The sequence below is a fragment of the Leptolyngbya boryana PCC 6306 genome (assembly GCF_000353285.1).
In the GTDB taxonomy this organism is placed as follows: domain Bacteria; phylum Cyanobacteriota; class Cyanobacteriia; order Leptolyngbyales; family Leptolyngbyaceae; genus Leptolyngbya; species Leptolyngbya boryana.
In genome coordinates, this window is sequence record NZ_KB731324.1 from 1,725,913 (window position 1) to 1,841,255 (window position 115,343).

Genomic DNA, 115,343 nt, shown 5'->3' on the forward strand with positions numbered 1-115,343 from the left:
ATGCTTCTTCATCTAGAAAGGACGCGATCGCCATCTCAACAACGGCTTCGATTGGGCAATCTAATTCAGTTGTTTTCTTGATTAGGGCAGCTTTCACATAATCAGGCATATCTTCTAAGATCTGCTGAACCGATTCTGCTGAAAGATGCTGTTTACTTAAGGTCGGATTCATAGCTCTCTTGGAATCATCACGTTATAGGGTGGATTCGTAGCTTGCAGAATGAGCGTCTCTAGCTCATATGATAACCCTGGTCTTTGCCATTGCTGAATGACCTGATAAGCGATCCGCACCTGATCTGGATCATAACGATCGAGCCATCCCCATAGATAGGCTTTGTGTCCTCCTTTCAATCGATCTCTAAGATTCTTTGCTTTGCCGATATACAGCAATCCCTCTGTTTGATGTCTGAAAGCATACAATCCTAGGCGAGAAGGGATATCGTCAAATTCACGACTCAAAGGGATGCAGTTTTCAAAAGGCGTAAAGGCAAGTGTATCGAGAATTAGCTGTGCTTCCTGCTGAATCTCATTGCGATCGCGGGTCATTCTAAAAGTCGTGTGCTGTTGATCTGTAACAGCGCTGATTTTATCTGAGAAGTGATGAATTTTTCGGAAGATGTGCGATCACGTGGTTTTTCCTGAGTTGAACCAAAAGACTTAGGATTGACTAAATTGGGAAGAGAGAGTCGTTTGCCCTTGCTTTCTCGATCGCTTAATGCAGTTCCGACCCATGAAGCTTTTTATCTCCTATGCCCACAAAGATGAGAGCCTGCGCGAAAAGTTCGACAATCACCTCAGTCTCTTGAAACGTCAAGGTGTCATTGAGGCTTGGCACGATCGCGAAATCAAACCGGGAACTGAATGGGCAAAAGAAATTGACAGCAATTTGGATAAGGCAGACCTAATCTTACTGCTGGTTAGTTCCGATTTTCTTGCTTCTGATTACTGCTACGAAAGAGAGATGAAGAGAGCGATCGAGCTTCATGATAAAAAAGTGGCTCGCGTGATTCCGATTGTTTTGCGCTCTTGTGATTGGGAATCTGCACCTTTTGGCAAACTCCAAGGACTTCCAATTGTGACAGGTGGAGGCATTAAGCCTGTTAACAAATGGGAAGACGAAGTATGGACGCAAATTGTCAAGAGTATCCGAAAAGTCGCGGCGGAGATGAAGCAATGGGTTGAAGAAATTCGAGCGCGCTGTTGCCAAAAGATTCTCTCTCAATACAGCACGATTCAACTATTGAACCAAACTGAGATTACGGTCGATCAGCTTTATGTGGATGTGTGGTTGTTGAATCGCTCTCCTCGAACGTTTCTGGTTTCAGAAGACAAGATGTTGGAGAAGTTTGATTTGCGGAACGATCGATTAGGATTGGGCGATCGCATTAAGCGCAATGAGGGAATGGCAGTTGCACATGAAAACACTCGATTGCTGATTTTAGGGAAACCGGGGGCAGGGAAAACAACTTTTCTCAAGCATTTGGCGGTGGATTGCAGTAAGGGTAAATTTCAGCCAGACTTAATTCCAGTTTTAATTGAACTACGGCAGATTCAATCTGAGGAATGGAATTTATTAGATGCGATTTCGGAGCAATTAGCGCTAGACCCTCAGCAAACGCAAAAGCTATTAGTGCAAGGGAAACTCCTGGTTTTGATGGATGGACTTGATGAAGTCCCGACCAGTAGCTTTCGACGTAATGTGCAAGATCAGGTGTGTGATCTTGCTCAAGAACCAAAACATGAGGGCAATCGGTTCACGCTAACTTGCCGGACGCAAATTATTGAAACGATCCCGCAAGGCTTTGCTTCCGTAGAGGTCGCAGACTTTAACTCGGAACAGGCCAAGACATTTGTGGAGAATTGGGTTTGTGCGAGTGGGCTGACCGAGAGCGAGATCGCACAGCAGTGGCAAGAATTTTCAGATGCCATAGAAGCGAATCCAGCCTTGAAAGAACTGACCGTAACGCCTGTGCTGTTGAGTTTGATGTGTTGGGTGTTTCAGGATTCAGGAGAATTGCCTACCCAGACGGCTTTGCTCTATGAAAAGGGTATTCGGTTGCTGTTGGAGAAATGGAACGATCGTAAGGAGATTTCTAGATGGGAAGTTGGCAATGAAGTGTATAGGAAACTAGAGCTTGAGCAGAAAGAGCGACTTCTCACCGAAATTGCAGCATGGAAATTTGAGAATCCAGAGAACTTCGTTTTATTTGAGCAGAAAGATTTGGCAATTCAAATTGCTCAAATCCTCAAACTTTCCAATGTACAAGAAGGAGAAGCTGTATTGAGAGCAATCGAGGCACAGCATGGATTACTCGTCGAAAGAGCTGATGAATTATGGTCATTCTCTCATCTCACCTTCCAGGAACACTTCACAGTTCGATGGCTGACTCAACTTTCTTCTGAGCAGCTTGCTCAGAGGATTGCACATTCTAGATGGCAAGAAGTGCTGAAGCAACTTGTCAAGTCTCAACCAGCAGATAGATTGCTCAAATTGATGAAACAGGCAATCGATAATACTCTTGTGCAGGATGACAAAATACAGGAATTTCTGAACTGGGTTCGCGAAAAGACTGAATTGATTGATACATCACATAAACCTGTTGCGATTCGAGCGTTTTACTTTGATCTCGTCTGCGATCCCAATCTCTACCGCACTCTCTACCGCCCCCGTAGCCACACCCTTGCCCGTCTTCTTGATCTTGACCTTGACCTCGATTTTGACCTCAATCTTGACCTTGATCTTGCTCGTGTTCTCGACCTTAACCTTGACTGTGATCTATACCGTGTTCTGGCTCGTGTTCCCAATTCCGAATTAGCGCTTAAGCTTCAACAGCTTAAATCGCAACTACCAGAAGGGTTTTCTACTCAGAACTGTCAAGCGTCAATGTCTTGGTGGCACAGCAATGGGCAGGCTTGGGCTGAAGCATTGCGTCAGGTCACGATCAAGCATCGCAATATCGGGCACAATTGGCAGTTTACTGAAGCGCAGAAACAGGCTCTACGCCGATACTATGATGCAAACAAATTTCTAGTCGAACTACTGAAACATGAGGGCGCTGGCAGTGTGTCAGTGCGTCAAGGAATTGAAGATAATCTGCTGTTACCCATTGCCACGCTTCAAGAACGTTTTCCGGAGATGTATGGAAGGGATGAGATTAGGGAGTAGGGAATAAGAAAGAACTATTTTTGGTTGAGGTTAGGAATCATTGTGTGATCGAATCACGATCTTACTTCATCCCTTGCAACACAGTTCAAATATTCGCGTAGCACCCAGAAAAGCGTAGAAGTTTATCGCACGTTACATATCCACGCATGAGCGCGACCAAAATGATTCTTATCACCCTAGATCCAGATGATTTTCGACATCGCGTGTATAGTGATTAGAAGCTTTTCCATTGCCTTTGAGAGTAATCTATGAGACTTTCTGCCCTATTGCGTCTTCGGTCTTGGCAAATCCTATTTTTTCTCGGATTGAGTTTGACGATCGCCAGCGCTCAACTCAGCGATCGAGCCACGGCTGCCACTCCCGAAACCGCGCCCGCAGAACTCAAACAAGTTTTATCAAAAATTGATGCCGCTGCAAATAGCAGAAATGCACAAGCCGTACTTCAGTTTTATAGCCCAAACTTTACGCATTCCGACGGGCTAAATCGTCAGAGCTTAGAGCAATCTTTGACACAACTTTGGAAGCAGTATTCCAACTTAACGTACAAGACCGAATTGCAGTCTTGGCAACCGAGTAGTAACGGGTTTCAAGCAGAAACGGTCACTCGGATTACTGGAACGCAAGCGCAAAACGGACAGCAAGTGAAACTGGATGCAACCTTGCGATCGCGGCAGCAATTTCAGAATCAAAAAATCGTTAAACAAGAGATTCTGTCTGAAAAAAATCTAATTACAACCGGAGATAAGCCACCTTCTGTCAATGTTAGTCTGCCTGATCAGGTGCGGGTAGGACAGGAGTTTAGCTTTGATGCGATCGTCCAAGAACCCCTCGAAAACGACCTACTGCTAGGTACAGTCGTGCAAGAAGCGGTGAATTCGGCAGGGTATCTGAAGCCTGCAACGGCTGATCTGGATGTGCTGAATTCGGGTGGACTGTTTAAGATTGGCAAAGCCCCGAATCAAGCTGGCGCGCAGTGGATTTCAGCCGTTTTGGTACGGCATGGTGGAATGACAATGGTGACACAACGATTGAATGTCGTTGCCGGATCAACTCGACCCGCAAGATAAGATATCCCCAATTCTTAGAATTTTCCCCGCTTCAGTTGGCGCAATTCTTGTATTGATTGCCATGCGGTAGTAATGAGTAAATCGAGTCTCATCTGCCCAAGCGGGAAATTCTGCTCGGCGCTGAAGCATAAACGTCTTCTGAAACTGAGGATAAGCTTCGCCTGAACGTGCATCCCGAGTGGGAACAATGCAGCGTTGACAGGGATTGATGCCTTGTAGCTCGACCTCCCCGATTTGAAATCGGACAGGCGTTTCATCGGTTGAATACAATCGCTCTTCCCAAAAAGCAGCGACATCCCCGAGTTCTAAATTGGTGCGGAGTCGCGATCGCATTTCCTCAACGGTGATGTCTGAAAACCATGATGCGGCGCGTTCTAATGTTGCTGTGCTGATCAGAGTCGGCCCAGGGGAAGCTGAATCATCGGGAAATCCGGTCGTGAGATCTTGTTTCAACGTCACCGAAAAGCCAAAATAATCGCTCAACCAGCCTTCAATCCCCCTGCGACCGTGATCGAGATGGAAACTGACAGGTTGCTCGTTCTGAATCGCAAGCGTGACAATCCGGGCTTTGAGATCAAACGTCGATCGAATCTGATGAATTGCCGCAGTTCGTTTGCCATTCACGATTTTATTGGCACGATCAACGATACAAAATTCTCGATCGTGCTCTAATGCGCCACCGGGCAAAATCTTGGCGTGATCTACAGCGATGCCATCGAGAGATTTGATCGGATAAATCAGGAGATGGGTCAGCTTCGGCATAGGATTCGTAAAATACTGCATCCAGTTTGCCAAGATTTAAGCTGGCTTGACTGGAATCGTAATGATAAATTCTGTTCCGTGAATCGGATTAGAAATACACTCCAAACTGCCGTGATGCCGCTCTGTGACAATCTGGTGACTAATCGAAAGCCCCAAGCCTGTCCCTTTTCCGACAGGTTTGGTTGTAAAGAAAGGATCGAATAGTTTAGACTGAATCGATTCTGGAATTCCAGAACCATTGTCATGGATGCAAATTCTCACCGTACTCTCGATCATCTCTGTAGTAATTTCGATGCGAGGTGAAAAGCTAGAATCTTGCTCACACAACTCTTCTAAAGCATCGATCGCATTACTCAAAAGATTCATGAACACCTGATTGAGTTGCCCTGCAAAACATTCGATCAAAGGCAAATCGGCGTAGTTTGTGACAATAGTGATGGCTTTTCGATCTGGAGTTGCTTTGAGTCGATGTTTCAAAATCATCAATGTACTGTCGATCCCAGCCTGAAGATCGACGGCTTTACAGTCTGGCTCATCCATGCGAGAAAAAATCTTCAACGAAGCGACAATTTCTCTAATCCGATCGGCTCCAATCGTCATTGATGTGAGCAACTTCGGCAAGTCTTCCATCAGAAACTCTAAATCAATCTCCTCTTCTTTCTCTTGAATCAATTCAGCATCGGTAGCCTTGCGATAGAGTTTGACCAATTCAATCAGATCGGCTGCGTACGCACTGGCATGCGAAATATTGCCATAAATGAAACTAACGGGGTTGTTAATTTCATGCGCAACGCCAGCAACTAACTGTCCCAAGCTCGACATTTTTTCGCTTTGGATCAGTTGGCTTTGGGTGTGCTGGAGTTCTTGTAGAGTCTGTTCTAGAGCCTCGGCGCGATCGCGAATCTGAGTATAGAGATTCGCTTGACTAATAGCAGATTGGATTGTCTGCATCAAATTGATCAAGCCTAAAATTGCATCGTCATCGCTTTGAATCCGGTGATGATATTTGGCTCGCTCCCGGGCATTGCCTAGTAAAATTAAGAACTCAGACTCTGCGATCATAAAGCCGATAAACTCATCCATGCCAATGCGATCGCCCAGATCTCGAAGCGCTGGATTCGGACTGTCGATCAGACCGATCAGCTGATTCGAGACAAATGCTTGAAAAGCAGGGTGGTGCAAATCTAGCGCCAGCGAATCGACGATGTTATCGTCTTCGTAATAGCCTTCGTGTTGCACCAACTGAAATTGCTCATGCTGACGCTGCAAAATTAAACAGCGCTGAAAATTGCGATCGTAAACAATAAACTGGAGAATTTCCTGCAAAATTCCGCTAATTGAAAAAGACTGGCTCACCCGTTTCCCAATTTCATTGAGTTGACGGTAGAGGCTGATTTGCCCATCGAGTCGATCTTGAGATTCGATCATCCGGCGCTCTGCACGCACGAGACGTTTGACCTGTTCGGAGAGCCGTTGATTTTCAGCGCGCAGATGGGCAATTTCAGCATCGAGAGACGTGGCAGGAACCATAGCAGTTTGGGATATAGAGCAAGTTTCAAAGCCGTTCTTGAGCAGACCATCTAGTGATCGATCGTCTAGTAAATGGCAGCTAAGACTAATGTGTAATTGTGAAATCCGTTTCTGCCTTTGATCGGAGCGATCTCACCATGCGTATATAGCCCAATCCAAGGGAGAGAAGTGCCGACCTGTTGCTGGAGTTTCTGCTCAAGCCGTTGTTTTTCTAATTCCCCCAGCACAGATTTTCCACGTCCATAACAGTCGAATTGGAAAATCAACTTCGCGGATTGGGCTTGCAGTTGAGTGTTTAAGTGTTCGGCGATCGTATCAATGCCTTGAGCAATCTTCTCCGGATCGCGGCGAGTAATCCAAATACTACTTCCTTCTACAACGTCAGTTTGCAGCGTTACAGATCCGGCAACATCGTCTTTGCTCGGCAAGTAGCGAATCACAAACTCATCGTGATCTTGAGCATAATTCGGAGCTTTTAACCCGAAACAGAAGGCAACGATTGTGCGATCCCAGGCTTGAATTTCTTCTTCTGTGAGATACTCACGCAGCACCTCAAACACAGGCTGATGATCAATTTCAAAAATCTTATTGCCTTGGGCGCGGGTAATTTTTCGCTCTTGACCGATCGGAACACAGCCATGATTGAGTGCCCAAATCACTTGGCAATCTCCAGAGAGCAACGTGGCAACTACACCATCTGAAATGACTTGATCATCACAATACTGATAGGTTGCTTTCATTTCGATATCGCTGCCCGCTGCGCCTCCTAAAATCGGCGGAACAGTGTAACCCTGCTGAGCAAATTCTGATTCAATCCCGGTCATCAAGCGATCGAAGTTCACCGTAATGCCATCGGTGAAGAGAAACATGGCTTGAGCTTGTTCGCTAAAATCCATCAGCAATTTACTGGCGATCGTTTGACCTGTTTCGGTTGGCTGCTCTTTGAGTCCGACGGCGTAGCGATTCGTAAAGCGGAGTTCATCGGACTGGATCACCATCACGGCAACTGAAAAATTCGATTCATCGGCTTCATTCTGGACAATCACGCCTTGCCCAGAGCATCCTGCCAGCGGGCAATTGCCTGTCTCTTGCCGCACGACTTGTACTAATTTCTGTTGGTGATATCCAAGCGAGGCGAAGAGAAAAACGAAATCTGGCTGTGTGATATTCGCAGCAGTCATCGCTTTTTGAACAGCCTCTTTTGCTGCTTGAGTCACATTGCGAAGATGACTCATTCCAACTCCAGCTTGAGTTCCCATTGCAGAGTGTTGAAAAACTTCAGTTTCTAACATGCCCGATCGTCTCTTTCTACAAACAAAAAACGAAACTCAGCTTCATATTTCACCGCTAACCCAAAATGGCTGCTATACGCTATAAGTAAATACTTGGAACTCCGGTTCTATAGAATTGCCCTTTATCCTTGTGCGTATCGGAATCGACCATGCAGCCACCTATTCCCCCAGCTACTGTTTTACAAAGTCGCTATCGGATTCTCAGCGTGTTGGGACAGGGAGGGTTTGGTCGCACCTATCTTGCCGAAGATCAAGGACGATTTAACGAAGCTTGTGCGATTAAAGAATTAACGCCGCCTCAAGATAATCCTTACGCGCTAGAGAAATCCAAAGAATTATTTCAGCGCGAAGCCCAAACGCTTTACCAAATTCAGCATCCTCAGATTCCGCAGTTTCGTGCGACGTTTGAGCAGGATCAGCGATTTTTTATTGTGCAAGATTATGTCGAAGGGCAAACCTATCGATCGCTGTTAGATGAACGCAAATCGCGCGGGTATGTTTTTTCAGAAGCAGAAGTCACGCAGCTTGTGAAGCAGGTTTTACCTGTGTTGGCATATATTCACGGCAAAGGGATTATTCACCGAGATATTGCGCCGGACAATATCATTCTGCGTGATCACGATAAGCTGCCCGTCTTGATCGATTTTGGCGTGGTCAAAGATCTTGCGACTCGCATTCAGGCACAAGATACGGTCAAACAGCATACGACGGTTGGCAAGCTCGGCTATGCTCCGACCGAACAAATGCAGACGGGTCGAGCCTACCCGAATAGCGATTTATATGCGTTGGCAGTCACCGCTGTTGTTTTACTCACGGGACGCGAACCGCAGGATCTCTTCGACGAAAATACGATGACTTGGCGTTGGCAGCGATTCGTCAATTTAGAGCCAACGTTTGGACAGGTGCTGAATCGAATGCTGAGTTATCGAGTCAGCGATCGCTATCAATCTGCAACCGAAGTCTTGCAAGTTCTACAAAGTCCGGCAACGATGGCTCCGCTGCCAGCGACCCCTCCGCCCACTCAGGCGCAGCCACCGACGAATGTCTCTAGAGCAGAAACCTTGGCAGTGGGTCGGCGCGATAGTACGACGGTTGCGCCGACGAGTTTGCAAAATCGCAATGATCCTTCGATTCCATCGAGAAGTTCGCTTTGGGATGATCCGTGGGCGGTGCTTGCGATCGGAACTGGGCTAGTGCTGCTGACAGGACTGGGAGCTTGGACTATCACCCGTGCTTTGATGACTCCTGCCCCGATCGCGTCTCCGACTCCAATCCCAACGACTCCGTCTCCAAGTCCAACTAAAACTGCGACTCCAAAACCTTCTCCGACTACAACTCCGAGTCCTGATCCGGTCACGTATAGTCAGCGACTTGATTTTGTTCAAGGTGCAGCGACTCGCAGTGGAACATTAAAATCGAATGAGACTCTCAATTTTATTGTTCCCGCTAATCAAGGGCAGCAGTTGAATGCAAGTTTGGGCGGTGGAGAAGGTGTGCTATTAAGCGTTTTAGCCCCGAATCGCGATCCAGTCGATAGTGCATCAAATCGTGTCTCGAATTGGGCAGGAGAACTCCCGTTTACGGGGGATTACATCATTCAATTGAGAACCGTAAAAGGGATTCCTAAGAGCGATTTCAAGCTCAACGTCAATCTGCAAACGCCAGCCCCTAGCCCTTCACCGTCTCCCTCTCCAACGGCAAGTCCAAGCATTGTGGAAGCCGTGATTGAAATTCCACAAGGTCAGACTGGAACGAAGGTGAGTGAAAGAGTCGATGCCCTCACGACTCGTCGCTATCTCATCAATGTTCGTGCTAAGCAATCTTTAGCCTTGACCCTTACTCCGGGGACACGATTTACGGTACGGTATCCAGATGGTAGCCCGGTTGAAGATGCAACGAATTTACAGCGATGGAGTGCGATTGTACCGAAAGGCGGAAGCTATCAAGTTGATGTGACGAGTGATGCTCCAGCGGAGTTCACGCTGACTGTTGATGTCCAAGGATAACGAATTGTGAATGCACTCTTGATCACCGGAACCGATACGGATGCCGGGAAAACGGTACTGACGACTGCTTTAATTGCATATTGGCAAAAGTATTGTCGATCGCGATCGCTCGGCGTCATGAAACCTTTGCAGACGGGAATCGGCGATCGCGAAACGTATGGTCAGTTATTTCAGTTAGATCAGCCACCAGAATTGCTGAATCCGCTGCATTTTACAGCGCCGCTTGCCCCTCCGATCGCGGCGGATCTAGAAGGCAGGCAGGTTCAGCTTGAGCCAGTTTGGCAGGCGTTTGAGACGTTGCGAAGTCAGCGAGATTTTGTCCTGGTTGAAGCGTTGGGTGGATTAGGTTCGCCCGTGACGCACAGTACAACCGTGGCAGATTGGGCGTGGGATTGGCATTTACCTGCGGTGCTGGTTGTTCCGGTGAAGTTGGGAGCGATCGGGCAAGCGGTGGCGAATGTGGCTTTGGCGCGTCAAATGAAGGTGCATCTGCGCGGAATTGTGCTGAACTGTATTCGATCGACTTCGATCGAAGAAATCGAGAATTGGGCATCGGTGAGCTTGATTCAGCGATTAACAGGACTGCCTGTGCTGGGGTTGATTCCGCATTTAGCTGATCCAACCGATGTTGAGAAGCTAGCTCAGATTGCAGCAGATTTGGATTTGGAGCGATTGATACCGGAAGCGCTTTAGTAAAACTGCTAGTCAACTGTATTAATTTTGCGGAGTGGGAAGATAGGGAGCAATCTGAGCCTGCGTTCTCCCCATCTCCTCACCTACTATCGCTGTCTCCAAGGAATCAATACATCTTTAGCAATATGAGTCGAGACGGCATGAGCACCATAGCGATTGAGGTGACTGGGGTCAGAAAAGAAATCTGGCGTATTTTTCCAGTTTTCTAGTAGGTCGCGATAGGTAAAGCCGAGTTCCCCAGACAGTCGCATCAGATATTCTTGGAACTCTTTTTCACGATCGCGGCGATACGGATCAAGATAGTTCTCTGTTAGAGGCAGATTGAGCACGACTAAGGGAATGTTTTGGCTCTTAGTGTACTGAGCGAGTGATCGTAACGCCTGATCCTGTTCTCCGAGCAAGTTGAAGTTCGCATAATCAGCATCACTATCGCCTGAGACTCGTGAATACTTTTGATAGTAAGTCACTGGATTGAAGCGATTGGAAATCGGCAGGAAGCCATTGATATCAATTAAGCCTTGTCCATCTTGAGCGATCGTCAATTCAGGGTCAATCTCATCCGAAGTCGGAGCTTGCTCAAATCCAAAACTTAAGCCACGCTTGAGCAGTCCTTGTAACTTATTGCGCTGACTCCAAACCGTTGAAAATTGCCCGACTTGGCGAAGCAAATGATCATTGAACGATTGATAGCTATCGCTCACTGTCATATTAGTTCGATTCAGAGTCTCTAAAGGTTTCGTGAACGCTTCAGTGGGTGTAGCAGCTGTGTTTGTACTCACTTCAGGCAGCTTGCGGAATCCCGGAGAAGACACGATCGCTTTATAAGTCGCATCCGGACGACCACTGTTGAACGCTCGCAGTCCATCGGCAAGTAAGATCAGCTTCGGTTGTTTTTCGTTGGCAAGGATGCGCCGCACAATCAGGTCAACCACTTGAACCGTGGCTCCATTGATACCGAAATTGAACACTCGCATACCCGCGTAGCCTTGAGTCGCCAAGGTCTGTTCTAAAACCGCTGGATCGATGCCCCGCATCGCACGCGAACTCCCCACGATCAAGACATCCGGCGCACCGTTTTGATTGACATACTGACGGTAGAGCACGAGTTTTTCATCGAGCTGACCCGCATTGAATGTGGGATAAGGAGAACGAGCAGTGTCGATCGCTGCTTTTGGCTTCAAGGGAGAGGCAAGAAGCGCGGTTGATCCTTGACCCGGAGCGATCAACGTCTGTCCAGATTGCGTAAATCCAGCCGCTCCCAGTTCTCCAAATCCAGTCGTTTTTTGCAGCGAGAGTTGGGGGAGAGGCATCTGTTCAGAGGTGAGCGGTGCAGGAGAGGCTGTTGGAGCGGGTTTTGAGGCAAACAGAGGTTTCGCATATTGTCCCAGGAGCCAATCTGCTTGCACCGTAAGCAGAATGCCTAAAACACTCCAAACAATCGCCGCTTTTGCTTCATTTGGAACCGCAGATTGAGTCGCGCGGGCAGTATTGGGAGCGGTGTCAGACGCGATCGTAAAAATCCGAGTTCGAGCCAATGCGCCCTGGATTGCTTCTACAATGCGATCGCCCCAAGTCGCGTCGGCTTCGTCAAACTCGGGAACCGTTAACGCGCCTGGCTCTTTTGTCAGTAAATCGCCGACATAGGCATCAGAGGCAGCAAATTCGGGAGTCGCTTCTGGAATAAAGCGAGCCTGCTCACGGCTGACGAAGTCGATGCCATAGCTCCAGATTGGGCGTTTTTGACCGGATCTGCGCCCGTAAACTCGCACGCCTTGCACATCAGAGAGACGGAGATTGTGAATGTATTTGGCAACTTTCACTCCAACTTGGCTTTGAGACGGACAGACTGGCGCATCGGTCATGATGTGCAATAAGTCCTCTTTTTGGCGAATTTGCAGGCGAATTCCACCCGTTGCGAGTTGGGTATCGAGATTGGGATTGAGTTGGCGAGTCAGCAGAAATGCGATCGCGCTTAAATCGCCTTGCTGCGCGAGTTGTCGAGTGGATTCAGCGAGGGCTGGATGTTCTGCGGCGGGAAGATTAATCCATTGCACCCAAACCGGAGAATCAGGAATCGAAAGCTGAGGAATGGGATTCGCTGTACCCTGCAAGCCATAAACCGCAACGGCTTGAATGCCTTGGGGTGCGATCGTTTCGAGCAAAGGCGCGATCGCGGCTAACACTCGCCCTCGCTCCGGTGCCTGTTCTCGCTGAGCCGTGACATGCAGCGTGATGTCCATCAGGGTTGCTGTAATCTCAACGCCCTGATCGCGAACTGCGGCATTCATCAATCGCGTCAGCGCCTCGATATCGCCCCAGCGCGCCCAATCTTTGAGCATTTCTTGAGGAGGAGTCAAATCGACTCGCAACACCCATTCTGGGTCACTCTCGCCCTTAACACGGCTAAAGACGATCGCATCTCGAAATCCGTCGAGTTCCAAGTCCCGCAGTTTTTGTGCGATCGATTCGGTCATCAAAGACGTATCGGGACTGTATGCGGATTCGCAGACGACCCACAGCCGATTCAGCAAGGCTTGTGGTGTGAGCGAAGCGGTACTGCTTAATACAGAAGCCAGATTTGCAATTTGAGGCAGTCCTGTGTCGTCGGGGAGTGCCGCAGATTTGACGCTGGCTCGAACAGCGACTCCCAATGCACTTAAAGCTTCACTGAGATACCGCGCAATTGCATCGGGTCTCCCACGTTTTGCCAAGCCCAGATTCGCAAGTTCGATGGCAACGGTCGCTTCAGCTTTACTCTGAGGATCGTCGAGTTTTTCTAAATAGCGATCGATCTGCGCGACATGAATCACTTCTGCCCACTGAGGACGCGGTTCTCCGATGCAGCGACCATAGAGCACGACTTGATAAATCGTGGGCTGAGTTGGAGGCAGCAGCGTTTCCAGTGAAGTTTGGGAAAGCGCGCGCACGAGTTGTGCAAAAATCAGCGATCGCTTTGGGCAATCGCGACTTTCTGCGAGAATATACAAATTGTTTCCCCGCAGGCGAGCTTGCAAATGCAGATGAGGAATCCCAATGACGCGATGCAGCCACGGGAGCAAGGGCAATTTAGAGCCAACCGATGACGATGATGAAGAGAGTGTACGGTGTGATCGATTCCCCATCCGACTTTTAATTCCTTATCTCAACTTGCTGCATTTAAGCTTAACTTTTGATTTCGACACGCTTTTTTTGGTTATTGTGAGCACAAATGGCACCCAGTGCATAGCAACATCCGTAACTTTCACAATTTCCGTTTTGCAAATCTTGACCTCATCGTTGAAGTTAGCCGATCTTGTCACCACTGTCGATTTTTCTCTCCCTGTATTCTTAGACACTCTGAGAGAATTGACAATGCTGAAGCCGAATACACAATGTTGGGAACAAGATTGTTACGCTAAATACTGGTTTACTGGACTATTGGAACCTACAATCTATGAAACCTCAGTCTGATCGCGTTTTAGGCTTGCTTGATCCGGATGTTGTATTGGGTTTGGCAACAATTCCGGTGTTAGTGGTATTGGTGGGAGGGAGTGCGATCGCGCAAACCCTACAAGACCTTGGCACGATTAGCGAAGAATTATTTCGCGGCGATCGCTTGCCGCATCTAGATTTGGACGATCGTTCTTAGCCTTGTCTCCCCAAATCTGCCTCATCTCCCCTAAAATTGTTGAACCTCTCTGGATTGATACTGTATGAGTTCGAGCCGACCCTCTTCTTCTGACGAATCATTTGCCAGCCTTGCCACTTCTGCGGACGCAATCGGTGAGGATGTGAGTGCGTTGATGTCCGATTTATTTTTGCGCCATCGGCTAAGAATTGTTGAGGATCTCTGGGAGGCGGTGCTGCAACAAGAATGCGGGCAGGAACTCGTCGATCTGTTGAATCAGTTGAGGCGGATGTGTTCGCCAGAAGGGCAGGCAACGACCTTTACTGAATCAGACGTGCTGCAAGTGGTGGAGAATCTGGATCTCAATGAGGCGATCCGGGCAGCGCGGGCGTTTGCGCTTTATTTTCAGTTGATCAATATCGTCGAGCAGCATTACGAGCAGCGCGATCAGCAGTTGCAGTATCGGATGGCACGGGAAGGACAGGTTGAAGAAGTGCCAAAACCGTCGTCACCCAGTAGTTATGCCACAGAAGAAGAAGCGGGACGACCAGAAGCGGATTTCCTAGAGCGGAGTCTGCATGAAGCGGCGTCTCGTCGAGAAATTGGCACGTTTCACTGGTTGTTTCCTCGTTTGAAGCAGCTGAATGTGCCGCCTCAACAGATTCAACGGTTGATTCAGCAGTTGGATGTATCGCTGGTGTTTACGGCGCATCCGACCGAGATTGTCCGGCATACGATTCGGGATAAACAGCGACGGATCGCGAAGATTTTGCGGCAGTTGGATAGTGTTGAAGATAGTTTGAAAGCGATCGGGCTTTCCTCATCTTGGGAAACAGAGTCGCTCCGAGATCAGTTAACCGAGGAGATTCGCCTCTGGTGGCGCACTGATGAACTGCACCAATTTAAGCCGACTGTGCTCGATGAAGTGGATCATGCACTGCATTACTTCAGAGAGGTAATTTTTGAGGCGATTCCGCATTTGTATACGCGATTAGAGCAAGCGGTGCATCAGTCGTTCCCGCGCATGGAAATGCCGAGTCGCAATTTCTGTCAGTTTGGATCTTGGGTGGGCGCCGATCGTGATGGCAATCCTTCGGTCACGCCGCAAGTCACCTGGCAAACAGCATGTTATCAGCGCCGCATCGTTTTAGAGCGCTATGTGCAATCGGTTCAGTGTTTGACCGATTTACTGAGTTTGTCGCTGCACTGGAGTGATGTCTTGCCCGATTTGCTGGAGTCTTTAGAGCAAGATCAGCAACGCATGCCGGATGTGTACGATCGCTTATCGATTCGATTCCGCCAAGAGCCGTATCGATTAAAGCTTGCCTACATTCAGAAGCGCCTAGAAAATACGCTCGATCGCAATCACATTCTCTACAGCGGAGATGGCTTGCAGCAAGAAATGCCTGAATTTGACGAAGCAACGCTTTATCGATCGGGCGAAGATTTCTTAGCAGAGTTGCGACTGATTCAAAGCAATCTAGCTGCGACTGGATTAAGCTGTCGGGACTTAGAGCATTTGATTTGCCAAGTCGAAATCTTTGGCTTCTGTTTGGCGCATCTTGATATTCGCCAAGAAAGCCCTCGCCATTCGGAAACGATGAACGAGATTGTCGAATATTTGCAAGTGCTGCCGAAAGCTTATAACGACATGAGCGAAGCAGAGCGCTGTGAATGGTTGACCAGAGAACTCCAGACTCGAAGACCTTTGATTCCGACGGAGATGCCATTTTCGGAGCGCACCCGCGAAACGATTTCGACGTTCCGGATGGTTCGCAAGCTTCAGCAAGAATTTGGTCTGGAAATTTGCCGGACTTACATCATCAGCATGAGCCATGATGTCAGTGATTTGCTAGAAGTGCTGCTGTTTGCCAAAGAAGCCGGACTGTATGATCCCGTCACAGGGCTAGGAACGATTCAAGTCGTACCGTTGTTTGAAACGGTTGAGGATTTACAGAAAGCGCCTGGAATTATGAAACAGGTGTTTGCTCAGCCGTTCTACAAGGCGTTGATTGCGGGGGGCTTTGACGCGATCGATAAAGGAACGGCTTTGCAGGAAGTGATGCTTGGCTACTCTGATAGTAATAAAGACTCTGGATTTCTCAGTAGTAACTGGGAGATTCATAAAGCTCAGCAAGCGTTGCAAAGAATTGCCGATGAACATGGTGTGGCATTGCGGATCTTCCACGGTCGTGGCGGGTCGGTCGGTCGCGGCGGTGGACCTGCATATGAGGCAATTTTGGCGCAGCCTGGACATAGCGTGAATGGTCGCATCAAGATTACCGAACAAGGTGAAGTACTCGCATCGAAGTATTCTTTGCCCGAGCTTGCGTTGTATAACCTTGAGACGGTGACGACTGCGGTGATTCAAGGCAGTTTGTTGCAGAACAAGTTCGATGAGATTGCACCGTGGCAGCAAATTATGGAAGAATTGGCAGCGCGATCGCGCACGCACTATCGTCAACTGATCTATGAGCAAGCCGATTTTATTGATTTCTTCCATCAGGTGACTCCGATCGAGGAGATTAGCCAGTTGCAGATTAGTTCTCGTCCGGCTCGTCGCGGCGGAAAGAAAGATTTAGCAAGTCTGCGGGCAATTCCTTGGGTCTTTAGCTGGACTCAGAGCCGATTTTTACTGCCGTCCTGGTATGGAGTCGGAACGGCGTTGAATGCGTTTCTAGATGAAGCACCCGAGAAGCATATGCAGCTATTGCGGCATTTTTACTACAAATGGCCGTTCTTCAAAATGGCCATTTCTCGGGTGGAGATGACCTTATCGAAGGTCGATTTGCAGATTGCAGGACACTATGTTCAAGAACTGACTCAAGCTGAGGATCGCGAGCGATTTGCGCCTGTGTTTGAGCAGATTCGACAAGAGTATTTCTTGACGCGTGAGCTTGTTCTGAAAATTACGGGACACAATCGCTTACTAGATGGTGATCCGGAACTTCAGCGATCAGTACAGTTGCGCAATGGAACGATCGTACCGTTGGGATTCTTGCAAGTGTCATTGTTGAAGCGACTGCGGCAGCATAAGACTCTGGCGGCTTCTGGAGTTGTGCGATCGCGCTACAGCAAGGGTGAATTGCTTAGAGGCGCATTGTTGACGATTAACGGTATTGCTGCAGGAATGCGGAATACGGGTTGATGACTGGGCGAAAGAAGACGACATATTCTGAGAATCAAGAGATTCTGTTACCATCAAAGCATTGAGATTGGAAGTGTTTATGACACCGGCAATTGTTGCTGAAATGGCTCCTCTGCAAGCAAATGAAGACGGCGTAATTCTCGTCGGAAAGACTCGTGTAACCTTAGATACTGTAGTCGCTGTCTTTAACCAGGGTGTAACAGCCGAGGAAATCGCTCATCGGTATCCGTCGTTAAATTTGGCTGATATCTATGCCACAATTGCCTACTATCTTAAACACCAGTCGGAAGTGGATGCTTATCTCCAACAACGGCGGCAGCGATCGCAGGAGATTCGGAAAATGAATCAAGCAGTATTTGACCCACAAGGATTGCGCGATCGCCTGCTTGCCCGCAAACCTGCACAGGAAGCATGCTGAAGTTTCTAGCTGACGAGAATTTCGATAATACGATCGTTCGAGGATTGTTTCGGCGTAATCCAACACTTGATATTACTCGTGTGCAGGATGTTGGGTTGTCAGGTAAAGATGATCCAACCGTTTTGGAGTGGGCAGCACAAGAAGGGCGTATTTTACTCACTCACGATGTCGCTACGATTACTCGCTATGCCTACGATCGGGTTAAGGAAGGTCAGCCGATGCCAGGGGTAATTGAAATCAGCACAGATGCACCGATCGGACAGGTCATTGAAGATGTTCTTGTTCTAGTAGAGTGTGGTCAGGATGGAGAGTTAGAAGGGCAAGTTCAGTATCTTCCGTGGTGAGAAAACAATCAGAGATGTCTTGCAGCGATCTCATGTATCGCTCTTTTCAGGTCTAAAACATATCGACAACTGCTGGAAGCGTTACTCTCTAGCAGCTTTTTTATTGACAAGATAGGGATTTAAACGCAAGATCTGATGACTTGCATTTTGTACTACTAAACTATGGCAAAGGCATCCGTCTGGAGTCTGATTTCTGCTATTGTTCTATTCTTTTTTTCGCTACAAATTCCGGTTCGGGCTGAATCGCTACAATCTTTTGAGAGTGAGATTGAATCTAGTGCAAAGGTTGAAATTGCTAGGATTCGCTCTGGCGTATTGCCGGGTGTCGTGATTGGAGGACACTACGACGGATTGCTGAAGATGCGACAACAGCGATATGTTGCAACCGAGCGCTTAGAGGAGCAATTAGAAACCTCGGTTCGAGACTTATTAGAGGATGAACTGAGTCAAGCCGGATTTGATGTCATGCGATCGCATCCTCAATCTCTGTTTGCAGATTTAGTTGCATCTTCAGAACCCGGACGATTCTTAATCGGTGGAACGATTACGAAGGTCAATCTCAATTCTTATAGTTCGTTTTTTAAGGAATACACGCACGACGATCGCAGGGTGCGTTGGGAGTTGTTCGATCGAGATTTAAATAAAGTGGTGTACCGTCAAGAAATTGCTGGAAGTGCTGAAGCAGAGGGAATTGATAATCCAGCAGCAACTTATGAAGCGATTCGAGCCAGTTTTAGAAGCTTACTGGCTGAGCCTCGCGTTGTTGCAATCCTCAATCGCCCGATCGAAGAAACTCCGAGTCAGGCGTATAAAATTGCAGCGATCGCGGCTCCGAGTCGTTCATCCTTGACCCTAGAGCAACTCGTCGGGCAGACCATTCCTTCGATCGTGCAAATTCGCACCCCAAACGGACGAGGCAGCGGATTTCTGCTCGACTCGTCTGGACTGATTATGACCAATCAACACGTTGTTGGGTCTGCATTTTCCGTCAAAGTCAAACTTTACGATGGCAATATCGTGAACGGGCGAGTGTTAAGGCGTGATTCTGTGGCAGATGCAGCGTTGGTGAAATTGGAAGGGGATATCAGCGAAGTGACTGGCTTACCGATTTGTCATACTGATCGCGTGCGAGTCGGACAATCCGTTGTCGCGATCGGCAATCCGTTATCTTTTTCCAATTCCGTCACTCAAGGGATTGTAAGTGGGTTTCGGCGCAATGCTTCTCGGAGTTTGATTCAAACGGATACGGCGGTCAATCCGGGGAATAGTGGCGGACCTTTACTCAATCGAGACGGCAAAGTGATTGGGATTGTGACTGAGAAGATTGCGAGTGAAGGGATTGAAGGGTTAGGATTTGCGTTACCGATCGGGGAAGTTTTACAACGATTGAATGTCTCGATCGATTCTCCTGCCAATTCAGAACTGGATACTTGCGGTAATCCACTACTGAGTTACAAATGAAAATCGAAGAGTCTTATAGCGGGTTGACAAAACGCTTGAACATCATCTTGGCTGCGTTTCTGTCCCGCACCGGATTCAAAACCCGGTGCTAACAATGCGAACTCCCTCAAGGGACTCCCGAACCCAACCAATTGCTCAGGGATACAGTCTCTTCAGAGACTTTGTCTAATAAGCACGGGGTTTCAACCTCGTGCGGGGCAATGCGATCTCGATGTCATCAGCATTTTTGATTCTGGAATTACTCTAAAATCACATCTATATAAAAATGCAGAGGAACACGGTTGAATCCCTCTGCAACATTGATGTGTAAGCATTGAGCATGTCTTTAATCGTGCAAGATATCAAGCGCGATCGACAGTACCCACACAGCTACTATTCCATTCCAAACACTTGATCAAAAACCTTCTCGACCTTGTAACCTGAATCGATCGATTCCATCGGATCTTTCCGCAGACGGTGACGCAGACACAGAGGCGCAATTCGACGAATCTCATCCACGGTGACTTCAGTTCGTCCTTCTAATGCTGCCAAAGCCTTTGCTGCACGGTTGGTCACGATGTCTCCGCGCAATCCATCGACATCGAGTTCCGAACACATCTGAGAGATTTTGACGCGCAAATCGTAGTCGATCGCAATCTGTTTCAAGCGCTCCTGAGCATCGACAATTTGCTTCTGCAGATCCTTCTGCTGTGGCTCATATTTTTCTAAGAACGGCATCGGATCTTGGTCAAACTCTGTCCGTTGCTCCACAATTTGAACTCGCAATGCAGGTTCCTTCACGGTGCGAATCTCAGCATGCATCCCAAATCGATCAAGCAATTGCGGACGCAGTTCCCCTTCTTCTGGGTTGCCTGAGCCTACTAGAACAAATCGCGCTGGATGTCGAATCGAAATCCCTTCCCGCTCGACCGTATTCCATCCCGATGCTGCCGAATCGAGCAGCACATCGACGAGGTGATCATCGAGCAAATTGACTTCATCGACATAGAGAATGCCGCGATTTGCCTTTGCCAACAATCCCGGTTCAAAAGCTTTAACCCCTTCGGAGAGGGCTTTCTCGATATCGATCGTGCCGCAGACGCGATCTTCTGTCGCTCCCAAAGGCAGATCGACCATCATAACTTTCTTCTTCACCACAGGCACATCCGCACCCTGGTCGATCATCTGCCGCACCGTATCGCCCATTAATTCGATATCGTTTGGATGACTGTTGAAGGGATCATCTGCCACGACATCAATTTCTGGCAACAAGTCAGCCAGTGCCCGAATCGTCGTTGATTTACCAGTTCCACGATCGCCCATAATCATCACCCCGCCAATTTTCGGGTCAATGATGTTGAGCAGGAGAGCAAGCTTCATTTCTTCTTGCCCGACGATCGCAGTGAAAGGAAACACCGCACGCCGACGGGCGGGAACTGCGGTGGATCGTCCGTTTTGTGAAGTTGTTTCTGTCGTAAAGGTCACGGGAAGTCCTGAAAAAGTTAAGGCTATTTTTAAGTCGCGTTACTTATTGTGACACGGATTGTGACCTGAAATAGGCAGGGGAGCCTGCGATCGTAAATCAAGGTTTTATTCTGAATCGAGTTTGAATTGGTGAAGTAAAATTTGGATCAACGGGGAAAATCGTTGGAGGCACGTCGGGTTATGTCTAGTTTGAAACAAGTGGATGTGTCAAAGCTCACCGAGTCAGATATCGAGATGCTGGCGGCTCGGCTGGAAAAAGATGACTATACAGATGCATTTGAAGGGCTGAACGATTGGCATTTGCTCAGAGCGATCGCGTTTCAGCGCCCTGAATTAGTAGAGCCTTACCTTTATCTCTTAGATTTAGAAGCGTTTGACGAATCGTGAGATCCGATTCAATCATTTTCCTGTCACCTGCAACATTCCGAGTGCTCTTCAAACCAAGCGACCTGGAGTGTTGCAGGCTCTGAGTCTCGCAGTTTAGCGGGTTAAAAACATTTGCAGTAATCCACCCACGACATTGATCAAGCTCTGACCAAAGTTGTTGCCTCGACGTTGTTGATCAGGTGGATTCTTTAAGCCTTGTGCGAGTGCGACTGCTGATTTTGCATTCGCCGCATCCCCTTGCCGATCAAACAAAGCCGCAGCTTGTTCCGAGTCTTGAATGGCTCCTTTTTGATCACCCAACTCTAAGCGTGCCATTGCGCGCCCAATCAAAGCAGGCGCAGAATCCGGTTTCCGCACTAAGGCTTGATTGAAATTTGCGATCGCGGTTTCATACTGTCGCCGTTTCCCAGCTTCCATTGCCATTTGATAGAACATTTCTGCATTCCCGGCTGAAGTCGGTAAGCCAACGGCTCCGTGAATGGCTGCCGTTTCGATTTGAGTGCCTGTTAAATCTGCTCCCACTAAATACGATCGCGTTAAATCTGCCCCTTGAATATTCGCATTCGTCAACTTTGCGCCTGCGAGATTTGCGCCACTCAGGGAAGCGCCTGCGAGATTGGCGTTGGTTAAGTCTGCGCCCGCGAGATTCGCTTGACTGAGATTTGCGCCCGCGAGATTTGCGCCCGCGAGATTTGCCCCAGACAATTGAGCCAACACTAACCCGGCGCTACTGAGTTCGCAATTTGCACATTGCCGAGTCGAAAGTAATTGCCGAACGTGATCAATATTTTCAGCCTGAACGGGTAATGCAATCCCCAATGAGAAAACTGCTGCGATCGTCGTCAAATGAGTCCGGGTCATATGCAGGGAACGGGTAGGGTGATCAGGAAAACACTTCATATTACTTTCTGGTGACAGTTGTGGCACGATCGATATTCAGTACGATCGACAAGCGCGAGTATTCCCGATTTGGTTCTCGATATGCCTAAGAAACAAAAATTTCCGTATCTCGTCGGATCGAAATGGACTGCTCAGCAAGAAACCTGGGGCTGGCGGCACTTTCAAGTTGTAAACCGCAAAAATCAGGGAGCCTGGGTATTTGCAGAAATGGTCGCCGCCTGCGATCCAGCCGTTCGGTTTTGGATGAATGCCAAACTGCTCAAAGACCGATCGCAATGGCAAGCAGGCTGGAAATCGCTGCATGAAGTCGAAGAAGGATAGGGATGTGGGGAGTAGGGAGTGAAATTTCACCCCGCTCCTCAGGGCTAATTTGTTGAAGACAAGATAAATGCCTGCGGATACTGCGGTTGTCAGGCAGGCATTGTCAGCGTTCAATTAAGCTCATCATCCAGGAAAAGTAAACAACAGCATTTTCATTTTCCTCTTCTCTAACCATATGAAACAGCCCTGCCAGAATGGGGATCTCGAAGCAACACCCGTTTATCGGCAATGCTCGGCAATTTTCATTCATTGTAAAACTGGATGCAAGCAGTAGAATTTATGCCTGGTCCAGCCTTGAAATCCAGTTCTGTGTCATTTTCAAGCCCAAAGGGGAAGTCAGATTGTAGTGCAAGGGCGTGATCGTAATGTAATTCTCCCGATTTGCCTGCACATCGGTCGGAACATCATTCGGAATATCCGGATCGTCTACGTCTTCAAGCAATTCGCCTGAAAGCCAGTAGTAAATTTTTCCTCTGGGATCAACCCGCTTCTCAAACACATCCGTATAGCGTCTCACGCCTTGTCGCGTGATGATTGCCCCTTTAATTTCATCTCGCTCGATCGCAGGCACATTCACATTCAATAACGTCAACTCTGGCAATGGATCTTTCTCCAACTGTCGCACCAAGGTACAAGCAAAATCCGCCGCAGTCTGAAATTCTCGCGATTGAAAACTGGTTAAACTCAGTGCAATTCCCGGAATGCCTTCAATTACACCTTCCATCGCCGCAGAAACCGTTCCCGAATACAGCACATCTGTGCCCAGATTCGAGCCGTGATTAATTCCTGACAACACCAAATCCGGTGGTGTTTCCAACAGCGCCCAAATCGCCAATTTTACGCAGTCTGAAGGGGTTCCTGAACAAGCCCATGCCTTAATGTTGGGATGAAAAAGATGGCTCATTTCTTGAACTCGCAGCGGATCGTGCAACGTTAAGCCGTGCCCCGTTGCCGATCGCTCTCGATCAGGACACACCACCGTCACCTCATGTCCTGCTTCTGCCAACGCATTCGCTAGAGTTTGAATCCCTAGCGCGTAAACACCATCATCGTTACTAACCAGGAGTTTCATGTAATCCACTACAATAAACAAGTTCGCAGTTCATTGTGACGCGAATTAAGGATTTATGAACTACTGAACTATGGCGGCACAAACCCAGGAACTCGAAGCCCAATTAGATACCATTCGCCAGGAAGCGACTCAAGCGATCGCGCAAGCTGATTCTCTCGATCAGCTTGAACAGTTGCGCGTCAAATACATGGGAAAAAAAGGTCCCATTCCCCAAGTGCTCGGCGGGATGGGCAAACTCGACCCCGCCGAGCGCCCGAAAATCGGGGCACGAGCCAATGAGGTCAAAGAAGCGATTCAGGTCGAACTCGATCGCCAAAAAACCGCGCTGCAAGCGGCTGCGATCGCGGCTCAATTAGCTTCAGAAACGATCGATGTGACGATGCCCGGAGTGGGAAGACCGCAAGGGCGGATGCATCCGTTAAATAGCACGATCGATCAGGTTCTCGATATTTTCGTTGGACTCGGCTACACAGTCGCCGAAGGTCCCGAAATGGAGACGGACTATTACAATTTCGAGGCGTTGAACTTCTTGCCCGATCATCCGGCGCGAGATATGCAAGATACGCTGTATCTCCCGGATGGCAATCTGCTGAGAACTCACACTTCGCCTGTACAGATTCGCTACATGGAAGCGAATGATCCACCAATTCGAGTAGCGGTTCCAGGCAAGACATATCGCCGCGATACAGTCGATGCGACACATTCGGCTGTGTTTCACCAGATCGAGATTTTGGCAGTCGATGAAGGACTGACGTTTACCGATCTCAAAGGAACCATCAAAGTGTTCTTGCAAGAGCTATTTGGAGATGTCGAAATTCGATTCCGTCCAAGTTTCTTCCCCTTCACAGAGCCATCTGCGGAAGTCGATGTGCAATGGAAAGGTCGCTGGTTGGAAATTCTCGGTTGTGGAATGGTGGATCCCAATGTTCTTAAAGCCGTGGGATACGATCCGGAGATCTACACCGGATTTGCTGCCGGATTTGGGGTGGAACGGTTGGCAATGGTGTTGCACCAAATCGATGATATTCGTCGGTTGTACAATAGCGATTTGCGGTTTTTGAAGCAGTTTTAAATTGCACAACATTCTCGCTAAAAACGCCCTTGATCGTTAAAAATCGAGGGCGTTTGAGGTATTTGAGAAGGTAGAAACGAGCGCCCTGTAAGAAGCCCTTTGCGATCGTCATGAGTTTCTGTTCACTTGAAAGTCTCTACGCTTCGTTGTCATTCCGCTAGTTTTCTTCGTTAGGAAACTCTTCTTCAAGGATTTGATCAATATCTCGCATTCCGGACAGAACACGGAGAACTTCGATTCGCTCAAGTCGAATTCTATACACGATCACATAAGCTGTTCGACCAAGTTTTGGAGTTATTAATTCGCGAGTGCCTTCAACTCGTCCAGGTTTTCCAAGGTTTGGGAATGTAGATAATCTGTTGATAGCTTGAGCTAACTGATTTCCGATTTGTTGGGCTGTATCTGGAGTATCAACTGCAATATAAGACCGAATTTCAGCTAAATCTAGGACAGCGACTGAAAGATACGTTACGCGCATGGAGTCGGCTTCTCGTTGTCTGTTCCCCAAGAGTTGAGCCATGCCTCGACAGCTTCACCTTCGACCCAAACTGCTCGATCGCTCTCTGCAAGGTCAACTGCTGCTTCAATTTGCTGAATTTGTTGAGATTGGGTTTCGACATAGGTTGTGATCGCTTGCGTCACTAGCCAAGACTGACTTCGATTTGTGCTTGTCGCAAGTGCTTCGAGCTTTTGTTTGATCTCGATCGGTAATTGAACTGTGACAGTTTCACTCTGCGACATAAGATGTTCTCAGCAGTAAGGTCGTATCCATATTTTATATGGCTTATCAATAGAACATCTCGGACGAATGTTTTTGCTTCGCTCCCAATGTTAAATTCTCCACTCTGAGAGACTTTGACTAGGAAATGCCCTCCAATTCAAAGAACTTCTCCCATTCAAAATCTCTCAAGTTTGGGGGATTTGGGGGACACGATCCGCCGAAAACGCAGCCTGCCCTTATTCGATCGCAATACCTGTCGCAACCTTCGTCACTTCGGGCGCAACGACTCCAGGTTTCCTCGCAATCAGGTACTTACTCATAAAATGCACCTGTTCTGAAACTTCGCCAAACCCTGCCTCTTTCAATCGCGCCACCAAATCATCGGTCATGTAATGGCGGTAATAAGGCTCATGGAACGTCTCAGGAAACCCTTCCATTGCAGGAGCGAGTTCCGGCGAATCGCTCATCTGAATCGAATCACAGATGATAAATGTTCCACCAGGTTTCACCACTCGAAATGCTTCATTGATCACATTCTGACGCGCTTGGGGCGGCAATTCGTGGAATAAAAACACACTCGTCACCGCATGGAAATAGTTATCTAAGTAAGGTAATTCTTCCGCATTTCCTTGCACTAACTGGGGCAAAGTTCCCTCGAACTGAGACAGCAACTGATTTGCTTTTCTCAAATAGGCAGCCGACAAATCCACTCCATACAAAGAAGCCTTCGGCAGCATTCCTCGAATGTTTCTCAAAGTCCGCCCTGTGCCACAAGCAACGTCTAGCACTTTAATCTGCGAAGGTAGAACATCACTGAATGCCTTCAATCCTTCCTTCAATGGAGCTAAAATCCGGCGACGCATCGGATCAGCCGTGCCATTAAACAGAATTTCAACCTGCAAATCGTAGAGATTGGCAGAAGTATCGGTTAAATACCCATTCGTCTGATGATGGAAATTTTGCACATAGTAGCTTGGTAAGCCTTCTGTCTCAACTCCTGCATCAAACTCTTGATATCGCTTCGCATTCACGCGCTGCCACATTTCCGGCATATCAAACCACATCACCGGATAGTAGCGGAAAAAATCTTCCCAAGGATTATCAAAGACAAGACTCGCTGGATAAACGCCTTTTTCGACATCCTGCCAATCCGCTTCGAGAACTTCAGCCATTCGTTTTTGAATGGTTTGAATCAATTCTAGAGAGAGCGGCTTTGCCTTTCTTTTTTGTTCAATCGAGGGCGGTGCGACAAGATTCAAGACTTGGGTACTAACAGCTTTATGCATCAACCCAAAGTAACTTTTGCCTTGCTGAAACGTCTGATACGCCAACTTTGTTAATGTATCGGGCATGATTTGTGTGAGACGACACTCTAAGACTATTGTCTAATTGTAACGAACTCTTAAGAGCGAAATAGTCTGTAATCAGTTAGATTTCGAGAAAAAAGCGATCGAGCCAATTAGCTCGATCGCTCCTTTTCAATTCAGCTTTCAACTCAGCAAATTAGCAATCGTAGTAGAGCATAAACTCATACGGATGCGGGCGAATGCTCATCGGAATTACTTCGCGATCGAGCTTGTAGCTAATCCAGCTTTCAATGAAGTCTTCAGTGAACACGCCACCTGTGGTCAGGTACTCATGATCCGATTCCAAGTTCTTCAGCGCTTCTGCCAAAGATCCAGGAGTCGAAGGTACTTTCGCCAACTCTTCAGGGCTGAGTTCGTAGATGTCTACATCCAAAGGAGAACCCGGATCGATTTGGTTCTTAATTCCATCAATCCCTGCACAGAGCATCGCGGCAAATGCCAAGTAGGGGTTCGAGGTTGCATCAGGACAACGGAACTCTAAGCGTTTTGCTTTCGGGTTCGTGCCAGACAACGGAATCCGCACCGAAGCAGAACGGTTCCCTTGCGAGTATGCCAAGTTCACCGGAGCTTCAAAGCCTGGAACCAAGCGCTTGTAGGAGTTCGTGGTCGGATTCGTAAACGCCAACAGAGAAGGCGCATGCTTCAGAATTCCGCCGATGTACCACAGCGCATTTTGGCTCAATCCAGCGTACAGATCGCCCGCAAAGGTGGGTTCGCCATTGTTCCAAATCGATTGGTGACAGTGCATCCCCGAACCGTTATCCCCAAAGACCGGCTTAGGCATGAACGTAATCGACTTGCCATACTTGCGACCGACGTTTTTGATCACATATTTGTACGTCATCAACCAGTCAGCCGCTTGAATCAGGGTTCCGAACCGGAAGCCTAATTCGCACTGACCGCCAGTTGCCACTTCATGGTGATGTTTCTCGATCGGCACGCCGCACTTTTGCATCGTCAGCAGCATTTCCGATCGCATATCTTGCGACGTATCGGTCGGTGCAACCGGGAAATACCCTTCCTTGTTGCGAGGCTTGTACGCCAAGTTTCCACCCGGTTCTTGACGACCAGAATTCCAAATCCCTTCTACGCTATCAACGTGATAGTAACCTTCGTGCTGGTTTTGGTCATAACGGACATCATCAAAAATGAAGAACTCCGCTTCAGGTCCGAAGAACGCCGTATCGCCTAACCCCGTAGATTTCAAATAATCCACAGCTTTTTGAGCGATCGAGCGAGGATCACGGCTGTAGGGCTGACCCGTACGCGGCTCTTGAATCGAGCAAATCATGCTCAGCGTTGGATGCTCCATAAATGGATCGATCCAGGCAGTATCCGGATCGGGAACCATCGCCATATCGGATTCATTGATCGATTTCCAACCCCGAATACTCGATCCGTCAAACGGAACGCCATCGGTAAAGCTGCTTTCGTCAATTTGGCTCTTATGCAGGGTGAGATGTTGCCAAATCCCTGGCGTATCGATGAATTTGAGATCAATCAATTCGATATTCTCGTCATTGATCTTCGCCAAGATCTCTTGTGGGGTCGCCATGAAATACTCCTAGTAAATCGCGTAGCTTGCTCAACGCTGAGCGCGGAATTGAATCAGATCGCCTCAAGCAAATCTGTCCTGCATCATGGTAAAAACAGGCTTCCCGTAATTTTGTATCCTAGGCTACGGAAAGCTCCGTGTCCGAAAGAATTAACGCTTAAATTAAAGATCGTAAATATTACATTCGCGGATTCCGTAACCCGATCGAGTGTATGGATTAAAAATTGTAACGATTATCTCATCTAGCGGGATTCCCCACGGTACGGTTCAAATTAGGCTCAAACCTGCGTGGTAAACTGAGCTTGAATCTTTTACGATACGAGAGCCTATACAACTTGCTGTGGGGCGGTTCGTTACTCTTGTCTACAGAAATATAGACACATTGAACCAAAATTTGGGAGAAGACTTTCATGCGGGACGCAGTGACCAGCCTGATTAGAAATTACGATATTACAGGGCGTTACTTAGATCGCAATGCGATCGACAGCCTAAAATCCTACTTTGCTACCGGAATGGCGCGCATTCAGGCAGCTGCGCTCATTACCTCCAATGCAGCCGGGATTGTTCGTCAAGCCGGGCTGCAGTTGTTTGACGAAAATCCTGAGTTGATTCGCCCCGGTGGCAATGCTTATACGACTCGTCGGTATGCAGCCTGCCTGCGCGATATGGATTACTACTTGCGCTATGCTTCCTATGCCTTGGTTGCGGCTGACACGGATGTGCTGGATGAGCGCGTTCTAGAAGGTTTGCGCGAAACCTATAACTCGTTAGGTGTGCCTTCAGGACCGACCGTCCGGGGAATTCAAATCATGAAGGATATCGTCAAAGCAGAAGCAGCAGCGGCAGGAATTGCTGATACGAGCTTCCTGGATCAACCCTTTGATTACATGTCGCGTGAACTCGGTGAAAACGATCTGTAATTGAATTCACTTCCCATGAAACGAGTTTCGGCTCGGCTCAGCCCTCGAATTTCGGGCGTTGAGTCGAGCCGAAACTCGTTTCAGACAAGAAAAATGTCAGGGTGAAGGCTTCAAGTCCGAAGCATCGCTTCCGCCTCTAAGACCCACAGCGTCCAGCCTTTGCTGTTTTGAGTAATACGAGCAGCATGTCCTTTATCAGAGAGACGTTCTGCCAGCGCGATCGCTTGGTTTTGTTCGCGTACCGTTCTGAGATAGCTGTAATATTCACGATCGCTATAGATTGCAGCCATCGGTTTCGCCACATCTGGAACGCGAATTTGACACACCTGATAATCGCGCTCAGATGTCAGAATCTTCCATAATCCTGAGTCTGATCGAGGAATGTCGTAGGAAGTTGAGGGTTCGACAGATTTGGGCTTGTCTAGCTGCGCTTTTTCCTCTTGGGCATCTGCTTCATAGATCCAAAGCACATCGCCTTTCATCGTTCGAGTAATCGCAACTTCATCTCCTCGATAAACGAGTTTGGCGGCAATTTGCAGAGCTTTTTGAGAATCTTGCACGAGTCGAAAAAAGCTGTAATAGCGATCAGCAACGACGATCGCGGCAAGTCGCTCATCGGAATCCGGCACGCAGATATGACAGGCTCGATATTGACTCCGGGAGTCTAGAATTTTGCAGCGAGCAGGATCAGGGGTCGGAGCAAGGTCAGCAGAGATGGGGCGAACAGAGGACATAGGATTGACGTGTGGGTTTGCAGGGTGGGTTTGAATTGTAACGATTGTTTTCGCAGAGCTAAGCACATTTTGCGAATCAAGCGAGTGGGTTCTCCACCGTGAATTTCCCTAAAACCCAAAATTTTCAGCGATCGCGGTCGTTTGCGAGGGTAAAACTGTGCATATGATGGTGGCATCGTTTCATATCGCTTTCCTATGCCAGTTCCTTGTCACATCATTGTTGAGGGAAATCCAGCGATTGTTTACGCCAGTCGCAAAGGTGCGCCAGAGAAAATGCTGCCTATTTTAGAGTCTTTTTTAGAAACATTTTGGCAAGAGCGAGATGCGCTGGGTGAGGCACAGGACACGCCAGAATGTCTGGTTGCACAGATTGTAGTGCGGTTTGGATTTGAGATTTGTGAGGATGATTTCTCGAACCTGAAGGTGGGCTTGAAATATGATCCCACTGCAGAATATTTATATTTCATCTCAGCGAATCGAGAGGTGAGTGTGTGGGTTGCTGACGATCGCTATCGGGCAAATCCGCACTTAGGCATTCAAGCTTGCCAACAGATGCAAACCGTTTCGATAGGGTGATCCGAAAGATGCTAGGAGTTAGATGTCTCTAACGCGCGATTGCTGAAGTTTTCTATGTCAACTATTTGGGAACTCGATTACTATTCACGTCCAATTTTGGATGAGCAAAATAAAAAAGTTTGGGAAGTGCTGATCTGTGAAAGCCCGACCACAGTTGATGCTCAGCCAGAAAAGCTGTTTCGCTATTCGCAGTATTGCTCGAGCAGCACTGTAAATTCAGGCTGGTTAAAAGACGCGATCGCAGCAGCCATGGCTGAAGCTCCCAATCCACCGGATAAAATTCGGTTTTTCCGGCAGGCGATGAACAACATGATTACGACGGCTTGTGATGGCTTAGATCTGCCTTCTCAATTGAGTCGGCGCACGTTTGCCTTGGCAAGCTGGCTGCAAGATCGATCTCAAAATGTTTATCCGAAAGAAGACGGATATCAGCCTTCGATCAATCCTTCGGTGACGTTTCCGATTACCCCTGCCCAAGTGTTGCCCGATGCGCTGCAAGGGCAGAAATGGACGTTCGCAACTCTACCCTTTGAAGCCTTTGCGGAAATGGGGGAATGGTCGATCGAATTCGGAGAAGCCTTTCCCATGAGTTTGGCGCAGCTTGAACCGGATGCTCCTGTCTCGGGCATCATTATCTACTCAGCCCGAGCCACCGCGATGGCAGCTTGGATGTCGGGATTAGAGATTGCGGCTGTGAAATTTGATGCCGAGACCCAGAATCGACTGCTGTTAGAAACCGGGGTCAACGATCGCTGGATTTTAACCACTTTAGATAAGCGCGCTGTTCCCGAGGCGCAGCAGTTTGAAGCGGCAAAGGCACGATCGCATCAAGTCCATTTTTTAGCGATTCAAGAAAGCCCGGATGTCGAAGCGTTTGCCGGATTTTGGCTATTGCAAGAAATCGCATTGTGATCCTACGGTTCCTAATCACGGTAGGATGAGAAAACTGTTACGTTTGTTCATTATTTAACGCAACCTGCTTATGAAGCGCTTTTTGTCTCGCCTGCTGGCGCTAGTGATGGTCATGTCGATTGCTCTTGTGGGCTGCTCTCCCGCTGGCGGGCTGACGGGCAACTATCGCGATGATACGCTTACTGTGATTAATACTCTCAAAACGGCGATCACGCTGCCTGCGGATTCACCGAATCGAGCGGCAGCCCAAGCTGATGCCCGTAAGTTGATGAATGATTTTGCCTCTCGCTATCGTCGAGATTCTGCTTTGACGAAGCTGAGTTCGTTTACAACCATGAGAACAGCCGTGAATTCGTTGGCTGGACACTATAGTTCCTATCCCAATCGCCCGGTTCCTCAAAAAATGGTCGATCGCTTGACCACAGAATTTAATCAGGTGGAAACCTTCCTCAAACGAGGCAATTAACCCGATTGGACATTAAAAAACGCCAGATTTAAGAGAGTCTGGCGTTTTTTAATGCAGCATTTTCTGATCAGGCAATCGTCTGAGATCGAAAAATTAGGCTTTGAATCTGTTCAACACGATCGAGATACTCCTTGTCGCTAAGAACGGGAGTCACCTGATCGACGTTGATTTCATCGATTTCGATCCACGATCGACACCCCCCATAAGCTTCTCGATACGGAATCAGTTGAGGGTCTGCCAATCGAGAGACTTTAAGCAGCAGTAAATACAACGGCGATCGCGGTTTCCATTTCAGACGCTCCTCGACAAAGCGTTCATTCCAAATATGGAACGGCAATAAGGCATGAACAATCTCTGGATCGCTGATTTGTAAAACATGCGTAATCTCTGCGATCGAGCTAATGTTCACCTGTTTCGGATGCCAGCCTGATTCAACCCGCTCGACATTTGGGGTTTTCAGCAGGTTTGGATCTTGATGCTCAAACGTGGGATAAAGCAGAACTCGTTGGAACGGAACTTCAAATCGTCCCGCTGTCTCCCGAATTCCGCCTTTGCGTAACAGCAGAATTGTTTCACCTCGTTCGAGGGCTTCCACTGCGATCGCCCACTCTTTTAATGCCTGTTTCATCAATCTATTTGGAGAGGTTCAGGTTTGAGAAAAACTCCAGACACACCATCACAAATGGAAATAAAATACCTGCGAGTCCGATCCAACCACCAAACTGACCGATCAATTCTGACAATTTGCGCTGAGGACGATAGCCTGCGGTTGCGACAAATCGAGAACTCATACTCAGCAATGCGGCTCCGCCTAGCCCAAAGGGGATACTCAGCAAAAACCATGCCCTCAGTCTAGCGCCCGGATTAATCAATCCCAAGGACGGGAATAAAACAAAACTGACAACCTCCACCATGAGCCAAAGCCCCAATGCCGTCAGTAAGTCTTTTTTCTGTAGCTCATCGAAGGAGAAGTTATTCATCGTCAAAACTTAAGGGTTTCTCAAGCCTTAGATCGATGGGATCACGATCGCATTGCCTAAGATAAACATAGACAAAACCAGGAGCGCTCACATAATGAACACCCACGATTTATTCATGCTGATTCTGATGCTGATCCCAGGGATCTTGCTGTCTGTGGCAATTATGGCAACGTTTGCAGCGGGTGGCTAACTTATTTCAGTCCAATTTCTGCTAATCGCTGCTGGAGATACTCGCCTGCAGTGATTTTTGGGAATTTCACCTCGTTGCCCGTTTTGGTGATGCAAGACGGGAGTGGGGTCAAATCGGTTTGAGCAACCGGATGCACAAAGAAGGGCATCGAAAATCGCCGATCGCGATCGCCATGATTGACGACTCGATGCGTTGTACTCTTCAGCAATCCATTGGTTAATTGCTGAAGCATGTCACCACTATCTACGATGATTTGTCCTGGGATATTGGGAATCGCAAGCCAAGTTCCATCTCGCTGTAAAAGTTCTAAACCACTATCGGTCGCTTCACATAAGAGCGTAATCAAATTAATGTCTTCATGCGGTGCAGCGCGTAAGCTGGCTGGATCAGCGTCTTCAGGAATCGGTGGATAGTGAATGATTCTCAAAATTGAATCTGCTGCGATCGTCATATTGCTGAGAAATGATCGCGGCTCTCCTAAGTACAAAGCACAAGCTTCGAGCAAAGTGACTGCACATTGATCAAGCTGTTGATACAGTTGATTCATTACGGGGCAAAACTCAGGAATCTCGATCGGATCAAGATTGGCTAAATGGTGCTCTCGTCCGACATGCCAAAATTCTTTCAAATCCGGTGCAGGATGGTCTTTTGCGTGTTCTTTTCCAAATCGAGTAAAGCCTCGCTGTCCATTCAAGGCGGCATCTTCGTAGCGCAATTTCACATCGTCTGAGCGTTGAAAAAATGCCTCAGCTTGTTGATACGCCTGCTGAATCAGATCGCGATCGACGCCATGATTTACCACGGCAAAAAAGCCGAGTGTTTCTAGAGCCTGTCCGAGTGTTGTGATAAAGGTTTGTTGCTGGCTTTGATCGCCATGCAGAAACAGTTGCAGATCGACAACTGGAATGGTTTGTTGCATCATGGCTGTAGTCTTGGAGGATTGCGATCGTGACCTTGATTATTGCACTCTACGGATTGTTCATCGCCATCGGTGGGATCATCGGCTACCTCAAAGCGAGAAGCCAGATTTCTTTGATTGCAGGTTTGGGAAACGCGATCGTACTGTGGATTGCAGCTTATGTGACGCTGAACAATCTTTATGGCGGATTAATTCTTGCAGTTTGTATTGCAGTAGAATTGCTCGTCTTTTTCAGCCTACGCTGGTCAAAAACTCGCAAATTCATGCCTGCGGGATTGATGGCAATTCTCAGTTTGATTGCCACGGTCGGATTTCTTTGGGTATTGTTAGCTCGTTAAGGCAGTGCCCCAGGGTTATTGCCCTTTTTCAAGCCGACAAAAACGTCATAGCGAGATGTGCGATCGCTCGTTACTGCTGCCGTTACCCCGATCGAAGAAATTGCCTCCAAAACGGTGCGATTTGCCGCAGGGATCTGAAGCAGTGGGAAATTTTGCAACTTGAGCACGCGATCCATATCGACGAAGAAGTTGCCATTATGCGGAGCTAGTTCGGACTGCGTACTCTTGCGAAACAGCTCATTCTCTGCCAAAGCTTTCGTCGGCTTTGGCAGAATTGCACTTGCGATCGGCGCACCCAAAGATAAAAATGCAACATTGCCATCGAGCCAACCGCGCGTGATGTTCACACTTGCAGCAGGCAGTGACCAATTCACGATCGATTGTCCTTCTACTTTTGCTTCTTCCACCTTAAAAGCGTACTTAGTCGCCATCACCTCATCGAGCTTTTTCAACGTCGCTTCTGCGGCACGTCGATCGCTGGTTTGCACCATAAAGACTAAACTTGCAGGCAGTGCTGCAGGTGCGCCTTGAGGTGCAGGGAGTAAGGCGAGTGAATATTCACCTTGCATCCAGTTGAGCAGATCTTTCTCTAAATCTAGCCCCACTGTTGTTCTAATTCCCTGCCGCAAGGCTTCAGGATTGACAAACTGAATCGGATTCGATGCACTGCCTTGGGTGTAATCTTGCCAAAATTGCTTCAAATTTCCACCGGATGCCATCATCAATGTGTCAGTCGGCAGGCGAGTTGGAATCGTTTTTGCAGTGTTCTCTGTATTCAGTTTGCGTTGACTATCGGGTCTAAGCCAGGAAATTCCTTTAAACTGAATGCCCTCATTGGTTAGCTTTGCTGTTGCTGCTAAGCCTTGATTTTGTTGCAGTTGAGCGAGCGTCTGGGGCGGAATTGGACGACTCGAATTTGCAGCAGAGGTATTTGCCGCCGCAGGAATGTTGACATAGAGGCGGGCGATCGCATTTTCTTCTTGAATCTGCGTCAATGCTTCGCCATATCCCGGCGTTTGTGCCAGCGATTTGCCCTCTTTCACCGTATCGATCGCGCGTTCGATCGCGTTCGGATTGTTTGCAACCAGCACTTGCGTTGTGTCTAACACTGCAATCGAAGTACTTTGATTGGCAGATTCTTGATTTTCCCGAACTTTCACGCCTTTGTAATCGCGCTCTGTCCACTTTGCACCCTGAGTTGCAGGCGATTTTTCAAGGGTGTCTTTAGCTTTCAACGCATCCGCGATCGGCACAACCATCACGGTCGGCTGAGCATTCGGCGGAGCAGCAGGCTGACCCGGATTCGGAACCGTTACCCCGGCTTGCGGTGGCAAAAATGCCATCGTGACTTCTTTCCCGATCCAAGGCTGAATATCGCGGGCATACTCCAAGCCGCGATTTTTCAAGAAGCGATCGCGAAATTGCACCAAACTTTGATCAAAAGCAGCTTGCGATCGTGGTGTCCCAAACTCTCTTAATTGCTGCCATTTTCCGGTGTCCGTCGAAACCGAAACGACCATCAATGCATCTTGCGGAATCGCATTTGCCCCAATCGGCATCACGTTGAGCTGCTGTCGAGTCAGTGCCCAAAATGCGATCGCACCACCGCCAACTAAGGCAGCCGCAGCGCCAATCGTGAGCGGCAAAGGAGGTCTTTGCTTTGTAGAATTCGGTTTCGTCTGGGCGTTCATGGGAGGCGACAAGTCGGGATGTAGTATTGCCGTTGCCACTTTAGCAAAGGATATGGGGTTCGGGGTGATGAAAATGGAAATTGAGGAGATAGGACGGTTTGTCCTTCCCTAATCTCTGGATGTATCTGACCCTTTCCTAATTCGATCGCTAATTTGTCGGCTCCGTTTTGGTTGCTTTATCTGCGGCTGGACGAGGCTGAGCTTTTCTTGGTTGCAGCGCATCTTTACCCAGTTGAATCGTGATATCTGATTGCAGATCTCCTGTATTCTCAATGCGCACTTCTCCAAACCCTAGCGCGCGCCGAATCGCTTCTGCACTGCTGACATCACCCCACTCTGCAACAATGCGAGTGACGCTGAGCGGCTCACTCCACTCTTTCCCTTCATATACATTGCGATAGCCTGCACTTTCGAGAGCGGTCTTAGCAGTTTGAATACTTTTGGCTTGCTTGGTGCTGTCTTGAATCGCGACTTTTACTGCGGCAGGTACAGTGCTCTCTAGGGTCGAGGTTCCGAAATTGAAATGCTGCGCCATGATCTCTTTGATGCGATCGGGATGAGGCAACCAGTAACTCGCTTTATATTCACCGGGCGAACTGAATTCTCCCGGAACCATGAGCATTTTCGTATTCGATCGATTGACCTGGGACGCAAAGCCCGTGAGAGCCACTAGTTCTTCCACCGTCAGATTTGTATCAATGTGCGATTGCACCACATTTAAGAGACTCGGAAACCGCGAAACAGTCGAAGGATTCAAAGACTGTTCCATCAAAGCTCGCATGACCATTTGCTGGCGCTGAATCCGCCCGATATCGCCGTTTTCGTCGTACCGGAAGCGCAGGAGTTGCAAAACTTTCTCGCCATTGAGTTGCTGTCTGCCTGCTTTGAGATTAATGTAAAGACGTTGGCTATCGTCTTGGTATTTCATGTCTCTTGGGACATGCATGGTGACACCACCGAGGGCATCAACGAGTGCTTGCACCCCTTGGACGTTAATCGTGATATATCGATCGATACCCACGCCACCGAGCAATTCACTCACTGATTTTGCACTGAGCGCGGGGCCGCCGTAAGCATTCGCTTCATTGATCTTCGTCATCCCATGGTCAGCGATATATGTGCGGGTATCGCGCGGAATCGAGAGAACGACGACTTTCTTCGTTTCAGGATCAAAGCGCAGCAGGAGCATGGTGTCCGTCAATCCCTCAAAGGAATTCACCAATGCGTGATAGGGGAGCTTCTTGAGATTTTCTGGAGCGTTATTGACATCACTGGTGAGAACCTTGGTGCCCAAAACCAGAATATTGACGGGACGGGTCAAGGCGGGCAGTTGCAAACTCATGCGGGTCGAGAAGCGATCGCCCTTACCAAAAATCGAGGCTTCTGCCGGAGAAAGTTGCCGCTGCATTAAGGGTGTGCTGGCGAGAGAAACGGCAACCAATGCGCCTGCCGTAGCTGAAATCATCGCAATGCCGCTCAAAGAAAGAAACATAAACAACAGCCGCATTCCTTGCGATCGCTTAGCCGGTTTCTTTTTGCGCTTAGTTGGGGCTGAAGCAACTTTGGGCATCGGCTTTTGCACAGGTTTTGTCGGCTGAACTTTCTTATTCACAGAACGTTGATTCGCGCTTTTCACAGGACTCCTCACCACACCAAAATTTTTGACAAAAAACAATCGCTCACAGGAATTCGGACTTTGTATTGTATGCAATAAAGCCCGAATGGGCGCTTTTATTGAAAGATCTCTTGCTTTGAGCCAATCGCTGAAAGCAGAATGTTATCAATATTTCCCATATTTTGTCTGTTAAAACTGGACAACGCCAGATTTTTTAGCTTGCCCTCTAAAATTTGTGCGATCGAGGGCTGCATTGATTTTAGAAGTAAAGAATTAAATGGCTCGTTTTTTTTGAAAATGGCTCCTCCAAAAGTAGAAAATTACGGCTCTATTCTACTTAAAGTAGATCAGAAGATTCAGTCCGGGAATCGTCCGTGAGAGAGTCCACAATAACAACGCAATGTACAGGGTGCCAAGCGACCACTGATACCAGACGAGAATCGACACGACGCTGGGTAGATGCTCGTCTCGAACGCGAATATCATTAAAGCCGAAGCGAAGAAAATTGTTGAAGCTAAAGTCGAAATAATTGAGCCAATTCCACCGACGATCCCACAAGAGCGGTAAATAGCGTTCTCGAAATAAGGGATATCTCGGAATGGTTGGCAAGCGTCCGATTAAAATTCTCAACTGTCGTAATGTGCCTTCTTCTGCAAAGTAGCTGGTTTCCATTAAGGAGTGATAGCGACCTTGGCGATAGAGCAGCCCTAATAAAATCAACGGCACAGGGATCACGACAATCGACCACCACAAAAGCGTAATCACCGGGCGGTCAGCCGATTGAAAAATTGCGGTCAACCCGAGTAAAAACAGCACGATCGAGAAACTGAGAACGGAAATGATCTCAGGGACGGTCGGCAAAATTGCTTTTGGATGCCGTCTTCGAGCGCGATCCACAGTCCAAAATAATACACTGAAGTACGCAACTGTAATTAAACCGACCCCGAAAATCAGCCAAAAACTGGTACCATTTCGAGTCAAAAGCAGCAGCGAATTTAAACTGAGCCAACGCACTCCTGTCGAAATTTTGCGCCAAAAATTTCGCACGGGCGGTAATGGATCAGCAGCAATCACGCGATCGCGAACATTAATGTAAGTGGCAATGCCAACCGGATCGAGTGTGAGTAATTCGGGCAAATTCCGAAACGGTTGTTCTAAGCGGCGTTGAATAATTGCACCAGCTTGGACTTCGCTAAATCCGACGTTTTTTAACTGGAGTAGAGAGGCGGTATTGAGATCGGTTCCAAACAGTTGACGTTGAAGCTGGCGCGATCGCAAACTCTGAGTCATGTAATCGATTTGATTCGCATCCGAGATCTGTTCTAATTTGCGGAAATTTCGCACCAATTCGCGTAATAAATTCTCATTGCCTTGCAAGGTTGGAACGGTAATAACGCGCCCAATTTGCCCAGGGTCGCCCAAAATTTTTGCTTTATCTGAATCGAATCGCAGCCCTGGAACGTTCAAATATGTGCCATTCATGAAACTGCAATAGCTAAAATCAGCACGATCGAGAATGGTTGCGCCGCGTAAATTGGCGAATCCATTAAATTGAGATTCTCGAAACAAGACCGCTTGATCAAACGTGGCATCGGTGAGAAAGAGCGATCGACTAAATTTGTTTTTACTAAAGAGCGCTTGGTCACGCCATCGGGTCTGAGCGAAGTCCGCATTGCCTTGCCACTGCACTTTTGTAAAATTCGCAGGCTGATAGAACGTGGCTTGATTGAAATTTGCCGTATTTTGGAATTCTGCACCTTGAAAGTTCACATTGCCCCGAAATTGAACTTGATTGAATTCTGATTTTGCAAAAAAGATCGCATTGCGGAACTGCACTTCTCGCCCAAAATTTGCACTCGCAAAGTTCATGGGGAGACTAAAACGAGTCTGAGAAAAGTCGGCTCCAGCGGGAAATTGTGTGCCTTGGGCTTCGACGCGATTGAGGAAAAAAGTATTCGAGAAGTCGGCAAAGCCGTTGACTCGTGTTTGCACCAGTTTCAAGGGCGCACGAAAGACTGTCAGTTGAAGTGGTGCTGCGGTTTCGACCGATTTTGGAGTAATTAAAAGCGACTGTGAAAGGGTGCTTAATCGATATAAGCGTCGGCGATCGCGTTTCAATTGCGCTTGTTCAGTCAGCGTAAATAATTTAGATAAGGCTTCTCCGTCATACAGGGGCGCACGCAATCCCAGTTTGCTAGTGGTAAAGTCTCCATCAATAACTGAATTGCTTAAATCCAATCCGACGGGCACGCCTGGCGTTTGAAGCTGTGCTTGCACCAGTCGATAAAACTGATCTCGGAAGGCTGAATTTTCGGGGCGTAGATCGATCGTCATGCGTTTGAGATCGACCATGCGCGTTCCTTCACTCGGAATTGGCGTACGCAATCGTTCTTGCAATAATTCCAATGTCAAAGGCGTTCGCTCGAATTGCGCTGCCTGAGTCGGGAGTGCTGGAACGAACAGAATCAAAATCGCAAACAGCAGGGCAAAGAACGATTGCACAACAAATTTTAGAGACTGCGATCGCTACTTATACCAGATCTCGGTCATGTTGCTGTCAAGGACATTGCCGTGAGAGGTTGGGCATTTGCGAGATTGACGAGCTTAACGATCGCGTAAAGTTTCCCCACCCCGATTTCTCAAATGCCATAATCTGAGGAGATTACTGAGATCAGGTCGCCTCACCTGAGAGAAGCCCCCGTATTTCCCCGGTTTGTTTGACTCTTCTCGATTGGTTTATGCATTCTGAAAAATTTCGGCGACAGTTGCGGCAAGAGGCGCAGCACTGGAGAGCGAATGGTGACATCTCCGAGTCGCAATTTCAAAAACTCAGCGATCGCTATCAGTTCGATCAAGTCGATCACGCAAGTCGCTTCACTCTAGTCTTATTAGGATTAGGGTTGAGTTTTATTGGAATTGGTGTCGTCACGTTCATTGTTGCAAACTGGAACGGGATTTCGCACCTTGGCAGAAGCGTGCTGTTACTCGGACTCTTCTTTGGGCTGAATGGCGGTGGACTGGCACTCTGGAAACGCTCGAAGTATCAGCGATTTGGGGAAATATTGCTGCTCTTTGGCGCAGTTGCGTTGGGGGCAAATCTGGCGCAGTACGTGACTGGATTTGCTCTATTTTTGGGTTGGGGAATTGGATGTTTAGCGATCGCTTACGGTTTAAGACTCAAGGGATTAGGAATTTTGGCGATCGCTTTAATCGGAATTGGCTACTGGACAAGTTGGAGTCAAATCTATTTCAGTCCTACGGGCATCGAAATGATCGGATTGCAAATGCCGATCGTGTCTGCAATTCTGTTTTTGCCGTTGGCGTATTGGTGTCGATCCAGGGCGATTTTTTTACTCAGTGAGATCGCGATTCATTCTGCATTGTTGAGCAGCTTAGCGGCAATTGTTACAAAAGCAAGTGTTTTACCGGCTCTGCTGACTATTCTTCCAGCGGCATTGCTATGGTCGTATGACGATTCGCTTTGGAGTTCTGGCAAATCATTTCAACCGATCGCGCGTCAACTTGCCGTGTTATTCCTCGGCGGATTGTTCTTCTGGTTTTCGTTTCATTGGGTCTGGAATGGCAGTCTGACGTGGTACACCAGAATTCCAGAATGGCGATCGCTGCCGAGTGTTGTCTTGTTTGCAGGAATTGCGATCGGACAGTGGCTCTATATGCTGAGAAAAGTTAGACTGATAAATCTCAATACAATCGGAATCGGGTTAAGCCTTGGATTGAGTACGATCGTCAATTTTTGGCATTTGCGCATTCAGCCCTTGCCGATTTTTGCGCCCATTCTCTTCAATGTGCTGCTGATTGGACTTGCACTTGGATCTGTGCGAACCAGTTTAAGCAATGGAAAACGTCGCGCGTTTTGGTTTGGAATTCTCTTATTGGGTTTGCAGATTGTGAGTCGATTGCTGGAGTATGACACGACAGTTTTGATGAAATCTTTCGTCTGCGTTGTCTGTGGGGTGAGTGCGATCGTAGCTGGACTCTGGTTTGAATCTCGATTGAGATCGAAGATGAATTCGATGGCGATCGCGCGCTCCGATTACAGATCTGAAAAGCCGCCCAAATCTCCTACAAGCGGGAGAATTTGAGCGGCAATAAATTGGAAAAATTTTATTCTTGCGATCGCTTGCGTTGGCTCCAAGTTGCACCTACTGCGGCTCCCGCTCCCGCTACCATTCCAGCAATCATTCCTTCACTCGTTTTCTTCAACGGATCTTGAGTCAGACATTGATCAGTAACAACTTTTTCCTGCATACACTGATTGCTATCTGCCCAACTTGCAGACCCGCCCAACACAACACCAGCAGCGCTACAGACTAACACGACAATCCAGACCGGGGGGTGTTTTTTTCTAGTCATACCAATTATTTGGAGGAGGATACTATCGGGACAGTACACATTACTTTACCCGCCAACCGGATTTCTCCTAACGCTTTATATAAAGATTCGGTGTATTTTTTTAGACAAATTTAATCTACCAAAAGGTAGAAATACGCAAAGTTAGAACCCATCGGGAATTGCCCGTTTTCTCGCAAATCTGACTAAAATTGAAGAATGCTTAACAATTGAACACGATCGATAAATAGGAGCTTCAGGAATGGACGCAGAAACAATTAAAGAACGGATAAAACTGATCGAAGGTAAGCGAGAATCATTGCTGAAACTGATGGAGCAACCGAATTTAGGCACGTTGCGGATTGATGTCAATCAAGCACTCGAAGAAATGGATATTTTGATTGACGAATTTAAGCAGACGTTTCCCGACGCTTAATTGAGTCGTTCACACCAATCAATCTGATAGGGAGCTAGGGAGCAATCTGCATCTGGTTTCTCCCCACTCCCTACTTCGCAACATCAAAGCGATTGACGATCGATTCACAATCTTCAGCAACTTCACTCCTCATTCGGTCGCTCCGCTTCATGCAACGATCGCAGTTGCCAATAGACCAACAGCAACGCCACAATCAGCAGAATTGTTGCCGCTGCCGCTGCATAGCCAAAATCAAATTGAGCAAACGCCTGATCGTAAATAAAGTAAACGAGCAAGTTGGTGGAATTCATGGGACCACCGCCTGTGATCACATAAACCTGCTCAAAGCTTCGCAGCGTGAAAATTGCTGTGGTGACTGTGACAAATACGATCGTGGGACGCAATCCTGGCAAAGTCACATAGCGAAACTGCTGCCAAGCATTAGCTCCATCGAGTTCCGCCGCTTCATATCGACTGATCGGAATCGTCTGCAATCCCGCCAAAAACACGACCATATTGAATCCAATCTGCTTCCAAATGCTCAGCAGAATCAGCACAGGCATTGCCCAAAACGTATCTTGCAACCAAGGAACCGCAGGAATATTTAACGCTGCTAATCCATCATTCACGATTCCATCGGTTTGAAAGAGCCAGCGAAATCCTAAACCGACTGCAACAAGTGAAGTAATCGAAGGAATGAAATAAGCGGCTCTGAGCAATCCTCGCAGCGCAATGGATTGATTTAGCAACACAGCTAATCCCAACGGTAGAACTAGACTTGGAATAACTGTTGCGATCGTAAAGTAAACCGTATTCCCCAAAACTTGCCAAAAATCGGGACTGAGCAGCAATCGCCAATAATTTCGCAATCCGATCCAGCGCATTCCTGCGCGTGTAAAGCTATCGGTCGTAAAGCTCAGAAAAAATAAATATGCAATGGGATACAGCACGAAAATTCCGAGCAAAATCAATGCAGGAGCAAGGAAAACCCAGGCTGCAACTGTATCTCGATCGAGCAGGCGTGAAAATCTGGAATCACTAGGAATTTTGGCGTTAAGGGGTGAACGCATAACGATCGAGCCAATGAATAGGACTACTTTAAGACAGAAGTTAGACAATGCAAAACATTGGCTGGATTCGTGCTGAGTGCGATGCTTTCAATCTTGAGTCTTATAGCTTATTTAACTCCGAGCACTAATCATATCAAGAGTTCTGGCTAAGTCTTCTAGGCTAATTTCAAATCCATTTGCCACCTGTTTGCCAACCACAAAACTATATTTAAGTCCTAGGCAATCTGCACATTCCTTATAGACGTTGTTAAATCGATAAGGAGGTTGCAGCGTTAAAATTGCCCCGGATTCCCTCAGCGTGAATAATCCATGTGCCAATTGGCTCCCTTCAACTCCAACCACGATTTTCGCACCCAGAGTTTGGCGAACAATCTCAGTTGCAGAGGTTTTTTCAGGATCGACAATGATAAAACCTTGATTTCTGAGAAATTCTGCGATCTGATTCTCATTGACTAGGAGTCGCTGGACTCTAGGATTTCCGCGCAGCAACATGACTCCTTCAACCGTTTGATGGGAAGACAAGCTGCTGAACTTAGAGCGGATGTATTCATACCGTTCACGTTTATATTGATTTTGTCCAAAATCTTCAAAAATGGTCAATTCCTTAATTCTGGCTTTACTCACTGGAGTACTGTGAATGTTAAGAAGATGGCTATATTCCTGTTGATGATTCGTTAACTTTTGAGCGGTTCTGACCGCTTGTGCAAACTGTTGCGCTGCCAAGGTCAAGGTTAAATCATCTCTGACCCAATGACCAAAATATAGATTGCCGACAAAAGTACAGGCTAGGGCAGCTTCAGGAATATTTTCTAGTTCCCCTGATCTAAAAAAGGATTCCTTAGCGGTTGTGAGGGGATACTTCATTGCCCCTTTGTACATATACCCATCGTAAATTGTCACATCCTGCAATTGGTATACGATAGTCGCCGCATATTCCTTCACACCCTCTTGAACTCTTTGCAGTTCAGCAGTGTAAGTTGTGTCTTCTTGAACACTCGTCACCTTATGTAATTCCCCGTCTAAATAGATGGCTGAAGGAGAGAAGAACTTCTTTGAAGGAGAAAGAGTCCATTGCTTGACACACAGATCTTCGCAAGTCTTACGACCCGTTAGAAGACGCAATCCTCGTTGATTTAGAAGAGCTAGATTGAGCATTGTAATACTCCTTCCATGCACTGATGTACGGATGTAAATAATCACATCAAAATATCTCCGTATAGTATGCTCATATATTTGGATTCGGAACGAAAAAACTCGGTGGAAGACAAAACCGCCGTTTTAACGAAAAAATCACAGTCTCGAAAACTTCTAGATTGATTTCGCAATCCAATTCCTTTAAAACACTGCTTCTGTAGCTTTGGGTTGCGATGGATTTTCCGGTCGGAGTTGGTTACAGAAAGTACAATCTGGATGGCAAAGCCCGTTCAGAGGAAAATCTGCAACGATATCGCGACCTCCGCAGATGGGGGCAGGCAACGGTTTAGGGAAAAAGAATGATGAAAACAATAGGCTGGATGAGTGGATTGATCGGTGTCGTTTTGATCTCGCAAAGTGTAATGGCTCTGCCGACCACAGAAGCTGTGCAACCTTCGTCGATCGCTGGACGCTGGCAAGGCACATTTAACGACAAATATCCGATGAGCTTTTTATTTTCCCCAGAAGGGAAGCTCGTTATGGTATTTGGAATGAATGGCGCTGAGCCGACTGTGCTTGCAGGCACGACCGTAAACTATAAAGTCGATGCAACGACAAAGCCGATGCATCTGGATATCACGATTCCGGATGCGAAAGAACCCGTTTTGACGATCGCGGATTTGCCTGATCCGCAAACGCTGCAGATTCAAATGAGCGATACGAATCCAGGAAAACCACGTCCGACAAAGTTCACCGATCAGACCAAAATGCAGAAAGTCAGCGATCGAGCGATCGAGCCGTTAGATGCTGCAAAATTTACTCAAGCTGCACAATCGTCTGAAGCAGAAGGACGCATCGTGATGCAGGCGTTAGCTCAATCCGCATTGTTCTCGACTGTCGAATCTGGCAAATTTCCAACGACATTAGAAGAATTGGGATTGCCGACGAACAATACTGCAAACTACCGCTATCAGCTTCAAACTCAGCCGAAGCAAATCACGATCATTGCGCGTCCTAAAAAAGCCAATCTCAAAAGCTATATCAGTGTGGTCGTCACAGGCACTGAGCGTAAAATTGATTTTGCAACGACTACGGTTTGTCAGTCTATTCGTCCATCCTTATTTGCTCCACCCCTTCCACGTCTGGGGTCTCCTTTTGCGCCAAATGATAGTCGAGCGGTCTGCGGCATTGGTTCAGAAGCGGTGAAGTTTTAAGAAATTGTTTCTAGATACGATCGCAACAACCACGGTAAACTGAGACGCTACTTTCCGAGATGGCTCTCATGGCTACGCTGATTTCTCCTGACCATTCTGAATTCCCACCGCACCCACGGCTGAAATTAGGCGTGATGGCTTCAGGCAGTGGGAGTAATTTTGAAGCGATCGCACAATCGATCCAAGATGGGCACTTGAATGCAGACATTCAAGTCGTGATTTATAACAATCCCGATGCCAAAGTTGCTGAACGTGCCAACCGATTCAGCGTTTCATCCGTTTTGCTGAATCATCGAGAATTCGACAGTCGAGAAGACCTCGATCAAGCGATCGTCAACACGTTGAAAGATCATCAAGTCGAATGGGTGATTATGGCAGGCTGGATGCGGATTGTTACGCCTGTATTGATCAATGCTTTTCCGAATCGGATTTTGAACATTCATCCGAGTTTGTTGCCGAGCTTTAAAGGAAATCGAGCGGTTCATCAAGCCCTAGAGGCAGAAGTTAAGATCACAGGCTGCACGGTTCATTTGGTGGTTCCAGAAGTCGATAGCGGCAAAATTATCATACAAGCCGCTGTTCCTGTACTCGAAGACGATACCGTCGAAGCATTGCAGGCTCGCATTCATGCACAGGAACATCAAATCTATCCTGCTGCAATTGCGATCGCTGCGATACAGGCCTCCCACTGATGCCCATTCTCATCAGTCTTAAGGATGATGTGAATGCCGTTTTGAGACGGCATGATATGAACAGATTGAGAAGCTCATCGTCTAACACAAGGGCAGTCCAAACCGGGTAGGGACTGCTTTTTTATTGCCAATTTTTCAGAACGCTTTCCAAAGCCACCTAATTCAGGCACAATCTAGCGTTATTGCGTTATCAGTGCCGCGAATGGATGCGTTTTTTGCTCAATTGGCTCAATTAATTGTCAACGGAATCTCGGTTGGAAGTATTATCGCCCTGTCTGCGGTCGGTCTGACGCTGACGTATGGAATTCTGCGTTTATCGAATTTCGCACATGGCGATTTCATGACAATGGGAGCCTACTTCACGCTGTTATTGAATGCGTTCGGCATCAATATTTGGATTGCGATGATTCTGTCGTCGATCGCGACTGTTGGAGTCACCCTGATTTGCGAAAAGCTACTCTGGGAACCGATGCGACAGAAACGCGCCACAGCGACTACCTTGATTATTATTTCGATCGGGCTGGCGTTATTTATTCGCAACGGCATTATTTTGTTTTGGGGCGGTGGGAATCAACGGTACAATCTTGCCGTGAATCCAGCCTTATCGTTTCTGGGAATTACGCTCTCGTTTAACCGGATATTAGTGATCTTATTAGCGATCGTCGCTATTGCCGGATTGCACTATCTGTTGCAAAACACCAAAATCGGCAAGGCAATGCGGGCAGTCGCGGATGATTTGGATTTAGCACGAGTGACGGGAATCAATGTTGATCAAGTCGTGATCTGGACTTGGGTGATTGCAGGCAGTATGACGGCTTTGGGCGGCAGTATGTTAGGACTGGTTGAAGCGGTGCGCCCGAATATGGGCTGGTTCTTGATTTTGCCGTTGTTTGCGTCGGTGATTTTGGGAGGTATTGGCAATCCTTACGGTGCGATCGCGGGCGGTTTGGTGATTGGGATTGCTCAAGAAGTTGGTGCGGGAATTTCGGATTTGTTAACGCCTTGGGCTGGAAATCCGATCGTCGATGTGATCGTCAATACGCGCATTTTTACGGCTCAATACAAACTCGGATTTGCCTTGTTTATTATGGTGCTGGTGTTGTTGTTCCGTCCGCAGGGATTGTTCAAAGGTACAACCTAGCAATTTATTCTCTAGATTTGAGAAAATCTCAGCCGCACGGTTTTCAATGATTTGAATCGAGAAATTTGGGGACACTAGGCACAGTCTTCTCAATCTTTGAATATGCAATACCCTTTAGAACTAACGTTCAAATTCTGGTCGCTGACTCCTCAAATGACGATCGCTGACGCTCAAGGAAACCCCTATTTCTATGTGCGTCAGCAACTCTTCCGCCTCAAGGAAGTGATCAACGTCTTCGCTGATACCCAGCGATCGCAAGAACTCTTCACGATTAAAGCCGATCGAATTATCGATTTTTCAGCCCGCTATAACTTCTCAGATCCCAGCGGCATGGTCGTTGGAGCCGTCAAGCGTCGGGGATTGCGATCGATTTGGAAGGCGCATTTTGATGTGTTTGATGGTGATCAAATTGTGTTCACGATCGAAGAAGAAAATCCTTGGATTAAGGTGATCGACTCATTGTTGTCTGAGTTACCTTTCGGCAACTTTTTCACGGGTTACTTGTTCAACCCGACCTATCTTGTGAACCGTCCGGGTGCAGGAACGGTGATGAAATTATCTAAGCGCCCGACGTTCTGGTCGCGTAAATTTATCATTCATCAAGTCGATCAAATCAGCGATCGCGAACAGGCTCAAATTTTGTTGAGTTTGATGATGATGATTCTGTTAGAACGCAATCGCGGCTAACGCATGGCATAGTCTCGAAATCGATCGAGGTCTGCCTGAATGGTCGATTCCACAAAACGACCGACAAAGGGTGTATTCATCACCCGCGCGAGCAATTCAGGCACTGCGTAGGAAATGGTCATTTTTACAATTGTACTGGTCGCGCGATCGTAAAATCGAATGGCTCCGCGATTGGGCAAACCATCGATCGATTCCCATTGAATAATTTGATTGGGAATTTGTTTGGTAATTTTCGACTTCCAGCTAAATTGCAATCCTGCGGTTGAGAGCGTCCAGCGTGAGAGTTCGGGCTGATTCTCTAAAACTTGCACCGAGGTAATCCAATTCATCCAATTGGGAAGCTGCTCTACATCTGCCCAAAGCTGCCAAACTCGGTCAATCGGCTGTTCGACTTCGACTTGAACCGTATGCTCTAACCATTCAGACATGTTAAAAAATCCAGCAATTGTGCCTATATAAGACAAAATATTAAGGCTGAATTGCAAGGATTGGGGTTATGGTTCAGAGTTTAATTGCGATCGCGACTTTCATGGCAGTGATTAGCGGCGTGATTTTTGGGGTGGCTCGATTTGAGAAATCGACCAAGCAAGAGGATGAGATCGAATTGATCACTCAACCAACTGTGAGTGAACCCAGTCCTCCAGAACCGCCTAAACCTGTGGTTTCAGAATCAGTGGAGCCTGAATCTGTCGTCTCTGAAGCTCCTGAAGAATCGATTCCTGAACCGAGTGTTCCAGAAGTGACGGAATCTCAGCCTGAATCAACTGTGGCTGAGGTGGCTGAGGAATCCGTGAATGAGCCAATTTCTGAGCCTGAATCGACTGTGGCTGAGGAATCCGTGAGTGAGCTAATTTCTGAACCCGTAGCGCCAGCGATCGACGTTGATAATGCGATCGAGCCGAGAGATGAAGTTGAAGACATCATTCTTCCTCCGGTGATTCAAGATCCGGTTCGGCAGGAGTTGCTTGAACCGAGAGCCGAAGTTGCTGAGGTGATGATTCCGCCGACGATTCAAGACCCGAAACGCCCGAATGATGGCAAGCTCGAAGATTTGACGCAAGAGATCCTGGCTTGGGGGCAATCGAAAGACCTGAAGCATCTGGCAAAACTCATGCAGTATGCGACTCATTCGGATGCGATCGTGCGGAGTCACGTTGCAACCTCGTTAGGTCGGATTGTCAGCGCTCATCCGATGCGGGGGGATGTTGAGCGATCGATTCCGGTGCTTGGTAAACTGACCAATGATTCTGATGTGAAAGTTCGGGTGTATGCGGTTCAATCGTTAGGAACGATTCGATCTCAGGAAGTTCTGCCGTATCTGGAACAAGCGTTGCGGAGTCCGTCAGGTAGTGTGACAAAAGCCGCCAACCGTGCCCTGCAAAACCTAAAATTGCAGTATGGCAAGCCTCCCTCGGTACAAGTTGCGCAGCAAATGTTAGAAAAAGTAAAAAAGCCAAGTAGAGTGTGATCCACTCGTGCTCCCAGGAGCCGAATTGATTGAAATCATTCAAAAACTAAGCCCCCCAGTCTTTAGAAAAACTAGGGGGCTTAATCGTTGCAAGAATTTTGAACTAAGCGCTAATCGTTGCAGCTTCTTGCTTGTACATCATCTCCCGCACTTTCACCATTCCAGCGACGAGTTGATCCATCTCCTCGCGAGTATGCAGCGCATTCACGGTAATCCGAATTCTTGGCTTCGCAATAAACCAGATCGGAGACACCCAAATTCCCAAATCGAGCAACTCCCGCGCATACATCTTCGGATTCATCTCAGGCGGAAGCAAGACTGGAACCACATTTGTTTCCCCGATCGCTTCAAATCCCTGAGCCGCCAAGCGCGATCGCAAATACCGCGTGCTTTCTTGCAACCGCGAAACCAACTCAGGCTCCTTCTGGACTTCCCGGAAACTCTGCAACGCAGCAGCCGTCAAAGGTGGAGCCAGAGAACAAGTCCCGATCGAAGTCGGCGAACAGTTCATCAACGGCTTCAACTCCGCCACATGCGTACTGATTGCCGCTCCTACTGAAGCGCCGAATTTTGCAAACGTCGAGAGAATTAACGGATTAATCCCGCGATCGATCGCATCCTGTGGCTTCAAGCCAAAATGCTCATAAATTCCGCGTCCTGTCTTACCGAGCGCTCCTGTTGCGTGCGCTTCGTCCATCAGCAGCGTACTGTCAGGATAATTCGACAAAATCTCGATCATCTCTGGCAATGGAGCAATATCGCCATCCATTGAAAATACTGCATCCGACACGACCATAATGCGATCGCCCGGTTGAGCATAGCGCTTTAACTTGCGCGCCAAATCTTCCATATCGCAATGGCGAAACGCCTTCACTCGAACTCTAGGACTATAGCCGAAAAGTTTCCCAGAGCGAGTTCCCGCATGAGCCAGAGCGGATACGATACAGCCGTGATTCAGCACATCCGTCATGATCAGGGTTTCACGAGTATGTTCAAACCCTGGAACCGGAATCGCTAAATGGCAAAACGCATCCATCAACGCTTGCATTCCCATCCAAGCATTGAGAAAAAGCTGCGTATGAGGCAAATGCTTAAATTTCGAGACCTCATCTTCAAGCTGGCGGTGCAAATCGATGCGACCACTCAACACCGAAGTTGAACTGTTTGACGTGCCGTATTGAAAAATCGAATCGATCGCAGCCTGCTTCACCGCTTCATTTTGAGTCAAGCCCAGCACATCGTTCGTGCAAAACGTTAGAACTGTGCGTCGTTTCCCGGTTTCAGCCTCCTCAATTTCCACCATGTTTCCCTGGCGTTGATGACAGAGATACTCATCCGGGTCGAGTTCACTTTCATACCAACGCCGCACATATTCCTTAACAACTTGCACAGTTTACTCCTCTCACCTGCATGACGTTCGCAATTTGCTTCTGACTCAACAGTATATTTGCCTATGATGAATTTCGCTCATAAATCAGGCGCAATTCTGATTGGCATGTCTCAAATTATTAAGACGTGATAACAGCTTATCAGGACTCATAGAAATCCAAAAAAAACAGCGATCGCAATTCAGTGTGCGATCGCCGTTTCTGAGGAAGTCAATCCCCCTAGATTTCTGCGACTGCCCGTTCTACGAGACGGCGCGCAAGAGTTTGCGTTCCCGTGTGGGTGTAGTATTTCACGGCAACATCGAGAAATGCGCCCACATAGTCGAGTTTGTCAGCGGAAACGTCTACAACCCCTCGAACGCGATCGAGTAGGGTTTGCTGGCTCAAATTGCGGGAAGAGACAAAATCGCCCATCCAACCTTTCACCGAATCAAAACTCTGTCCAATAAATCCTAGTTTTCCAGCCGCATCATTGCCAGGGATCAAAGATTGGACGCTGCTGAAGGATTGATTCTTCTCCAATTCTTGAGGGGTGGTATTGCTAATCGTAGACAGCCCCTTCTGGATAAAATCGCCCCCTAAAGGAATCAATCCGTCAAAACTGACCAATGCCGCCATCCGCATCAGCGATTCGCCGCTGTAGTCTCCTAAAGACGCGAGAAAATCTCCAATGCTGTCGCCTGGAATTCCATTAATTTGGCAGAAGGCAACGAGTTCGACGACGAGTTTGACGCATAAATCGATGCTTTGGGCTTTTTCGGGTTTCGGAGTGAGATTGCTCAAAAAGCCCAAGAAAGAGATATCTTGACCGACTTTATTTGCCAGCGCTGCCGCTCCTAGCGCACCTGCGGCATTATCGACTGTTTGGTAAAGCCACATTGCCCGCTGATAGCCTTGGGATTCGTCGTTGTAGAGATACACAGCGCGTTCCCCGATCGCTTGAATCATGCTCTCGTCGGTTTCGCCTGTGACAACGCGAATGGTATTGGTGAACCCAGTGAGATTCTGCCATTGTCCAGGAACGAGAAAGTCCAGTGCATGTAAAGCCTTGACCGTCGTGCCCCCGGTGGGAAGTTCGTCTACCAGTTCAAAAATCGGTTTACTCATAAACAACCTATGATGAAAATTTCAGAAGCAAGGCTCGTCTTAGCTTTTTAGCTGAGAGAGTCCTTTGAGATCGAATTTCGAGATCCACTGTTCGCGATCGGCTTTCGTAAAGGCAGGATCACGCGATAGCACTTTAACTTGATACTTGCCTACCAAGACTCCCGTTTGGGTATTTCCCATCGTCATGGCGGGGAAGCCGTTAATCTTCTCAGTTGTGTTTTGATACTTTGCAGCAGCAGCGGGCAGGCTGGAGGTATCCGAGATCGACAACATTGCCAAATCTTTTCCGTCTTTCTTCAATTTGGCTTCAGCAAACCCTTTTTTCTCTTGGGTATAAACCCGTTCATACCCCGCACCCGGTTTCGGGAAATACTTGTTAAATTGGCTGCCTTGGGTTGCATCTTTCTTGACTGCAACGACACCGGGTTGGTTACTTTCCTTCTGGGCTTCTGCAAAACGAGAAGGTTCTTTTGCTGTGCAGCCGCTAATGAATAAGGCGATCGCTAACATCATGGCGACGATCCCACGCCGCCAATTTGTGAAAGTCAATGCTTGGTGTCTCATATGGAGTGTTGGAAATTGGACTATACGATCGATTTACGCTGTTGCCTATTTTGTTGCAACCGACCCAAGTTAGAGATGGCTACGATCGCTACAAAATTCAGAGGCTCCTTGTTAATGTAGAAGGATTTAAATCGAATTTCACGCGATCGCAGTACTTTGCAATGAAAGGAGAAAATTGTTATTGATCGGTGCTCCGATAGCGATCGTACTGCTTCACAATCAATCTCTGAATGGCAATAATCGCGGGATTCACTTCAACATAGCGGCGCTGAGGATCTTTGAGATAGTTTTCCTGCTCGGATTCGATCATTTCAATATCTTGATGCAGGAATGGCAAGAACAATAGATGTAAGATTAGCGGCTGCAATGCTCGACGGAGTGGATTGAGCAACCAGGTTGGTATCGGAAGTCGCAAAAAGAACAATGCAAATGATCGACTCTCGGTTCGGGAGATGGGCAGTCGCATCAAGTAGAGTGAGGAGACGTTTTCGAGTTTATTAATGTAATTTGGATACTGATAATCGATCGAAATTGTCTTGGTTGTAATGCCGCCATCTTTGCTAAATCCAAGTAGCTTTGTGAGAAACCCGCGATAAGAAACCCGGTACTCCGCAAGGATCGATTCTTCAGTTTCGCCAAGCTTGATCAGGACAGGATCAAACCAGCCTTGTAAATTTTGATGGAGGTAGCCATGAAAGACATCCATCGTGTTTTCGTTGCAAATCGAGAAGTGGGCTTTGAACGCAGCCCCAAGCGGAATCATCAGACAATTCGGATCGTCGTATTCAGGGATTTGAGGAGGGGACTGGGTTGCAGCTAAAGCGCGATCGCCGGGGAAAATCCAAATCAAGCCATATTTTTCCTGAACAGGGAAGGGTTTCATCTGAGCACAGGGCAGCTTTTGCCCTTGATTCCAGTAGGGAATCCCAACACATTCGCCTTGTCCGTTGAATTCCCAGCCGTGGTAGCCACAGACGATCGCATCGCCTTGCACTTTGCCTTTATCCATCGCAACGCCTTTGTGGGGACAGACATTTTCGACGGCTTGCACTTGGTTTTGAGAATCACGATACAGCGCGATCGATTGATTCCAAATGCGGATGGGTAAAATCTTTCCGGCTTTCAAATCATGCGCCCAGGCGACGGCGTACCAATAATTTGGGTTAATTCCAACTTCGCGAACTCGATTTTGGATAGTCTGACCCTGTAATGATGTGGAAAGTGTATTTGCCAGTTCGAGCATCACTTAATTCTTCCTCTGGAATCCGTGTGACTCATCCTAGCAACAAAAAAAGGGGCAGACCTTCCCCCTTAACTTCAAGTTGAGAATTACTGTCCTCAAGTACCGCGCGCCAGAATACGGATGAGAATATTCGCAGCGATCGCGACTGACCAAATGATCATGATGTTTTTGAGGTTGTGGCGATCGACGTTCTGCCAGCCCCAAATGAATGTATAAATCCCGCAAATAATCCCGAAGATTCCCCAACCCACACCCTTATCAGGAAAGAGTTTGATCAGAACAAGAATCAAACACACCAAACTTGTAATCGACGCAACAATGGCAATTAGCCCGATTAAAGCTTCCATTCACACGCTCCTCAAGCAAACTATTTAGTAATAAAACCATATAAGTGCTAACTTGACCGTGTTGTTTAAACTACTTCATCATCGCTGAGAGAAATTACGAGGTAGTTTCAGAGCGTATGTTGCTGTATGTCTAATTTGTTACATAACGAGCTGATAAAGTGCGTCTCTAGAAAACAACAATCGAGCTAACCAATAGCCTAAGAAACTCCCTGCTAATAGAATCGTCAAACGATGCCGATAGTCTAATTGCTCCAAGAGTTGAACGAGTGTTGAGCGTTTTGAGTGAGGTAACACGATCGCACTGATTATCAATCCGCCACTGAGCAACACGATCGGTGCAAACGCATGAATTTCTAGCGCATGATGAACGTGTCCCTGCATCAGCGCGATCGTCGCGCGAGACAATCCACATCCCGGACAAGGCACCCCTAACCCATGTCGAATCGGACATTGCCAACTCGGTAGTCCCAATGTGATCAAACCTAAGTGCAGTACTCCGAATCCCATTAAACCGAGACAGATTTTTCGCGATCGCACCAATGCAGCAAACATAACTCAAATGGCTGTGGGTACTACAATATAGCCCGATTCTCGATCGCCCAAAACTAAATTCTTTTCAGTTCCCCAATACCACCAATACGCAGCAACATAAGCACAGATCAAACTATCCAGTTGGTCTTCTAATGCTTTGAGATCAGTGCCTTTAGTTGGAATTTCAGGCAGCGTTGTAATGTTTAATCGCGGTTCTATGTGAGGTAATTTCTCTAAGATCAATTGCCTCAATTTTGCTAATCCCAGTTTGCGATCGGCGATCGCTCCTTTTTTGTATTTCAGAATCTGATTTAACCCAAACAAATGAACCATAGCTGGATGCGGAAACACTTCGATTTGATAGCGTCCTGGCACTTGAGCTTTAATCGTTGGCGCATGTTCAAATCCGCACGCTTCTAAACTTAGACCGACTTCTAAAGTGCGATCGACAAATGCTAAACCTAAATTCGCCGGATAAGCTCCCGCATGATATTTGCCAAAATACTTGTGCGTTAAGCGATCGGGAACGCGGCTCCCGGTTTGATTTGGAATCAGGGTGGGAGCATCAACTGCAACAATTCCATCAGTCGGACAATAGCGATCGAGCCAATCGAAAATATCAGCGATCGTAGTTTCCCGACGCAGATCACACACAACCAATTCCTGATTGACAAATTCCAAGCAGCACAAGCCGCTCGGATTTGCACTCCAGGCTAAATCAATCCCCAAACATCTCACAAAAAACTACCGATGTTCTTCCGTTCTCAATCTTTCGATTTCCGCCCGAATCGCGGCTAACTGTGCGGTTAGCTCTTGTAATTCAAGTTGAACTTCGGGTGATGCGGGTTTAACCTCGGTTGCGGTTGTTGGCACCGTTGTCGAGGCAGAACTCATTTCACTGCGTTTTTGAGCAATGAAATTATCAACATAGTTCCGAGCTTCGATCTCGGTCACTTCCCCTTTTTCTGCCCATTCCTGCGTCAGTTCTTCTAGATCAGTCTTGAGTTTCGTTAAATTTGCTTCCCGCCTTTGAGGATCTTGCAGGATTTCGACGAGTGAAGCGGTTGCGCCAAGCGTCACTCGAAAACTTTTTTGTAATAGCCGAACAACAGTATCAGTCGTCATAGATATCTTGTAATTCAGTGATTTGATCTTACTGTAATCGTTCTAGAGTCGGGTTAAATATTCACGATCGCACAGTCTTAATTAAGAGGATCGGCGTAGTTCATTGGGGGGACGAAAACGTGCGAATTCTTGCTTAGGGTATGAAGCGAAGTGTTCAAAATTACTAACAATGAAACCATCTCTTAAGTTTCTAACGGCTGGCATCCTCAGTTTTAGTTTCGGTATTGCCTTACCTTCATTAGCGCAAAGCGATTTCACTCCTAGCCCTGCGAATACACCAGCGAACGCTCCCCAATCTCCTCCTCCCGCCAATCGCGATACAGGTGTTCCGCCAGTTCAAACTGCCCCGAACAGCGAAACGACTCCCTCCAACGATCGCGAAAGTGCTCCTAACACTTCCCCAAATCAGAATCTTCCGGGCGATCAAAATCAAAGTGTTCCCGGTGTCGTCACTCCTGCAAATCGACCCACGGGTGAATCCTCGCCGACAGGTAACACTGGAACGAATTCCTCTGCTTTCTCAGGTTCAGAAAATCAGTCGATCGATCAAATTGTCCGTACCAATCGCTCATTTGAATTGTTCAATGCGCTTTTACGGGTGGCAGAATCCCAAGGAACGTTCGCTGGACAATTTGCAGGAAGTTCTGACTACACGGTATTTGCTCCGACGGATGAAGCATTAGCAGCAATTCCGGCTGAAACTTTTAAGGCGTTAGTCCAACCTGAGAATCAAGATGTGTTGGCGCAAGTGCTGGCAAATCATGTTGTGCTAGGGAAAGTTTCATCGAGTGATTTAGCGCAGCAATCAGTGCGATCGCTTGCAGGCAATCCGCTGACGGCTCAAGGTGGTGCAGGCGCTTTGACCGTTGGGAATGCTCGTGTGCTTGGAGCAGATATCTCGGCTGAAAACGGGACGATTCATGCCGTTGATCAACTGATTCTGACTCCTGACTTGCAATCGAGATTGGCGAATTTAGCGCCACGAGCTTCGGCTAATCCAGGGGTTCGATAAATTACATTCATTTGTAATTGCTAAAATCTCTTCCCTGAAGCTCCTAGATATCGGAGCTTCAGGGAGAACAAGTCGATCGCATTCGTAGTGAGCAAACAGAATTCACTCTCACGATCGAGTTCTCTGTGGCTCCCCTCTGACACAATACTAATCGAATAGATTTAGAGCGAGAAATTATGCTTCCTTCGTGGTTAGTCATTGGTGGGGTCACATTTTTGATTGCGTTAGGGAGCAGCTTTCTCCGCCCCAAAGATGTCAAATGGTTCAATCGCTTACAGCGTCCAAGATGGCTGACCTTTGAAAAAGCAATTCCGCTGATCTGGACAATTGTATTTATCTGTGGCGCATGGTCAGCCTACATTGTTTGGGAAATGACCCAAAGCTGGCAGACCATGGCACTTTATATTCTGGTTGAAGCTGTAATCGTTGCCTATTCTCCTGTCTTGTTGTGGACTCATAGTTTGCGAAACGGCACGATCATAGGTGGACTTGGATTTCTGCTCGGCTTACTCCTTGCGGTTCTGGTTTTCCCAGTTTCAACTACTGCCGGGCTTTTACTGCTGCCATACTTAATCTGGAGTCCGATCGGAACGTACACTACTTGGGAAATGGGAAAACTCAACCCCGAATCGTTTTAAATCATTCGTAACGTTAAGATGAGAGTGATATTGTTGCCTCAGTGCCCATGAACCGCCAAGATCCCTACGTTGACTCAGCCCTTGGTCTCGTTTCGACCCAAAGCTTCCCCGCGATCGTGGGTACGGCTGACATGATGTTAAAGTCTTCCGGGGTGACGCTTGTCGGTTACGAAATGATTGGTGGTGGCTACTGTACTGCTGTGGTTCGAGGCGGCATTTCCGATGTACGACTTGCCGTTGAAGTCGGAGCCGATTTGGTGGAGCAATTTGGCATGAAGGTTTCGACGATCGTCATTCCTCGCCCGATGCCAAATTTAGATGCAGTTTTACCGATCGGCAGCAAACTCGCGGCGATGATCGGCAATCAAGGCACAAGCCAATTTCGCAACATGGCAGTCGGATTGCTTGAAACTCGCGGGTTTCCGGCGATGGTAGCCGCAGCTGATGCGATGCTGAAATCGGCGGATGTGACGTTGACTGCATATCACACGATCGGAGATGGTCTGTGTACTGCGATCGTTCGGGGAACGGTTGCGAATGTCGCGATGGCGGTTGATGTTGGAATGCAAGAAGCTGAGCGAGTCGGCGAATTACATTCAGTCATGGTGATTCCGCGTGCTTTAGATGATTTAGATCAGACTTTACCGATCGCGTCTTGTTGGGTCGAAGAACTCAAACCGCTACAAATTCCGATTACGGTCAAAGAAGTCGAGAAACCGTTGGTCGCGTTGCCTGAACTCGCGAAACCTGAGCCGTTAGAGTTGCCTGCTCAAGTTGAAAAAGCATTACCGGAAGCACAAGCGGCGGAGTTTGAACTAGCGACCGAGGAAAAAGAAGCCCTTGAACTCACGCAACCCGAAGCCCCACTTGAGAAGTTAGAACTGCCTGAACCTGAATCTCCTCCTGAAAACCAAGAGGAAAGCTAGTGTGAGAATGCGGATGCAATAACGCTCGATTAAATATTGCTACATAAATGATTTAGCCAGGTTTCTTCCTAGAAAAAGCCAGTCGAACCAGAAGATCGAATGCAGAGCAACGATCGAGCAAAACACCAATTGATAAGAAGTTTTACGAGTTTTATGTCGAAAAACTTGCTGCGCGACTAGTGCCCCAATCCAGCCGCCAAACAATTCGGACAGATGCAACTGAGCCTCTGGAATTCTCCACGCTTTTGAGACAGCGCGATTTTTATCTTCGCGGTACAGCAGAAATGTCAGAATTCCAAGCGCTATGTAAGCTAACGCTGGAAACGCATTGCGAGTTCTGAACATAAAATCGAACGCTCCCCACATCGGCAGAATCGAGAGCAAAGCGGGTGCAGGTGAAAATGAACTTTGGTATTTAGGTGCTTTTTTTGACACGACCGGAGATTGGATTGGAGGTTTCGGTCTATCTGTCTCGAACCAAGCGTTAGAGGCGCGTAATCTTCCTTGTTCGTCTCGTTCAAGATGAAAGTAAATTACATCTCCAACTTGAGGACGGTAAGAACTTTCTCGAATTGCTGTGATGTGTAGAAAGATCCGTCGCTTACCCACACTGGATTCAATAAAGCCAAATCCTCGATCGTCTTTCCAAGTCCTCAAAATCCCTCTCTGCATAAATAAATTCAGTCTTTTTAGAGTTCAGTTGCTTAGTCTGCCCAATCTGACTCGGTCAAGAAAACTTGAGCTTACAGCATCAAAACTTCAGCTTTAGGGAACTCTGGAAGAAGTCTACGGATCGGTTCGACCGTCTTGCTCTTTCAGATTGCGTAGGTTCATTGAGTGCTCAATTCAATGTGCCTGTTATAAGTCCCTTTAACTGAATCCTGCACCGACTATGACTTCCCTTTCTTCGCATCTGCCCGACCAGCCCCGCTCACTGCAAAAAGACCCTCAAACTATTACAATCTCGGTCGATTCCCCAAAACTCGACTCTAGTCTTGCAGTCACTTCGGGAGGCGGACTTGCGCCGAAAGGTAAATTCTCGTCTTTTCTTGCTCCTCTCACCCAGGACAAATTCAAAGAAGTTGTTCACGAAGTCGAACACAAATTAAAAATCGTCAATCAAACCCTCTCCATGCTTGATGCGCAAGGGTTCGACGCGATTTTAGAAGAAATGCTCAATTCGATCACAGCGAAAACGGGAGAACTGCTCAACGCCGATCGCACCACGATCTATCTTCTCGACGAAGAGAAAAACGAGCTGCATACCACCGTGAATGAAGGCTCAGGACGCTCCTACGAAATCCGGTTTCCTGCCGATCAAGGGATTGCCGGAGAAGTTGCAACGTTCAAACGTCCCGTCAATATCCCTTACGACTTTTTCGACGATCCCCGCTCCACGCAAGCCAAAATTCAATACAACAAAACTGGCTATCGCACCTACACAATGCTGACAATGCCCTTGCTCGGCGAGCAGGGAAACCTCGTTGCAGTCGTGCAATTGATTAATAAACTCCGTCCAAAATGCGATCGCACACTTCCCCTCGACGAAATCATTGCTCTAGAAGGCTTCACCACCTATGACGAAGAAGTTTTCCGAGAATTCGCTCCATCGATTCGGCTAATTCTGGAATCTTCGCGATCGTTCTATCTCGCCACCCAAAAACAACGCGCAGCAAATGCCCTGATCAAAGCGACTCAATCTCTCAGCCAAAGTAGCTTAGACCTTGATGACACTTTGAAACGAGTCATGGACGAAGCGAAAGCGCTCATGAATGCCGATCGCAGTACGTTGTGGTTAATCGATCGCGATCGCAATGAAATTTGGACACGCATTCCCACTGCTGACGGAGCCATGAAAGAATTGCGCTTACCGATCGGCGTTGGATTTGCTGGACAAGTTGCGGCATCCGGTGAAGTCATCAACATTCCGTTTGATTTATACAATCGAGAAGGCGCTGAGACGGCTAAGAAAACGGATCAAGCGAACGGATATCGAACCTGTAGCCTGCTCTGTATGCCCGTTCGCAACGCAGACGGAGAATTAATTGGAGTCACGCAGCTCGTCAACAAAACGAAAAAAGGCGAATTCCCGCCTTACAGCCCCGAAGATTTTCCTCAAGCTCCAGAGCGTTGGAGAGCGAGCTTCAACCGCAGCGACCAGGAATTCATGGAAACCTTCAACATTCAGGCAGGGGTCGCCCTACAGAATGCCAAACTGTTTGAAACAGTGAAGCAGCAAGAGCAAATGCAGCGAGACATTTTGAGATCGCTGACCAATGGTGTGATCTCAACCGACAAAGAAGGAAATATCATTGCGGCAAATGACAGCGCCAAGAAACTCCTGGGATTACAACAAGAAGACGCGATCGAAGGACAAGCAATTACGAAGTTAATCAAACTCGAAAAAGGTAGTTTCTATCATTGGTTTAATCAATCGATCAGTGCTCGCAGTCGAGAGCAGTACTATCCCGATCAGACCTTGCAGCCGATTCGAGGCGAAGAGCAGCATAGTATTAACTTGTCGATTAATACGATCGCAGATGCAACTGATGCTCAGCGAGTGTCAGGTGCGCTGATTGTGATGGATGACATTAGCGATGAAAAGCGGCTGAAAAGTACGATGTATCGCTACATGACTCAAGAACTTGCAGAACAGCTTTTAGAAAATCCTGATGCTGCAAAAATGGGCGGCGATCGCAAAGATGTCTCGGTTCTGTTTTCAGACATTCGCAGCTATACAACCTTGACCGAAACGCTCAAAGCAGAAGAAGTGGTCGAAATGCTCAATCAGTATTTCGAGTCAATGGTTGAAGCCGTGTTCATGCACAAAGGCATTCTCGATAAATATATTGGCGATGCAATCATGGCGGTGTTTGGCTCGCCTTTGCCTTTGGATGACCACGAATGGATGGCAGTTCAAACCGCATTAGAAATGCGCCAGCGATTAGCCGCATTCAATAAATTGCGGCATGGTCGCAATGAACAAACGATCGATATCGGCATCGGTATCAACTCTGACACCGTGATTAGTGGCAACATCGGATGCAGTAAACGGATGGAATTTACCGCGATCGGCGACGGTGTGAATCTCGGATCGCGGCTCGAAGGTGCAAGTAAAATCTATGGAACCGATATTGTAATTAGTGAGAGCACCTATCGTCCTTGTGCCGATCGCGTTTGGGCAAGAGAACTCGACTTTATTAAAGTCAAAGGCAAAAACAAACCTGTTGCAGTCTACGAACTCGTTGGGCTGAAGTCTGACCAGATTTCAGAAGAGAAAAAGCGAGTGATTGAGCATTATCACTTGGCACGCAAGCATTACTTGGAGCGCAAATTCGCTTTTGCCGTTGCTGAGTTTGCTTCTGTTCTGGAAATCGACAAACAGGATAAAGCAGCATTACTGCACATGAAGCGGTGTGAACATTGGCTGACAACTCCCCCTCCGGAACAGTGGGATGGGTCTTGGTCACTGACTGAGAAGTAGACCTGCATCTCAAAATAAAAGTTTCGTATAGCAGTTACACTCTCCTAAGAGCGATGCTATTCTGAACCCAGGCATCAGCGCGTCGTCTACTCAGGTCATGCGATTTTCTGGTCGTAAGAGCTATAGTGGCGGTATCAGAGGCATGTACTTCATGTACCTGAGGATCGAATAATCCTCTAGTGTTTCACAATCGTTTTTTTGCAGCTCATCAACCCCCAGTTTACTTATGTCTTCTTCTAACTCAAACGGTCACCCTGCTTCCATCGCGATCACTTCTGACGATGAGCAGATATCAGGTGTGACGACTAGCCCAGCGAGTCGAGAAGCGCTGATTCCGAACAATCTCAGCAGCAACAAGCGAGCAATTATCGAGCGGTTAATCGAACTTCATCAGCACAACGCAAATCGACGTTAAGCTTTTTATTCCAGAGGACTGAGGAGTAATCCGGAATTGCGATCGTGTCCTACATGTGCGATCGTAAAATTTATACTACAATGTAATTCCTAACGTCTGCTGATATCAGGATTGTTTCTATCTTCGCTGAGACCGACAATCCTTTCAAATTGTCATTCGGTTCTTACGAAATTCGTAAAGGCTGTTTTGTATTCCTAACTGGGCAACGTCCAGATGTCCCCACATGGTCTCAGTTAGGCAAGGCATATATGATGACCAAAGATCACTCGCTTCAACTTCTTCTGAATTTAATCGAGCAAGTTAAGACCGCTGATACCGACGACTTTTTTGATTTAGCACAGATCGCTGGATTGAACCCGCTGCAGGACTTTTCGGAAGCAGACTTAAGCGGAATTGATCTGCGATCGAAAAACATGACAAATGCAGATTTAATCGAAGCGACGCTCATTGGTGCAAACCTGATCAGCGCAGACTTTACGGACGCTCGACTGATCAGCAGTAAACTGAGTCAAGCTAACCTGACTGACGCAACGCTCACGGGTGCATCTCTGATCAACGCCGATTTATCTGGCGCGATTTTAGTGAATGCGACGTTAGATAATGCAAATCTAACAGGTGCAATCTTGACGCAAGCAAAATTAAGTTTTGCAGATGTGCGTCGATCGACGTTGACGAGCGCTGATTTAACTGCAACAAAACTCAGCGAAACGAATTTAAGCTATGCAACTTTGCGCCGGGCACATCTGACGAATTCAGATTTGAGCGGTGCTAGCCTATACGGAGCAGATCTGAGTGGTGCAGATTTGCGAGGTGCAGTGCTTGCAGATACCAATCTGATCGGTGCAAATGTAGAGCGGACTCGATTTAACGAGCCTCGCTGGTTTTCTAGAGAAATGAAGCGAGATTTGACTCAAAGAGGTGCAATCTTTGAGGTATAGCCAGGCTAGGCGTTTACCGCGACAAATCTGATAAGGGATAGGGAGTAGGGAGAACCCAGACTGAGATTGCTCCCTATCTCCCTATTTCTCCCATTCCTTCACACCCCACACCCCACATTCCACGCCCTTGACTAGCCGAAATTTTCTCTCAGTCATCAAGTTCTATCGATCGACAGAGACAGAATCGCGCCATATTTTCCAAGATGAAGCGCGATTCATTGGCGAAAATCTTTATGACAGTTGCAAATTCGGCATCCGTTTCTAGTCCTTTGAGTTCGGAGGAACTGCATAAAATCAATGCTTATTGGTCTGCTGCCAACTATCTGTCAGTTGGACAAATTTATCTCAGAGATAATCCTTTACTCAAACAACCTTTAAAGATTGAACATATTAAGCCCCGACTGCTTGGACACTGGGGAACAACGCCGGGTTTGAATTTTATCTATGCTCATTTCAATCGCTTGATTTGTCGCTACGATCTCAATTGCATTTACATTGCGGGTCCAGGACATGGGGGGCCTGGGATGGTTGCCAATACATATCTTGAAGGAAGCTACAGCGAATTCTATCCTCACATTACTCAAGATGCAGAAGGCATGGATAAGCTGTTTACGCAGTTTTCCTATCCTGGTGGAATTCCCAGTCATGCTGCGCCCGAAACGCCTGGGTCAATTCATGAAGGCGGAGAATTAGGATATTCGATCGCTCATGCTTACGGTGCAGCCTTCGACAATCCTGATTTATTAGTCTGCTGCGTGGTCGGCGATGGAGAGGCTGAAACAGGCGCATTGGCGACCAGTTGGCATTCTAATAAATTCTTGAACCCAGCCCGTGATGGTGCAGTGTTGCCGATTCTGCATCTCAACGGCTACAAGATTTCAAATCCGACTGTTTTAGCGCGGCTTAGCGATCGAGAATTAGAACATCTCTTTATCGGCTATGGCTACAAGCCTTATTTTGTCGAAGGTGACGATCCGGAGACGATGCATCAATTGATGGCAGCGACCTTGGATGAAATTGTGCAGGAAATCCAAGGGATTCAACGCGAAGCTAGAACGCATGGATTCAAAGAGCGTTCTCAGTTTCCAATGCTGATTTTGAGAACGCCGAAAGGATGGACAGGGCCTAAAATCGTCGATGGGGTGCAGATTGAGAATACGTACCGCGCGCACCAAGTTCCGCTTGCTGAAACGGCAAGTAAGCCCGATCATCTTCGCATGTTGGAAGACTGGATGCGAAGTTATAAACCTGAAGAATTGTTTGATGAAACGGGTCGACTGATTCCAGAATTGGCAGAACTGGCTCCCAAGGGCGATCGCCGAATGGGTGCAAATCCCCATGCGAATGGTGGATTACTGCTCAGAGATTTGAACCTGCCCAAATTTGAAAAATATGCTGTTCCAGTCGATGCACCTGGACAGGTCGAAACGGAATCCACACGAGTTTTAGGCAAGTTTCTCAGAGATGTAATGGTGCAAAACCAAGCCAACCAGAATTTCCGCGTGTTTTCGCCCGATGAGAATAATTCCAATCGATTGAATGCGGTTTTAGAAGCCACCGATCGCGTCTTCACAGGCGAGATTCTGCCCAACGATGATCACATTGCGATCGATGGTCGAGTGATGGAAATCTTAAGCGAACATCTTTGCCAAGGCTGGCTCGAAGGCTATTTGCTCACGGGTAGACATGGCTTTTTCTCATGCTATGAGGCATTTATTCACATCGTTGATTCGATGTTTAATCAACATGCGAAATGGCTAGAAGCTTGCCGTCATATTGTTTGGAGAAGACCGATCGCATCGCTAAATTATTTACTCACGTCTCATGTCTGGCGACAAGACCACAATGGATTCACTCATCAAGATCCAGGCTTTATTGATGTGGTCATGAACAAAAAGCCAACGGTGACGCGAGTTTATCTTCCACCTGATGCGAATACCTTGTTATCGGTTGCGGCTCATTGTCTGAAAAGCCGCCATTACGTCAATGTGATTGTGGCTGGGAAACAGCCTCAGTTGCAATGGTTGGATATGGAAAGCGCGATCGCACATTGCACCGCAGGACTCGGAATTTGGGATTGGGCGAGTAACGATCGCGGATCTGAGCCAGATGTAGTTCTGGTAAGTGCAGGCGATGTGCCAACCTTGGAAGCATTAGCAGCAGTCGATTTTCTGCGCGCTCATTTTCCAGAGTTAAAGATTCGATTTGTGAATGTCGTCGATTTGATGACCCTGCAACCGCAATCTGAGCATCCGCATGGCTTATCCGATCGCGATTTTGATTCAATTTTCACGACGAATAAGCCTGTGATCTTTGCATTTCACGGCTATCCCTGGTTAGTTCACCGACTCACCTATCGTCGAACGAACCACCACAATATTCATGTACGGGGATACAAAGAAGAAGGCACGACGACAACTCCCTTTGATATGGTTGTCCTGAACGATTTGGATCGATTTCATTTAGCGCAAGATGTCATCGATCGAGTTCCAAAACTCACGAATGTCGGCGGATATGTGAAGCAAATTGCACGCGATAAATTGACGAAACACAAGCGCTATATCGTCGAACACGGTCGTGATATGCCAGAAGTTGAGGATTGGAAGTGGCAGTACTATAGCGGCTCGAATGCCGAGAAGCAGGTAATTCCTCAAACAGATGGAAATTCACCGATTCAGCAGGCGGAGGATTTAGCGCGATCGGCGTATTAGTCAAGAATTGAAGAGTGGAATGAGGATGGAATCTCTCTCCTACTCATCGACAATTTTGAAAAGTGGGAGAATGGGGAGTAAACCAGACTCAAATTGCTCCCTATTCCCCCACTCCCCCATCAAAGCGACTGTGATCAAGACAACTCTGCTCTTTCACTGCTCATCCCGGAGATGTCGCTTCTCCCCAATCCGAAAATCCCCCTTGCATACTCACAACAAAAAATTCAACCTGAAGATGACTCAATGCAATGCAATCGCCATCGGACAGGGTGCGGCGTTCGAGTACAGGTAATCTTTGCCCCTTTAAAAACGTCCCATTACTGCTGCCGACATCCATGATGTAAAACCCTTCTGGCTGATGTCCAATCACGGCATGACAGCGCGAAATCGAGGGCTGTGACAGCGAAATTGCACAATTTCGGCTTCTGCCGATCAACCAAGTCGAAGCGATCGCTGTTAACTGTACTTGGTCTGAATCTACTAAATTTGTCGTCAGAAATGCCGAACGTCCAGTCGTGACCGCCTGAATGTAATAAGCTGTGGCACAGCGCTTTGGAGCTTCTAAAATCGGCTCAACCAATGTGGAAATTTTATCGATGTCGTGCCCACAATCCAGTAAAAGCGATCGCGAAAGAGCGGGATAGGTTTTCAAGAATTGGAGCGCACGATCGCCACTATTGCTTGATGGCGGCAGGTTTAACATAACAAGTGTCCGGGCAAAACCGTTTAACGACAGGATTGAGGAAGTGTGACGACAACAGCGGCGCTTGAAACCTTGATTCAGCTAAATCAAGCAAGGTTTAAATGCAACTAAAACTTGCTCAAAAAATTGCTAGGTGAAAGCAAGAGGTCTGAAAACAACCTATCACCCTGGTGGGTGAGATGCACGGAACTACGTAGACTAAACACTACCTAAGGAGGAGGCGCAATATTTTTGAGCCTCTCTTCTTGCTAGCTTTATACGGTTACGGCTACTGACCTAGATCTTTAAACTTTCATGAATTCTCAGCATCATTGAGCATTCAAAGTTGTCATCGTTGCTTCGGTATTTACGGATATAACGATAAAACGGAGGAACACTACTCTCATCTACGTTGGGCGAGAGATCTGATCAGGATTTTTTGACAAACAAGTAGAGTTGATCCTGTTGATATTGAAGCTGGAAGGCTGAATTCGCCTGCGCTTCAGAGAAAATTTGTTGAGCCAACTCCGGACGACTTGCCCAACCGGGTTGCTCTAGATTCAGCAGAATATACCGAAACTTATTTAAATCTTTCGGCGGTTCCGTAAATTTCGTGTAGTCGATCATGACTCGATGCGTTAGGTGAGGCACGAAATAGCTAGTTGTTAAGACGGGTTCTTGAGTCGTAATTTGCCCGATCGCGGTATAGGCTCCTGACAGCATTGGAACACGCTCTAGATACCGTGACCCAAAGTAGCCAAATTTTGCCAGAGCCAAAAATGCAATCAGCGACCAAACTAGAATCAACCGCGATCGACGATTCGGATTTGCCGCGACAGTCGAAATCGCCATCACCATAAGAAACGGCAAAATCGGCAAAGAATATTGATGCACCAAATCTCGCTGGTTCGACATCTCAGACAAGAGATTCATCGCAAACACTGGAACGGTTGCAATCAATGGCGCAAAGTGTCGGATGGAAAATCCCCATCCCATCGGAATAAATACAAGGAGCAAATAAAATAAACGGTCGATCGACAAGAGGCGACCGAGCCACAGCCAAGGTTTCAGAATTAAGTTCTGAACAATCTCAGTCAGCGAATTGCCTAAATAGCTGTAGCGCATCACATAATCGGCTCCGCTAGGACGAAAGTGAGGAATAATTCCCTGCGTCGCAATGATGAACCAGCTGACTCCAAAAATTAACGCGATCGCGCCCAATCGCTTGCGCTGCTCAAAGCCGATGAGCCAAATTCCCATTGCCGCGATCGACAGGGCTAAAGACGCTCGACATCCCAAAATCAGCACAACGCAAAGCGTAAACCAACCCATTCGATTAGCGCGCGCTGCCCAGATTGCCGTGAAAAACAAGGGCAGTGAAATGACTTCAGGACGAAAATCAAACAAATTGAGATTAAAAACCAGGGGATAGAGCAAAAAAGAGATCGCGATCGCATTCGATTTTGCGCGATCTAATCCTGCCTGTTTTGCTAAATACCAAACGGGAATTGCTGAAGTCGCAAAGGCTGCACTCTGAATCACAAACAACCAATAAACACTTGGAAAAATCTTGTAAATTCCAGCGATCGCATACAAAATCCAAGCCGCATGATCACCCAGCACATGATACGGACGGAACGAAATGATCGGCGTTATTCCTTGGCTAATTAAATAAATCGCCTGATCGAAATATCCTAAATCCAGCGCATTCGATTGCAGGAGTAAATGTCGAATAACGCTACAAATCAAGAAAATCGCAAAACTGGCAACCACGAGCGATCGCAAAAGATGGTTCGATTTCCAGAATTTGGCGAGAATCGCGTGCATAGACAAGAGAATAGGAACGCAGACAGCCTAACGTGTTCTACTACACTTCTCAAGATGTCACCCTAGTAAGGCAAAATAGAGCAATCGAATCGTTAGATTTAGAAAGTAGATTGAGGTTAGAGCGATCGCTTCGGCATCCGCGAATCTAAGCGCAATCTGCTGATAAAATTTGGAAGGTTTTTAAGAACTTAGAGCCAATGGGATCAACGCGGGTAAAAATTGCAATCGATGCAATGGGTGGAGATAATGCCCCGGATGAAATCGTCGCGGGTGCGGTGAGAGCACATGCAGAACTCGATGTCGATGTCGTCTTGGTCGGCGATCCACACCAAGTGGAAGCTGCCTTAAAGCATCATACGCATTCTTCTGATATTGAAATTGTGCCCTCCGAAGGAACAGTCGAAATGGAAGAAGAACCGCTCGTCGGGCTACGTCGCAAGCCAAAAGCCTCGATCAATGTGGCAATGGATTTGGTGAAGAAGAAGCAAGCGGATGCGGTCGTCTCAGCAGGGCATTCTGGTGCGGCGATGGCGGCTGCACTTCTGAAATTGGGACGGTTGAAAGGAATCGATCGTCCAGCGATCGGGGCAGTTCTGCCGACGCTGATCGCGGGTAAGCCTGTTCTGATTCTCGATGTGGGTGCAAACGTTGATTGTCGCCCTAAATTCTTAGAGCAATTTGCTCTGATGGGGACAATCTATTCTCAATATGTTTTAGGCAACTCTGAACCGAAAGTTGGCTTGCTGAACATTGGCGAAGAACCGAATAAAGGCAACGAATTGGCAATTCAAACGCATGAATTGCTAAGTGCTAATCCAGCGATTCCGTTCATCGGCAACGCCGAAGGACGCGATGTTCTGTCCGGTCATTTTGATGTGATTGTCTGCGATGGCTTTGCTGGAAACGTCTTGCTGAAATTTGCGGAAGCGGTGGGAGAAGTCGCACTGCAAATCTTGCGCGAAGAGTTACCGCGCGGATTGCATGGTAAAGCCGGAGTCACCTTCCTTCGTCCAAATCTGAAGCGAATTAAGCAACGCATGGATCACGCAGAACATGGCGGCGGTCTATTGCTGGGTGTAGACGGTGTTTGCATTATCAGCCACGGCAGTTCGCAAGCTCCAACCATCTTCAATGCTGCGCGACTTGCGAAAGATGCGATCGACAACACAGTTCTCGATCGCATTCGCTCAAGTTACGATCCGACGGTTGCTGTTCGTGCGGACAGTTAACTCACCTCAACCCATTTGGAGTGAACAATTTTGGTGGAATATTCAGGGGTCGGAGTCGCCATCACCGGATGTGGATCAGCCGCGCCCAATCCGACGGTTACGAATGATCAGTTAAGTCAAGTGGTCGAAACGTCTGATGAGTGGATCGCTTCACGCACAGGGATTCGCCAACGACACTTAAGCGAGCCTTCGGGAACGTTGGTCGATCTGGCATCGCAAGCGGCAAAATCTGCGATCGACATGGCTGGACTTGAACCCGATCAAATTGATTTGATTCTGCTGGCAACTTCGACCCCAGATGATTTATTTGGCAGTGCGTGTCAGGTACAAGCCGCGATCGGAGCGTCCCAAGCGGTCGCGTTTGATTTGACAGCCGCTTGTTCGGGCTTCGTATTTGGACTCGTGACCGCTGCACAATACATTCGCACCGGAGCTTATCGTAATGTCTTGTTGATTGGGGCGGATGTCTTGTCGCGCTGGGTAGATTGGAGCGATCGTCGCACCTGTGTTTTGTTTGGAGACGGAGCCGGAGCGGTTGTGATCCAAGCAAATCAAAGCGATCGGTTACTCGGATTTGAACTTCGCAGTGATGGCACTCAGAATCGCTGCTTGAATTTAGCTTATTCAGGCGAATCGAAGCAGTTATCGGAAGATTGTGAAATCGGTCAGGGCAACTTTCAGCCGATTACCATGAACGGTCAGGAAGTCTACCGATTTGCCGTGAAACGCGTGCCGGAAGTGATCGAAAAAGCTTTATTTCGGGCAAACGTGAAGACTGATTCTGTCGATTGGCTCTTATTGCACCAGGCAAATCAGCGGATTTTGGATGCGGTTGCGAATCGATTAAAGATTCCTTCCGAGAAAGTGATTAGTAATCTGGCAAAATACGGCAATACTTCAGCGGCATCGATTCCTCTTGCATTAGATGAAGCGGTGCGAGATGGATTGGTCAAGCCCGGAGATACGATCGCAGCTTCAGGATTTGGTGCTGGCTTGACCTGGGGTGCAGCAATTTTTCAATGGGGGCGTTAGCAATCCTCCTGCCCTGACCTTCAAGGGAATCAGGGCGAAACTGACTTGAAATTTAATTCACAACAATTCACGACAATGGCAAAGACGGCATGGGTGTTCCCTGGGCAAGGATCTCAGGCAATTGGAATGGGCAGTGACTTACTCGAACTTCCCGCAGCGAAGGCAACATTCGATCGAGCAGAACAGATTTTAGGATGGTCCGTGGTCGAGATCTGCCAGAGTCCCGAAAATAAAGTTTCTCAAACGCTGTACACTCAGCCTTGTCTCTACGTTGTTGAAACGATTTTGGCAGATTTGCTCAAAGAAAAAGGGCAAATGCCCGACTTTGTTGCGGGGCATAGTTTAGGCGAATACTCTGCTCTGTACACTGCAGGTGTGTTTGATTTTGAGTCCGGGTTGCGTCTGATGCAACGGCGTGCTGAGTTGATGGATAGTGCCTCCGATGGAATGATGGCAGCTTTGTTAGGATTCGATCGCGCCCAACTCGAAGCGGTTTTAGCTGACACGCCAGGTGCCGTGTTAGCCAATGACAATAATTCTGGTCAGGTGGTCATTTCTGGAACACCGGAAGCTGTTGAAACGGTGATGGCGCAAGTGAAGTCGAAAAAGGCTGTAAAGCTGAACGTCAGCGGTGCATTTCACTCGCCGCTGATGGCAGACGCGGCGGAGCAATTTAAGACCGTTTTAGATGCGGTCGAATTTAAAGCGGCTGAAATGCCTGTCTTATCGAATGTTGATCCGATTCCCAGCCGCAATGCAGGAGAGTTAAAAAGTCGGCTGAGTCGGCAAATGACAGGCTCGGTGCGATGGCGAGAAATTTCGCTGAGACTTCCAGAAGAACACGTCGATCGCGTGATTGAAGTTGGTCCTGGAAAAGTTTTAACTGGAATTATCAAACGCACTTGCCCCGATCTCGTGTTAGAAAATGTGGGCAGCCTTGCTGATCTGTTATGAGCCAAACTTCCGAACGTCCGAGTGCCGAAATTTCCCGCGATCGAGAACCTTTGATTAGTCTGGTTCTCTATCACCTGTTCAAATGGTCCGTGGTGTCTCCGGTTCTGCACACTTACTTTTGTGGACGGATTTACGGAGCGGAGAATGTGCCAAAACAAGGACGGCTGCTCGTCGTGAGCAACCATGCCAGCGATTTTGATCCGCCCTTATTGTCTTGTGCGATCGGGCGACCTGTCGCCTACATGGCAAAAGAAGAACTGTTTAACGTGCCCGTCCTCAAACAGGCGATTACTGCCTATGGAGCTTATCCTGTGAAGCGCGGAACCGGCGATCGCGCGGCGATGAAGGCTGCAATGGCTTCGATCGAGTCAGGATGGGCAACGGGCGTTTTTCTCGATGGCACTCGCACGCCAGATGGGCGAATTGCTGATCCAAAATTAGGAGCCGCTTGGATTGCCGCAAAAACAAACTCCCCGCTAATTCCGGTCAGTCTGTGGGGGACACATGAGATTTTCAAGCACGGAAAATTCCCTCAACCTGTGCCGATTACGATTCGGATTGGAAAAGTGATCGAAGCGCCAACTACGACCAATCGGGCAGAACTCGAAGCCATTACGCAGCGTTGTGCGGATGCAATTCATGAATTACACGATTTGGGGCGTTAACCGAGGGGGCGGCTCCGCTCATTCCGCGTGGATGGCGTCAAGATGTGCATCACGTTCGCTGCTCGATCGGTGCGAGTGGAGTCGAGTTGAACCTTATCTTGAAGCTCAAAATTGAGATTATCTAGATGATTGTGCTGACATTTCTAGCAGATTGGCTTGAAGTTTCAAACAATTCCGCCCATTGACCTGAAGCTGATATTCCACCCGATCCATCAGTCGATTTAGAATCAGCCAGCCATAGCCATGCTCCTGCATCATTTCAGGAGATGGAGCCAAATAGCTTGAAATGTCAAACCCCTGTCCGTGATCCCAGATTTCGATCGCTAAATCTCGATCTCTCAATTCCAATCGCACCACGACCGGAAGATCCGGTTGATTGCGGTGGGCATGCCGCACCACATTTGAGTAAGCCTCAACCAAAGCCAACCGTAGCCGACTCGATTGTCGTGTCCAATCAATTTGGTCGCCAATTTCAATTTTGAGACTCTCTAATAGCCAGGATTCAACTACCGTGAGAAATCGCAAATCGCTCGGAACGTGAAGTTCAGTCTTCATGGGTTAGAGAACCTCCAGAGACAGAATCGTTTGATCATCTTCTTGAATCGCATTGTGCGCCTGAATTTGGGCAAGCAGCTGTTTGAGATCCAAACTTTCTCCCGCTTGCTGTAGTAACTTCCATAACCCGGTTTGTCGTAACATCGCCCTTGCGGGATCGCTCGCTAAATTGACTTCTCCTTCTGGTCGCACGGTTGCCTCAGTAATTCCATCGCTGGTTAATAATAAGATTTCTCCATCTTGAAGCAATCGTTTTCCGGCAATCGCGTTCCATTTCGGTAATATCCCTAGGGGAATGCCTCGGACTTTCAAATAAGTTGGCTCAATGGCTTGCGCGATCGTATGCTTTGACCAAACTAAGGGGTAGATATGACCTGCATTCGCATAAACTAATTGTCCGCTCGATCGGGTATATCGCGCCAAAACCATTGTAATAAAACAGTTTGTGCCCATTAAGTCTTGCGAGAGAATGCTGTTTAAATTTCGCATCACTTCATCTGGTTCTGGAGAAACTTCTTGTGACAATTCCCGCCGCAACACGGAAATCGCACTTGCCATAAACAGAGCTGCCGGAACTCCCTTGCCTGAGACATCGCCCACGGCTAGCCATAAATCGCCTTGGGGATGCTGATAGACTTCAAAAAAGTCTCCTCCAACTTCACGAGCGGGATGACAACAAGCTTGTACTTTAAGATTGTCTAATCGCGGAAGCGTCTGCCGCAGGAGATTGGTCTGAATCTGGCGTGCGACTTCTAACTCGGCTCGAATTTGTTCCGCTTGCTCCTGAGTTCGACGATAGAGTCTTGCTTGAGAAATCGCCAAGGCTGCTTGCTCTGTGACGACTTCGATCAGTTCTAAGTCTTCTGTTGACCAGAATGGCTGATCGGATTCTCGATGCAGAGACAGAATCGCGAGGAGGTCTTTTTGGTAGCGCAACGGCAGCACAAAATGCGGTGGGTTTTGGCTCTTCATTCTGGCTGTGCTATCGTGCAGTACGATTTGTACCAGGTCTGAAGTGCGATCGTCTTCACAACTCTTGAAGGGCACATTCACTGCACAATACATGGCTGAATTGGATTTCAACCGTTCACCTTCGACTGGATGTAACATGCAGCAACTTGCCTCAAAGGTCAGCCCGATCGTTTCCACGATCGTGTGCAGCATGTTTTGATAATCCAGCGATTCGCGAATCGCGGTTGTAATGGCATTCAACGACGATTCGCGTCTGAGTGCCCGTCGTAAATCCGCTGTGCGCTGTTTTAGCACTTGATAGGTCTCAGCCGCCTGCTCGACAACGACTTGAAGCTGTTGAGACTTCCAAGGCTTGGTGATGTATTTGAATACTTTGCCAGAGTTAATGGCATCGACGAGATCTTCGACATCGGTATAGCCCGTTAGCACAATCCGAATCGTGTCCGGAAAGCGATCGACGGTTCGACTGAGAAACTCAGTTCCCAGCATTTCTGGCATTCGCTGATCTGAAATAATAATTGCGACTTCGCCTTGTTCATCAAGGACTTTGAGCGCTTCGATCGCGCTTTCCGCCCGAATCACGTCGAAGTCTCGCCGGAAGGTACGGTAAAGCAGATCGAGATTATCCGGCTCATCATCCACGATCAACAGCTTGAGTTTTTCTCGCCTCATGCGTTTCCTCGAATGCCGTATAAAGTCTTTATGAAACGTACCCGGGGAATTCGGGGAACTAACAGGGGGGAGATAGGGGAATTTGCGGAAAGTGGGGAGTAGGGAGTGGGGGAGTGGGGTTATTTGAGGGCGTTCCAGGCTTGAATGATGGTTTGGAGCGATCGCGGTAAGTTTTCTTGCTCAATGTCCGCATACTGAACGGTTCCTACGGGACTGGCTAAAGTTACGATGAAGAAATCGGCGGCACCTTGAGGAGGAGAGTAAGTCTTGCGATTGAAATTCTGAAATTGTTCACGCTTCAACAGTTCGCGAAATTCTTCAACTTTTTGGGGTGTGATCTTCCAAGCTCGCAGTGATGCTGATGAAGAAGCGCTTTGAGTTCGTCGTGGATCTCCCCCCATATCAATGGCTTGCTGCATTGTGCCATCGCTCAACAAAATGGTGTCATACGTTTGACCTGCAAATCCGCCGCTCATGCGCGATCGAAACACAACATTCTTGGGTAGAAGTTCGGACGGTTGAGATTCAGCGAGTCTGAGCAATCGACCTTGCAAATCTGTGTGATAAACCCACGTTTGATTCTGATGAGCAACCACAACTTTCCAGCCTTCAATGAGTTGTTGGGTGCAAAATTCATCTGTTTTTGGCAATTCGAGACAGCCATCTCCCCAAGTTTTGCGTTCTGCTTGCATGACCCTCAACTCAGTTGTGGGAATTCCAACTCGGCGTGCTAGATCTTTTCGCACTCGCCAACTCAATGTTTTTGGATAAGCAGTGGTCAGCAGGACTGTCGGATGACGTATTGGGGCGGCAGAGGCTTGCAAAAGCGGAATGCCACTACCAAGAGATAAGGCACTCATCAAGACGATCGCAGAAATGATCTGAACAGGGGAACGCATAAACACTCGCAGAGGGCTTCATGGAGAGAGGACGCGCGGATGCGATCACAAGTTACTTACTGATTTTGCTCTGAGGTAGAGGGAAGTTGCTGGATGAAAGGCTGGGCAAAACACCATCCCAACGTTAAGCCACTCAGAATTAAAATCAGAGGCAGCAGTGGCAATACGCGATCGCGCCACGTAGAGTGATACACAGGCTGAGAAGAGAACTTCGGATAATTTGAGGTCAAGAATGGGCGTAAGTGTCTGTGATTTCCAGCACTCAGTAGTTGGAGGGAATGCGACTGCATCGATCGCACATGCTGAATTACAACAGGCGGCTGGCGTTTCGTGCGGCTCCAAGTCAGGAAAGTACTCACTGGAACGCCAGTGAGATTATCCAGACGCAGGGCGTGAAGTTGTTGAAGCAAAGCTCGATCGTTCGATACCACTACGACTAATTGCCTGGGACTCGATTGCGCTAATGACTCGGCTGAGTTGCGCACATCGATGGCGAGTCTGGCGCGTCTCGTGAATGGGCGCTGTGTGTCGGCGGGAATGGGCGATCGTGCCAGGTACCAATCGCCTTCTAACATCAATCGGCAATATTCCCGCGCAATTTTTGATTCGGCTGTGTCGCTCCGATGACCTGCCCAAGCTTCTAACTCTTGATGAACTGCCTCTGGTACAAAACAGCGACCCATCGGGCTAAATTCCAGCCACTCATAGGGTTTACAGGCGAAGAGTGTATTGAGGTCGATGAGCAAGAAAATTTCAGGGGCATCCAACATAATCTGGGGCAGGTGAAACAACTAGCCGCCAATGCCTAGGCGACCGGCGAGACTTGGGGTCAGTGGGAGAAGAATCATCAGCATGAGAAACAGCACAACTAAGGCAATCCCGGCACGGGCATCATCGGGTTCAGTCAGTTCGTTGAGACTGGGACGTTCTGGTGTGCGTTGTAAAACAACAATCACGATCGCCCAATATAACGCTAGCGGATTGACAAACGAAGCTAATCCCAAAATAATGATCGTCGCGACTGTAGCGCGAGCCGCAATCTTGCGTCCATAGATGGCTTGTACAATCCGACCGCCGTCGAGCTGTCCTGCGGGCATGACATTAATGGCCGTCACGACTAAGCCAATCCAGCCCAGTACCACCAAGGGGCTGACTTCAACAATCGATCGCTGAATCTCCGCTCCCATAATTACACGCGCCAAGGTTCCAACCAAGATCGATCCTTCAAAGAATTGTGTCGGAACTTTAAACCCACTGCCTTCATGCGACATCAGCAATCCAGCAATTAACATCCCGAATGCAACGGCTCCACCAGCGAGCGGCCCTGCAACTGAAATATCAAATAACGTCGATCGATTAGGCAACAACGACGCGAATTTGGTAATCGCTCCGAACGAGCCAATCTGCCAGGTGGGAATAAAAAACGGCAAATTTAATTTGATTTGGTAACGTTTTGCGACAATCCAATGCCCAAATTCATGCGCTAACAAAACCGCTAGAATCCCTATGCTAAACGGCAGTACTTCTGCGTATCGCTCTGGAGAACCGTAAAAATCAAATCCGAGTAAAATGCCCCCTGTTTCTAAACTTGCAGCGATCGTGGCAAGAAACAGCACGATCGACAATAAAGTTTGTGTTAACGTCAACGGCTTCGGGTCGTTTTTGCTCGGTAACACGACGACGACAGGCTTTTCTTCCTGATTTTCGATGAGGAATAACCGATAGCGATCACCGACTTGGGCTTTCAAATTCTCGGTTAGTTTTGCATGGGTAGAGTCTGGATCGCCGCGCAAATTCCCTTTGAAAATTGCGCCATCTTGATATGAAATCGTTTCAGTTAAAAAGTAAGTATCAATGCCAAAAATACTTTTAATGGCTTGGAGATCTTCATTCGGAATCGATAGGCTCTCAGGTGGAATCATGACTGGCGCTTCAGTCGCGTCATCCGATTTAGGAAAAGCAGACTCGATCGCGACTTTCGCTGCTGCTCTTTGTGCCAAGAATTCCTGCCCTTCGGCTCTCAGCTTTCGCCCAATCCAGATATAAATTCCCGTCGAAATCACAAACAGCAGGAGCATTCCCGCCAAATTGAGATAAATTCCTGCCGAAAATAAGCCGAAAAAAATAATCCACGGAGACATCAGTACTACAGACTGAAACCAAGCCAGAATGCCAAGTTTGCCGTAAGGACGAGCACGATTAAATCCTACGGCTAAAATTCCTAAAGCCACTAATACGGCAAGTGCAGTAATCATCTCAACCCCCAAACTCGATCGCACAATTGCATGGAACACTACAAGATCGACGATATACGACTTCTCGTACCCTAGCGAGTTCTCATTCGCTAAGCCCATCACTTTGATCTACTCTACAATGCAATCTCAGACAGTCTGCACTCATAAATAACGATAGAATCTGTGCCAGAGATGAGAAATACGCGATCGTGAATTTAAAGTACGCCCTAGTCCATGAGTGGCTGACCCCTAAAGCAACAGGCGGATCAGAACTCGTCGTTCAAGAAATTCTCAAACATATTGATGCCGATCTCTATGCCTTGATCGATTTTGAATCGGTCAATCCCAACAGCTATCTCTATCGGCGGAAAATCGGAACTACCTTTTTGCAGCATTTTCCCTTCGCCAAAAACGGGGTGCAAAAATATTTGCCGTTTTTACCGATCGCGATCGAACAACTCGATCTCCACGAATACGACGTTATTCTCTCGTCGTATCATGCTGTTGCCAAGGGCGTAATCACCTCTCCCCATCAACTGCACATTTGCTACTGTCACGCTCCCATGCGGTATGTCTGGGATATGACGTTTGAATATCTCCGCAATAGTCGGGTTGGGCATGGAATTGCGGGAATTTTCACGCGATATCTTTTGCATCAATTACGACAATGGGATGTCATCTCATCGAATCGAGTGGACTATTTCATTGCCAATTCTCACCATACCGCGCGCAGAATTTGGCGATGTTATCGACGATCTGCTGAAGTGATCTATCCGCCAGTTGAAGTCGATCGCTTCTCTTATGAACCGCAAAAACAAGATTATTACCTGACTGTTTCAAGGCTGGTTGGCTATAAAAAAATACCCCTAATTGTTCAGGCATTTAATCAACTCGATCTTCCCTTAGTTGTGATCGGTAGCGGCGCAGAATTGTCAACAATTCAGAAGATTGCAAAACCGAATATCAAAATTTTAGGATGGCAGCCCGATGACGTTGTAGAGCAATATATGAAACAAGCAAAAGCGTTTGTCTATGCTGCCTACGAAGATTTTGGAATTGCCCCGGTCGAAGCGCAAGCCTGTGGTACGCCTGTTATTGCCTATGGTGCGGGTGGAACGGCTGAAACTGTGAGAGACTTACGAGAATACCAATCTCAAGGTACAGGAATTCTGTTTCCAAATCAGACAGAAGCCGCGATCGTCGAAGCCGTTCAAGCGTTTGAACAGCATCAGGCAATCTTTCAGCCCGAAGCTTCGAGATCATTTGCCATGAACTTTCACCCGGATATTTTCAAACAACGATATCTTGATTTCATCGATCGAGCTTATCGAGAATTTCAATCTCGTTGAAAATACTCGCCGAATTGGGGAGCAAATTTAACGCGAAACGAGTCTATGGCTTTATGATCAGGACTGTGTGTGTGTGGTGTGGAAAAAGTAAGGAGTAAGATGACTGCCGATAGCCAATTTGTTCCCGGCAAGCGGATTCGGTCAATCTTCAAGCGTGGTAAGCCGATTGGTAAACCGTCAATTTTCAATACTCGGAATGCGCTTGAAACCGATTTTGCCAAACGTCTGTTTGATATCGTATTTTCGCTGTCCGTTCTGATTCTTTTCTCTCCGGTCTATTTCATCTTGGCATTGTTGATTGCTCTGAGTTCTTCAGGGCCGATCTTTTATGTCCAAGAGCGAGTTGGAAAAGATTTCAAGCGCTTCGGCTGCATCAAATTTAGAACAATGGTGAGAAACGCGGATGAAGTGCTGATGGATCTAATCAGCACCTCCCCACAAATGCGCGAAGAATTTGAAACGACGTTCAAACTGAAATCTGATCCACGCATTACCTGGATCGGCAAGTTCTTACGAATTACTAGCCTGGACGAGTTTCCCCAGTTTTGGAATGTCTTGGTCGGAGACATGAGTGTTGTCGGTCCACGCCCGCTTGTCGTCGAAGAACTCCCCAAATACGGCGCTCATATCGATAAAGTCTTAACGATTCGCCCAGGAATTACCGGCTTGTGGCAAGTGTCGGGTCGTAATGATATTCCCTACCCGCAGCGGGTTCGCATTGATGTCTATTATGCGAGCTGTCACAATTTTCTGCTCGACCTCTGGATCATTGTCAAAACGATCGGAGTCGTTGTCTTTCCGAAAAATAACGGAGCGTATTAAGCCGTTTGGCGTTCAAACTTGCGAAATTGAGTCGAGTAATCCGGATTACGTGAATCATCTCCGTAATGGTTAGCAGTTTGGCGAGTTCGCATCCTTTCCATTTTCGAGTTGGAAGCGATTGAGTTCTGATGCCATATCGATGACTCCATCAACGAATTGTGACTGGGATAAATTGTGACTGAAGCGGCTGAAGCTTCTAAAATTTAGCGAATCTTATTCTAAGTCCATGGTTCTTTCACAGACAAGTTGAACCTTTTGCTGTAAGGTTGGGTGTTATTTTGGTGTTATTTGCGCTGCACTTAGGGTTAACTAGGTACAGCTTGTTTCGTGCGCCGAAAATGGCGATCGAGCGCAACAACCCAGGTTTAATTGATGTCCAGCAGTTTCTGTAATTGCAGGTGAGGAAAGTAAAGAATGACGCAACGTAAACGCGCACTGGTAACGGGTATCACGGGTCAAGATGGTTCCTATCTAAGTGAACTTTTACTCGAACAAGGGTATGAAGTCCACGGAATTATCCGAAGAACTTCGACGTTTAATACCGATCGTATCGATCACATTTACGAAGATCCTCATGTTGAAGGCGCACGCCTCTTCCTGCACTACGGGGATTTGACCGATGGTACGACGTTCCGGCGCATTCTTGAAGAAGTGAAGCCTTCGGAAGTGTATAACTTAGGGGCGCAGTCTCATGTTCGCGTCAGTTTTGATGCTCCAGAATATACGGCTGATGCGGTTGGCATGGGCGCGTTAAGAATTCTCGAAGCGGTTCGGGACTATCAACAACGGATTGGGGAACAAGTCCGCTACTACCAAGCGGGTTCTTCAGAAATGTACGGAAAGGTTCAGCAAGTTCCGCAAACCGAAGAAACACCGTTCTATCCTCGCAGTCCTTATGCGTGTGCAAAAGTATTCGCGCACTGGCAGACCGTGAACTATCGTGAGTCGTATGACATGTTTGCTTGTAATGGCATTCTGTTCAATCACGAGTCTCCACGCCGGGGTGAAACATTTGTGACCCGCAAAATTACTCGTGCCGTAGCACAAATCGTTGCAGGTCGTCAGAAGAAGCTGTTCATGGGTAACCTCGACGCAAAACGCGACTGGGGCTATGCGAAAGATTATGTGCGGGCAATGTGGTTAATGTTGCAGCAAGAGCAGCCAGACGATTACGTTGTAGCAACGGGTGAAACGCATTCAGTGCATGAGTTTCTAGATATTGCTTTCGGTCGCGTCAACTTAGATTGGAAGGACTATGTTGAATTTGACGAACGCTACTTGCGTCCGGCGGAAGTCGATCTCTTGATTGGCGATCCAGCGAAGGCGAAGAAACAGTTGGGTTGGGAACCTTCTGTAACGTTTGAAGAGTTGGTGCATCTGATGGTGGATGCTGATCTGCAAGCTTTGGGAATCAGTACCCCTGGTAATGGGCACGCGAAGGTAGCAGATTATGCAACTGTTCGCCAGAACCTCGCTGGAGTCTCTTTCTAAGCAAGGAAATTAAGTCATGACCTCAACAACGTTTGATCTTCACAATAAGCGCATTCTGGTTACAGGTGGAGCAGGATTCTTGGGTCGCCAAGTGGTTCGTCAGTTGTGCGAATCGGGGGCTGACCCACAAAAAATTACCGTGCCGCGATCGCATGATCTCGATCTTCGCAAGATGGAAAATTGCCAACGAGCGGTTGATCAACAAGATGTCGTGGTGCATTTGGCGGCACATGTTGGGGGCATCGGGCTAAATCGCGAAAAACCTGCTGAGTTGTTTTACGACAACTTGATGATGGGAACGCAATTGATTCATGCTGCTTACGAAGCAGGGGTACAGAAGTTTGTCTGTGCAGGAACGATTTGTGCGTATCCCAAATTCACACCTGTTCCGTTCAAAGAAGATGATATCTGGAACGGTTATCCAGAAGAGACGAATGCGCCGTATGGTGTCGCGAAGAAAGCGCTTTTAGTGCAACTTCAGTCGTATCGTCAACAGTATGGATTTGATGGCATTTATCTACTGCCTGTAAATCTGTATGGGCCGGAGGACAATTTTGATCCGAGCAGTTCACATGTCATTCCTGCTTTGATTCGGAAGGTCTATGAAGCTCAACAAGCGGGTGCGGCGACGTTACCCGTTTGGGGAGATGGTAGTCCGACGCGTGAGTTTCTCTATGTAGATGATGCGGCGCGGGGGATTACAACTGCGCTTCAGCATTACAGTGAGTGCGAGCCTGTGAATTTAGGCACGGGTTATGAGATCTCGATTCGGGATTTGATTACGTTACTCTGCGATTTGATGGAATTTAAGGGCGAGATCGTTTGGGAAACGGATAAGCCGAATGGTCAGCCTCGTCGCTGTTTGGATACGCAGCGGGCGAAGGAGAAGTTTGGATTCTCAGCTCAGGTGAGCTTTGAGGAAGGACTGAAAAAGACGATCGATTGGTATCGCCAAAATCCTCAGTAAGTTTCTATTCACCTTGTTCATGGGGGCGCTCTTTGGAGTCCCCCTTTTTTAGTGCTGAAATGTAGTGCGGAAAGCAGACGGTTGGAGCACAGAGACTTGGAAAGTCGATCGATGAAATTTCCAAAGTTTTCAAATCAATTTTCCGAATCGCATGATGATTCGTATCTGCAATAAATAAGTGCGTTGCAGTTGCGCTAATTCCAGATGGTTCAGAAAACGATTCTGTGAAAACGGTTTGACAAAATCCATCGGAATTGATGCGCTTGATTTTGTGATTGTAAGTATCTGCAATCCAAAGTTCTGCTGCGAATTCGACATCTAAACAATGTTGTAATCGAGCCTTTTCCCCGATGCTATCAACATCACCGAAGTTATACAAATCTCCACCACCGCAAACTGTTTTCACTTGAGAAGTTTCTAAATCAATTGATCGAATCGAACTTGTTTCACTGTCGGCAATCCATAATTCTTTTCCATTTGTCGTAATCCCACTCGGTTGAGCAAAAGCCGCTTCTTGAATGGCTCCATCAAAACTGGCTTCGGCTCCAGTTCCGGCAAAAGTTTGAATTACATCGTCTTGCATTTCCCAAATCTGATGTGCGCCTGCCATCGCGATAAATAAGCGATCGCCGTTCCACACTAAATCCCAAGGTGAATTCAGATCCACTTCTAAAGCTTTGCCACCATGCGGATAGATTGTTTTGCTTTGATTGCCAGTTCCAGCGATCGTCGAGACAATTCTCTTCTCTAAATCAATACAGCGAATTGCATGATTTCCAGTGTCAGCAACATAGAGAATATTTTGGTGAATCGTCATTCCCTGTGGATTTGAGAATTGCGCCTCATCAAATGAACCGTCTTTTAAGCCTGAAAAACCTGTGCCAATAATGTCTAAGACTTCACCTTCAAAGGTTGTAACGACAATTCGATGATGTCCTGAATCGGCAATGAATAAGCGATCGCTCGCCAAAACTTTTCCCGGAAAAGCTAATGGCAAAATTGGCATTTCCTCTAACTCAAACTGAATGTCTTTTGGCTCGATTCCGTTTACTAATTCGCCAATCAGTTGATCGAGTAATTCTCTTCTGCCTTCTCCAGCGATCGTTCTTACAATTCGCCCATTTGCGTCAATCAAAACGAAGGTTGGATAAGCGCGAACAGCATAAGACTCCCAAACTTGAAAATCGCGATCGACTAAGACCGGATGCGTAATTTCATAGCGCAAAATGGCTTGGCGAATATTCTTGATCGAGCTTTCATTCTCGAATTTTGCGGAGTGAATGCTGAGGATAGTTAAGAGATCGTGATACTTATCTTCCAAATATTTCAAATCCGGCAGGCTGTGAATGCAATTAATACAGCCATACGTCCAGAAATCTAGCAAAAGAATGCGTCCCCTAAACTCTTTGAGAGACAGAGGACGCTGAACATTTAACCAAGTGAGATTTTTCGGAAACTCCGGTGCGCGAACCATGAGCGTGTTTTATTCTGCGTTTCCTTCTGACGATAGCGCAGGTGCAGCAACACGAGGCTTCAGAGGCATACCGAGACGACGCTCAAGCTCAGTCTGAGGCTCAAAGTCTGAAGGGGCAGCAGGTTCTGCCTCGGTTACGGGCGGTTCTACTTTCTCCACGACTGGCGGTTCAACAGGTTTGGGAACTGCCTGACGCAATTTTTCCAAAGGATTCAGCTTGGGTTCGGGTTTAACTTCTTCAGCAGGCTTTGTTTCTAGAACGACTGGAGGTTCGACTGCTGGAGCAGAAACGGCATCAGGAACTGGAGTTGGGCTTGGAGCAACAATGATGGGTTTCGGCTCAGGGCGTTTGAAGCGATCGAATGGATTGACCTTCGGTGCCGCTTTCACTTCTGGAGTAAGTTCAACAGGTTTCGGTTCCTCAACTGGCGTTTCTTTCACTTCTGGAGCAGTCTCAACGGGTTTCGGTTCCTCAACGGGTGCTACTTCGACTGGAGCAGGTTTGGGTTCTGGACGCTTGAAGCGATCGAAGAAACTCGATTTTGGTTTCTCTTGAACTACTGGAGCTGGAGAGACTTCAATTGCTTCAGGTTCTGCTTCAACGGTTGATGGTTCCTCAACAGGCTTCGGTTCTTCAACGGGCGTTACTTCGACTGGAGCAGGTTTGGGTTCTGGACGCTTGAAGCGATTGAAGAAACTCGATTTTGGTTTCTCTTGAACTGCTGGAGCCGGAGCGACCTCAATTGCTTCGGGTTCTGCTTCAACCGTTGGCGTTTCTTCAACGATTGGAGCCGTTTCTTCAACGGGCGCTACTTCGACCGGATTAGGTTTGATTTCTGGGCGCTTAAAGCGATCGAAGAAGTTTGATTTCGGTTTTTCTTGGACTGCCGGAGCAGGCGAAACTTCAATTACTTCAGGTTCTGCTTCAACTGTTGGTGGTTCTTCAACAGGTTTCGGTTCTTCAACGGGCGCTACTTCGACTGGAGCGGGTTTGGGTTCTGGACGCTTAAAGCGATCGAAGAAGTTCGATTTTGGTTTCTCTTGAACTGCTGGAGCAGGCGCAACTTCGACAGGTTCCGGGATTGTTTCGACGGGTGACGGCTCGATTGTTGGTACTTCCGTTGGAGCTGGAACGACTGGAACGATCGGCGGTTGAGTGCGATTAAAGAATCCACCTGGCGCAGGGCTAGTCTTCACAGGCGGAACTTCAATTGGCGTTAAAACTTCCGGCTCTTCTGCCTTCACTTCTGGTTCTGTGATGACTTCCGGTGCAGGACTCGGTTCAGGCGGAACGGCTGGAGCTTCGGGGCGTTTAAAGCGATTAAAGAATCCACCTTTAGGTTTCTCTGGCACTTTAGGAGTCTCAGGGGCGACCATGACTGGTTCCTCGGGTTGAGACACTTCTGGCTCGATCACTTCCGGTTCGGAAACTTCGGGTTCTACAACGGCAGGAGCTTCAACGGCTGGTTCCGGTTTCGTAGGTTCAGACCGTTTGAATCGATTAAAGAATCCACCTGCGGGTTTTTCAGCTTCTTTCGGTTTTGGAGCTTCCTCAACAGGCTTGGGTTCTTCAATTGCCTTCGGTTCTTCAACAGGCTTGGAGAATTCTGGTTCAGGAACAGGGACAACAACAGGCGGAATTACGGGTGCAGGTTCTGGAGTTGGAGCAACTTCAGGCGCTTTGGCTGCGGGTTTAAAGGTTGGATCAACGATCGATGCCGCCTCTGCAAACGGAATTTCACCGCGAACCAATCTTGACAGCGGATCTTTCCCGTTCGGCTCATAGGTGAAGACGCGAGCCGTATTGTTATACACATTGGCAACGGGATTGCCTTTGTCGTCAACGTACTCCAGTTGTACCCAGTTTTTGCCAGGTTTAAAGCCTTGGAGATAGATCGGTTGCCAGCGATCGACGGTAAAACTATCGCCATTGACCGTTACTTTGACTTTCCAATCCGACACATCATCTTTATCGTCTTCCTGAGCGACCAGATGCAACGGAGCATTCGTTAAATAGAAATCTAATAAGATCGGCTCTGCGCCATAGGTCGCTTGCGGTCGGTTATAAGTTAAAAGCGGTAATTTTGGATCAGGATTATTGGTTGGCGTTTTCGTAAACACATGGAAAGTCGTCTGAGCAAATGCTCCGTCATTCTTAAAGCTTTCGTGCCAAGGACGACCCGCAAAGACTCGCAAAGTATGGGTTCCGGCCGCTAAATCCTTGAAAATGAGCGGCTGACTCGTATCGTAAACCGCTTGGTACGGCTGATCGTCAAGAAAGACGTGCAAATGCGACCCTAGCCCAAATTTCTCGTCTTTGCGCAGCGGCAAGTCTTTGACATTCAGCTTCACCGAAACGGTATTGTCTTGCAGCACCTCATTTTGACGAGGAGATACGATCGAGACTTGAGGCTGATATTGATCAGTCAGATCGTGCAACTGCTGAATTACATCAGGCGGCGACACTTCTGAAATCTTGCCTGCTAGCTTAGTTGAAGAGGCAGCAAACGCAGGGGCTGTCCCCCAATTCAACAACATTGCCAACACGAATGAGACTGAAAGAGTTTTAGCCGTCCCTCGCCAGCGCATGATCCCTAACACCAGTACTCTCCTAACATCAAATCACGCTTTCCCTTCGGCACTATAGCGGAAAATCTGGTAGATCAGAACGCGATCGTGATGAATCTCCACGGTGAGAGAAGTAGGGAGTAGGGAGTGGGGAGTGGGATCTCAACAAAAAACCGAGAAAACCTTTCAGTTTCCCCGGTTTCTTATGCTAAAAATTACAGAACTCTAGTACGTTTCAACGTGCCAGCGACCTGCTTTCTTCATCGCGCTGCGGAACTCTTTCCACTCCACGCCTTCTTTTGCAGCTTCAGCACCGAGAGCGGCATCAATGCCATCTTCCATGCCTTTCAGACCGCAAATGTAGGTATGAGTTTTCTCATCTTTCATCAGCTTGTACAACTCAGCCGCATTTTCAGCGACGCGGTCTTGAATGTACATTCTGCCGCCATCTTTATTCTGCTGCTCACGGCTGATTGCAGTCGTCAAGCGGAAGTTATTCGGATACTTCTGCGCCATCTCTTCAAGTTCGCCCTTGTAGAGAATATTTGCGCTGGTGGGAATCCCGAAGATCAACCAAGAGAAACCATTGAACTGATAGTTGGGGTTCGCTGCTCTCTCGTTATCTTTGAATTGCCGCCACAAGTATGCCCGCATCGGAGCAATCCCGGTTCCGGTTGCCATCATAATCACATTCGTATCGGTCTCTTCCGGTAAGAGCATTTCTTTTCCGGTCGGCCCTGTGATCTTCACATCTGCACCTGGCTCTAGGTTACAGAGATAGGTCGAACAAACCCCATAAACGGTTTCGCCTGTTTCAGGGTGCTTGTATTCGAGTTGGCGCACGCAAAGCGACACGGTTTTGTCATCCACATCATCGCCGTGGCGAGTCGATGCGATCGAATACAGTCTCAGCTTCTCTGGCTTACCATTCTTGTCAAGACCGGGAGGAATAATCCCAATACTTTGACCTTCTACATAAGTCAGATCGCCTGCTGAAATATCAAATTTGATATGACGTACAGTTCCAATTCCGCCTTCGCCTACTAATTCATCGTTAGAAATACATTTCCCGATAAACGGACTGTTCGGCTTGTAAATGTTGACTGGAACATCTGCGTGTTTTTTAGCCTTGGCTTGTGTCATCGGCTTAGATCCTGTTGAGCTGCTCGCAGAAGCATTTTCCTGCGCGATCGCAGGAGCTTTCTGTTCAACAGTAACGTTTCCAGTGCCACTGCCGTTTGCATCTAAAGGCTGAATGCTAACAATCGTGCCCCCCATTCGGGAGATCCGCTGCATAAACGAATTCATGCGGCTATAAGGGACATTAAAAAAAGTGCTCCCGCTTTTCCGAACCGTGGAACCTGAGGAACCGTCTGCGTCACTTTGACCCAAACCAATCACCTCATACCGAAAAACTCGGTTCCCCGATTGGGTGTTCGCAGCACCCGACGCGCTGGAATAATACATCGCTGTGTGTTTCTCCGACCTAATTTAGAATGAATTGTGCTGCAAGCTGCCCATGTAGATAAATATGCATGGTTTGGGGATCGATCGCAAACTTCCCCAACCTGCCAAGACCGTATCGGACGCGACAACTTCGCTACCGTCCCTACTTTACAGAGGCTTGGAACCGTTCGATCACTCTAAAATATAAAACTCAGATTAATCTTTTTAATTTCACAATAAAAAATAATTTCAAATTTTAAGTTCTTTTAAGCCTTGTCCGTGGGATCGCGATTTGGTAGAATCCCCTTAGCTGATAGTACTAAATACTTACGCTATGCCTTGAGCCTTTGCGGGGCTGCTTGCAGGGTGTTTTTTTGTGGCAATCGCTCTTGCCCAAAGACCCTTGTGCTGTGACTTGTGAGGGTAGAGTGCTATCGAGACAGTCCAGACTCTCCTGGCTGACCCAAAAAAACGTCGTTGACTTTTTGTTTTTAGAGGAAACTTATGACCAGTAAGCCAGACCGCGTGGTTCTGATTGGCGTTGCCGGAGACTCCGGGTGCGGTAAGTCCACGTTTCTGCGCCGAATCACAGATTTGTTTGGGGAAGATTTCGTCACCGTCATCTGCCTGGACGACTACCACAGTCTGGATCGGAAACAACGCAAGGAAACGGGCATCACTGCACTCAACCCAAAGGCAAATAATTTTGACCTGATGGCAGAGCAGATCAAAGCGCTCAAGAGTGGAGAAACCATCGATAAGCCGATTTACAACCATGAAACCGGGGAAATTGATCCACCTGAGAAGATCGAACCGAACCACATCGTTGTGATCGAAGGCTTGCATCCGCTGTATGACAAGCGCGTGCGCGACTTGATTGATTTCAGCGTCTATCTCGACATTAGCGATGAAGTCAAAATCGCTTGGAAGATTCAACGCGATATGGCTGAGCGTGGTCATAGCTACGAAGATGTGTTGGCACAAATTAACTCACGCAAACCGGACTTTGATGCGTACATCGATCCGCAGAAAGAGTTTGCAGATGTTGTGATTCAGGTGTTGCCGACCCAGTTGATCAAAGAGGACAAAGAACGGAAAGTTCTGCGTGTTCAAATGATTCAACGCGATGGCATTGAAGGCTACGACCCGGTTTATCTGTTTGATGAGGGTTCGACGATCGATTGGACTCCTTGTGGACGGAAGCTGACCTGTTCATATCCCGGCATCAGAATGCACTACGGACCGGATGTGTACTACAAGCACGGAGTTTCGGTGCTCGAAGTGGATGGTCAATTCGACAAGCTCGAAGAAGTCATCTACATCGAACAGCATTTGAGCAAGACTTCTGCGAAGTACAACGGGGAAGTAACCGAATTGTTGTTGCAACACCGTGAGTATCCTGGCTCTAACAATGGAACAGGCTTGTTCCAGGTGTTGACGGGTCTGAAGATGCGTGCAACGTACGAGCGTCTGACCAATCAAGCTGGTGCAACAAAAGTGCCTGCAAATGTCTAGAACCATTTGAAATGATGATGATGGGGCGCGAAATGCGTCCCTTTTTTGTCACTAAGATTTTCGGCGATCGTGCTCAAGCTGAGGTGACCGCACTCAATGTGTATAACGGATCAGTCTTGGTTAAGCATCCTGAAAAGTTAGGGCTTAAGTCTTGAGCGATTGCTTTGTTCTTGACTGAAGGGAAGCTGAAACGCGGCAATTCATTACGATCGACTAATCATTCTGATAAGTTCTGCTTCGGAATCTGATGCAATCTGAAGCAACGCTTTAATTTATAATGATCTCCTAAGAATCGTAATTTTCTAATTTACATACTGCGCCCTGGGTAAACTCTTCCGGTGGTTGGCACAGTGTAATTCTGTAAACAATATTGAGGTTATGGCGCGATGGCAACCAGCCGCAGAACTCAAACCAGTACTCGCAGGACCAGTAATCGACGCACTGCCGCGAAGGTCACAGAAACTCCTGAGAGTTCGGCTCCTGCTCCGGCTGAGACCCCAGAAGCGACTTCAGAATCTCCAAGTCCAGACGTTGGCGAATCGCTAGAAGTTAACGAACCGCCCATCGTCAGTGAACAACCCGAAGTCAGCGAACCGACTGACCCCATTTCAGAAACCGCTTTAGACAGCGATTTTCAAGAAGCATCCACAGAATCAACTCCAAAAGAATCAATCCCGGAGGAACCTCCTATGAGTAACGCAGACGTGATCGAAGCAACAGCAACTCCCGCTGAAGGAAACGGTAGCGCGATTGAAATTCGTAGCGATGTTCCCAGTCTCTCGATTTGGAATCGTCCCGTCATGCCCAGTGATATCGAAATTGTTGGCACCATTACTTCGTCCGGTGAACGCCCGATCGAAGCAAGCCATCTTGCAGTATTCGGCACGATTTTGAATGGTCGTCCCATTCTGGCAAGCAATTTGAAAGTCGCTGAAATGCTGCCTGGCAATCGTCCAATTTTTTACAGCGATTTCCATTCTGTCTCGGCATTGACCCTAGCGGGCGATCGTCCCGTGATGGCAAGCGCATCCGGCTTGATGCACGCTGAGAAGCTGCCGGGCGATCGACCGATTTTCACAAACGATGTTGACGATCCTTCGACGCTCATGGGCTTCATCGACTAGAGATTTCATTCAATCTGAATCGATGGGCGCTTCTGAAAAGGAGTGCCCATTTTTAACGCCTGCTCACGCTGAGAAGCGTTTATGATGGCTAAATGTCCCCGATTTTTTAAAACTTCTCATGATTGCCTCTCTCCCAACTCAATACAACGCAAGCACCACCGAAGCGAAATGGCAAAAGTTCTGGGAGGAAAATCAGGTCTTTAAGGCTGATCCGAGTCAACCTGGCGAGCCGTATTGTGTCGTGATTCCGCCACCAAATGTCACGGGTAGCTTACATATGGGTCACGCCTTTGAGAGTTCGCTGATCGATGTGTTAATTCGATATCAGCGGATGCTCGGTAAGAATACGCTGTGGCTACCTGGAACCGATCACGCGAGTATTGCGGTTCAAACGATTCTGGAGCGGCAATTAAAAGAAGAAGGTAAGACGCGCAATGATTTAGGGCGCGAGCAGTTTTTAGAACGTGCCTGGAAATGGAAAGCCGAATCCGGCGGCACGATCGTGAATCAACTTCGACGCTTAGGGGTGTCCGTCGATTGGTCGCGCGAACGATTCACGATGGATGAAGGGCTTTCGGCTGCGGTGTTAGATGCCTTCGTGAAGCTGCACGACGAAGGCTTGATTTATCGCGGTAATTATTTAGTCAACTGGTGTCCGTCCAGTCAGTCTGCTGTGTCGGATCTCGAAGTTGAAAATAAAGAAGTAGACGGGAATCTCTGGTACTTCAAATATCCGATCGTGGATGGAGACGGTTTTTTAGTTGTGGCAACGACTCGACCGGAAACGATGTTGGGAGATACAGCCGTTGCAGTGAATCCGAATGACGATCGCTATAAACATCTGATCGGTAAAACGCTGATCTTGCCGCTGGTGTATCGCGAAATCCCAATTATCGGAGATGATCACGTTGATCCAAGTTTTGGAACAGGTTGCGTAAAAGTGACACCTGCTCACGATCCAAACGATTTCGAGATGGGTCAGCGTCACAAATTGCCGTCAATCAACGTGATGAACAAAGACGGCACGATGAATGAGAACGCTGGAGAATTCCAGGGGCAGGATCGCTTCGTTGCTCGTAAAAATGTTGTCAAACGATTGGAAGAAGAAGGCTGTTTAGAGAAAATTGAGCCTTATAAGCACACGGTTCCGTACAGCGATCGCGGAAAAGTCCCGGTTGAACCGTTACTGTCAACGCAGTGGTTTGTCAAAATTGAACCGCTGGCGAGTCGAGCGTTATCGTTTTTAGATGATCAGACTTCTCCGAAATTTGTGCCCGATCGCTGGACGAAAGTGTATCGCGATTGGTTGGTGAGCTTGAAAGATTGGTGTATCTCGCGGCAGTTGTGGTGGGGACATCAGATTCCAGCCTGGTATGCAGTGAGTGAAACCAATGGCGAGATCACCGACTATACGCCGTTTATTGTGGCGAGATCTCAAGCCGAAGCGCAACAGAAAGCGATCGAGCAGTTTGGCGAATCGGTTCAGATTGAGCAAGATCCGGATGTGTTGGATACTTGGTTTTCTTCTGGATTGTGGCCTTTTTCGACGTTGGGCTGGTCGGATACCGATGCCGAGGATTACAAGCGCTACTATCCCACTGCCACGCTGGTGACAGGATTCGACATTATCTTTTTCTGGGTTGCCCGGATGACGATGATGGCAGGACATTTCACCGGACAAATGCCGTTTAAGGATGTCTACATTCACGGGTTAGTCCGGGATGAAAACAACAAAAAGATGTCGAAATCTGCCAACAACGGCATCGATCCTCTGATCTTGATCGATAAATATGGCACGGATGCGTTGAGATATACGCTCATTCGAGAAGTGACGGGGGCAGGTCAAGACATTCGCATTGCCTACGATCGCAAAACCGATGAATCCGAAACAGTTGAAGCCTCGCGCAATTTCACCAACAAACTTTGGAATGCGTCGCGGTTTGTCATGCTCAACTTGGACGGGAAGACTCCCGCTCAATTGGGTGCGCCTGATCAGTTGGAGTTGAGCGATCGCTGGATTTTGTCGCGATTTCATCAAGTGGCGCAGGATGTCCGAACCTCGCTCGATCGCTATGGGTTTGGAGAAGCTGCAAAGAGCCTTTATGAGTTCATTTGGGGCGATTTTTGCGACCAATATATCGAGCTTGTAAAATCGCGCTTACAAGGAGAGCCGACAACTTCGCGTTTGGCGGCTCAGCAAACTCTGGCGTATGTGTTGGAAGGAACGCTGAAACTCTTACATCCGTTTATGCCACACATTACCGAAGAGATTTGGCACACGCTGACTCAAGCGCCTGACACAGAATCGTTAGCGCTCCAACCTTATCCGAACCCAGACGTAAGTGCGATCGATGCCAACTTAGAGCGGCAGTTTGACCTGATTATCAACTCGATTCGCACAATTCGGAACTTGAGAGCCGGAGCGGAAATCAAGCCAGGAGCGAGAATCACGGTTGCGATGCAAACCGAAGATCCGCAAGAAAAGCAAACTCTGATTGCAGGACAGTCTTATATCAAAGACTTGGCAAGAGTTGAAACCTTGTCGATTACGAGTACGGCAGATCAGCCTGCTAGAACCGTATCTGCACCGAAAGCGAGTGCGATCGCGGACGATGCTCCAGTTTTAGTCATGGCTCTCGACATCGTTGGCTCCTTCATTGCTAAGAATCAGAACGTCTTGTTATCGCTGTTGCTGATTGGCTCGATTATTTTCGCCATTAAGATTGCTGCGACGGTCACAAGCGGAATTCACGAAATTCCATTGCTCGCACCATTCCTTGAAGTGGTTGGGATTATCTATACGATCTGGTTTACCAAAGCGCGACTCTGGAACAAAGACGATCGCCAAGTTTTCTTCAAGCAAGTGCAAACCTTTACTCGTGAAGTGATTGGAGAACCTGCGCCAATCGTCGCAGTTGCACCCGCTGAAGAACCGCAGATCTCGGAAGCAGCGGATAATGTCGAAACAGATGATGTTCAAACGATCGTCGGGGTTACTGGAACTGTGAAAATCTCGATCCCTCTGGCTGGACTGGTCGATTTTGAAGCGATGAAAGCTAAGATTGAGCGGGATTTGAAGAAAGTCGATGCCGAGATTCAATCTTTGAGGGGACGCTTGAGTAATCCGAAATTTGTGGATAAAGCACCGCCTGAAGTTGTGCAATCAAATCGCGATGCATTAGCCGAAGCAGAAAAGCAGGCAGAAATTCTCAAGTCGAAGCTCGATCGCCTATAAATTTATCAATTCTTAATTTTTCAACAAGAGACGCTGAAATCTAGCGTCTTTTTTTTTAATTCGATGAGGCAGGGAGAATGAGCATCGCCAGAGAAAACGGAAAAGTTATACTGTCATGTTAGGTACAGATAGTGGAAGCACCCGGGTTATAACGGAGGCAGTTCAATAACGGTACTTATCAGGTCAGTGCACCTACGGGCGATGAAACGGGGATACAGCGTAGTATGTTGTCGAATCAGCCCAGGCAGCATCTCCAGCGCCTTGTAGACACCCCTGACTTGCATCGTTCCCTTTGAGATGATATCGAGAGTAAATTAATGCTGCACTTGGCGCAAGTTCAAAAAAAAGGCTATCTAGGCAAGGCAGGATTGCGCTTATTGGCTGCTCAAAAGTCTGAGCATGTTTGGACGAGGCTCCCGGAAGAAGAAACGGTTCTTTCGGCTGAAGCCAATACGTATGCGGATGGCTTGCTAGTTTTGGTTGAGATTTCGAGTAGCAATCAGATTTTAGATATTCGCGAAGCGAAAGATTGGGTGCTGGAGTTGGTTCAGCGCTATCTAACGTATGGAATTACGCCTGCATTTTTGCAGCAGGAGACAGAGCGGGCGGAACAGTGGCGGCAGTCTTTGACGCTGGAAAGCCAGGAGTTGGCGAGACGAGCGATCGAGCTTGAGGCGAGACGCGAGCAGATTCAGGAGTTGGAAGAAGAACTGAAGAACGAGAAGAAACAGTTGGAGATGTTGATGTCACAGGTGAGGGCGCAGCAGGAGTAGAAAAAGTGGGGAGTAGGGGTAGGGAGTAGGCAGGTTTAAGACCCTCGCAATCTTACTCCCCACTCTCCACTCTCTTCCATCTTCCAAATCGCCGCAAGCAACACCCATCCCATCAAATTAATCCGCGCATCGAACAGGGCGATATCTAAGAAACTGAACAAGGTGCAGGCTAAAAAGGCAATCCAGAACGTGAAATAGATCGGGCGGTTTGTCGGGGAGAGTGCTTTCCAAATCCAAATACCCTGTGCCATGATCCAACCGACGAGTCCATACAACATTACAGCAGCAGGTAAACCGGATTCAGAAGAGAGCATGAGAAATAAATTATGCGGATGTCCTATCCAAAGCTGCATCTGTTCAGTGTAGAGACGAGCAAAGCTTCTCAAGCCCCAACCTGTTAGCGGTCGCTGTTCGGTCATGTTCCAGGCAAATTTCCACTGCGTCGATCTCAGTTGATTCACAGGTCGATCGCTGTACATTTGATCGTTGAGTCTTGCCCAGAAAAATCTGGGCACAATTTTGCGTAAGGGCAGTGCGATCGAGTCTGGAGCAAACGCGGCTCCTAGGATAATTCCTGTGATCGCTCCCACAGCGGCAACGATAGTTTTCCAGCCTTGATACAGGGCAAAGGCTAGACAGGCTAAAACTGCGATCGCCCAAACATTACGAGAATTGGTGAGAATGAGTCCGATTGCGTTGAGTAAAACAATTCCGATTAGGAGTTTTCTGCGCTCTTGCAGCCATAACCCCAAACTGAGAATAAAGACGATCGCATAGTAATTTGCCAAAATCGTCGCATATTCAAACACCGATGCCATTCGCCCAACAGGATTACCCCCGGCGAAAACTTTCCAAGAAATTAACCCCCACAGCAGCGAAGGCATACCACCGAAATTGAGCAGTTGCAAAATCCCGATCACAGTGACAGGGATAGAAGTGATTACCCAAATCCAAGCAATTTGCGTGAGTTGTTTTGGCGATCGAATCAGATCAGCTAGTGCTGCAAACGTGAAAAAGAACGGCAAAAAATTGAACAATCCAAGAAAAGCATTTGCGCGATCGTCTGCAAACCAAGCGGCTGCAATCATCACCAGTCCTAGAATCGCAAAGCCTCGATTGACAGGTTCACGACTTAAGCTCGAAAATTTTCTCACCCAGATTGCGATCGCAACCATCAAAATCGAAGTGCCGCCCAAAAAAGCACTAAAGGGCAGCAGAAATAATCCGATTTGCACGACATTCCAATGGCGTTGGAAATTCGGATCGGGGTGAGGCTGAAGTGCTTTCATCTCTAAACTAAATCGGTTCAAAACATTCCGATCGCGTTAAGCGAATCTGAGCCAGCGCAAAAATTGTTGGGATGACTCGTCCGTAATTCGTCGCGATCGCTCTCCATCCCAAATCCGCTAAAAACCAAGCCCAAAGCGCTGATCCGACAAAGGCAAATGCTGCACGAGATGCTGTATATCGCGCTGATGCCATCGTCATTCCGCGTCGAGCTAGCTGCATCGAAACCTGAGTTTGAATCTGAGTTGCCGCAGCAATTCCGCCTTGGGTGATCGCTTGTTGTGCCACTTGATAGCGGGCAAAATGCAGCGCAAACTGGCGGGCGATATGTTGCAGTAGGAGCGGCTGAAGAACAGTATTCACCGCTAAAGCGCTGCCACCTTTAACCACGAGTGACATCGGATTCTTTTGTAGAGACAGCGGCAAATCTGCAACAAAATCAGTTTTCGATAAAGTATTCTGAATACGGTTCGTTAAAGCCGTTTGTTCTGATGCAGGCAATTGCTTCCAAGCTCGGTTTAATAAACTGAGAAAAACTTCTGCTTCTAAGTCTGTCGTAGACATTGAGGCTGAATAAGGCAATTTCAAATATCGGCAGACCTGGATGAGTACTTGGCGATAGCTCACTTGCCCAGTTTTGCGGCGCAAGACCGTGATGCCATCGGCAGCGAGAAAGCGGAAACGATCGTCGATCGCATCAAGCCAGTCTTCTCGACACAGGCTTTGCAAATCGATCGGATCAGGAGCATTGACATAATCGAGAGGATTGAATTTGGGACGAAACAAGATTTCAGTCAGTTCGCGCAGTTCATCATCTGTTGCTAATTCCAATGCGGCTCTAAACTCATCCACTGGTTACTTTCCTCCCGATGCAGCGTCAAGATTCATTCTACCTAAGCAAGACGGTACTTCGGAATTTACGGTTTCATCAATATGTTAGATTCTCAATTTGAAATTGCGATCGTCGGTGCAGGTATGTCTGGTCTCACCTGTGCTCAAATGTTGCACCAAGCCGGGTATAAGGTTGTCGTGCTGGATAAATCGCGGGGTTTGGGCGGACGCATGGCAACGCGCCGTCTCCACGGAACTCATGCCGATCATGGCGTGTGTTATCTCAAGCCGAAGTCGGATGAGTTTCAGAATTTATTGGATCAGCTAGTCGATCGTCAAGTTAGCCGAGTTTGGACAGATCGAATTCACGAATGGGTAGACGGGCAGATCCGCGCTCCTGAATCTCAAGCAGCTTGTTATGTTTCGCCAACGGGAATTTCGGCGATCGCGAAGTTTCTCTCGGCTGGTTTAACGTTAAAGCTGAATCATCGCGTGACCGAGATCAAACCAGGTTGGCAATTGCACTGCGAATCAGGCGAAACAATTTCGGCTCAGGTCGTGGTGATCGCGATCCCGGCTCCACAGGCGGCACAGTTGTATGAATGGGACAAGTTAAATCAGGTTGAGTATTCGCCCTGTATTAGTGCGATCGCGGTTTATCCAGCAGAGCGACAGAGTGAAGTTGAGCAATTGCCGTGGAAAGCATTGATTTGTGCTGACTCGGAGTTGGGATGGATTGGATTAGATAGTACGAAGCAGATACATCCGGTGCAGCCGGCAGTTGTAGTTCAGAGTAATGCAGCATTTGCAACTCGGTACTTAGAAGATCTAGATCTTCAGAAAGTTGGGGAAAGGTTACTAGAACGAGCGTCTGAGGTCGGATTGCCTTGGTTAACGAGTCCTGAAGTGTTGCAGGTGCATCGGTGGCGGTATGCTTTTCCGATCCAACCGTTGCCGGAGTCGTTTCTGGTTGCAGATACCGAGCAACCGTTAATGTTTACGGGAGATTGGTGTGGGGGAAATCGGGTTGAGAATGCTTTTCAGGCGGGAATGGCGACGGCGCGTGAATTGAATCGGAGGTTGGAAAATCGATCGTTGGGAGAGCGATTTTGGTGGCAAATATAGGCTTGGCGTAGAACCTAAGTAGATGGGCGTAATTAATAATCAGTTCGGCAAGTTTTCTCGCTTCGTTGTTCACCCGCCCCGGAATGAATTCGGGGCTAACGGTGCGAAGTCCGCTCTGGGACTAACAGCCCATGAAAACGCCTTCTTCAGTGGGTTTCAACCCAGTTCGCACGGTTAACCCGAACTTCCAGTTCAGGGCGAGACGCAAACGAGAGCGACGATCTTTCAATTAATTGCATCTCCCTACTTAGTTGTCATTTTGCGGAGTGGGGAGAACCTAGATTCAGATTGCTCCCTATCTCCCCATCTCCCTATCAGAGAGAGCAGTCTCGCCTTAGAACGTGAAAGTCGTTCTAATCGTTCCAATCACAATGTCATCATTGCGATTGTCATGGTTTGGAGCTGTTAACCAGATGATCCCAGGCGTGATTGCAATGTTGTCAGTGAGTTGATACTGATAGAAGCCTTCGATGTGCAGAGAGGTATTGCGATCGCGTCCGATTGCTTGTCCAAATGTGCCGCTGCTACTCGACACTCTCGGCTCCATACCTACGATGATGCCAGCTAAGCTTCCCTTCTTGAGAAAATCTGGGAATGCGAGCCCTGCCGACCAGTTCCAAATGTCCAAATCGCCTCGATTTCCAGGCTGCAACGATTGAGCATTCGTATAGCCGACAGACCCATTGAAAACAACCTGCGGCGTAATTTGGAAAGAAGCTGAAATTCCGTACGCATTCGCAGATGTTGGAACTTCATCGGCAAGGAAACCATTCTCAGCGAGCGATCGGAAGTTTGCGCGGGTACTGCCGACTGCGCCATTGCCAGAAAAATCGACATTGTAAGCATGAATGTAAGTGAGTCCAATTCCTAATCGCTCACTGGGGCGGAAGGTCAATTGTGCTAGCGCGCCATAAGAGCCATTAAATAGACCATTTCCAGGCGCAGGAGAACTAGGTTCACCCGCAAGATAGCCCAAGCTTAGTTCTAGAGCATCGCTAAATTTGTGGCGTACTCCAACCCCAGTTCCAGCCGCTCCATTCCCTAGATAGTAGATCGAGTTCCGAGTCCCAAAGTGGCTGAGTGCGCCTGATCCCCCATCTCCATCCAGATACGGATTGAGCGTATCGGTAAAGTCATCGATCGCACCTGCATTCGCTTCGATGACAACGGTGGTCTTTTCACCGAGGGGAAACGTATAGTTCAGAGCATCGACTCCCAGTTCGTTGTTTTCTCCACCTGCAAAGCGCAGTGCGCCTTCATTGGTCAGGGTGTTGCCGTTGATGCCTGCGGGCAGAGCAGAAAGATTCGCAGCTTGGAGGCGAGTTCTCAAGATGTCGCGCCCAGTAAAGCTGGTATCGAAGTTGAGACGAACCCGATTGCCGACGATCGTATTGCGAGACACGCGATCGACAACTTCATTACTTGTTCCCGTGACTGGATCGAATTCTCTGCGAATAAAATCGCGCCCTGCTGCGACTCCAGTAATGCCAAGCACCACTTCTGCATTGAGTTTCGTGGTCGTTGAGAATTGCTGTTTCTCCAGCGTGGAAGTTCGAGCTTCGAGCGAATCGACGCGTCCGCGCAAGGTTGCCAGTTCTGCTGCAAATTCTTCTTGCAGCTTTTGTAACGTGGCTAAATCTTCTTTTTTCACGAGATCAGCGGTTGCTGCTGCGATCAGTTCGTTCACACGATCGAGACAAGCATTCAGTCCCGCTGCAAATTCATACCGCGTTAAAGCCCGATTGCCGCGATAGGTACGATCGGGATAGCCTGCAATACAGCCGTAGCGTTCGACTAAGGATTGCAAAGCTTGGAATGCCCAATCTGTCGGGCGCACGTCGGAAAGTTGGGAAACCGAAGTGACTTGATTGAAAGGTTCTTGGGCAGTCAATTCTGCCACTTCAGCAGCCGTTGCACTCGTTGCAATGCCTAAGCTTGCCGCAACCACCAGGGAATGAACGAATAAAGATTTTGTCATGGAGCTAAATCTCACACCACATCAGTAACTTTCTGATAATAAATCTCATTGTCAACAAGATTACGATCGATGTGATTAAATTTAAGCTTTTATTTAGGACGATGACAGCTTGTAAAACTTATCAGATGCTACTAAAACTTGAGAATATTCTCATCTATATTTTCTTGTTTTGAGAAGTTTTAGCTGGTTCATCGGCGGGCATGAGGTTGCCGAACGTCATCGCGTCCAGTTGGTTGATCATCTTGAGGGTTTGGGCACGGCGGGCGCTCGAATCGAGGGGTTGATTTTTCAGCCACGCGATCGCATTGGGTTTGCCCTGCTGAGTTGCCATTCTCAGTGCGCCCCACATCTGTACTTCGGATCGCGACGGATTAAATTGAAGCGCTGCATTAATTCGCTTTTGAACGCGTCCGGGATCGTATTTGAGCACATCTAGCACTTCAGGATGATCGATCGAGGATTTTTCCATCACCTGAGCGGCTCTGTCCCAGCGTCCATCCAGCAAGTTTGCTAGGATTTGCTGGCTGACATTTGCCCAAGGTTGATCGGCTTGAGTTTTGGTAATTTTCGCATGTCGATCGATCAAATCCATCTGAGCTTGAGCCGCAGGAGTCCAGGCTGACCCGACTCGACGTTTGACCGATTTCAAGTATTCCGAGGCATTTGACCACAATCCGCTGCGTGCGAGAAAGAGTGCATCGGTGAAAGCTCCATTGGCGATCGCAGGTTGGCTGAGCGAAATTGGCTGGAGTTGAAAGGGGATATTTTTACGTTTGACTGATCTCAGTTGATACACCTGAAAATCGGGTTCCAATCCTACCGTTTGATTCACCACAAATTCGGCGGGTCGCCCCTTCGGGACAGCTTGCCAAGTGGGGAGTTCGCCATCCGGGCTTGTCCAAGACAGCATCGCGCTCATTGCCGTGGTTATCGGGTTGTAGTAGATAACTTGACCATATGCGATCGAGCTATCCCCCTGTTGAAGTTTGCCATTAACATTCAGCCAAATGCCGTTCTGGGGGGCACGATCCTCAAGGCGCTGCACGTTGGTAAACGGCAATTCGCGATCGGAACTAGGATTCATCGCCCGTGCGCGCACCAGTGGCTCGGTGACAAAATCTTCTCGCATCTCGCGCACTTCGATTTGATTGACGAATTGTAGTGCTTCTGGCTTGCGGGCAGTGGAATTTTTGACAAGGCGGTAAGCCCGAAGTTCGACTAAGCGATCGTCTTGATCCGCTTGTGGTCGAAAAACAGGCATGAGTATATCGATTTGTTTTGGTTTGCCTTGCTTGACAGTTTCGACTCGAACGACCTCGCCTGCATATAATCCCGCTTTTCGCAGATCGGCTTGAACTTCTTTTAGAGATTTTGGATCGTCCCACGCGCTGATGGGGATTTGTGCATCATCGGGCAAATAGCGATTCATCCATGCAACCGATTTTGGATCCATGATGAATTCTGTACTCAGCCAAATGCTGGTGACAACGCATCCTGCTGCGCTGGCGATCGCTAAAAATGAGCCGACCGATTTCCAAGGAACTGCCCCGATTTTTTTCATAGCTTCTTAAAACTGATGCGTTGTAAAAAACTGCCCTTCTTTGAATGGTATATGCGTCTCTGAGTTTGCGCGCGATTTCCTTTCTAAGAGGATGCTCTAAAGATTCTTGCCTTAGGTCTGATCTGCCCTGAAATAGAATTTTGGGTCAAAATCACCCCGTAAGCCCAGAATCTTTTGATCTGTTTAGAATCTCCTCTAAGACTTGTAAATATTGATGTCCGGCGCGTTCCCAGGTGTACTCGGTTTCAATGAGCGATCGTGCATTTTCTGAAAGTTGCGATCGTAACGCTGCATCGTCAAATAACCGGGAAATTGCGGTGACATATTCAGGGGTCGTATTGGCGTGTAATGCGCGCATTGGATGGCTAAACTGCAATCCTTCTAGCCCTCGATCACTTGATACGATCGGTGTTCCGGCTGCCATTGCTTCTAATGTTTTATTTTTGATTCCGTATCCGGTTCGCATCGGAATCACACAGACTGTTGCACAGTGTAAATGTTCAGCGATCGATTCGACCCGTCCAGTGACAAATGCTCGATCTTGCAGTTGTAAAACTTCTGAAGTTGGTCGTGCGCCAACTAGAGATAAGGTGGTATCTGGATATTTTGCTTGTACTTGCGGCAGGATTTCCAACGTGAGATATTTTGCTGCATCAATATTGGCTAAGTTATCCATCGCACCAATAAAGATCAGGTGATGTCCGCCTGGATCGGCTGTGCGATAAGGAAATTCAGCAAAATCAACGCCATTCGGAATGACACGGATTGCAGCGTTTGGATGAAAACTTTGAAGCTGGGTGCGATCGTCTTCGGTCGTAACGACAATGTGTGAGAATTTGCTGCAAAAGCGTTTCTCATAGCGTTTGAGCAAGGGTAGATTGATGCGATCGCGCAGTTCATGCTCAGAAGTCCCGGTTTGCAATTGATTGCGACAAGAACCATAGACTGAACTATGCACATTGACGACTGCTTTATGCCGAAATTCAGGACGGATGTAAGCTTCGTTGACGCTGTGTTCGCAGGTGATGACATCAAATTTATCAATGTGTTGATCAATCCAGGCTTGCATCGCAGGGGAATAGTTCGATCGCACACTAGGCGGCGTGCCTTCCATGAGAAAATTCGCGAATCGTTGCAGTTTATTTGAGCGATCAATAGGTTTGTCAAAAACGACTAATTCACTGACATGTTCTCGCAGTGCAGCAATGTCCGCATCGCTCACATCAGCACTTCGTTGAGTGAGAACGGTAACGGAATGAAAGTGATGGAGATATCTCAGTAAATGGAAAGTTCGTACCTGAGTTCCGCCTTTGGTGGGGGGATAGGGGAACGTGGTCGAGAGCATGAGGATGTTCATGGGGCAAATGAAACGATCGCGACTTTCTCGGTATGCCCAAAAGTTGCGATCGGGTTTCTAGGTGGATCTGCGAAAAATGCGCTGCATAACTCGATCGAGCAAAGCGTAAAAGAGACGTGAGTTCGACACGCTAAAAGATGGCAGGAGGCAAAGCAGGCAACCCTTTCGGTTGCAAATCGAGCGACGGTAACTTGGGCTGATAGGTGTAAGCAATCAACCCGGCCATCAGGTTGACCAGAAAATTCCAATAACTGCGATGACGAGAATGCTCAATCTGACAAATGTTCTTCAATTGGTCATTCACTGACTCAATGAGGGAACGCTTTCGCAGCAGAATCTTATCCATCAGCGTGACGAGCTTCTGTTTCATATTGCGCTTGCGTTTGGTGATCAGTTTCAAGCCGCGCTCGTACAGTTCCTCAAACAACTTCTGTGAGATATAGCCCCGGTCTCCAAACAGCTTGCCGAAGATGCCTTCGGTCATTTCAGCCACAGGAGCACGGTCGTCAGTATTGGCAGGAGTCAGCTTGAACGCCAGGAGTTCTCCGTGTTCGTTGATGATCAGATGCAACTTGAAGCCGAACTTCCAGCCCGTTGAGCTTTTGCCCCAACCCACTTGATGTTTGAACACCTTGTGACTGTGGGCACGGGCGGGATGGCACACCTCAATTGGAGTGGAATCGACAAAGGCAATCCCCGTCATCTCGCCGCGTCGGGTCATCAGGAAGCAACACAACAGCATCAAGCACCAAGGCATCAGTTCCACAAATCGGGTGTAGCTCACCAAATTCGGAAACGCTTTGCGCCAATGCGGTAGAACGGTCAGGGTATAGAAATCCTTGAATGTCCTTGCACCAGAAGCATGAAAGGCAATCACGATGGTCATCACTTCACTCAAGCGCAACCGGGAACGACTGCGTTTCTCTCCAGGCATCGACGGCAGTTGGGGCTGGTGTGCCCATGCCCATTCAAAGGTCTGGCAGAAGTCGTCTACGTCGCAGAACAAAGCTGTCAGGTCGAGGCGCGATACGATAGGTTCCATAAGCTGAGACTCGAAAGATTTTGATTACTCTTTCAAACGTAGTCTCAGCTTTTCTTTTGCGCTACTTTCCCTCGTCGAACTCACGTTAAAAGAGAGTGGATGCCAGACCTAACGTGATCAACTCATGGAGGCAAGACAATGAAACTGCGATGGAAAACACTCTTTGTACAAGTTGCAATTTGGGCAGTCTCAGAAGTTGCGCTGACCTGTGTTGGAATTGATGACTTAGCTGACTACAGTGAATTTATTCTCGATCGCAAACAAGCCTTCATCGAAGCCATCTCAAACTCTACTCCCTTCGCAACTGCTCCTTTTCCTTTCTGTCCTAAAGTTTCTGTTCTGATCGCTTGACTGAGTAAAACCGTGAAACGTTTCGACACAAAGTCAGGAGTTTTAATGGTTTACGGTTCGCAAGATTGAAATGATTAATCCAGGCTAGATTGGACAGATGTAGCCGCTATGAGAGCTAGGTTATCTGTAGTTCACCTATCAGTGTCGATCCTTACTTCTACTTCTAGTAGGACAGCATTTGAGTTTGTAACGTTCTACATGCAAGAACTCAAAAATTGCCTCATCCCGTTAGAATCTATCGAGAGGAATAAATCTAGGTTATACCTTTAGGGGGCGGAAAGTTCTCGAAGTTCTTATCTAAAAGTCATTCTCCGGGCAGACAGAGATTCGCGCGCTCTTCCTCTAAACTTTTCTACAGATAGATCAATCAGCATTTTGAAATAACTTATTTTCTGAGGTCTACCCCTGTTTGTTGAATTCTTTGGAGATCAAGCGATGCCATCAATCCGTGTTGTTTTAGTAGAAGATCATGATCTGACTCGGTTTGGAGTCCGGGCAATGCTGCGCGAGCATGGCAACATTGAACTGGTTGGAGAAGCGCGAGATGCAAAATCGGGGTTAAAAGTAATTCAAGAGACTCATCCGGATGTCGCGATCGTCGATATCGGTCTGCCGGATATGAATGGAGTCGAACTGACGCAGCAGTTGAGAGCGATGCAAGCTGAAGCAGGTGTTTCTCCAACAAAAGTTTTGATCATGACGATGCAAGATGATCAAGAAGTTGTACTAGCAGCATTCGCAGCAGGTGCAGATTCTTACTGCATGAAGGATATTAGTGGTGATCGTTTAAGCGAAGCGGTGGCATTAACGGCAGAGGGACATGGATGGATTGATCCAGCGATCGCGAAGATTGTGCTAAAACAAGTCCAGACAAACAGCCCAACTTCAGCCCCGGCTTCAACCGTGACGATCAATCGATTGTCTGAAGAAGAAAGCCAAAGCATCTCGACTTATCCCATCACAGCTCGCGAACTTGATGTTTTGACTTTGATTGTAGATGGACGCAGTAATGCAGAAATCGCAGAGCGGCTCTACATTACCGTTGGAACCGTCAAGACTCATGTTCGCAATATTCTCAACAAGCTGTGTGTGAGCGATCGTACTCAAATTGCAGTTCGAGCATTACGCGCAGGATTAGTTCAGTAATTAATAGGAGTCGATTGAAGCTCTGAGATTGGAGCAGTGCAATGGAGACTGAGCAAATCGCATCACGCTTAGGGACAAGATACCATCGCTGATTCTATTTCTCTCTGAGATTTACTCTTCCCCCAAAGGATAGATCTGCTCCCCCATCAGACAATGCTAAATTGACCTCATCTTAAAGAAAACGCGGAAGCGAACTTAACCATTCTCTTTTAGCGATATGCCTAACCAATCCAACGGATACTCATTGTCTTTTGGATCTATATGAAACTAAACCCTTGAAAGCCCTGAGCGATTTTGCTGAGGGCTTTCAAGGGTTTGAAAGTAGATTTCAAAGTGGAGCGGATGAATGTGTATCAGTGATCACTTTTAATCTCCCCGCTTAACACAAATTATGAAGAACATTGAGCACAAAGTGCAACTCTAGAGCACCCGCTGTAAGCTGGATTTCAAAGCCACCTGACAAACCTGTAGAACCAAAACTTTTGGTCGCTACGATAATGGATTTAATTAGGTTGAGAAGGTAAACGAGGATGCGGAGATCGCGCTTGCTAGGAGCCTTAAGACGCTGGTTTTTCTCCAGCCACCACTTCCATCAACGGGTAGCACGGGCTGCTAGTCATATCACGATGTCAGTTGCCTGTCTCGTCCTCCTAGGCTGGAGCTTTGATATTCCGGTTTTGAAAGAATTCTTTCCCGGTATGAGCACGATGAAGGCAAATACCGCGATCGGGCTGCTCTTGGCTGGATTATCCCTCGGACTCCAAACTCGACAACGGTACAATTTGCGAACGATTCGAGCCGCGCAAGGCTGTGCGATCGTCGCTACCATCATTGCTTTTCTGACCCTCTGTCAGTATAGCTTCGGGTGGGATCTTGGTATTGATCAACTGCTCTTTCACGCACGACCCGATGCTGCTGAAACGTTATATCCGGGTCGGATGGGGGTGAATACAGCGATCGATCTCGCTCTGATCGGAATCGCACTTTGGCTATTGAGTCAGCCTGCCCAGATGACTGAGGAGCGCGGCAAAATAAATCGCTTGATTGTTGCTCAACTCCTTGCGATCGCGGTCGGTTTGATGTCCCTACAAGCTGTGATTGGGTATGCCTATCAGGTGCAAGTCTTTTATCAATCCCCAAGGTTGACGACCGGAATGGCGCTGCATACTGCACTTACCTTTGGCATTTTAACGATCGGAATGCTGGCACTCAAAAGCGAACAAGGAGTGATGCGATCGCTCACCAGTCCGCTCGTCGGGGGCGTTGTCGCACGACGGTTTATTCCGACTGCAATTGTGATTCTGGTCATCCTAGGCTGGCTAATTTTGCAGGGGCAAAAGGCAGGATGGTATGACTCAAATTTTGCGGTGTCGCTGATGGTGATGACGCTCATTGCTGCATCGTTGGGACTGGTGGGGCGAAATGCTGATACCCTCAACCGAATGGATCGCGATCGCAGACGATCGTTCGATCAGTTACGTTCGAGTGAAGAACGGCTGCAGCTTGCACAAATGGTGACGGAAACGGGCACTTGGGAGTGGAATGTTCAGACGGGAAAAATCGTTTGGTCACACCCTTGCTATCCTCTCTTTGGCGTTGCATCGACGGAGACAGATTTGCTGACAGCGTTTATGTCAAAAGTTCATGCCGAGGATCTGCCGACTATCCAAGCCGTTGTGCAGCAGCGAACGACACTGAATGCCGTTGAACTTGAGTACCGCTATCACCATCCAGAACGAGGATTGCGCTGGATGTTTAGCCGAGCCAGAGCCGCTTCTGATAATCCTGCACTGCTGCGCGGCATTTCGTTGGATATCACCGATCGTAAACAGGAGCAGCTAGAACGCGCCCAAACTCAGGAAACGATTTGCCGACAACTCGCCGAAATTGAGGCGATCTACGATACGGCTCCGGTTGGGCTAGGTCTTTTTGATCGGGATTTGCGCTTTACTCGGATCAATCAACGCTTAGCCGAAATCAATGGATTGTCGATCGCAGATCATCTCGGTCGGACAGTTCGAGAGATTGTCCCCGATCTTGCAGATGACGCAGAACCATTACTCTGCCGGGTGCTAGAGACGGGCGAACCATTGCTGAATCTAGAGATTATGGGTGAAACGGCTGCTCAACCTGGCGTTCAGCGAACCTGGCTCGAAGATTTGTATCCACTCCGAGATGCAGCAGGACGACCGATCGGCATCAATGTGGTAGTTCAAGAAATCACGCAGCGCAAGCAAGCAGAGATTGCGCTGCGTGACAAAGAGCAGCAGTTAGAGCAACTCAGCAACTCAATGCCGCAGTTTGTCTGGATATGCGGTGCTCACGGAGAACTTGAATATGTGAATCAGCAATGGTGCGACTATTCAGGATTGAGCCAAGAACAAAGTCATGATCAGACTCTCATTGTTAGCCATTATCATCCAGACGACCAAGCCTCTGCCTCCGCTCAATGGGAAACAGCGCTAGCAACACAGCAACTCTTTGAGTTTGAAGGACGATTACGATCGACAGAAGGCATGTATCGCTGGTTTTTAATGCGGGCAGTGCCCGTTTTCGATGATCGTCAACAATTGCAGCGATGGTATGGCACTTCGACTGATATTCACGATCGCAAACTGGCTGAACTCAACGATACCTTCCTCAATCATCTCGATGCTCAGTTGCGTCAGTGCTCTGAGCCAGAAGCGATGATGTGGGAAATTGTGAGTTGTTTAGGTCATTATCTCAACGTCGATCGCTGCCTGTTACATAGCGTTGATTTAGAAGCGGGAATCACGACGATTCGGCAAGATTGGCGGCAAGCAGATCTCGAAAGTATCGCAGGCGTTTATTCACTGTCGGAGTACATTCCGCCAGAGATTATCCAGTGCTATCAAGCGGGTCAGTCCCTTGTCGTTGACAATGTGGAAACGCACAGCAGCACGGTGCCCATTGCTCATCATTTGCTGGAGCGGCAGATTCGGGCTTTGATTGGAGTTCCCTGTATTGAGTCTGGGCGTTGGGTCGCATCGCTGACGGTGCATTCCCGCGCGATTCGAGAGTGGCGATCGGATGAGGTCAGACTCTTGCAATCTGTGGGAGCACGTTTTTGGGCGTTGATTCGGCAAACGCAAGCCATGCAAGCTCTGCGAGAAAGCGAAGCTCGATTTCGCACCTTGGCAGATAACATTGCTCAACTCGCCTGGATTGCAGACGCGAGTGGTTCAGTTTTTTGGTACAACCAGCGATGGTTTGAGTACACCGGGATTACGCTCGAAGAAATGCAGGACGGGGGGCGACAGGTTGTGCAACATCCCGATCACATCGAGCGGGTGACTCAGCGATTTCGCCACGCAATTAAAACGGGTGAAGTCTGGGAAGATACGTTTCCGTTGCGGGGTCAGGATGGACAATACCGATGGTTTCTCTCTAGAGCCATTCCGATTCGAGATGAGCAAGGCAATATCTTGCGTTGGTTTGGTACCAATACAGACATCACCGATCGTAAACAGCTCGAAGATGTCTTAGCGGCGCAAACTGAAGAACTCATGCACACCAATCGGCTCAAAGATGAATTCCTGGCTGCGCTGTCTCACGAACTCAGAACGCCACTGACTCCAATTTTGGGATGGACGCGGCTGATGCAAGATCACAAGCTCAACCCTGCGAAAACGGCTGAAGCACTCGACATTATTCAACGTAGCGTCAAACAGCAAATTGCTTTAGTCGATGATCTCCTCGATGTCTCTAGTGTGATTCAAGGCAAACTGCATCTGAAATTACAGCCATTAGATTTAGCAAATGTCGTGGCTCATGCGATCGAGACGGTGCAGTTTACCGCTCAAGCCAAACGCATCGAAATTGAAGTGGATAACACTGCGGCGTTGCCTGTGCTTGGAGACGGTGATCGCTTACAGCAAGTCTTCTGGAATCTGCTCAACAACGCTCTGAAGTTCACGCCCGAAGACGGACGCATCAAAGTCGAGTCATCGATTTTCATTCATCGAAATGGGATTCGTTCTGCTCAAGTTCGCGTCATTGATACGGGAATTGGGATCGCGCCTGAGTTTTTGCCGCATGTGTTTGACCATTTTCGACAAGCAGATAGTAGTTCATCCCGCCGATTTGGTGGGTTAGGATTGGGGCTGTCGATCGTCCGGCATTTGGTGGAACTGCACGGTGGTACAGTCAGTGTCGAAAGCCCTGGAATCGGACAAGGCACAACTTTTATGGTGCGATTTCCATACCACACGAACTGTTTGCAGTGCAGCGCACCGAATGATCTAGCAGATCTTGCCCCGATGCCTCTTAACGCATCTCCAGCGATCGCGCCTGTTATTTCAGCGCCAGCCGAAGTCCTCGCTTCAGAAGTTCAACCGAGTGCTAATCTCACAATCACTTTAAAGGGACTGCATATTCTGGTCGTGGATGACGATCAAGACAATCTAGAACTATTGCGCTTTTTGCTGGAAGAATATGGTGCGATCGTGACTGCTCAACTTTCAGCGATCGATGCGCTCGACTTCCTCTGCCAAAAACAACCCGACCTGATTATCAGTGATATTGGGATGCCTCAAGTGGATGGTTTTGAATTTATTCGCCGCGTGAGATCGCTGCCACAAGCCAGAGAAATTCCCGCCCTAGCACTCACGGCATATGCTCAGATAGAAGACGAGGCGCAAGCGATTTCATCCGGTTTCCAGGGGTTCATTACGAAGCCAATTGATCCGCTGGAATTACTCTCAAAGCTGATCCGCTTGCTCAAGCCTTAACTCTCTTGAAAATATTGCTCAGAATGAGCTAGCTCATAGAAACTTTTCTCAGCCTGCGGCATAGTAATAGTCAACCGCATTCATGTTGCGGAGTGGGACGTAGAGGAATGGGGGGAGCCTAGACTCGGATTGCTCCGTATTTCACCACTTCTCCACTTCCCTATCAGATTGATTGTAATGAACGAGTAGAGGAACATAGATCATGGTGACAACTTCAACCCATTCTCCATCCTTTAGCACTCAACTCAAAGAGTGGATTGATTACAGCAAACCCGGTGTGACTCGAAAAACGATTGTCAAAGATACCCAACCCGCGATCGCGCTCTTGTGTTTGACAGCAGGAACTGAGCTTGCCGAGCATACGGCTCCGCGCACGGTTTCGCTGGTGGTGATTGAAGGGCGGGGCACATTTACCCTAGAAGGACGCGAAATCGTCATGGAGCCTGGGGTATTGATTCACATGTTGCCGAATACCCGTCATGCAGTGCGAGCCGAAGAAAATCTGGCATTTTTGCACCTATAGCTCAACTTCGCCATGAGCAAGACTGTGTAAGGCTTGTTGATTGAGAATGGTAATTTTTCCGCCTCGACGGTAGGAGACAATCCCCTGCATCTGTTTAAATAACCGAACGCATTCTTCGTAAGTAATGCCAATTCTTCGAGCCATGTGATAGTGAGATTGCAGATTAACCTCAGTTTCCTGTGTAAGATTCATCTGCTGCTCGGTGGCAGCGTCTTGAATCAATCGAGCCAGCCGCACGATCGCTCGTTCAGACACTAAACCATGCACCGTTTCGTGGAGTTGTTGTAGACGTTGATTAAAAACTGCCATCATACTGAGGGCAATCTCTGGAGTCATCTGAATTGCTTTGAGTAAGGTTTCGCGTTTCACCGTTAGCACTTGCACTGAGCTTTCTGCAATCACCGTTGCAGGTGCAATAGCGTTACCGAACAGGGCAGGAGCCGCAAAAAAATCTCCAGTACTCAAAATCCGCAGTAGAGTTTCTTTCCCGGTCGTTGCTGTCTTTACAACTCGCAATTTGCCTTCTATCAGCGCATACAGGGTAGCAGAGAGACGATCGTTCTCCTGCATAATCATTTCACCAGCTTGATAATGCTGCACGTTTGCATCCGGTAGCAATTGAGCAGCTTGTTCTGGGTTGAGATGTGCAAATATCGCAACCTTGGCAAGTTGCTCGATCGTGGCTTTCATCGGCGAATATTCAGAGCTTGCAGCAGTTTGTCAGAATGAGCATAGCGCAACCGTTTCACATAGGAGATGATCCAGTGTCACTGTCATCTAACTTAACTTCGCCTCGATCGTCTTCGCAACAATGGTATCGTCCGACTTTTTCTCCAGAGCATGGAGTCTATGTTGTCTTGTTCGTCTCTTTTCTGACGGGCGCAGCCGCCGCACAAGCTTGGACAAACGAAACAACTTTGGCTCTCGTCTGTGCTTTTTGTGGATTTCAAGCAGAGCATCCTTGGGCGATGCAAATTAAACAGCGCAAGAGCTTGAAATTGCGCTTCTGTCTCTGGGGAAGTATTTACACGATCGCTGCAATGACGATCGCGGTTTTACTTTTGCTCAATTATTCGATGCTGCTCTGGATTTATCTGGGTGCGATCGCTGCATTTTTCATTGATGCAATTTCAGTCTGGCAGCGAGAACAAAAATCAATCTTCAACGAAGTGATCACCTTTGCGGCAGTGTGTTTATCGGCTCCGTTTGCCCTAATTGCTACGACTGGGACTCTTTCGATGACAGGCATAGGATTATGGCTCCTGAATACCCTGTTCTTTGCTGGCACAATTTTTACGGTTAAGTTTCGCAAGTCGAAAACACCGACAATTGTTCCAAGTAGTTTGTATTATGCGATCGCGACTGGAATCGTGCTTGGGCTGTGGGGGTTAGGTTGGCTTGCTCCGTTGACGGCTGCGGCATTTGTGATTGCTTTATGCAAATTTGCGATCTTGCTGGCTCAGCAAGATTGGTATCGCACTGCTCGAATTCAATCTATTGCTACACTTGAAACCATCACATCTCTTCTATTTTTGCTGATGACCTCCCTCTCGCTACTCCCGGCTCACTTGGGATAGTCGGCGCAATCGTTCCGTAAGAGAGACGCTATTTGCATCAAAGCTCCTTTTCCCGATGGATTGAGGATGCTGAGACGCGCCTTAATCTAGTAAGCATATTCCCTCAAAATGAGGTCCTCGCGCTGCTAGAGAACTTATGATATTTTCCCCGCTGCATCACACTGCTCATCTTAATTTGACGAAGCTCTTTCAGCGGGCTTCTGGGCTGAGTAGTGCGATCGTGCTCCTCATCGCTGTGCTTGTCTTACTCGGTTGGCAACTGCATCGCCCTTTGTTGACAGGAAGCTTTGCAAACGATCTTGCCCCTATGAGTATCAAAAGCGCGATCGCATTTATTGCAGCGGCGATATCTCTCGGATGCTTGCACTGGCGTTCTAAAGCTTCGCCTGCCCGTTGGATCTCGCCAGTACTGGCGATCGCTGTGATTCTGCTTGGTTTTTTGAGCTTCAGTGAAGCTGGATTGACCTGGCAGCTTGATCATATGGCGTTCTTTTTTCATCTTCAGGCATGGAGTGCACCTTATCCGATCGCGCTGAGTACTGGGCTGAACTTTGTCTTGATTGGAAACGCTCTTTTGTTATCTAGCCGACCTGAGCGAGGATTTCATCGCTTAGCTCAAGCGCTCACGCTGATCACCGCTCTCATTGCTGTCAATGCGTTACTCAACAATGTGCATCCGATTGGGTTGCCGCCTGCTCATCCTGTTTCGACGATGGCACTGGCAACCGCATTTACGTTTTTAGTGTTGAGTGCAGGAATTCAGGCGTTGCACTTAGATGAAGCAGTAATGCGGGTGATGCAGATTAGTGATGGGTCGAGTGAAGGCATGGTGTGCCAACTGCTGCTCGCCGCGATCGCGCTCTCGGTACTCGAAGCATTCGTGACCTTGTGGGGACAACCTCAAGCGCCAGGAGATACTCTGTTTCATTTGTCATTTCTGACGATTAAAACTGCCTTAATCTTTACGCTGCTCGTTGGCTGGAGCGTTTCACTGCTTACTCGTATTCGTCAAGATTATCAGCAGGCGGAAGCCGTGGTTGAAGATCATGAAACCTGGGTAGAGCTTGCACAGGAAGCGGCTCACTTGGGGCGATGGAATTGGGATATTGCACAGAATCAACTGCAATGGTGTGAGTACCAAAAGCAGCTATTTGGCATTGCCTCTGAGAGCTTTGAGGAAACTTATGAAGCATTTCTATGCTGTATTCATCCCGACGATCGAGCTTTGGTGCAGCACCATCTGAATGATGCGATCGAGATGCAACAAGACTACTACGACGAGTTTCGAGTCGTTTGGGGCGATCAAAGTGTGCATTGGATTGCGTCTAAGGGACGCTGTTTCTACACGGCAAAAGGGCGATCCGTCCGCATCAGTGGCGTGAGTTTTGAGATTACAGAACATCGGCAACTGCAAGAGGAGCGAGATCGCTTATTTCGCTTAGAACAAACTGCCCGTGTCCGCGCAGAATCTGCCAATCGCATGAAAGATGAATTTCTCGCGATTTTGTCACACGAAATTCGCACACCGCTCAATTCTGTACTCGGCTGGATTCACTTATTGCGATCGCGATCGCTCAAGCCTGATACGGTTGCGCAAGGCATTGATGCCCTCGAACGGAATGCCGAAGCCCAAGCCCAAATCCTTGAAGATCTACTGGATATGGCGCGACTGGCGCAAGGTCGGCTCCAGTTACAGCTTTCTCCAACTCGGTTAGCAAGCGTGATTGAAACAGTAATTCGCACGATTCGCCCGGCAGCCCAAGCGAAACGAATTCACATTCACACGGATTTTGATCCCCAAATCGATCAAGTCCTCTGCGACCCAAATCGAATGCGGCAGATTGTATGGAATCTGATCTCGAATGCCGTGAAATTCACGCCTGCTGAAGGGAGGGTAAACGTGACCTTAACCCGAGTGGATGACGGTATTCAAATTCAAGTCAGCGATACGGGTCAAGGCATTCATCCTGAGTTTCTGCCGTATGTTTTTGATCGATTTCGGCAGGAAGATAGTACACTCACGCGCAGTTATGGCGGTTTGGGATTGGGGTTAGCATTAGTTCGCTATCTCGTTGAACTGCATGGAGGGACTGTTGAAGCAGCAAGTCTAGGAGTCAATCAAGGGGCAACATTTACGGTGAAATTGCCTTTTAGAGACGGCATGAATCAGGGAGATTGCGATCGAGATGAGGGTTGATGTGTCAGATCTTGCAAGTTGGGGCTGTGATATGAACTGTGTCATCCCAAATTGATTTGTAGCATTGACCAATTGATTCGGTCTCAGGAGCAATGCCTCAAAGATCAAAAATTGATCGAATCCGTTTGCGAATCTGTTCAAACGTTGTTTCTTCTTTTGTTTCTTCTACGACCGCGACTCCTAAACTTCTGAGCGATTCTTGTCGCTGAGACAGCGCTTCAGCAATTTGGTCGGCTAACGTGCGATGCTGTCTCAATAAGCTATGTAGATTATCATGATCGACAACAAATAGAATCGTATCTTCGATCGTGCGGAGTGTAGCAGTCCGCGGCGTGCCGAGCAATAAAGACATCTCTCCAATAAATTCACCTGCTCGGCGGACAGCAACTTGCTGATCGATCGATTCGACGACCACTTCAACTGCACCGGACAGAATGAGATAAAATGCATCGCCTGGATCAGATTCGCGCGCAATGACCTGACCTGCTGCTAGCTTCTGACGATACCCTTTTTCAATCACCTGGCGAAGTTCTACGTCTGAACAGTTCTGAAAATAGCTCACTTTTTTGAGCAAATCTCGCAAAAGCCACCCGCCAATCGGTTGGTCAGAAGTTGTAATTTCTGGAACTGAGCCATTTTGATGCGTTTGATTGAGGAGTTGCACCAAAATTGGCAAATGGTTGAACACGATATCAGTTGGCGCTGCTTTCGTATCAATTCCGCGATCGCGAAACTCAGCTTCAATTAAAAATCGTAGTGCGCTCTGAACTGACTCCATCTCAATCGGTCTCTCGATCCAAACGAGCAGTTCAAACCGTAACATCGAATTCTCAGCATC

Annotated in this window: 104 protein-coding genes (2 of these 104 only partly in view); 53 read left to right on the forward strand and 51 right to left on the reverse strand. The window is 47.9% G+C overall.

The features are described 5' to 3' along the window. Together LEPBO_RS0108565 and LEPBO_RS0108570 are read right to left on the reverse strand one after the other, a co-directional pair. A protein-coding gene (locus tag LEPBO_RS0108565; RefSeq protein WP_017287141.1) for a hypothetical protein crosses the window boundary here: on the reverse strand, positions 1-172 show its 5' portion. Its footprint begins 47 nt before the window's first position; 172 of the gene's 219 nt are visible here — the first part of the coding sequence; its start codon is at positions 170-172; its stop codon lies beyond the left edge, outside the window. Further along, positions 169-546: a GIY-YIG nuclease family protein gene (locus LEPBO_RS0108570; RefSeq protein ID WP_017287142.1), complete on the reverse strand. Its 378-nt coding sequence runs from the start codon at positions 544-546 to the stop codon at positions 169-171. The genes LEPBO_RS0108565 and LEPBO_RS0108570 overlap by 4 nt, the downstream gene beginning before the upstream one ends. A gap of 184 nt (positions 547-730) precedes the next feature. On the opposite strand from LEPBO_RS0108570, the gene LEPBO_RS0108575 reads away from it, so the two are divergent. Beyond that, the gene (locus tag LEPBO_RS0108575) at positions 731-3,166 is read left to right on the forward strand and encodes a TIR domain-containing protein (protein WP_026148506.1); all 2,436 of its coding nucleotides are present in this window, start codon (positions 731-733) and stop codon (positions 3,164-3,166) included. A gap of 248 nt (positions 3,167-3,414) precedes the next feature. Continuing rightward, positions 3,415-4,233, forward strand: a complete 819-nt coding sequence (locus LEPBO_RS0108580) for a hypothetical protein (RefSeq protein ID WP_017287144.1) — start codon at positions 3,415-3,417, stop codon at positions 4,231-4,233. Here LEPBO_RS0108580 and LEPBO_RS0108585 read toward each other — a convergent pair. The 3 genes from LEPBO_RS0108585 to LEPBO_RS0108595 form a co-directional block, all read right to left on the reverse strand. Further along, complete coding sequence (locus LEPBO_RS0108585) at positions 4,213-4,995, reverse strand: MOSC domain-containing protein (RefSeq protein WP_036045515.1); 783 nt, start codon at positions 4,993-4,995, stop codon at positions 4,213-4,215. The two genes, LEPBO_RS0108580 and LEPBO_RS0108585, sit on opposite strands and share 21 nt — an antisense overlap. A gap of 36 nt (positions 4,996-5,031) precedes the next feature. Then, complete coding sequence (locus LEPBO_RS45035) at positions 5,032-6,525, reverse strand: sensor histidine kinase (RefSeq protein ID WP_017287146.1); 1,494 nt, start codon at positions 6,523-6,525, stop codon at positions 5,032-5,034. Between the two features lie 65 nt (positions 6,526-6,590). After that, the gene (locus tag LEPBO_RS0108595) at positions 6,591-7,817 is read right to left on the reverse strand and encodes an FIST signal transduction protein (protein WP_017287147.1); all 1,227 of its coding nucleotides are present in this window, start codon (positions 7,815-7,817) and stop codon (positions 6,591-6,593) included. Between the two features lie 149 nt (positions 7,818-7,966). Between LEPBO_RS0108595 and LEPBO_RS0108600 the strand changes: the two genes are divergently transcribed. After that, complete coding sequence (locus LEPBO_RS0108600; RefSeq protein WP_017287148.1) at positions 7,967-9,823, forward strand: serine/threonine-protein kinase; 1,857 nt, start codon at positions 7,967-7,969, stop codon at positions 9,821-9,823. 6 nt (positions 9,824-9,829) lie between these two features. After that, positions 9,830-10,516, forward strand: a complete 687-nt coding sequence (gene bioD, locus LEPBO_RS0108605; RefSeq protein ID WP_017287149.1) for a dethiobiotin synthase — start codon at positions 9,830-9,832, stop codon at positions 10,514-10,516. A gap of 86 nt (positions 10,517-10,602) precedes the next feature. On the opposite strand, the gene LEPBO_RS0108610 is transcribed toward bioD, so the two are convergent. Beyond that, positions 10,603-13,581, reverse strand: a complete 2,979-nt coding sequence (locus LEPBO_RS0108610) for a hypothetical protein (RefSeq protein ID WP_026148508.1) — start codon at positions 13,579-13,581, stop codon at positions 10,603-10,605. Positions 13,582-13,949: 368 nt separating this feature from the next. On the opposite strand from LEPBO_RS0108610, the gene LEPBO_RS0108615 reads away from it, so the two are divergent. The 5 genes from LEPBO_RS0108615 to LEPBO_RS39885 all read left to right on the forward strand — a co-directional run bounded on the left by LEPBO_RS0108615 (position 13,950) and on the right by LEPBO_RS39885 (position 19,494). Next, on the forward strand, positions 13,950-14,144 hold the full coding sequence (locus LEPBO_RS0108615; RefSeq protein ID WP_017287151.1) for a hypothetical protein: 195 nt from the start codon (positions 13,950-13,952) through the stop codon (positions 14,142-14,144). Between the two features lie 64 nt (positions 14,145-14,208). Beyond that, a complete protein-coding gene (gene ppc, locus LEPBO_RS0108620) occupies positions 14,209-17,271 on the forward strand; it encodes a phosphoenolpyruvate carboxylase (protein WP_017287152.1) in 3,063 nt (1,020 codons plus the stop codon). Positions 17,272-17,350: 79 nt separating this feature from the next. Continuing rightward, on the forward strand, positions 17,351-17,689 hold the full coding sequence (locus LEPBO_RS0108625) for a DUF433 domain-containing protein (protein WP_017287153.1): 339 nt from the start codon (positions 17,351-17,353) through the stop codon (positions 17,687-17,689). Continuing rightward, positions 17,683-18,033, forward strand: a complete 351-nt coding sequence (locus LEPBO_RS0108630) for a DUF5615 family PIN-like protein (protein ID WP_017287154.1) — start codon at positions 17,683-17,685, stop codon at positions 18,031-18,033. Before LEPBO_RS0108625 ends, LEPBO_RS0108630 begins: the two co-directional genes overlap by 7 nt. A 162-nt stretch (positions 18,034-18,195) precedes the next feature. Beyond that, the gene (locus LEPBO_RS39885) at positions 18,196-19,494 is read left to right on the forward strand and encodes a S1C family serine protease (RefSeq protein ID WP_017287155.1); all 1,299 of its coding nucleotides are present in this window, start codon (positions 18,196-18,198) and stop codon (positions 19,492-19,494) included. A gap of 372 nt (positions 19,495-19,866) precedes the next feature. On the opposite strand, the gene bchI is transcribed toward LEPBO_RS39885, so the two are convergent. Continuing rightward, a complete protein-coding gene (gene bchI, locus LEPBO_RS0108640) occupies positions 19,867-20,958 on the reverse strand; it encodes a magnesium chelatase ATPase subunit I (RefSeq protein ID WP_017287156.1) in 1,092 nt (363 codons plus the stop codon). Positions 20,959-21,138: 180 nt separating this feature from the next. Between bchI and isiD the strand changes: the two genes are divergently transcribed. Then, a complete protein-coding gene (gene isiD / locus LEPBO_RS0108645) occupies positions 21,139-21,345 on the forward strand; it encodes a protein IsiD (protein WP_017287157.1) in 207 nt (68 codons plus the stop codon). 93 nt (positions 21,346-21,438) lie between these two features. On the opposite strand, the gene LEPBO_RS0108650 is transcribed toward isiD, so the two are convergent. Beyond that, positions 21,439-22,206, reverse strand: a complete 768-nt coding sequence (locus tag LEPBO_RS0108650) for a pentapeptide repeat-containing protein (protein WP_017287158.1) — start codon at positions 22,204-22,206, stop codon at positions 21,439-21,441. Positions 22,207-22,326: 120 nt separating this feature from the next. On the opposite strand from LEPBO_RS0108650, the gene LEPBO_RS0108655 reads away from it, so the two are divergent. Beyond that, a complete protein-coding gene (locus LEPBO_RS0108655; RefSeq protein WP_017287159.1) occupies positions 22,327-22,566 on the forward strand; it encodes a TIGR02450 family Trp-rich protein in 240 nt (79 codons plus the stop codon). 277 nt (positions 22,567-22,843) lie between these two features. Here the strand turns inward: LEPBO_RS0108655 and surE are convergent, their stop codons facing one another. Next, positions 22,844-23,638, reverse strand: a complete 795-nt coding sequence (surE, locus tag LEPBO_RS0108660) for a 5'/3'-nucleotidase SurE (protein WP_017287160.1) — start codon at positions 23,636-23,638, stop codon at positions 22,844-22,846. Positions 23,639-23,708: 70 nt separating this feature from the next. Between surE and pheS the strand changes: the two genes are divergently transcribed. After that, on the forward strand, positions 23,709-24,710 hold the full coding sequence (gene pheS, locus LEPBO_RS0108665; protein WP_017287161.1) for a phenylalanine--tRNA ligase subunit alpha: 1,002 nt from the start codon (positions 23,709-23,711) through the stop codon (positions 24,708-24,710). Positions 24,711-24,867: 157 nt separating this feature from the next. On the opposite strand, the gene LEPBO_RS36520 is transcribed toward pheS, so the two are convergent. The 4 genes from LEPBO_RS36520 to glnA form a co-directional block, all read right to left on the reverse strand. After that, complete coding sequence (locus tag LEPBO_RS36520; protein ID WP_017287162.1) at positions 24,868-25,188, reverse strand: type II toxin-antitoxin system RelE/ParE family toxin; 321 nt, start codon at positions 25,186-25,188, stop codon at positions 24,868-24,870. Then, on the reverse strand, positions 25,179-25,451 hold the full coding sequence (locus LEPBO_RS0108675) for a CopG family ribbon-helix-helix protein (protein WP_017287163.1): 273 nt from the start codon (positions 25,449-25,451) through the stop codon (positions 25,179-25,181). The genes LEPBO_RS36520 and LEPBO_RS0108675 overlap by 10 nt, the downstream gene beginning before the upstream one ends. A 216-nt stretch (positions 25,452-25,667) precedes the next feature. Beyond that, on the reverse strand, positions 25,668-26,783 hold the full coding sequence (locus tag LEPBO_RS0108680) for a class I SAM-dependent methyltransferase (protein WP_017287164.1): 1,116 nt from the start codon (positions 26,781-26,783) through the stop codon (positions 25,668-25,670). 151 nt (positions 26,784-26,934) lie between these two features. Further along, on the reverse strand, positions 26,935-28,353 hold the full coding sequence (gene glnA / locus LEPBO_RS0108685; protein ID WP_017287165.1) for a type I glutamate--ammonia ligase: 1,419 nt from the start codon (positions 28,351-28,353) through the stop codon (positions 26,935-26,937). 410 nt (positions 28,354-28,763) lie between these two features. Between glnA and apcB the strand changes: the two genes are divergently transcribed. Beyond that, complete coding sequence (gene apcB, locus LEPBO_RS0108690) at positions 28,764-29,273, forward strand: allophycocyanin subunit beta (protein ID WP_017287166.1); 510 nt, start codon at positions 28,764-28,766, stop codon at positions 29,271-29,273. 110 nt (positions 29,274-29,383) lie between these two features. On the opposite strand, the gene LEPBO_RS43300 is transcribed toward apcB, so the two are convergent. Next, positions 29,384-30,007: a hypothetical protein gene (locus LEPBO_RS43300; protein WP_017287167.1), complete on the reverse strand. Its 624-nt coding sequence runs from the start codon at positions 30,005-30,007 to the stop codon at positions 29,384-29,386. A gap of 195 nt (positions 30,008-30,202) precedes the next feature. On the opposite strand from LEPBO_RS43300, the gene LEPBO_RS0108700 reads away from it, so the two are divergent. The 3 genes from LEPBO_RS0108700 (at position 30,203) to psb27 (ending at position 31,961) form a co-directional block, all read left to right on the forward strand. Next, positions 30,203-30,583, forward strand: a complete 381-nt coding sequence (locus LEPBO_RS0108700) for a hypothetical protein (RefSeq protein WP_017287168.1) — start codon at positions 30,203-30,205, stop codon at positions 30,581-30,583. Positions 30,584-30,637: 54 nt separating this feature from the next. Continuing rightward, positions 30,638-31,495, forward strand: coding sequence for a Tab2/Atab2 family RNA-binding protein (locus tag LEPBO_RS0108705; protein WP_017287169.1), 858 nt, complete (start codon positions 30,638-30,640; stop codon positions 31,493-31,495). Between the two features lie 70 nt (positions 31,496-31,565). Further along, complete coding sequence (gene psb27 / locus LEPBO_RS0108710) at positions 31,566-31,961, forward strand: photosystem II protein Psb27 (protein ID WP_017287170.1); 396 nt, start codon at positions 31,566-31,568, stop codon at positions 31,959-31,961. 67 nt (positions 31,962-32,028) lie between these two features. Here psb27 and LEPBO_RS0108715 read toward each other — a convergent pair whose 3' ends face one another. From LEPBO_RS0108715 to LEPBO_RS0108730, 3 genes are all read right to left on the reverse strand, one after another. Next, on the reverse strand, positions 32,029-32,589 hold the full coding sequence (locus LEPBO_RS0108715; RefSeq protein WP_017287171.1) for a DUF1802 family protein: 561 nt from the start codon (positions 32,587-32,589) through the stop codon (positions 32,029-32,031). A gap of 4 nt (positions 32,590-32,593) precedes the next feature. Beyond that, positions 32,594-32,941 (reverse strand): hypothetical protein, encoded by a 348-nt coding sequence (locus LEPBO_RS0108720; RefSeq protein WP_017287172.1) that lies wholly within the window; start codon positions 32,939-32,941, stop codon positions 32,594-32,596. A gap of 191 nt (positions 32,942-33,132) precedes the next feature. Continuing rightward, the gene (locus LEPBO_RS0108730) at positions 33,133-34,053 is read right to left on the reverse strand and encodes an isopenicillin N synthase family dioxygenase (protein WP_017287174.1); all 921 of its coding nucleotides are present in this window, start codon (positions 34,051-34,053) and stop codon (positions 33,133-33,135) included. Positions 34,054-34,079: 26 nt separating this feature from the next. Between LEPBO_RS0108730 and LEPBO_RS0108735 the strand changes: the two genes are divergently transcribed. After that, complete coding sequence (locus tag LEPBO_RS0108735; protein ID WP_017287175.1) at positions 34,080-34,388, forward strand: TMEM14 family protein; 309 nt, start codon at positions 34,080-34,082, stop codon at positions 34,386-34,388. Here the strand turns inward: LEPBO_RS0108735 and LEPBO_RS0108740 are convergent. The 3 genes from LEPBO_RS0108740 to LEPBO_RS0108760 all read right to left on the reverse strand — a co-directional run bounded on the left by LEPBO_RS0108740 (position 34,385) and on the right by LEPBO_RS0108760 (position 40,196). Next, on the reverse strand, positions 34,385-36,079 hold the full coding sequence (locus LEPBO_RS0108740; protein WP_017287176.1) for a DUF3352 domain-containing protein: 1,695 nt from the start codon (positions 36,077-36,079) through the stop codon (positions 34,385-34,387). The genes LEPBO_RS0108735 and LEPBO_RS0108740 overlap by 4 nt on opposite strands. Positions 36,080-36,227: 148 nt before the next feature. Then, positions 36,228-37,715, reverse strand: coding sequence for an LCP family protein (locus LEPBO_RS0108750; protein WP_017287178.1), 1,488 nt, complete (start codon positions 37,713-37,715; stop codon positions 36,228-36,230). Positions 37,716-38,027: 312 nt separating this feature from the next. After that, positions 38,028-40,196 (reverse strand): pentapeptide repeat-containing protein, encoded by a 2,169-nt coding sequence (locus LEPBO_RS0108760; RefSeq protein WP_017287180.1) that lies wholly within the window; start codon positions 40,194-40,196, stop codon positions 38,028-38,030. A gap of 236 nt (positions 40,197-40,432) precedes the next feature. Here LEPBO_RS0108760 and LEPBO_RS36530 point away from each other — a divergent pair, with 236 nt between their 5' ends. Continuing rightward, positions 40,433-41,797 carry a DUF2157 domain-containing protein gene (locus LEPBO_RS36530; RefSeq protein WP_017287181.1) on the forward strand — a complete coding sequence of 455 codons (1,365 nt, stop codon included), beginning with the start codon at positions 40,433-40,435 and terminating at the stop codon, positions 41,795-41,797. A 22-nt stretch (positions 41,798-41,819) separates the two neighbouring features. Here LEPBO_RS36530 and LEPBO_RS0108770 read toward each other — a convergent pair whose 3' ends face one another. Beyond that, complete coding sequence (locus tag LEPBO_RS0108770) at positions 41,820-42,068, reverse strand: hypothetical protein (RefSeq protein ID WP_036044499.1); 249 nt, start codon at positions 42,066-42,068, stop codon at positions 41,820-41,822. 238 nt (positions 42,069-42,306) lie between these two features. On the opposite strand from LEPBO_RS0108770, the gene LEPBO_RS43305 reads away from it, so the two are divergent. Continuing rightward, positions 42,307-42,480 carry a hypothetical protein gene (locus tag LEPBO_RS43305; protein WP_017287183.1) on the forward strand — a complete coding sequence of 58 codons (174 nt, stop codon included), beginning with the start codon at positions 42,307-42,309 and terminating at the stop codon, positions 42,478-42,480. A gap of 122 nt (positions 42,481-42,602) precedes the next feature. Here LEPBO_RS43305 and LEPBO_RS0108780 read toward each other — a convergent pair whose 3' ends face one another. Continuing rightward, positions 42,603-43,529, reverse strand: coding sequence for a carbohydrate ABC transporter permease (locus tag LEPBO_RS0108780; RefSeq protein ID WP_017287184.1), 927 nt, complete (start codon positions 43,527-43,529; stop codon positions 42,603-42,605). Between the two features lie 111 nt (positions 43,530-43,640). After that, positions 43,641-44,684 (reverse strand): glycosyltransferase 61 family protein, encoded by a 1,044-nt coding sequence (locus tag LEPBO_RS0108785; protein WP_017287185.1) that lies wholly within the window; start codon positions 44,682-44,684, stop codon positions 43,641-43,643. A gap of 338 nt (positions 44,685-45,022) precedes the next feature. Between LEPBO_RS0108785 and LEPBO_RS39890 the strand changes: the two genes are divergently transcribed. The 4 genes from LEPBO_RS39890 to LEPBO_RS0108805 all read left to right on the forward strand — a co-directional run bounded on the left by LEPBO_RS39890 (position 45,023) and on the right by LEPBO_RS0108805 (position 48,397). Further along, positions 45,023-45,877: a type IV pilin-like G/H family protein gene (locus LEPBO_RS39890; RefSeq protein ID WP_081614727.1), complete on the forward strand. Its 855-nt coding sequence runs from the start codon at positions 45,023-45,025 to the stop codon at positions 45,875-45,877. A gap of 68 nt (positions 45,878-45,945) precedes the next feature. Then, positions 45,946-46,569 carry a phosphoribosylglycinamide formyltransferase gene (gene purN / locus LEPBO_RS0108795; RefSeq protein WP_225885708.1) on the forward strand — a complete coding sequence of 208 codons (624 nt, stop codon included), beginning with the start codon at positions 45,946-45,948 and terminating at the stop codon, positions 46,567-46,569. A 202-nt stretch (positions 46,570-46,771) separates the two neighbouring features. Continuing rightward, a complete protein-coding gene (locus tag LEPBO_RS0108800; protein WP_017287188.1) occupies positions 46,772-47,710 on the forward strand; it encodes a branched-chain amino acid ABC transporter permease in 939 nt (312 codons plus the stop codon). 102 nt (positions 47,711-47,812) lie between these two features. Next, positions 47,813-48,397, forward strand: a complete 585-nt coding sequence (locus tag LEPBO_RS0108805; RefSeq protein WP_017287189.1) for an LURP-one-related/scramblase family protein — start codon at positions 47,813-47,815, stop codon at positions 48,395-48,397. On the opposite strand, the gene LEPBO_RS0108810 is transcribed toward LEPBO_RS0108805, so the two are convergent. Next, positions 48,394-48,825 (reverse strand): SRPBCC family protein, encoded by a 432-nt coding sequence (locus LEPBO_RS0108810; protein WP_017287190.1) that lies wholly within the window; start codon positions 48,823-48,825, stop codon positions 48,394-48,396. The two genes, LEPBO_RS0108805 and LEPBO_RS0108810, sit on opposite strands and share 4 nt — an antisense overlap. Before the next feature lie 68 nt (positions 48,826-48,893). On the opposite strand from LEPBO_RS0108810, the gene LEPBO_RS0108815 reads away from it, so the two are divergent. Further along, entirely contained in the window at positions 48,894-49,865 is a 972-nt protein-coding gene (locus LEPBO_RS0108815; RefSeq protein WP_017287191.1) for a HEAT repeat domain-containing protein, read from the forward strand. A gap of 103 nt (positions 49,866-49,968) precedes the next feature. Here LEPBO_RS0108815 and LEPBO_RS0108820 read toward each other — a convergent pair whose 3' ends face one another. From LEPBO_RS0108820 to LEPBO_RS0108830, 3 genes are all read right to left on the reverse strand, one after another. Continuing rightward, on the reverse strand, positions 49,969-51,255 hold the full coding sequence (locus LEPBO_RS0108820; protein WP_017287192.1) for an aminotransferase class I/II-fold pyridoxal phosphate-dependent enzyme: 1,287 nt from the start codon (positions 51,253-51,255) through the stop codon (positions 49,969-49,971). A gap of 217 nt (positions 51,256-51,472) precedes the next feature. Continuing rightward, positions 51,473-52,360, reverse strand: a complete 888-nt coding sequence (locus LEPBO_RS0108825) for a hypothetical protein (protein WP_017287193.1) — start codon at positions 52,358-52,360, stop codon at positions 51,473-51,475. Between the two features lie 39 nt (positions 52,361-52,399). Beyond that, on the reverse strand, positions 52,400-52,909 hold the full coding sequence (locus LEPBO_RS0108830) for a hypothetical protein (protein WP_239741306.1): 510 nt from the start codon (positions 52,907-52,909) through the stop codon (positions 52,400-52,402). On the opposite strand from LEPBO_RS0108830, the gene LEPBO_RS0108835 reads away from it, so the two are divergent. Continuing rightward, on the forward strand, positions 52,909-53,109 hold the full coding sequence (locus LEPBO_RS0108835) for a hypothetical protein (RefSeq protein ID WP_017287195.1): 201 nt from the start codon (positions 52,909-52,911) through the stop codon (positions 53,107-53,109). The genes LEPBO_RS0108830 and LEPBO_RS0108835 overlap by 1 nt on opposite strands. Here LEPBO_RS0108835 and LEPBO_RS0108840 read toward each other — a convergent pair. The 5 genes from LEPBO_RS0108840 to LEPBO_RS0108860 form a co-directional block, all read right to left on the reverse strand. Then, positions 53,103-54,167 (reverse strand): aromatic ring-hydroxylating dioxygenase subunit alpha, encoded by a 1,065-nt coding sequence (locus tag LEPBO_RS0108840; protein ID WP_017287196.1) that lies wholly within the window; start codon positions 54,165-54,167, stop codon positions 53,103-53,105. The two genes, LEPBO_RS0108835 and LEPBO_RS0108840, sit on opposite strands and share 7 nt — an antisense overlap. Positions 54,168-54,262: 95 nt before the next feature. Then, positions 54,263-54,514, reverse strand: coding sequence for a forkhead box protein (locus LEPBO_RS0108845; protein WP_017287197.1), 252 nt, complete (start codon positions 54,512-54,514; stop codon positions 54,263-54,265). 138 nt (positions 54,515-54,652) lie between these two features. After that, positions 54,653-55,066: a DUF2752 domain-containing protein gene (locus LEPBO_RS39895; RefSeq protein WP_017287198.1), complete on the reverse strand. Its 414-nt coding sequence runs from the start codon at positions 55,064-55,066 to the stop codon at positions 54,653-54,655. Positions 55,067-55,069: 3 nt separating this feature from the next. Further along, positions 55,070-55,783, reverse strand: coding sequence for a DUF429 domain-containing protein (locus LEPBO_RS0108855; protein WP_026148514.1), 714 nt, complete (start codon positions 55,781-55,783; stop codon positions 55,070-55,072). 6 nt (positions 55,784-55,789) lie between these two features. Beyond that, the gene (locus tag LEPBO_RS0108860; protein WP_017287200.1) at positions 55,790-56,170 is read right to left on the reverse strand and encodes a hypothetical protein; all 381 of its coding nucleotides are present in this window, start codon (positions 56,168-56,170) and stop codon (positions 55,790-55,792) included. 169 nt (positions 56,171-56,339) lie between these two features. Here LEPBO_RS0108860 and LEPBO_RS39900 point away from each other — a divergent pair, with 169 nt between their 5' ends. The 3 genes from LEPBO_RS39900 to LEPBO_RS0108875 all read left to right on the forward strand — a co-directional run bounded on the left by LEPBO_RS39900 (position 56,340) and on the right by LEPBO_RS0108875 (position 58,746). Continuing rightward, entirely contained in the window at positions 56,340-57,182 is an 843-nt protein-coding gene (locus tag LEPBO_RS39900) for a fasciclin domain-containing protein (RefSeq protein WP_017287201.1), read from the forward strand. 176 nt (positions 57,183-57,358) lie between these two features. After that, the gene (locus LEPBO_RS0108870; RefSeq protein WP_017287202.1) at positions 57,359-57,820 is read left to right on the forward strand and encodes a TspO/MBR family protein; all 462 of its coding nucleotides are present in this window, start codon (positions 57,359-57,361) and stop codon (positions 57,818-57,820) included. Positions 57,821-57,867: 47 nt separating this feature from the next. After that, a complete protein-coding gene (locus LEPBO_RS0108875) occupies positions 57,868-58,746 on the forward strand; it encodes a carbon dioxide-concentrating mechanism protein (RefSeq protein WP_017287203.1) in 879 nt (292 codons plus the stop codon). 39 nt (positions 58,747-58,785) lie between these two features. Here LEPBO_RS0108875 and LEPBO_RS0108880 read toward each other — a convergent pair whose 3' ends face one another. Beyond that, a complete protein-coding gene (locus LEPBO_RS0108880) occupies positions 58,786-59,418 on the reverse strand; it encodes a DUF1294 domain-containing protein (protein WP_017287204.1) in 633 nt (210 codons plus the stop codon). Positions 59,419-59,638: 220 nt separating this feature from the next. On the opposite strand from LEPBO_RS0108880, the gene LEPBO_RS0108885 reads away from it, so the two are divergent. The 4 genes from LEPBO_RS0108885 (at position 59,639) to LEPBO_RS0108900 (ending at position 66,294) form a co-directional block, all read left to right on the forward strand. Continuing rightward, positions 59,639-62,230 (forward strand): adenylate/guanylate cyclase domain-containing protein, encoded by a 2,592-nt coding sequence (locus LEPBO_RS0108885; protein WP_017287205.1) that lies wholly within the window; start codon positions 59,639-59,641, stop codon positions 62,228-62,230. 226 nt (positions 62,231-62,456) lie between these two features. Continuing rightward, the gene (locus LEPBO_RS0108890; RefSeq protein ID WP_017287206.1) at positions 62,457-62,645 is read left to right on the forward strand and encodes a hypothetical protein; all 189 of its coding nucleotides are present in this window, start codon (positions 62,457-62,459) and stop codon (positions 62,643-62,645) included. A 248-nt stretch (positions 62,646-62,893) separates the two neighbouring features. Beyond that, positions 62,894-63,583, forward strand: coding sequence for a pentapeptide repeat-containing protein (locus LEPBO_RS36550; protein ID WP_017287207.1), 690 nt, complete (start codon positions 62,894-62,896; stop codon positions 63,581-63,583). 233 nt (positions 63,584-63,816) lie between these two features. Further along, on the forward strand, positions 63,817-66,294 hold the full coding sequence (locus LEPBO_RS0108900; protein ID WP_081614790.1) for a phosphoketolase family protein: 2,478 nt from the start codon (positions 63,817-63,819) through the stop codon (positions 66,292-66,294). A gap of 160 nt (positions 66,295-66,454) precedes the next feature. Here LEPBO_RS0108900 and LEPBO_RS0108905 read toward each other — a convergent pair whose 3' ends face one another. Further along, a complete protein-coding gene (locus tag LEPBO_RS0108905) occupies positions 66,455-66,997 on the reverse strand; it encodes an FHA domain-containing protein (RefSeq protein ID WP_017287209.1) in 543 nt (180 codons plus the stop codon). A gap of 408 nt (positions 66,998-67,405) precedes the next feature. Continuing rightward, entirely contained in the window at positions 67,406-68,803 is a 1,398-nt protein-coding gene (locus LEPBO_RS0108910) for a DUF2079 domain-containing protein (protein WP_017287210.1), read from the reverse strand. A 197-nt stretch (positions 68,804-69,000) separates the two neighbouring features. Here LEPBO_RS0108910 and plsX point away from each other — a divergent pair, with 197 nt between their 5' ends. The 4 genes from plsX to LEPBO_RS0108930 all read left to right on the forward strand — a co-directional run bounded on the left by plsX (position 69,001) and on the right by LEPBO_RS0108930 (position 72,683). Beyond that, complete coding sequence (gene plsX, locus LEPBO_RS0108915; RefSeq protein WP_017287211.1) at positions 69,001-70,032, forward strand: phosphate acyltransferase PlsX; 1,032 nt, start codon at positions 69,001-69,003, stop codon at positions 70,030-70,032. Between the two features lie 33 nt (positions 70,033-70,065). Then, positions 70,066-71,064: a beta-ketoacyl-ACP synthase III gene (locus LEPBO_RS0108920; RefSeq protein WP_017287212.1), complete on the forward strand. Its 999-nt coding sequence runs from the start codon at positions 70,066-70,068 to the stop codon at positions 71,062-71,064. 75 nt (positions 71,065-71,139) lie between these two features. Continuing rightward, complete coding sequence (gene fabD / locus LEPBO_RS0108925; RefSeq protein ID WP_017287213.1) at positions 71,140-72,018, forward strand: ACP S-malonyltransferase; 879 nt, start codon at positions 71,140-71,142, stop codon at positions 72,016-72,018. Beyond that, complete coding sequence (locus LEPBO_RS0108930) at positions 72,015-72,683, forward strand: lysophospholipid acyltransferase family protein (RefSeq protein ID WP_017287214.1); 669 nt, start codon at positions 72,015-72,017, stop codon at positions 72,681-72,683. The genes fabD and LEPBO_RS0108930 overlap by 4 nt, the downstream gene beginning before the upstream one ends. A 117-nt stretch (positions 72,684-72,800) precedes the next feature. On the opposite strand, the gene LEPBO_RS0108935 is transcribed toward LEPBO_RS0108930, so the two are convergent. From LEPBO_RS0108935 to LEPBO_RS0108955, 5 genes are all read right to left on the reverse strand, one after another. Next, a complete protein-coding gene (locus LEPBO_RS0108935) occupies positions 72,801-73,238 on the reverse strand; it encodes an ATP-binding protein (RefSeq protein ID WP_017287215.1) in 438 nt (145 codons plus the stop codon). 3 nt (positions 73,239-73,241) lie between these two features. Further along, complete coding sequence (locus LEPBO_RS0108940; protein ID WP_017287216.1) at positions 73,242-74,882, reverse strand: SpoIIE family protein phosphatase; 1,641 nt, start codon at positions 74,880-74,882, stop codon at positions 73,242-73,244. A gap of 119 nt (positions 74,883-75,001) precedes the next feature. Continuing rightward, positions 75,002-75,781 (reverse strand): hypothetical protein, encoded by a 780-nt coding sequence (locus LEPBO_RS36555; RefSeq protein ID WP_017287217.1) that lies wholly within the window; start codon positions 75,779-75,781, stop codon positions 75,002-75,004. A 56-nt stretch (positions 75,782-75,837) separates the two neighbouring features. Beyond that, positions 75,838-76,572: a PIN domain-containing protein gene (locus LEPBO_RS0108950; RefSeq protein WP_225903958.1), complete on the reverse strand. Its 735-nt coding sequence runs from the start codon at positions 76,570-76,572 to the stop codon at positions 75,838-75,840. Continuing rightward, positions 76,573-78,135 carry a site-2 protease family protein gene (locus LEPBO_RS0108955; RefSeq protein WP_017287219.1) on the reverse strand — a complete coding sequence of 521 codons (1,563 nt, stop codon included), beginning with the start codon at positions 78,133-78,135 and terminating at the stop codon, positions 76,573-76,575. It lies immediately after the preceding gene. An 89-nt stretch (positions 78,136-78,224) separates the two neighbouring features. On the opposite strand from LEPBO_RS0108955, the gene LEPBO_RS0108960 reads away from it, so the two are divergent. The 4 genes from LEPBO_RS0108960 to LEPBO_RS0108980 all read left to right on the forward strand — a co-directional run bounded on the left by LEPBO_RS0108960 (position 78,225) and on the right by LEPBO_RS0108980 (position 82,644). Continuing rightward, positions 78,225-79,364, forward strand: a complete 1,140-nt coding sequence (locus LEPBO_RS0108960; RefSeq protein ID WP_017287220.1) for a glycosyltransferase — start codon at positions 78,225-78,227, stop codon at positions 79,362-79,364. 99 nt (positions 79,365-79,463) lie between these two features. Then, complete coding sequence (locus tag LEPBO_RS0108965; RefSeq protein ID WP_017287221.1) at positions 79,464-80,186, forward strand: sugar transferase; 723 nt, start codon at positions 79,464-79,466, stop codon at positions 80,184-80,186. Between the two features lie 414 nt (positions 80,187-80,600). Next, a complete protein-coding gene (gene gmd / locus LEPBO_RS0108975; protein WP_017287223.1) occupies positions 80,601-81,677 on the forward strand; it encodes a GDP-mannose 4,6-dehydratase in 1,077 nt (358 codons plus the stop codon). A 16-nt stretch (positions 81,678-81,693) separates the two neighbouring features. Further along, positions 81,694-82,644 (forward strand): GDP-L-fucose synthase family protein, encoded by a 951-nt coding sequence (locus LEPBO_RS0108980; protein ID WP_017287224.1) that lies wholly within the window; start codon positions 81,694-81,696, stop codon positions 82,642-82,644. A gap of 4 nt (positions 82,645-82,648) precedes the next feature. On the opposite strand, the gene LEPBO_RS0108985 is transcribed toward LEPBO_RS0108980, so the two are convergent. From LEPBO_RS0108985 to petH, 3 genes are all read right to left on the reverse strand, one after another. Next, positions 82,649-84,118, reverse strand: coding sequence for a thioredoxin-like domain-containing protein (locus tag LEPBO_RS0108985; RefSeq protein WP_017287225.1), 1,470 nt, complete (start codon positions 84,116-84,118; stop codon positions 82,649-82,651). Positions 84,119-84,127: 9 nt separating this feature from the next. Continuing rightward, a complete protein-coding gene (locus LEPBO_RS43310; RefSeq protein WP_192820015.1) occupies positions 84,128-86,719 on the reverse strand; it encodes a hypothetical protein in 2,592 nt (863 codons plus the stop codon). Positions 86,720-86,911: 192 nt separating this feature from the next. Beyond that, a complete protein-coding gene (gene petH / locus LEPBO_RS0108995; RefSeq protein WP_026148517.1) occupies positions 86,912-88,153 on the reverse strand; it encodes a ferredoxin--NADP reductase in 1,242 nt (413 codons plus the stop codon). A 483-nt stretch (positions 88,154-88,636) separates the two neighbouring features. Here petH and LEPBO_RS0109000 point away from each other — a divergent pair, with 483 nt between their 5' ends. The 5 genes from LEPBO_RS0109000 to LEPBO_RS0109020 all read left to right on the forward strand — a co-directional run bounded on the left by LEPBO_RS0109000 (position 88,637) and on the right by LEPBO_RS0109020 (position 94,779). Further along, on the forward strand, positions 88,637-89,647 hold the full coding sequence (locus LEPBO_RS0109000; RefSeq protein ID WP_017287228.1) for a phosphoribulokinase: 1,011 nt from the start codon (positions 88,637-88,639) through the stop codon (positions 89,645-89,647). An 11-nt stretch (positions 89,648-89,658) separates the two neighbouring features. Beyond that, positions 89,659-89,802: a hypothetical protein gene (locus LEPBO_RS43960; RefSeq protein WP_017287229.1), complete on the forward strand. Its 144-nt coding sequence runs from the start codon at positions 89,659-89,661 to the stop codon at positions 89,800-89,802. Positions 89,803-90,033: 231 nt separating this feature from the next. Beyond that, positions 90,034-90,771: a hypothetical protein gene (locus LEPBO_RS41715; protein ID WP_017287230.1), complete on the forward strand. Its 738-nt coding sequence runs from the start codon at positions 90,034-90,036 to the stop codon at positions 90,769-90,771. Between the two features lie 118 nt (positions 90,772-90,889). Beyond that, entirely contained in the window at positions 90,890-94,006 is a 3,117-nt protein-coding gene (locus LEPBO_RS0109015) for a valine--tRNA ligase (protein ID WP_017287231.1), read from the forward strand. A 317-nt stretch (positions 94,007-94,323) separates the two neighbouring features. Continuing rightward, positions 94,324-94,779 carry a hypothetical protein gene (locus LEPBO_RS0109020; protein ID WP_017287232.1) on the forward strand — a complete coding sequence of 152 codons (456 nt, stop codon included), beginning with the start codon at positions 94,324-94,326 and terminating at the stop codon, positions 94,777-94,779. 35 nt (positions 94,780-94,814) lie between these two features. Here LEPBO_RS0109020 and LEPBO_RS36565 read toward each other — a convergent pair whose 3' ends face one another. Together LEPBO_RS36565 and LEPBO_RS0109030 are read right to left on the reverse strand one after the other, a co-directional pair. Further along, a complete protein-coding gene (locus tag LEPBO_RS36565; protein WP_017287233.1) occupies positions 94,815-96,068 on the reverse strand; it encodes an O-antigen ligase family protein in 1,254 nt (417 codons plus the stop codon). A gap of 7 nt (positions 96,069-96,075) precedes the next feature. After that, positions 96,076-96,918, reverse strand: a complete 843-nt coding sequence (locus LEPBO_RS0109030) for a YaaW family protein (RefSeq protein ID WP_017287234.1) — start codon at positions 96,916-96,918, stop codon at positions 96,076-96,078. A gap of 81 nt (positions 96,919-96,999) precedes the next feature. Between LEPBO_RS0109030 and LEPBO_RS0109035 the strand changes: the two genes are divergently transcribed. After that, a complete protein-coding gene (locus LEPBO_RS0109035) occupies positions 97,000-98,022 on the forward strand; it encodes an NAD(P)/FAD-dependent oxidoreductase (protein WP_017287235.1) in 1,023 nt (340 codons plus the stop codon). Between the two features lie 334 nt (positions 98,023-98,356). On the opposite strand, the gene LEPBO_RS0109040 is transcribed toward LEPBO_RS0109035, so the two are convergent. The 3 genes from LEPBO_RS0109040 to LEPBO_RS0109050 form a co-directional block, all read right to left on the reverse strand. Beyond that, positions 98,357-100,000 (reverse strand): iron uptake porin, encoded by a 1,644-nt coding sequence (locus LEPBO_RS0109040; RefSeq protein ID WP_017287236.1) that lies wholly within the window; start codon positions 99,998-100,000, stop codon positions 98,357-98,359. Positions 100,001-100,154: 154 nt separating this feature from the next. Then, complete coding sequence (locus LEPBO_RS36570) at positions 100,155-101,561, reverse strand: hypothetical protein (protein WP_017287237.1); 1,407 nt, start codon at positions 101,559-101,561, stop codon at positions 100,155-100,157. A 151-nt stretch (positions 101,562-101,712) separates the two neighbouring features. Continuing rightward, positions 101,713-102,918, reverse strand: coding sequence for a glycosyltransferase family 4 protein (locus LEPBO_RS0109050; protein WP_071596149.1), 1,206 nt, complete (start codon positions 102,916-102,918; stop codon positions 101,713-101,715). Here LEPBO_RS0109050 and LEPBO_RS43315 point away from each other — a divergent pair. Continuing rightward, positions 102,844-103,038 carry a hypothetical protein gene (locus LEPBO_RS43315; protein ID WP_172410448.1) on the forward strand — a complete coding sequence of 65 codons (195 nt, stop codon included), beginning with the start codon at positions 102,844-102,846 and terminating at the stop codon, positions 103,036-103,038. The genes LEPBO_RS0109050 and LEPBO_RS43315 overlap by 75 nt on opposite strands. A gap of 10 nt (positions 103,039-103,048) precedes the next feature. On the opposite strand, the gene LEPBO_RS0109055 is transcribed toward LEPBO_RS43315, so the two are convergent. Next, complete coding sequence (locus LEPBO_RS0109055) at positions 103,049-103,960, reverse strand: IS982 family transposase (RefSeq protein WP_026148520.1); 912 nt, start codon at positions 103,958-103,960, stop codon at positions 103,049-103,051. Between the two features lie 138 nt (positions 103,961-104,098). On the opposite strand from LEPBO_RS0109055, the gene LEPBO_RS36575 reads away from it, so the two are divergent. The 4 genes from LEPBO_RS36575 (at position 104,099) to LEPBO_RS0109075 (ending at position 110,731) form a co-directional block, all read left to right on the forward strand. Continuing rightward, positions 104,099-104,311 (forward strand): hypothetical protein, encoded by a 213-nt coding sequence (locus LEPBO_RS36575; RefSeq protein WP_017287240.1) that lies wholly within the window; start codon positions 104,099-104,101, stop codon positions 104,309-104,311. Between the two features lie 435 nt (positions 104,312-104,746). Continuing rightward, positions 104,747-105,457 (forward strand): response regulator, encoded by a 711-nt coding sequence (locus LEPBO_RS0109065; protein ID WP_017287241.1) that lies wholly within the window; start codon positions 104,747-104,749, stop codon positions 105,455-105,457. Positions 105,458-105,987: 530 nt separating this feature from the next. Next, positions 105,988-110,208, forward strand: a complete 4,221-nt coding sequence (locus LEPBO_RS39915) for a PAS domain-containing protein (protein WP_081614728.1) — start codon at positions 105,988-105,990, stop codon at positions 110,206-110,208. A 202-nt stretch (positions 110,209-110,410) separates the two neighbouring features. Then, positions 110,411-110,731: a cupin domain-containing protein gene (locus tag LEPBO_RS0109075; protein ID WP_017287243.1), complete on the forward strand. Its 321-nt coding sequence runs from the start codon at positions 110,411-110,413 to the stop codon at positions 110,729-110,731. On the opposite strand, the gene LEPBO_RS0109080 is transcribed toward LEPBO_RS0109075, so the two are convergent. Further along, on the reverse strand, positions 110,726-111,421 hold the full coding sequence (locus LEPBO_RS0109080) for a Crp/Fnr family transcriptional regulator (RefSeq protein WP_017287244.1): 696 nt from the start codon (positions 111,419-111,421) through the stop codon (positions 110,726-110,728). The two genes, LEPBO_RS0109075 and LEPBO_RS0109080, sit on opposite strands and share 6 nt — an antisense overlap. 74 nt (positions 111,422-111,495) lie before the next feature. Between LEPBO_RS0109080 and LEPBO_RS0109085 the strand changes: the two genes are divergently transcribed. Further along, positions 111,496-112,308 carry a YwiC-like family protein gene (locus tag LEPBO_RS0109085; RefSeq protein ID WP_225885707.1) on the forward strand — a complete coding sequence of 271 codons (813 nt, stop codon included), beginning with the start codon at positions 111,496-111,498 and terminating at the stop codon, positions 112,306-112,308. Positions 112,309-112,444: 136 nt separating this feature from the next. Further along, positions 112,445-114,505 carry a sensor histidine kinase gene (locus LEPBO_RS39920; protein WP_017287246.1) on the forward strand — a complete coding sequence of 687 codons (2,061 nt, stop codon included), beginning with the start codon at positions 112,445-112,447 and terminating at the stop codon, positions 114,503-114,505. Between the two features lie 97 nt (positions 114,506-114,602). Here the strand turns inward: LEPBO_RS39920 and LEPBO_RS0109095 are convergent, their stop codons facing one another. Next, on the reverse strand, positions 114,603-115,343 hold the 3' portion of the coding sequence (locus LEPBO_RS0109095) for a mechanosensitive ion channel domain-containing protein (RefSeq protein WP_017287247.1). It continues 717 nt past the right edge of the window; only the last 741 of its 1,458 coding nucleotides appear in the window; its start codon lies off the right edge, out of view — the gene reads right to left on this strand; it ends in the stop codon at positions 114,603-114,605.

Bases quoted from the DNA above. Each gene is read 5' to 3' on its own strand.
- LEPBO_RS0108570 (WP_017287142.1), bottom strand. From the start codon at position 546: ATGACCCGCGATCGCAATGAGATTCAGCAGGAAGCACAGCTAATTCTC.
- LEPBO_RS0108575 (WP_026148506.1), top strand. From the start codon at position 731: ATGAAGCTTTTTATCTCCTATGCCCACAAAGATGAGAGCCTGCGCGAA.
- LEPBO_RS0108580 (WP_017287144.1), top strand. From the start codon at position 3,415: ATGAGACTTTCTGCCCTATTGCGTCTTCGGTCTTGGCAAATCCTATTT.
- LEPBO_RS0108585 (WP_036045515.1), bottom strand. From the start codon at position 4,995: ATGCCGAAGCTGACCCATCTCCTGATTTATCCGATCAAATCTCTCGAT.
- LEPBO_RS45035 (WP_017287146.1), bottom strand. From the start codon at position 6,525: ATGGTTCCTGCCACGTCTCTCGATGCTGAAATTGCCCATCTGCGCGCT.
- LEPBO_RS0108595 (WP_017287147.1), bottom strand. From the start codon at position 7,817: ATGTTAGAAACTGAAGTTTTTCAACACTCTGCAATGGGAACTCAAGCT.
- LEPBO_RS0108600 (WP_017287148.1), top strand. From the start codon at position 7,967: ATGCAGCCACCTATTCCCCCAGCTACTGTTTTACAAAGTCGCTATCGG.
- LEPBO_RS0108615 (WP_017287151.1), top strand. From the start codon at position 13,950: ATGAAACCTCAGTCTGATCGCGTTTTAGGCTTGCTTGATCCGGATGTT.
- ppc (WP_017287152.1), top strand. From the start codon at position 14,209: ATGAGTTCGAGCCGACCCTCTTCTTCTGACGAATCATTTGCCAGCCTT.
- LEPBO_RS0108625 (WP_017287153.1), top strand. From the start codon at position 17,351: ATGACACCGGCAATTGTTGCTGAAATGGCTCCTCTGCAAGCAAATGAA.
- LEPBO_RS0108630 (WP_017287154.1), top strand. From the start codon at position 17,683: ATGCTGAAGTTTCTAGCTGACGAGAATTTCGATAATACGATCGTTCGA.
- LEPBO_RS39885 (WP_017287155.1), top strand. From the start codon at position 18,196: ATGGCAAAGGCATCCGTCTGGAGTCTGATTTCTGCTATTGTTCTATTC.
- isiD (WP_017287157.1), top strand. From the start codon at position 21,139: ATGTCTAGTTTGAAACAAGTGGATGTGTCAAAGCTCACCGAGTCAGAT.
- LEPBO_RS0108650 (WP_017287158.1), bottom strand. From the start codon at position 22,206: ATGACCCGGACTCATTTGACGACGATCGCAGCAGTTTTCTCATTGGGG.
- LEPBO_RS0108655 (WP_017287159.1), top strand. From the start codon at position 22,327: ATGCCTAAGAAACAAAAATTTCCGTATCTCGTCGGATCGAAATGGACT.
- surE (WP_017287160.1), bottom strand. From the start codon at position 23,638: ATGAAACTCCTGGTTAGTAACGATGATGGTGTTTACGCGCTAGGGATT.
- pheS (WP_017287161.1), top strand. From the start codon at position 23,709: ATGGCGGCACAAACCCAGGAACTCGAAGCCCAATTAGATACCATTCGC.
- LEPBO_RS36520 (WP_017287162.1), bottom strand. From the start codon at position 25,188: ATGCGCGTAACGTATCTTTCAGTCGCTGTCCTAGATTTAGCTGAAATT.
- LEPBO_RS0108675 (WP_017287163.1), bottom strand. From the start codon at position 25,451: ATGTCGCAGAGTGAAACTGTCACAGTTCAATTACCGATCGAGATCAAA.
- LEPBO_RS0108680 (WP_017287164.1), bottom strand. From the start codon at position 26,783: ATGCCCGATACATTAACAAAGTTGGCGTATCAGACGTTTCAGCAAGGC.
- glnA (WP_017287165.1), bottom strand. From the start codon at position 28,353: ATGGCGACCCCACAAGAGATCTTGGCGAAGATCAATGACGAGAATATC.
- apcB (WP_017287166.1), top strand. From the start codon at position 28,764: ATGCGGGACGCAGTGACCAGCCTGATTAGAAATTACGATATTACAGGG.
- LEPBO_RS43300 (WP_017287167.1), bottom strand. From the start codon at position 30,007: ATGTCCTCTGTTCGCCCCATCTCTGCTGACCTTGCTCCGACCCCTGAT.
- LEPBO_RS0108700 (WP_017287168.1), top strand. From the start codon at position 30,203: ATGCCAGTTCCTTGTCACATCATTGTTGAGGGAAATCCAGCGATTGTT.
- LEPBO_RS0108705 (WP_017287169.1), top strand. From the start codon at position 30,638: ATGTCAACTATTTGGGAACTCGATTACTATTCACGTCCAATTTTGGAT.
- psb27 (WP_017287170.1), top strand. From the start codon at position 31,566: ATGAAGCGCTTTTTGTCTCGCCTGCTGGCGCTAGTGATGGTCATGTCG.
- LEPBO_RS0108715 (WP_017287171.1), bottom strand. From the start codon at position 32,589: ATGAAACAGGCATTAAAAGAGTGGGCGATCGCAGTGGAAGCCCTCGAA.
- LEPBO_RS0108720 (WP_017287172.1), bottom strand. From the start codon at position 32,941: ATGAATAACTTCTCCTTCGATGAGCTACAGAAAAAAGACTTACTGACG.
- LEPBO_RS0108730 (WP_017287174.1), bottom strand. From the start codon at position 34,053: ATGATGCAACAAACCATTCCAGTTGTCGATCTGCAACTGTTTCTGCAT.
- LEPBO_RS0108740 (WP_017287176.1), bottom strand. From the start codon at position 36,079: ATGAACGCCCAGACGAAACCGAATTCTACAAAGCAAAGACCTCCTTTG.
- LEPBO_RS36530 (WP_017287181.1), top strand. From the start codon at position 40,433: ATGCATTCTGAAAAATTTCGGCGACAGTTGCGGCAAGAGGCGCAGCAC.
- LEPBO_RS0108770 (WP_036044499.1), bottom strand. From the start codon at position 42,068: ATGACTAGAAAAAAACACCCCCCGGTCTGGATTGTCGTGTTAGTCTGT.
- LEPBO_RS43305 (WP_017287183.1), top strand. From the start codon at position 42,307: ATGGACGCAGAAACAATTAAAGAACGGATAAAACTGATCGAAGGTAAG.
- LEPBO_RS0108780 (WP_017287184.1), bottom strand. From the start codon at position 43,529: ATGCGTTCACCCCTTAACGCCAAAATTCCTAGTGATTCCAGATTTTCA.
- LEPBO_RS0108785 (WP_017287185.1), bottom strand. From the start codon at position 44,684: ATGCTCAATCTAGCTCTTCTAAATCAACGAGGATTGCGTCTTCTAACG.
- LEPBO_RS39890 (WP_081614727.1), top strand. From the start codon at position 45,023: ATGATGAAAACAATAGGCTGGATGAGTGGATTGATCGGTGTCGTTTTG.
- purN (WP_225885708.1), top strand. From the start codon at position 45,946: ATGGCTACGCTGATTTCTCCTGACCATTCTGAATTCCCACCGCACCCA.
- LEPBO_RS0108800 (WP_017287188.1), top strand. From the start codon at position 46,772: ATGGATGCGTTTTTTGCTCAATTGGCTCAATTAATTGTCAACGGAATC.
- LEPBO_RS0108805 (WP_017287189.1), top strand. From the start codon at position 47,813: ATGCAATACCCTTTAGAACTAACGTTCAAATTCTGGTCGCTGACTCCT.
- LEPBO_RS0108810 (WP_017287190.1), bottom strand. From the start codon at position 48,825: ATGTCTGAATGGTTAGAGCATACGGTTCAAGTCGAAGTCGAACAGCCG.
- LEPBO_RS0108815 (WP_017287191.1), top strand. From the start codon at position 48,894: ATGGTTCAGAGTTTAATTGCGATCGCGACTTTCATGGCAGTGATTAGC.
- LEPBO_RS0108825 (WP_017287193.1), bottom strand. From the start codon at position 52,360: ATGAGTAAACCGATTTTTGAACTGGTAGACGAACTTCCCACCGGGGGC.
- LEPBO_RS0108835 (WP_017287195.1), top strand. From the start codon at position 52,909: ATGCTTGGTGTCTCATATGGAGTGTTGGAAATTGGACTATACGATCGA.
- LEPBO_RS0108840 (WP_017287196.1), bottom strand. From the start codon at position 54,167: ATGCTCGAACTGGCAAATACACTTTCCACATCATTACAGGGTCAGACT.
- LEPBO_RS0108845 (WP_017287197.1), bottom strand. From the start codon at position 54,514: ATGGAAGCTTTAATCGGGCTAATTGCCATTGTTGCGTCGATTACAAGT.
- LEPBO_RS39895 (WP_017287198.1), bottom strand. From the start codon at position 55,066: ATGTTTGCTGCATTGGTGCGATCGCGAAAAATCTGTCTCGGTTTAATG.
- LEPBO_RS0108860 (WP_017287200.1), bottom strand. From the start codon at position 56,170: ATGACGACTGATACTGTTGTTCGGCTATTACAAAAAAGTTTTCGAGTG.
- LEPBO_RS39900 (WP_017287201.1), top strand. From the start codon at position 56,340: ATGAAACCATCTCTTAAGTTTCTAACGGCTGGCATCCTCAGTTTTAGT.
- LEPBO_RS0108870 (WP_017287202.1), top strand. From the start codon at position 57,359: ATGCTTCCTTCGTGGTTAGTCATTGGTGGGGTCACATTTTTGATTGCG.
- LEPBO_RS0108875 (WP_017287203.1), top strand. From the start codon at position 57,868: ATGAACCGCCAAGATCCCTACGTTGACTCAGCCCTTGGTCTCGTTTCG.
- LEPBO_RS0108880 (WP_017287204.1), bottom strand. From the start codon at position 59,418: ATGCAGAGAGGGATTTTGAGGACTTGGAAAGACGATCGAGGATTTGGC.
- LEPBO_RS0108885 (WP_017287205.1), top strand. From the start codon at position 59,639: ATGACTTCCCTTTCTTCGCATCTGCCCGACCAGCCCCGCTCACTGCAA.
- LEPBO_RS0108890 (WP_017287206.1), top strand. From the start codon at position 62,457: ATGTCTTCTTCTAACTCAAACGGTCACCCTGCTTCCATCGCGATCACT.
- LEPBO_RS36550 (WP_017287207.1), top strand. From the start codon at position 62,894: ATGATGACCAAAGATCACTCGCTTCAACTTCTTCTGAATTTAATCGAG.
- LEPBO_RS0108900 (WP_081614790.1), top strand. From the start codon at position 63,817: ATGACAGTTGCAAATTCGGCATCCGTTTCTAGTCCTTTGAGTTCGGAG.
- LEPBO_RS0108905 (WP_017287209.1), bottom strand. From the start codon at position 66,997: ATGTTAAACCTGCCGCCATCAAGCAATAGTGGCGATCGTGCGCTCCAA.
- LEPBO_RS0108910 (WP_017287210.1), bottom strand. From the start codon at position 68,803: ATGCACGCGATTCTCGCCAAATTCTGGAAATCGAACCATCTTTTGCGA.
- plsX (WP_017287211.1), top strand. From the start codon at position 69,001: ATGGGATCAACGCGGGTAAAAATTGCAATCGATGCAATGGGTGGAGAT.
- fabD (WP_017287213.1), top strand. From the start codon at position 71,140: ATGGCAAAGACGGCATGGGTGTTCCCTGGGCAAGGATCTCAGGCAATT.
- LEPBO_RS0108930 (WP_017287214.1), top strand. From the start codon at position 72,015: ATGAGCCAAACTTCCGAACGTCCGAGTGCCGAAATTTCCCGCGATCGA.
- LEPBO_RS0108935 (WP_017287215.1), bottom strand. From the start codon at position 73,238: ATGAAGACTGAACTTCACGTTCCGAGCGATTTGCGATTTCTCACGGTA.
- LEPBO_RS0108940 (WP_017287216.1), bottom strand. From the start codon at position 74,882: ATGAGGCGAGAAAAACTCAAGCTGTTGATCGTGGATGATGAGCCGGAT.
- LEPBO_RS36555 (WP_017287217.1), bottom strand. From the start codon at position 75,781: ATGCGTTCCCCTGTTCAGATCATTTCTGCGATCGTCTTGATGAGTGCC.
- LEPBO_RS0108955 (WP_017287219.1), bottom strand. From the start codon at position 78,135: ATGGGCTTAGCGAATGAGAACTCGCTAGGGTACGAGAAGTCGTATATC.
- LEPBO_RS0108965 (WP_017287221.1), top strand. From the start codon at position 79,464: ATGACTGCCGATAGCCAATTTGTTCCCGGCAAGCGGATTCGGTCAATC.
- gmd (WP_017287223.1), top strand. From the start codon at position 80,601: ATGACGCAACGTAAACGCGCACTGGTAACGGGTATCACGGGTCAAGAT.
- LEPBO_RS0108980 (WP_017287224.1), top strand. From the start codon at position 81,694: ATGACCTCAACAACGTTTGATCTTCACAATAAGCGCATTCTGGTTACA.
- LEPBO_RS0108985 (WP_017287225.1), bottom strand. From the start codon at position 84,118: ATGGTTCGCGCACCGGAGTTTCCGAAAAATCTCACTTGGTTAAATGTT.
- petH (WP_026148517.1), bottom strand. From the start codon at position 88,153: ATGTATTATTCCAGCGCGTCGGGTGCTGCGAACACCCAATCGGGGAAC.
- LEPBO_RS0109000 (WP_017287228.1), top strand. From the start codon at position 88,637: ATGACCAGTAAGCCAGACCGCGTGGTTCTGATTGGCGTTGCCGGAGAC.
- LEPBO_RS43960 (WP_017287229.1), top strand. From the start codon at position 89,659: ATGATGATGATGGGGCGCGAAATGCGTCCCTTTTTTGTCACTAAGATT.
- LEPBO_RS41715 (WP_017287230.1), top strand. From the start codon at position 90,034: ATGGCAACCAGCCGCAGAACTCAAACCAGTACTCGCAGGACCAGTAAT.
- LEPBO_RS0109015 (WP_017287231.1), top strand. From the start codon at position 90,890: ATGATTGCCTCTCTCCCAACTCAATACAACGCAAGCACCACCGAAGCG.
- LEPBO_RS0109020 (WP_017287232.1), top strand. From the start codon at position 94,324: ATGCTGCACTTGGCGCAAGTTCAAAAAAAAGGCTATCTAGGCAAGGCA.
- LEPBO_RS36565 (WP_017287233.1), bottom strand. From the start codon at position 96,068: ATGAAAGCACTTCAGCCTCACCCCGATCCGAATTTCCAACGCCATTGG.
- LEPBO_RS0109035 (WP_017287235.1), top strand. From the start codon at position 97,000: ATGTTAGATTCTCAATTTGAAATTGCGATCGTCGGTGCAGGTATGTCT.
- LEPBO_RS0109040 (WP_017287236.1), bottom strand. From the start codon at position 100,000: ATGACAAAATCTTTATTCGTTCATTCCCTGGTGGTTGCGGCAAGCTTA.
- LEPBO_RS36570 (WP_017287237.1), bottom strand. From the start codon at position 101,561: ATGAAAAAAATCGGGGCAGTTCCTTGGAAATCGGTCGGCTCATTTTTA.
- LEPBO_RS43315 (WP_172410448.1), top strand. From the start codon at position 102,844: ATGGAAAGTTCGTACCTGAGTTCCGCCTTTGGTGGGGGGATAGGGGAA.
- LEPBO_RS0109050 (WP_071596149.1), bottom strand. From the start codon at position 102,918: ATGAACATCCTCATGCTCTCGACCACGTTCCCCTATCCCCCCACCAAA.
- LEPBO_RS0109055 (WP_026148520.1), bottom strand. From the start codon at position 103,960: ATGGAACCTATCGTATCGCGCCTCGACCTGACAGCTTTGTTCTGCGAC.
- LEPBO_RS36575 (WP_017287240.1), top strand. From the start codon at position 104,099: ATGAAACTGCGATGGAAAACACTCTTTGTACAAGTTGCAATTTGGGCA.
- LEPBO_RS0109065 (WP_017287241.1), top strand. From the start codon at position 104,747: ATGCCATCAATCCGTGTTGTTTTAGTAGAAGATCATGATCTGACTCGG.
- LEPBO_RS39915 (WP_081614728.1), top strand. From the start codon at position 105,988: ATGCGGAGATCGCGCTTGCTAGGAGCCTTAAGACGCTGGTTTTTCTCC.
- LEPBO_RS0109075 (WP_017287243.1), top strand. From the start codon at position 110,411: ATGGTGACAACTTCAACCCATTCTCCATCCTTTAGCACTCAACTCAAA.
- LEPBO_RS0109080 (WP_017287244.1), bottom strand. From the start codon at position 111,421: ATGAAAGCCACGATCGAGCAACTTGCCAAGGTTGCGATATTTGCACAT.
- LEPBO_RS39920 (WP_017287246.1), top strand. From the start codon at position 112,445: ATGATATTTTCCCCGCTGCATCACACTGCTCATCTTAATTTGACGAAG.